Annotated in this window: 86 protein-coding genes, 2 pseudogenes and 4 CRISPR repeat arrays (1 of these 92 running past the window's edge); of the genes and pseudogenes, 52 read left to right on the forward strand and 36 right to left on the reverse strand. The window is 72.4% G+C overall.

The annotated features are described in order from the left end of the window. Together ACIQGZ_RS10520 and panB are read right to left on the reverse strand one after the other, a co-directional pair. A partial coding sequence (locus tag ACIQGZ_RS10520) for a glycoside hydrolase family 6 protein (protein ID WP_402600763.1) occupies positions 1 to 1,487 on the reverse strand: 1,487 nt, incomplete at its 3' end. Positions 1,488 to 2,153: 666 nt separating this feature from the next. Beyond that, positions 2,154 to 3,152 carry a 3-methyl-2-oxobutanoate hydroxymethyltransferase gene (gene panB / locus ACIQGZ_RS10525; protein ID WP_402600764.1) on the reverse strand — a complete coding sequence of 333 codons (999 nt, stop codon included), beginning with the start codon at positions 3,150 to 3,152 and terminating at the stop codon, positions 2,154 to 2,156. Positions 3,153 to 3,393: 241 nt separating this feature from the next. Between panB and ACIQGZ_RS10530 the strand changes: the two genes are divergently transcribed. The 4 genes from ACIQGZ_RS10530 to ACIQGZ_RS10545 all read left to right on the forward strand — a co-directional run bounded on the left by ACIQGZ_RS10530 (position 3,394) and on the right by ACIQGZ_RS10545 (position 8,606). Further along, positions 3,394 to 5,013, forward strand: coding sequence for an MFS transporter (locus tag ACIQGZ_RS10530; protein WP_402600766.1), 1,620 nt, complete (start codon positions 3,394 to 3,396; stop codon positions 5,011 to 5,013). Positions 5,014 to 5,036: 23 nt separating this feature from the next. Continuing rightward, positions 5,037 to 5,687: a TetR/AcrR family transcriptional regulator gene (locus tag ACIQGZ_RS10535; RefSeq protein WP_402600767.1), complete on the forward strand. Its 651-nt coding sequence runs from the start codon at positions 5,037 to 5,039 to the stop codon at positions 5,685 to 5,687. A gap of 119 nt (positions 5,688 to 5,806) precedes the next feature. Further along, positions 5,807 to 6,844 carry an endonuclease/exonuclease/phosphatase family protein gene (locus ACIQGZ_RS10540; protein ID WP_402600768.1) on the forward strand — a complete coding sequence of 346 codons (1,038 nt, stop codon included), beginning with the start codon at positions 5,807 to 5,809 and terminating at the stop codon, positions 6,842 to 6,844. 547 nt (positions 6,845 to 7,391) lie between these two features. After that, a complete protein-coding gene (locus ACIQGZ_RS10545) occupies positions 7,392 to 8,606 on the forward strand; it encodes a helix-turn-helix domain-containing protein (RefSeq protein ID WP_402600769.1) in 1,215 nt (404 codons plus the stop codon). 662 nt (positions 8,607 to 9,268) lie between these two features. Here ACIQGZ_RS10545 and ACIQGZ_RS10550 read toward each other — a convergent pair. The 12 genes from ACIQGZ_RS10550 to ACIQGZ_RS10605 form a co-directional block, all read right to left on the reverse strand. Next, entirely contained in the window at positions 9,269 to 10,129 is an 861-nt protein-coding gene (locus ACIQGZ_RS10550) for an EamA family transporter (RefSeq protein WP_402600770.1), read from the reverse strand. Further along, positions 10,126 to 11,160 carry a FomB family phosphonate monophosphate kinase gene (locus ACIQGZ_RS10555; RefSeq protein WP_402600771.1) on the reverse strand — a complete coding sequence of 345 codons (1,035 nt, stop codon included), beginning with the start codon at positions 11,158 to 11,160 and terminating at the stop codon, positions 10,126 to 10,128. The genes ACIQGZ_RS10550 and ACIQGZ_RS10555 overlap by 4 nt, the downstream gene beginning before the upstream one ends. A gap of 27 nt (positions 11,161 to 11,187) precedes the next feature. Further along, positions 11,188 to 11,445: a phosphopantetheine-binding protein gene (locus tag ACIQGZ_RS10560; protein WP_402600772.1), complete on the reverse strand. Its 258-nt coding sequence runs from the start codon at positions 11,443 to 11,445 to the stop codon at positions 11,188 to 11,190. Positions 11,446 to 11,477: 32 nt separating this feature from the next. Next, entirely contained in the window at positions 11,478 to 12,026 is a 549-nt protein-coding gene (locus ACIQGZ_RS10565; protein ID WP_402600774.1) for a thiamine pyrophosphate-dependent enzyme, read from the reverse strand. Positions 12,027 to 12,028: 2 nt separating this feature from the next. Beyond that, positions 12,029 to 12,604 carry a thiamine pyrophosphate-binding protein gene (locus ACIQGZ_RS10570; protein ID WP_402600776.1) on the reverse strand — a complete coding sequence of 192 codons (576 nt, stop codon included), beginning with the start codon at positions 12,602 to 12,604 and terminating at the stop codon, positions 12,029 to 12,031. A 37-nt stretch (positions 12,605 to 12,641) separates the two neighbouring features. Next, complete coding sequence (locus ACIQGZ_RS10575; RefSeq protein WP_402600778.1) at positions 12,642 to 13,361, reverse strand: maleylpyruvate isomerase family mycothiol-dependent enzyme; 720 nt, start codon at positions 13,359 to 13,361, stop codon at positions 12,642 to 12,644. Beyond that, entirely contained in the window at positions 13,354 to 15,600 is a 2,247-nt protein-coding gene (locus ACIQGZ_RS10580) for an FAD/NAD(P)-binding protein (protein ID WP_402600779.1), read from the reverse strand. Before ACIQGZ_RS10580 ends, ACIQGZ_RS10575 begins: the two co-directional genes overlap by 8 nt. A 7-nt stretch (positions 15,601 to 15,607) precedes the next feature. Next, positions 15,608 to 16,750 (reverse strand): pyridoxal-phosphate-dependent aminotransferase family protein, encoded by a 1,143-nt coding sequence (locus tag ACIQGZ_RS10585; protein ID WP_402600781.1) that lies wholly within the window; start codon positions 16,748 to 16,750, stop codon positions 15,608 to 15,610. Beyond that, positions 16,747 to 17,619, reverse strand: a complete 873-nt coding sequence (locus ACIQGZ_RS10590) for a hypothetical protein (protein ID WP_402600783.1) — start codon at positions 17,617 to 17,619, stop codon at positions 16,747 to 16,749. The genes ACIQGZ_RS10585 and ACIQGZ_RS10590 overlap by 4 nt, the downstream gene beginning before the upstream one ends. Further along, positions 17,616 to 20,549 carry an amino acid adenylation domain-containing protein gene (locus ACIQGZ_RS10595; RefSeq protein ID WP_402600785.1) on the reverse strand — a complete coding sequence of 978 codons (2,934 nt, stop codon included), beginning with the start codon at positions 20,547 to 20,549 and terminating at the stop codon, positions 17,616 to 17,618. Before ACIQGZ_RS10595 ends, ACIQGZ_RS10590 begins: the two co-directional genes overlap by 4 nt. Before the next feature lie 102 nt (positions 20,550 to 20,651). Further along, positions 20,652 to 21,626: a 2,3-diaminopropionate biosynthesis protein SbnA gene (gene sbnA / locus ACIQGZ_RS10600; RefSeq protein WP_402600786.1), complete on the reverse strand. Its 975-nt coding sequence runs from the start codon at positions 21,624 to 21,626 to the stop codon at positions 20,652 to 20,654. Positions 21,627 to 21,673: 47 nt separating this feature from the next. Beyond that, positions 21,674 to 22,534: an isocitrate lyase/phosphoenolpyruvate mutase family protein gene (locus ACIQGZ_RS10605; protein WP_402600788.1), complete on the reverse strand. Its 861-nt coding sequence runs from the start codon at positions 22,532 to 22,534 to the stop codon at positions 21,674 to 21,676. 188 nt (positions 22,535 to 22,722) lie between these two features. Here ACIQGZ_RS10605 and ACIQGZ_RS10610 point away from each other — a divergent pair, with 188 nt between their 5' ends. From ACIQGZ_RS10610 to ACIQGZ_RS10655, 10 genes are all read left to right on the forward strand, one after another. Then, entirely contained in the window at positions 22,723 to 23,709 is a 987-nt protein-coding gene (locus tag ACIQGZ_RS10610) for a TauD/TfdA family dioxygenase (RefSeq protein WP_402600790.1), read from the forward strand. Positions 23,710 to 23,798: 89 nt separating this feature from the next. Further along, on the forward strand, positions 23,799 to 24,467 hold the full coding sequence (locus ACIQGZ_RS10615; protein ID WP_402600791.1) for an MSMEG_1061 family FMN-dependent PPOX-type flavoprotein: 669 nt from the start codon (positions 23,799 to 23,801) through the stop codon (positions 24,465 to 24,467). 79 nt (positions 24,468 to 24,546) lie between these two features. Further along, positions 24,547 to 25,497 (forward strand): ABC transporter ATP-binding protein, encoded by a 951-nt coding sequence (locus ACIQGZ_RS10620; RefSeq protein ID WP_402600792.1) that lies wholly within the window; start codon positions 24,547 to 24,549, stop codon positions 25,495 to 25,497. A gap of 36 nt (positions 25,498 to 25,533) precedes the next feature. Then, positions 25,534 to 26,313, forward strand: coding sequence for an ABC transporter permease (locus ACIQGZ_RS10625; RefSeq protein WP_402600794.1), 780 nt, complete (start codon positions 25,534 to 25,536; stop codon positions 26,311 to 26,313). Between the two features lie 57 nt (positions 26,314 to 26,370). Then, complete coding sequence (locus ACIQGZ_RS10630; RefSeq protein WP_402600796.1) at positions 26,371 to 27,189, forward strand: ABC transporter permease; 819 nt, start codon at positions 26,371 to 26,373, stop codon at positions 27,187 to 27,189. Positions 27,190 to 27,248: 59 nt separating this feature from the next. Further along, the gene (locus ACIQGZ_RS10635) at positions 27,249 to 28,643 is read left to right on the forward strand and encodes a condensation domain-containing protein (protein WP_402600797.1); all 1,395 of its coding nucleotides are present in this window, start codon (positions 27,249 to 27,251) and stop codon (positions 28,641 to 28,643) included. A gap of 403 nt (positions 28,644 to 29,046) precedes the next feature. Further along, positions 29,047 to 29,511: a hypothetical protein gene (locus ACIQGZ_RS10640; protein ID WP_402600798.1), complete on the forward strand. Its 465-nt coding sequence runs from the start codon at positions 29,047 to 29,049 to the stop codon at positions 29,509 to 29,511. A gap of 703 nt (positions 29,512 to 30,214) precedes the next feature. Continuing rightward, positions 30,215 to 31,339 (forward strand): methyltransferase domain-containing protein, encoded by a 1,125-nt coding sequence (locus tag ACIQGZ_RS10645; RefSeq protein ID WP_402600800.1) that lies wholly within the window; start codon positions 30,215 to 30,217, stop codon positions 31,337 to 31,339. An 803-nt stretch (positions 31,340 to 32,142) separates the two neighbouring features. Continuing rightward, a CRISPR array of direct repeats spans positions 32,143 to 32,899; the repeat unit is 29 nt; unit sequence ATGCTCCCCGCGCCTGCGGGGATGGCCCC. Positions 32,900 to 33,101: 202 nt separating this feature from the next. Then, the gene (locus tag ACIQGZ_RS10650; RefSeq protein ID WP_402600801.1) at positions 33,102 to 33,641 is read left to right on the forward strand and encodes an AAA family ATPase; all 540 of its coding nucleotides are present in this window, start codon (positions 33,102 to 33,104) and stop codon (positions 33,639 to 33,641) included. Positions 33,642 to 33,801: 160 nt separating this feature from the next. Further along, positions 33,802 to 34,260, forward strand: a complete 459-nt coding sequence (locus tag ACIQGZ_RS10655) for an NUDIX domain-containing protein (protein ID WP_402600803.1) — start codon at positions 33,802 to 33,804, stop codon at positions 34,258 to 34,260. Positions 34,261 to 34,733: 473 nt separating this feature from the next. Here ACIQGZ_RS10655 and ACIQGZ_RS10660 read toward each other — a convergent pair whose 3' ends face one another. Next, a complete protein-coding gene (locus ACIQGZ_RS10660; protein ID WP_402601430.1) occupies positions 34,734 to 35,204 on the reverse strand; it encodes an NUDIX domain-containing protein in 471 nt (156 codons plus the stop codon). A gap of 1,425 nt (positions 35,205 to 36,629) precedes the next feature. Here ACIQGZ_RS10660 and ACIQGZ_RS10665 point away from each other — a divergent pair. Continuing rightward, positions 36,630 to 37,073 (forward strand): hypothetical protein, encoded by a 444-nt coding sequence (locus ACIQGZ_RS10665; protein WP_402600804.1) that lies wholly within the window; start codon positions 36,630 to 36,632, stop codon positions 37,071 to 37,073. A 61-nt stretch (positions 37,074 to 37,134) separates the two neighbouring features. Here the strand turns inward: ACIQGZ_RS10665 and hisS are convergent, their stop codons facing one another. From hisS to ACIQGZ_RS10690, 5 genes are all read right to left on the reverse strand, one after another. Next, entirely contained in the window at positions 37,135 to 38,442 is a 1,308-nt protein-coding gene (gene hisS, locus ACIQGZ_RS10670; protein WP_402600806.1) for a histidine--tRNA ligase, read from the reverse strand. Positions 38,443 to 39,093: 651 nt separating this feature from the next. Further along, positions 39,094 to 40,720: direct repeats of the CRISPR family, unit length 28 nt; unit sequence GTGCTCCCCGCGCCTCCGGGGATGGTCC. A gap of 64 nt (positions 40,721 to 40,784) precedes the next feature. Next, on the reverse strand, positions 40,785 to 40,994 hold the full coding sequence (locus ACIQGZ_RS10675) for a DUF397 domain-containing protein (protein ID WP_402600808.1): 210 nt from the start codon (positions 40,992 to 40,994) through the stop codon (positions 40,785 to 40,787). Between the two features lie 475 nt (positions 40,995 to 41,469). Further along, positions 41,470 to 42,290: a CRISPR direct-repeat array (repeat unit 28 nt; unit sequence GTGCTCCCCGCGCACGCGGGGATGGTCC). 10 nt (positions 42,291 to 42,300) lie between these two features. Further along, positions 42,301 to 42,510, reverse strand: a complete 210-nt coding sequence (locus tag ACIQGZ_RS10680; protein ID WP_402600810.1) for a DUF397 domain-containing protein — start codon at positions 42,508 to 42,510, stop codon at positions 42,301 to 42,303. A 473-nt stretch (positions 42,511 to 42,983) separates the two neighbouring features. Further along, positions 42,984 to 44,842: direct repeats of the CRISPR family, unit length 29 nt; unit sequence GTGCTCCCCGCGCCTGCGGGGATGGTCCC. A 3-nt stretch (positions 44,843 to 44,845) separates the two neighbouring features. Then, on the reverse strand, positions 44,846 to 45,055 hold the full coding sequence (locus tag ACIQGZ_RS10685) for a DUF397 domain-containing protein (RefSeq protein ID WP_402600811.1): 210 nt from the start codon (positions 45,053 to 45,055) through the stop codon (positions 44,846 to 44,848). Further along, the gene (locus tag ACIQGZ_RS10690) at positions 45,052 to 45,882 is read right to left on the reverse strand and encodes a helix-turn-helix domain-containing protein (RefSeq protein WP_402600812.1); all 831 of its coding nucleotides are present in this window, start codon (positions 45,880 to 45,882) and stop codon (positions 45,052 to 45,054) included. The genes ACIQGZ_RS10685 and ACIQGZ_RS10690 overlap by 4 nt, the downstream gene beginning before the upstream one ends. A 105-nt stretch (positions 45,883 to 45,987) precedes the next feature. On the opposite strand from ACIQGZ_RS10690, the gene ACIQGZ_RS10695 reads away from it, so the two are divergent. From ACIQGZ_RS10695 to ACIQGZ_RS10705, 3 genes are all read left to right on the forward strand, one after another. After that, complete coding sequence (locus ACIQGZ_RS10695; protein WP_402600813.1) at positions 45,988 to 46,308, forward strand: hypothetical protein; 321 nt, start codon at positions 45,988 to 45,990, stop codon at positions 46,306 to 46,308. A 286-nt stretch (positions 46,309 to 46,594) separates the two neighbouring features. Continuing rightward, positions 46,595 to 46,906 carry a hypothetical protein gene (locus ACIQGZ_RS10700; RefSeq protein ID WP_402600814.1) on the forward strand — a complete coding sequence of 104 codons (312 nt, stop codon included), beginning with the start codon at positions 46,595 to 46,597 and terminating at the stop codon, positions 46,904 to 46,906. Then, on the forward strand, positions 46,903 to 47,511 hold the full coding sequence (locus tag ACIQGZ_RS10705; protein ID WP_402600815.1) for a hypothetical protein: 609 nt from the start codon (positions 46,903 to 46,905) through the stop codon (positions 47,509 to 47,511). The genes ACIQGZ_RS10700 and ACIQGZ_RS10705 overlap by 4 nt, the downstream gene beginning before the upstream one ends. Before the next feature lie 44 nt (positions 47,512 to 47,555). Here the strand turns inward: ACIQGZ_RS10705 and ACIQGZ_RS10710 are convergent, their stop codons facing one another. Next, positions 47,556 to 49,313, reverse strand: a complete 1,758-nt coding sequence (locus ACIQGZ_RS10710; protein ID WP_402600817.1) for an NAD+ synthase — start codon at positions 49,311 to 49,313, stop codon at positions 47,556 to 47,558. A 203-nt stretch (positions 49,314 to 49,516) separates the two neighbouring features. On the opposite strand from ACIQGZ_RS10710, the gene ACIQGZ_RS10715 reads away from it, so the two are divergent. The 6 genes from ACIQGZ_RS10715 to ACIQGZ_RS10740 all read left to right on the forward strand — a co-directional run bounded on the left by ACIQGZ_RS10715 (position 49,517) and on the right by ACIQGZ_RS10740 (position 58,381). Continuing rightward, positions 49,517 to 50,878: a glutamine synthetase family protein gene (locus tag ACIQGZ_RS10715; RefSeq protein WP_402600818.1), complete on the forward strand. Its 1,362-nt coding sequence runs from the start codon at positions 49,517 to 49,519 to the stop codon at positions 50,876 to 50,878. A gap of 159 nt (positions 50,879 to 51,037) precedes the next feature. Next, positions 51,038 to 53,176, forward strand: coding sequence for an MFS transporter (locus ACIQGZ_RS10720; protein WP_402600819.1), 2,139 nt, complete (start codon positions 51,038 to 51,040; stop codon positions 53,174 to 53,176). Beyond that, entirely contained in the window at positions 53,173 to 53,661 is a 489-nt protein-coding gene (locus ACIQGZ_RS10725) for a MarR family winged helix-turn-helix transcriptional regulator (protein WP_402600821.1), read from the forward strand. The genes ACIQGZ_RS10720 and ACIQGZ_RS10725 overlap by 4 nt, the downstream gene beginning before the upstream one ends. Positions 53,662 to 54,000: 339 nt before the next feature. Continuing rightward, positions 54,001 to 54,189, forward strand: coding sequence for a hypothetical protein (locus ACIQGZ_RS10730; RefSeq protein WP_402600822.1), 189 nt, complete (start codon positions 54,001 to 54,003; stop codon positions 54,187 to 54,189). A gap of 136 nt (positions 54,190 to 54,325) precedes the next feature. Continuing rightward, positions 54,326 to 55,144 carry a beta-glucanase gene (locus tag ACIQGZ_RS10735; RefSeq protein WP_402600823.1) on the forward strand — a complete coding sequence of 273 codons (819 nt, stop codon included), beginning with the start codon at positions 54,326 to 54,328 and terminating at the stop codon, positions 55,142 to 55,144. Between the two features lie 216 nt (positions 55,145 to 55,360). Further along, positions 55,361 to 58,381 carry a bifunctional [glutamine synthetase] adenylyltransferase/[glutamine synthetase]-adenylyl-L-tyrosine phosphorylase gene (locus tag ACIQGZ_RS10740; RefSeq protein ID WP_402600824.1) on the forward strand — a complete coding sequence of 1,007 codons (3,021 nt, stop codon included), beginning with the start codon at positions 55,361 to 55,363 and terminating at the stop codon, positions 58,379 to 58,381. Positions 58,382 to 58,412: 31 nt separating this feature from the next. On the opposite strand, the gene ACIQGZ_RS10745 is transcribed toward ACIQGZ_RS10740, so the two are convergent. Further along, positions 58,413 to 59,399 carry a phosphatase PAP2 family protein gene (locus ACIQGZ_RS10745; RefSeq protein WP_402600826.1) on the reverse strand — a complete coding sequence of 329 codons (987 nt, stop codon included), beginning with the start codon at positions 59,397 to 59,399 and terminating at the stop codon, positions 58,413 to 58,415. Between the two features lie 452 nt (positions 59,400 to 59,851). Here ACIQGZ_RS10745 and pulA point away from each other — a divergent pair, with 452 nt between their 5' ends. The 5 genes from pulA to ACIQGZ_RS10770 all read left to right on the forward strand — a co-directional run bounded on the left by pulA (position 59,852) and on the right by ACIQGZ_RS10770 (position 70,812). Next, on the forward strand, positions 59,852 to 65,293 hold the full coding sequence (gene pulA / locus ACIQGZ_RS10750) for a pullulanase-type alpha-1,6-glucosidase (protein ID WP_402601432.1): 5,442 nt from the start codon (positions 59,852 to 59,854) through the stop codon (positions 65,291 to 65,293). A gap of 428 nt (positions 65,294 to 65,721) precedes the next feature. Next, complete coding sequence (locus tag ACIQGZ_RS10755) at positions 65,722 to 67,524, forward strand: carbohydrate-binding module family 20 domain-containing protein (RefSeq protein ID WP_402600828.1); 1,803 nt, start codon at positions 65,722 to 65,724, stop codon at positions 67,522 to 67,524. A 152-nt stretch (positions 67,525 to 67,676) separates the two neighbouring features. Then, positions 67,677 to 68,879, forward strand: coding sequence for an enolase C-terminal domain-like protein (locus ACIQGZ_RS10760; protein ID WP_402600829.1), 1,203 nt, complete (start codon positions 67,677 to 67,679; stop codon positions 68,877 to 68,879). 185 nt (positions 68,880 to 69,064) lie between these two features. Then, positions 69,065 to 69,820, forward strand: a complete 756-nt coding sequence (locus ACIQGZ_RS10765; RefSeq protein ID WP_402600830.1) for an isocitrate lyase/phosphoenolpyruvate mutase family protein — start codon at positions 69,065 to 69,067, stop codon at positions 69,818 to 69,820. Between the two features lie 245 nt (positions 69,821 to 70,065). After that, positions 70,066 to 70,812: a hemerythrin domain-containing protein gene (locus ACIQGZ_RS10770; protein ID WP_402600831.1), complete on the forward strand. Its 747-nt coding sequence runs from the start codon at positions 70,066 to 70,068 to the stop codon at positions 70,810 to 70,812. A 7-nt stretch (positions 70,813 to 70,819) separates the two neighbouring features. Here ACIQGZ_RS10770 and ACIQGZ_RS10775 read toward each other — a convergent pair whose 3' ends face one another. Beyond that, positions 70,820 to 73,225: a SpoIIE family protein phosphatase gene (locus ACIQGZ_RS10775; RefSeq protein ID WP_402600832.1), complete on the reverse strand. Its 2,406-nt coding sequence runs from the start codon at positions 73,223 to 73,225 to the stop codon at positions 70,820 to 70,822. A gap of 221 nt (positions 73,226 to 73,446) precedes the next feature. On the opposite strand from ACIQGZ_RS10775, the gene ACIQGZ_RS10780 reads away from it, so the two are divergent. From ACIQGZ_RS10780 to ACIQGZ_RS10810, 7 genes are all read left to right on the forward strand, one after another. Beyond that, entirely contained in the window at positions 73,447 to 74,337 is an 891-nt protein-coding gene (locus tag ACIQGZ_RS10780) for a Gfo/Idh/MocA family protein (protein ID WP_402600833.1), read from the forward strand. 285 nt (positions 74,338 to 74,622) lie between these two features. Next, complete coding sequence (locus tag ACIQGZ_RS10785; RefSeq protein WP_402600835.1) at positions 74,623 to 75,873, forward strand: substrate-binding domain-containing protein; 1,251 nt, start codon at positions 74,623 to 74,625, stop codon at positions 75,871 to 75,873. An 84-nt stretch (positions 75,874 to 75,957) separates the two neighbouring features. Continuing rightward, positions 75,958 to 76,683, forward strand: coding sequence for an ABC transporter ATP-binding protein (locus tag ACIQGZ_RS10790; protein WP_402601434.1), 726 nt, complete (start codon positions 75,958 to 75,960; stop codon positions 76,681 to 76,683). Further along, complete coding sequence (locus ACIQGZ_RS10795; RefSeq protein WP_402600836.1) at positions 76,680 to 77,438, forward strand: ABC transporter ATP-binding protein; 759 nt, start codon at positions 76,680 to 76,682, stop codon at positions 77,436 to 77,438. Before ACIQGZ_RS10790 ends, ACIQGZ_RS10795 begins: the two co-directional genes overlap by 4 nt. Then, positions 77,438 to 78,325 carry a branched-chain amino acid ABC transporter permease gene (locus ACIQGZ_RS10800; protein WP_402600837.1) on the forward strand — a complete coding sequence of 296 codons (888 nt, stop codon included), beginning with the start codon at positions 77,438 to 77,440 and terminating at the stop codon, positions 78,323 to 78,325. The genes ACIQGZ_RS10795 and ACIQGZ_RS10800 overlap by 1 nt, the downstream gene beginning before the upstream one ends. Further along, positions 78,322 to 79,473, forward strand: coding sequence for a branched-chain amino acid ABC transporter permease (locus tag ACIQGZ_RS10805; RefSeq protein WP_402600839.1), 1,152 nt, complete (start codon positions 78,322 to 78,324; stop codon positions 79,471 to 79,473). Before ACIQGZ_RS10800 ends, ACIQGZ_RS10805 begins: the two co-directional genes overlap by 4 nt. Beyond that, positions 79,470 to 80,390 carry an alpha/beta hydrolase gene (locus tag ACIQGZ_RS10810; protein WP_402600840.1) on the forward strand — a complete coding sequence of 307 codons (921 nt, stop codon included), beginning with the start codon at positions 79,470 to 79,472 and terminating at the stop codon, positions 80,388 to 80,390. The genes ACIQGZ_RS10805 and ACIQGZ_RS10810 overlap by 4 nt, the downstream gene beginning before the upstream one ends. Here the strand turns inward: ACIQGZ_RS10810 and ACIQGZ_RS10815 are convergent. Beyond that, positions 80,348 to 82,327, reverse strand: coding sequence for a helix-turn-helix domain-containing protein (locus tag ACIQGZ_RS10815; protein WP_402600842.1), 1,980 nt, complete (start codon positions 82,325 to 82,327; stop codon positions 80,348 to 80,350). The two genes, ACIQGZ_RS10810 and ACIQGZ_RS10815, sit on opposite strands and share 43 nt — an antisense overlap. 232 nt (positions 82,328 to 82,559) lie before the next feature. Continuing rightward, positions 82,560 to 83,378 carry a 3-hydroxybutyrate dehydrogenase gene (locus ACIQGZ_RS10820; protein WP_402600844.1) on the reverse strand — a complete coding sequence of 273 codons (819 nt, stop codon included), beginning with the start codon at positions 83,376 to 83,378 and terminating at the stop codon, positions 82,560 to 82,562. 343 nt (positions 83,379 to 83,721) lie between these two features. Here ACIQGZ_RS10820 and ACIQGZ_RS10825 point away from each other — a divergent pair, with 343 nt between their 5' ends. From ACIQGZ_RS10825 to ACIQGZ_RS10875, 11 genes and pseudogenes are all read left to right on the forward strand, one after another. Further along, the gene (locus ACIQGZ_RS10825; protein ID WP_402600845.1) at positions 83,722 to 85,461 is read left to right on the forward strand and encodes a PHB depolymerase family esterase; all 1,740 of its coding nucleotides are present in this window, start codon (positions 83,722 to 83,724) and stop codon (positions 85,459 to 85,461) included. Positions 85,462 to 85,735: 274 nt separating this feature from the next. Then, positions 85,736 to 86,509: a CoA transferase subunit A gene (locus tag ACIQGZ_RS10830; protein WP_402601435.1), complete on the forward strand. Its 774-nt coding sequence runs from the start codon at positions 85,736 to 85,738 to the stop codon at positions 86,507 to 86,509. A 1-nt stretch (position 86,510) separates the two neighbouring features. Beyond that, the gene (locus ACIQGZ_RS10835; protein ID WP_402600846.1) at positions 86,511 to 87,161 is read left to right on the forward strand and encodes a CoA transferase subunit B; all 651 of its coding nucleotides are present in this window, start codon (positions 86,511 to 86,513) and stop codon (positions 87,159 to 87,161) included. Positions 87,162 to 87,427: 266 nt separating this feature from the next. Further along, positions 87,428 to 89,125 carry a hypothetical protein gene (locus ACIQGZ_RS10840; RefSeq protein ID WP_402600847.1) on the forward strand — a complete coding sequence of 566 codons (1,698 nt, stop codon included), beginning with the start codon at positions 87,428 to 87,430 and terminating at the stop codon, positions 89,123 to 89,125. After that, complete coding sequence (locus ACIQGZ_RS10845) at positions 89,122 to 89,682, forward strand: hypothetical protein (RefSeq protein WP_402600848.1); 561 nt, start codon at positions 89,122 to 89,124, stop codon at positions 89,680 to 89,682. Before ACIQGZ_RS10840 ends, ACIQGZ_RS10845 begins: the two co-directional genes overlap by 4 nt. A gap of 93 nt (positions 89,683 to 89,775) precedes the next feature. After that, positions 89,776 to 92,325 carry a hypothetical protein gene (locus ACIQGZ_RS10850; RefSeq protein ID WP_402600849.1) on the forward strand — a complete coding sequence of 850 codons (2,550 nt, stop codon included), beginning with the start codon at positions 89,776 to 89,778 and terminating at the stop codon, positions 92,323 to 92,325. Further along, on the forward strand, positions 92,325 to 95,930 hold the full coding sequence (locus ACIQGZ_RS10855) for a hypothetical protein (RefSeq protein WP_402600850.1): 3,606 nt from the start codon (positions 92,325 to 92,327) through the stop codon (positions 95,928 to 95,930). The genes ACIQGZ_RS10850 and ACIQGZ_RS10855 overlap by 1 nt, the downstream gene beginning before the upstream one ends. Next, positions 95,917 to 97,239 (forward strand): hypothetical protein, encoded by a 1,323-nt coding sequence (locus tag ACIQGZ_RS10860; RefSeq protein ID WP_402600851.1) that lies wholly within the window; start codon positions 95,917 to 95,919, stop codon positions 97,237 to 97,239. Before ACIQGZ_RS10855 ends, ACIQGZ_RS10860 begins: the two co-directional genes overlap by 14 nt. 1 nt (position 97,240) lies before the next feature. Continuing rightward, positions 97,241 to 98,176, forward strand: a complete 936-nt coding sequence (locus ACIQGZ_RS10865; RefSeq protein ID WP_402600853.1) for a hypothetical protein — start codon at positions 97,241 to 97,243, stop codon at positions 98,174 to 98,176. A gap of 407 nt (positions 98,177 to 98,583) precedes the next feature. Continuing rightward, positions 98,584 to 99,486, forward strand: coding sequence for a hypothetical protein (locus tag ACIQGZ_RS10870; protein WP_402600854.1), 903 nt, complete (start codon positions 98,584 to 98,586; stop codon positions 99,484 to 99,486). A 450-nt stretch (positions 99,487 to 99,936) separates the two neighbouring features. Beyond that, positions 99,937 to 100,953, forward strand: a pseudogene (locus ACIQGZ_RS10875) (IS256 family transposase). Between the two features lie 139 nt (positions 100,954 to 101,092). Here ACIQGZ_RS10875 and ACIQGZ_RS10880 read toward each other — a convergent pair. Beyond that, positions 101,093 to 102,025 carry an FkbM family methyltransferase gene (locus ACIQGZ_RS10880; RefSeq protein WP_402600855.1) on the reverse strand — a complete coding sequence of 311 codons (933 nt, stop codon included), beginning with the start codon at positions 102,023 to 102,025 and terminating at the stop codon, positions 101,093 to 101,095. Between the two features lie 118 nt (positions 102,026 to 102,143). Here ACIQGZ_RS10880 and ACIQGZ_RS10885 point away from each other — a divergent pair, with 118 nt between their 5' ends. Further along, complete coding sequence (locus ACIQGZ_RS10885; RefSeq protein WP_402600856.1) at positions 102,144 to 102,626, forward strand: AAA family ATPase; 483 nt, start codon at positions 102,144 to 102,146, stop codon at positions 102,624 to 102,626. Here ACIQGZ_RS10885 and ACIQGZ_RS10890 read toward each other — a convergent pair. From ACIQGZ_RS10890 to ACIQGZ_RS10905, 4 genes are read right to left on the reverse strand one after another with little or no spacing between them, the layout of a single operon-like run. Then, a complete protein-coding gene (locus tag ACIQGZ_RS10890) occupies positions 102,584 to 103,474 on the reverse strand; it encodes a hypothetical protein (protein ID WP_402600857.1) in 891 nt (296 codons plus the stop codon). The genes ACIQGZ_RS10885 and ACIQGZ_RS10890 overlap by 43 nt on opposite strands. Next, positions 103,471 to 104,688 (reverse strand): hypothetical protein, encoded by a 1,218-nt coding sequence (locus ACIQGZ_RS10895; RefSeq protein ID WP_402600858.1) that lies wholly within the window; start codon positions 104,686 to 104,688, stop codon positions 103,471 to 103,473. Before ACIQGZ_RS10895 ends, ACIQGZ_RS10890 begins: the two co-directional genes overlap by 4 nt. Further along, entirely contained in the window at positions 104,685 to 105,389 is a 705-nt protein-coding gene (locus ACIQGZ_RS10900; RefSeq protein ID WP_402600860.1) for a hypothetical protein, read from the reverse strand. Before ACIQGZ_RS10900 ends, ACIQGZ_RS10895 begins: the two co-directional genes overlap by 4 nt. Continuing rightward, positions 105,386 to 106,555 carry a glycosyltransferase family 1 protein gene (locus ACIQGZ_RS10905; protein ID WP_402600861.1) on the reverse strand — a complete coding sequence of 390 codons (1,170 nt, stop codon included), beginning with the start codon at positions 106,553 to 106,555 and terminating at the stop codon, positions 105,386 to 105,388. Before ACIQGZ_RS10905 ends, ACIQGZ_RS10900 begins: the two co-directional genes overlap by 4 nt. A gap of 152 nt (positions 106,556 to 106,707) precedes the next feature. Here ACIQGZ_RS10905 and ACIQGZ_RS10910 point away from each other — a divergent pair, with 152 nt between their 5' ends. Beyond that, a complete protein-coding gene (locus ACIQGZ_RS10910; protein WP_402600863.1) occupies positions 106,708 to 107,691 on the forward strand; it encodes a helix-turn-helix domain-containing protein in 984 nt (327 codons plus the stop codon). Then, positions 107,688 to 108,257 carry a peptide deformylase gene (locus tag ACIQGZ_RS10915; RefSeq protein WP_402600865.1) on the forward strand — a complete coding sequence of 190 codons (570 nt, stop codon included), beginning with the start codon at positions 107,688 to 107,690 and terminating at the stop codon, positions 108,255 to 108,257. Before ACIQGZ_RS10910 ends, ACIQGZ_RS10915 begins: the two co-directional genes overlap by 4 nt. An 84-nt stretch (positions 108,258 to 108,341) precedes the next feature. Here the strand turns inward: ACIQGZ_RS10915 and ACIQGZ_RS10920 are convergent. Both ACIQGZ_RS10920 and glnA read right to left on the reverse strand, forming a co-directional pair. Beyond that, a pseudogene (locus ACIQGZ_RS10920) lies at positions 108,342 to 108,431 on the reverse strand (RNA-binding protein); the annotation flags it as partial. 280 nt (positions 108,432 to 108,711) lie between these two features. Next, positions 108,712 to 110,121, reverse strand: coding sequence for a type I glutamate--ammonia ligase (glnA, locus tag ACIQGZ_RS10925; protein ID WP_402600866.1), 1,410 nt, complete (start codon positions 110,119 to 110,121; stop codon positions 108,712 to 108,714). Between the two features lie 284 nt (positions 110,122 to 110,405). On the opposite strand from glnA, the gene ACIQGZ_RS10930 reads away from it, so the two are divergent. Beyond that, positions 110,406 to 110,873 (forward strand): RDD family protein, encoded by a 468-nt coding sequence (locus ACIQGZ_RS10930; RefSeq protein ID WP_402600867.1) that lies wholly within the window; start codon positions 110,406 to 110,408, stop codon positions 110,871 to 110,873. A 108-nt stretch (positions 110,874 to 110,981) separates the two neighbouring features. Here the strand turns inward: ACIQGZ_RS10930 and ACIQGZ_RS10935 are convergent, their stop codons facing one another. The 4 genes from ACIQGZ_RS10935 to lipB form a co-directional block, all read right to left on the reverse strand. Beyond that, on the reverse strand, positions 110,982 to 111,680 hold the full coding sequence (locus ACIQGZ_RS10935; RefSeq protein WP_402600868.1) for a DUF4191 domain-containing protein: 699 nt from the start codon (positions 111,678 to 111,680) through the stop codon (positions 110,982 to 110,984). A 167-nt stretch (positions 111,681 to 111,847) separates the two neighbouring features. Continuing rightward, positions 111,848 to 112,105 carry a hypothetical protein gene (locus ACIQGZ_RS10940; protein WP_402600870.1) on the reverse strand — a complete coding sequence of 86 codons (258 nt, stop codon included), beginning with the start codon at positions 112,103 to 112,105 and terminating at the stop codon, positions 111,848 to 111,850. A 212-nt stretch (positions 112,106 to 112,317) separates the two neighbouring features. Beyond that, complete coding sequence (gene lipA / locus ACIQGZ_RS10945; RefSeq protein ID WP_402600872.1) at positions 112,318 to 113,277, reverse strand: lipoyl synthase; 960 nt, start codon at positions 113,275 to 113,277, stop codon at positions 112,318 to 112,320. A gap of 159 nt (positions 113,278 to 113,436) precedes the next feature. Then, the gene (gene lipB, locus ACIQGZ_RS10950; RefSeq protein ID WP_402600874.1) at positions 113,437 to 114,234 is read right to left on the reverse strand and encodes a lipoyl(octanoyl) transferase LipB; all 798 of its coding nucleotides are present in this window, start codon (positions 114,232 to 114,234) and stop codon (positions 113,437 to 113,439) included. 457 nt (positions 114,235 to 114,691) lie between these two features. Here lipB and ACIQGZ_RS10955 point away from each other — a divergent pair, with 457 nt between their 5' ends. Next, positions 114,692 to 115,343: the start of a regulator gene (locus tag ACIQGZ_RS10955; RefSeq protein WP_402600875.1), read on the forward strand. 998 nt of this gene lie beyond the right edge of the window; 652 of the gene's 1,650 nt are visible here — the first part of the coding sequence; it begins with the start codon at positions 114,692 to 114,694; its stop codon lies off the right edge, out of view.

Consider the following 115,343-nt stretch of genomic DNA (forward strand, 5'->3'; position numbering starts at 1 on the left):
ACGTTGTCGGTGGAGGCGGTCCAGGACAGCGAAACGCTGTTCGCGGTCTTGGACGGCGACGTCACATTGGTCGGAGCGGTCGGAGCGGTGGTGTCCGTGGTGCCGCCGCCGCCGCCACCGGAGACCGGCGGGTAGGCGTTGGCCAGCAGCTGCTTGAACTGCGCGGAGAACCAGTGGCCGGCGACAGGAGCGTTTGCCAGCGCGCCGGACATGCTGTTGCCGTTGCGGCCGTTGCCCGTGTAGGTCGGGTCACACATCCGGTCGAAGCCCTTGCCCTCGTCGTTCGAGATGGCAGAGCTGGAACCGTCGGACTCGCCCGGGGGCTTCGCCCACACGTAGGCGTCGATACCGGTCGCGGGAGAAGCGGTCGGCCGCTCACCCAGACCCGCACCGCTCTGGTTGCACCAGTTGCCGGCGTGGATACGCCGGTCGACGCGGCCACCGTCGATGTAGGCGTCGACCGAAGTGGTCGGGCCAGGGCCGGCCGGACGGGACGGGCCGCCCCAGCCGTTGCGCGAGGTGTCGATCAGCATGCCGATGTCGGACTTGAAGCCCGCCGAGACCAGCTGGGTGCGCAGGGCCTGGGCGAACGACAGCTCGTCGACGTAGTTGTTCCAGTCGACCCACTTGGACTGGCGCACGCTGGTGCCGTTGACGTTGTCCGTGACCTTGAAGTTGGGCTCGGTCAGGGCGCTGTAGTTGGCCGTGTTGGTGATGAAGCCGACCACGTCGTTGACGGTGGCACCGCTGCTGGTCGCGGCCTTGTAGAACTCCTGGGCGGACGGGGCCATGTTGGTGTCCCAGCCCAGCCAGCCGTGGTGCGCGGCGTCGATGTAGTTGTAGACGTTGGAGAGCGCGCCCAGCTTGTGCAGCGCGTACCCGACGCCCTTCTCGTAGTTGCCGTTCGACTTCATCGTGGCGCAGGCGTCCGTCGAACCATCGGTGCCACCAGCGTTGGTGACGATGTTCGGCAGCGAGTCGGGCTCGATGAGGTTGACGATCCGCAGGTTGGCGTAGGCCGGGTCGGCCATGATCGCCGCGATCGGGTCGATGTAGTCCGTCTCGTACTTGGCGAGGTCGTTCGGGCCGAGCTCACCGTTGGAGGCGAGCGCGGCGCAGTCACGGCCGGGCAGGTCGTAGATGACGATCTGGACCAGGGTCGCGCCCTGGGCCACAGCGGTGTCCAGGTGGGCCTTGAGGCCGCGGGCCGCAGAGGAGCCCTGGATCGCGGCGATCCGGTCCATCCAGACGAAGGTGGGCTGGTTGGAGATGGCGCTGCCGCCGTCGGCAGCGGCCAGCGCGGACCAGTCCGGGTTCACATAGACCTTGGCGCCAGCGTACGGGTTGTCCACCCGCGCGGCGGCGGCCTGAGCCTGAGTGCCGCCTGCGGCCACGGTGAGACCCGTGGCGAGCGCCAGCGCGCCCAGCGCGGCGAGACTGCGGCGAAGGCGCGAACTGTGCGCCCTGCGCGGTGGGGAGGTTGTCACATCGGCTCCTTGGGAGAGGGATGACGAGAGTCGCTGCACCGACCCGGCGGTCTGTCCCGGCGTGGCGCGCCGGGACACCGGCTGCGGGGGTGGTCGGCAGCCGGCCGGGAAGGGGTGGGGATGCCATCGGCAGATGCCGCCGGGTTGGCAGTACCGTGAGACCACTGTGGGAGCGCTTCCACGGAAGCGCCCGCCTCAGACACGGCCATACGGTGTCGAGGGTGCAAGCACCACGATGCGTGGTGGGCTGTGGAATCCACGCCGGCACATCGTGCAGTGCGGGAGTCGACGCAGCGACAGATGACATGAAGCCATCCAGCTAGGAGCATGTCAATGGTCCGCGCGACTTCACTTGTCGAACGCACTCCGGAGCTGACGGGGGCTCAGCACCCTTCGGAGGGGGACCACTGTGTGAAGTCTTGACAGGGCATGTTGTGGAGATTGACCATTGAAGCGGTTGGGAGCGCTCCCACAATCATCCCTTCAACAGAACGGGAATCCGCCACCGATGCCCGCCGTCGACCCCACCCGTGCCCGCCGGGCCCGGGACATGCGCCGGGGGCCGGCGGAGCACCGCCGGCCCCCGGGGGACCTGCTGTCAAACCCTCAGCGGAACGAACCGGACGCCTGGGGGGACGAACCGGTCTCCGAGAACGAGCCGACCCTTCAGTGGAACGAGTGCTCCGCCGCCGGGAAGGCGCCCGAGGCGACCTCCGCGCCGAAGGCGCGGGCGGCGCTGCCGAGCACCTCGCGCAGGTCGGCGTACTGCTTGACGAACTTCGGCACCCGCCCGGCGGTCATCCCCGCCATGTCCGTCCACACCAGCACCTGGGCGTCGCAGCCCGCGCCCGCGCCGATGCCCACCGTCGGGATCGCCAGCGCGGCCGTCAGCTGAGCGGCGAGTTCGGCCGGAGCGGCCTCCACCACCACCGCGAACGCCCCGGCCGCCTGCACCGCCTTGGCGTCGCGCAGCATCCGGTCGGCGGCCTCCTCGCCCCGGCCCTGCACCGGGTAGCCGCCCAGCGCCAGCACCGACTGCGGGGTCAGGCCGATGTGCGCCACCACCGGGATGCCGGCCTGCACCAGCAGCTCGATGGCCGGTGCGCTGCGCTCGCCGCCCTCCAGCTTCACCGCCCCGACCCCGGCCTCCTTGAGCAGCCGGACGGCGTTGTGCAGCGCCTGTGCGGGTGACTCCTGGAAGGCGCCGAACGGCAGATCAGCGACGATCATGGCGTGCTGGGTGCCGCGCACCACGGCGGCGGCCATCATGACCATCTGGTCCATGGTGACCGGCACGGTGGAGTCGTAGCCGAGGTGGCAGTTGCCGGACGAGTCCCCGACCAGCAGGACGGGGATGCCGGCCTCGTCGAACACGCCGGCGGTGAGGGCGTCGTACGCGGTGAGCATCGGCCACCGCTCGCCGCGCTGCTTGGCGGCGGCGATGTCCCGGACCGTCACCCGGCGGCTGCGGGTGCCCCCGTAGAGGGTGGCGGCCGGCCGCTCGGTGGCGGGGGTCTGCCCCGGTGCCGTGCCGCCGGAGGCCGTCCGGCCGTCAGGGGGCGTCTGGCCGTCAGGGGGCGTCTGGCCGTCGGACGGCGTCTGCCCGGCGGGGGGCGTCTGGCCCTCGGACGGCGTCTGGGCAGGCTGAAGCGGAGAAGCGTTCATCGAACAGGCTCCTATGAAATGGAAGTCTCGTGGCGCCCCTGAGGGCGTCCCCGGATCTGCTCCCATGCTCGCACGGCGCCCGCGACGCGCAAAGGGGCGGGTGTGCGACGGGCCGCTGCGATACCGGTCACACCGATTTTTGCCAGGCCGTTACAATACGAGACTGTTCCGTATCGAAAGTCGGCTACCGTGGTGAGTCGAACGGGTCCGGTGCGGACCCATGACAATCGACGGGATCACCATGTCCACCACAGCCTCAACCGGGCCCGCCGCCGCGCCGCGCCGGGTGCCCGAGACGGTCCACCGCCGCCGCTGGGCGATCCTCGGGGTGCTGCTCTTCGCCCTGCTGGTCGTCGTCCTCGACAACTCGATCCTCAACGTGGCGATGAAGACCATTGCCAGCCCGGCCCCGGTCGGCCTCGGCGCCGGTCAGAGCGACCTGGAATGGGCGATCAACTCCTACACCCTGGTCTTCGCCGGACTGCTGTTCACCGCCGGGCTCCTCGGTGACCGGCTCGGCCGCAAGAAGACCCTGCTGGCCGGCATGGCGGTCTTCGGCACCGGCTCGCTGCTCTCCGCGCTGGCCGGCTCGCCCGGCCAGCTGATCGCCTTCCGCGCGGTGATGGGCCTCGGCGGCGCCTTTGTGATGCCCGCCACCCTGGCGATCATCATGAACGTCTTCGAACGCCGGGAGCAGCCCAAGGCGATAGGGATCTGGGCCGGCGCCGTCGGCCTCGGCATCGCCATCGGCCCGATCACCGGCGGCCTGCTGCTCCAGCACTTCTGGTGGGGCTCGGTCTTCCTGGTCAACCTGCCCATCGTGGTGGTCGCCCTGATCGGCATGGTGTGGCTGGTGCCGGACTCCCGCGACCCCAACCCCGGCAAGCTGGACCCGGTGGGCGTGCTGCTCTCCGTCATCGGCCTGGTGCTGCTGATCTACGGCATCATCAAGGGCGGCCAGCTCGCGGACTTCACCGATCCCGCCGCCTGGGGCCCGGTCGCGGGCGGCCTGGCGGTCCTGGCCGGCTTCGTGGCGTACGAGCGGCGTACCGCGCACCCGGCACTCGACGTCACCTGGTTCCGCAACCCGCGCTTCTCCGCCTCGGTGATCGTCATCGGGCTGGTCTTCTTCGCCCTGATGGGCGTCACCTTCTTCTCCGCCTTCTACCTGCAGAGCGTGCGCGGCTACAGCGCGCTCCAGGCGGGCGCCCTGCTGCTGCCGCTGGCCGTCGCGCAGATGGCCTTCGCACCGCGCGCCCGGCTGGTGGTGGACCGGTTCGGCGTCCGCGCCACCTGCACCGGCGGCATGGCCCTGGTGGGGCTGGCGTTCCTCGGCTACCTGCTGCTGGGCGTCGACACCCCGATCTGGGTGATGGAGGTGGTCGGGCTGGCGATGGGCACCGGACTGGCCCATGTGATGCCGCCGGTCACCGTCACCATCATGTCGGCGCTGCCGCGTGAGAAGGCCGGGTCCGGCTCCGCGCTCAACAACACCTTCCGCCAGGTGGGCGGCTCGCTCGGGGTGGCGATCCTCGGCGCGCTGCTGTCCGCCGTCTACCGCAACGGCGTCTCGGACAAGCTGGCGACGCTGCCCCCCGCCCTGCGTACCACCGCCGGGGAGTCCATCGAGGCCACGCTCGGCGTCGCCCAGCGGCTCGGGCCGCGCGGCGCCGGCCTGGTCGACCCGGCCAAGGTGTCCTTCGTCCACGCCATGCACATCGTCTCCGGCGTCTCCGCCGGGGTCACCCTGCTCGGCGCGCTGGTGGCCCTGCTCTTCCTGCCCGGCCGACTGCCCGCCCCGGGCACGGACGGACCCGCCGCCGCGCGGGAGCCCGCAGCGGCCCCGGCAGGGCGCCCCTGACCGAAGTCAGGGAGAATCCGGTCATGGACAGCAGTACGGCCCCGGCCCGGGACGGGCGGCCCGACGGCACCGAGTACGGCACTCCCCGGCGCGGCCGACCGCGCAGCGAGGCCGTCGACCAGGCGATCATGGACGCCGTCGAGCGCCTGATGGCGGGCGGCAGCAGCCTGGCGGAGCTCTCCATGGAGGGGGTCGCCCAGGCGGCCGGGGTCGGCAAGGCCACCGTCTACCGGCGGTGGCCCAACAAGGAGGCACTGCTGATCGACGTCGTACGCCGGCTGGAGGAGCCCGAGCCGGAGCTCGCGGGGGAGTCGGCCCGCGACGACCTGGTGGCGCTGCTGGACTTCCTGCGCCGCCGGGGGCTGGCCAAGCGCTCCCGCTGGATCCTCAAGGCGGCGCTGAGCCAGATGGGCTCGCTGCCCGCCCTCCAGTCGCTCTACCAGGAGCGGGTGGTGCGGCGCCGCCAGGAACTGGCCCGCGAGGTGGTGCGGCGCGGGGTGGCCAGCGGAGAGTTCCGCTCGGACGTCGACCTGGACCTGCTGGTCGAGATCCTGGTGGCGCCGATGCTGGTCCGCAGCGTGCTCTGGCAGGACGCGCCGCTGGACGACCCCCGGCTCAGCGAGCTGATGGTGGACACCGCGATGCAGGGGGTGGCGGCGCCCGCCGCAGGCTGAGGACGGGATTCCGGTACCGGTGCGCCGGAACCTCTGCCGCCGGCCACACGTCTGTCCCGGCATACGCTGACCCGGGAAGCGGCACGGGCACAGGCATCCAGCACGAGGGATCACGGCACATGGCACAGGCGGCGAGGGCGTGGGCACGGTCGGGCGGCGAACGGCCGGACGGCCCGCGCCCCCGGCCCCGACGGCTGCCCGGACTGCGCCGCTGGGGCCGGGACGACCGCGGCCGCTCCAGCTGGCGGCGCGGCTGGGTGCCGGCGGTGCTCGCCCTGCTGGTCGCGCTGCTGATGGCGCTGCACGCCGACGTACCCAACCGGATCGGCAACCTCGGCAGCCTGCTGGAGACCTTCCTGCCCTGGGTCGGCCTCGCCGTCCCCGTCCTGCTGGTCTGGGCCCTGCTGCGCCGCTCGGCCACCGCCCTGGCCGCCCTGCTGCTGCCGGTACTGCTCTGGGGGCACCTCTTCGGCGGCCTGCTGCTCGACCGCAGCACCGGCGGCGGCGACCTCACCGTCCTCAGCCACAACGTCAACGCCGAGAACACCGACCCGGTGGGCACCGCGCGGGCGCTGATCGCCTCCGGCGCGGACGTGGTGGCCCTGGAGGAGCTGACCTCCAGCGCGCTCCCGGTGTACGAGAAGGCACTGGCCGGCACCTACCCGTACCGCGCCGTCAAGGGCACCGTCGCCCTCTGGTCCCGCTACCCGGTCAAGGGCACCCGGGCCGTCGACATCAAGATCGGCTGGACCAGGGCGCTGCGCACCGAGGTGGACACCCCGCACGGGGAACTGGCCGTGTACGTGGCACACCTGCCATCCGTACGGGTGAAGTTCGACGCTGGCTTCACCGCGGACCAGCGGGACAAGAGCGCGCAGGCGCTGGGCGACGCGATCGCGGCGGAGCCGCTGCGGCGGGTGGTGCTGCTGGGCGACCTCAACGGGACCATGAACGACCGCAGCCTGGCCGACATCACCTCGCAGCTGCGCTCCGCCCAGGGCGCGGCGGGCGACGGCATCGGCTTCAGCTGGCCGGCGTCCTTCCCGATGGCCCGGATCGACCAGATCATGACCAAGGGCGTCACCCCCACCCGCTCCTGGGTCCTCCCCGCCACCGCCAGCGACCACCTCCCCGTCGCGGCCCGCATCCGACTCTGACCGCCCCGCCGCGCGCCTGCGGGGATGGTCCCCTTGTCATCTGTCAGGGCACGGGTGCTTCCCGCGTGTGGGGGCGGGGGCGATTCGGTGGCCGCTGTCCGGGCCCCGGGCGGTGGGCCGCGTTCCGGTGCTTAATTGGGGGCGCGGAAGGTGAGGGCGAAGTTCCGCATCCTCTCGCGGCGTGACCCGGCAATCACCCGCAGAGAGAATTCCGGGCCGGAGTCGGCAGGCCCGCCGCCGCCCGCCCGGGGCGGCCCCGCTCGCCGGTCGCTTGGCTTGCCTAGATCCAAGACAACATGCTTGACTGGATTGCCAACCTTATGCTGGATCGATTGAGCCCAGGGGCGATCCACTTGACAAAGGTAGTCGCCGGACTTTCCTTCGCCTCAGGACACCCTCCTGACCTGCCCGAACGGGTCTGCGGTGCTGGGCCGCAGGTCCCTTCGTGGGCAAGGGGCCCGGCTGTCGGCTGTCATGTCCGCTCGGCTTCCGGCGGGAAAAACCTCAGCTCCACCCTTAATTCACCCTGGCTTTGAAATCATTCGGGATGATTGCCATTCTTGACCAACCGCAGTTCGGCTGGCGGCTTCGCGCACTACGGCTGGGACGTGGTCTGTCGCAAGCGGACCTGTGCGGCCCGCAGATGTCCACGAGCTATCTGTCGCGCCTGGAGTCCGGGACGCGTCCCCCCACCGTGAAGGCCGTCGAGTACCTGGCCGAGAAATTGGATGTGACGGTCGCGGCCTTCCAGGAGCCCGCGCCGGGCTCCCTGGACGAGGCGCTGGCGCGGGCCGTCTCGGCCGAGGACCAGGCCGAGGCCGCCGGGCCGCTGGGCGCGGCGGGGACCGACGCGGCCTCGGGCAGTCCCCTGCTCCGCTGGTCGGCGCTCTGGACGCTGGCGCGTATCAGCCGCGAACTCGGACGGCGGGCGGAGGAGGCGGACGCGCTGGCCGGCTTGGCGAAGCTGAGCGCCGACATCGGCATCCCGGACCTTCGGGTCCGGACGCTCACGGCGCTGTCCCGATGTCAGCGCATGAGCGGCGAGGCCGCTTCCGCCCGGACGAACGCCAGCGAGGCGTTCGCCCTGGCCAGTGAGCACAAGGTCCCGCTCGGGGACCGGGTCCGCGCCCTGCTCGCGCTGGTCGCGGCCGAGACGGAGGTCGGCGTCCTCGCCGACGCCCGCACGCACTCGGACGAACTGGAGGTACTGGTCGAGGACATCCCCGGCAAGCTGCCCGTCCTGGCGCTGTGGACCGCGGCCACGGTACGGGTCCGGCAAGGGGACCATGTCGCCGCGCAGTCGTTGCTCGAACGGGCGCTCGACCGACTGGACAGCCAGCAGGACGTCGTCCTCTGGATGCGGCTGCGCCTCGCCGCGGCCTCGCTCTACCTCCAGATGGTGCCCCGCCGGGGCGAGAAGGCGGAGGGGTGCCTGGCCGAGGCCGAGCCCGCGCTCCGCCTGGTCGGGACCTCGCAGCAGCGGCAGGAGTTTCTGCTCCTCAAGGCCCAACTGGCCCTGCACCAGCGCGATCCGGCCGAGGCGCAGAGCCTCTACGAGCAGGTCGACGGCGCCCGGGACGAGCTGAACTTCCGCGACCTGGTCCGGCTGAAGGTGCTGGACTGCCAGCTGCGCATCCATGCCGGGCACCGGGACCCGGGAGTCCGCGACATGGAGGAACTCGCCAAGCAGGCGCAGGACAGCGGCAATGTCGACCTCGCGGCCGAGGTCTGGCGCTGTCTCGCCGAGGCGCTCGCCCGGTGAAGCCCCCGGGCCCGCCGCCGACGCGCCGCCGACCGCCGGACCGGGGGCTGTCACCGGACCGAGCGCCGCAGCGGTGGCGCGTCGGGCGTCGGCGGGGCGGTCAGGGCCAGTCGATCTCCCGCCTGTCGGCGGTGGCCCGGCCGGTCGGCTCGGGCCGACCGTGGGAGGCCGGTCCGAGCGGTATGAGGACGGCGATGCCGGTGAGCTTCGTCTTCATGGAGTGGATTGATTCCCCGTGTGTAGGCATGAGGGCCGCTGCGGCCGACCGGTAACCGCGTCCGGCCGCTGAGCCGGCCCTCCTGATGTGTCGCAGCGCCGTGGTCGCGGTATGACGCGGGCCGACCCGGCTCCGGAACGGGCACCGCTGCGGCCCGCGCGGCGCGCGGCCGCCCGATGGGGGTGGGGGAGGGGCCGGGGCCGGATCTGCGGGCGCGGGGTACGGCCCCCATCACGGCCTGCGGCGGGTCGGCCATACGGTCCCTCACAGCCCCTGGGCCTCCGGTGCGGTCGACGGCGACTACGGGGGAGGGTATCGCAGAAACCGAATGGAGCACAGGTTGTCTCTGACTGAAACAACACAAAAACTTGCGTAATGACGTGTGATTAGTCATCGATCATGGGATATCGATGACTTCCGGGTCGGGGCGGGGCAGCGCCCGGTCTCACCGCACCCCGAGCATCAGCATGATGCCGACCAGCATCAGACCGGCCGCGACCAGGCGCGGACCGCCGAAGGGCTCCTTGAAGAACACCTTTGCGATGATCGCGCCCACCAGGATGCTCGACTCGCGCAGCAGGGCCACCGGTGCGAGCTGCGCGCGGGTCTGGGACCACAGCACCAGGCCGTACGCGACGACGGACAGGCAGCCGCCGGCCCAGCCGCGAGCCAGGCTCGGCCTGATCCGGCCGACGAGCCCGCCGCGTCTCATGACCAGGGCCCAGCCGGGGATCGAAGCGCCGTCCAGCAGCATCAGCCAGCCCACGTACCCGAGGAATCCGTCCCCCGGCCCGCAGGCGCGCACGCCCACGCCGTCCACGACGGTGTAGGCCGCGATGGCGAGCCCGGTGGTGACGGCCGCGGCGACGGCCCACCCGTGGGGGCGGGCCGACTCCCCCCGGACGCCCCACAGCGCCAGCCCCACCAGGCCGGCGGCGGCCAGGGCGGCCCCGAGCGCGCTCCAGCCGTGCAGCCGCTCGTTCAGGAAGAGCATCGCGAAGACGGTGACGACGATGGGGCCGGTGCCGCGCGCGATCGGATACATCTTCCCGAAGTCACCGAGCCGGAAGGACCGGATCAGCACCAGCTGGTAGCCGATGTGCACCAGGACCGACGCGCCCAGATACGGCCAGGCACCCACCGGCGGCAGCGGGGCGAACAGGACCAGGACCAGCCCGCAGGCCGCCCGGCCGGTGCCGACCAGCGTCAGTGCCGCGAGCTCGTCCTTGATGCTGTGGGTGAGCGCGTTCCAGCTCGCGTGGGTGACGGCCGCGAGCAGCACCACCAGGGCGACGACCAGCGTCACCCGGTCGGCCCGAGGGCGTCCGCCCGCGCGTCCACGCCGAGCTCCGCCAGCACCGGCTCCCGTTCGGCCGGGTCGAGCATGTCGACGTTCGCCCGAAGGCACCGCGCGCCGGACACCAGGGCTGACAGCTGCTCCTTCATGGCCCGCAGCCCGCCGGTGAACTTCTCGACGTCACCTCCGACATGGGCCATCAGGTCGTCCTTCAGCCCGTAGGTGGTGACGGCGAAGGCGAACTGCTCCAGGAACAGCTCCGCCCGGTCCGCCGGTATCTCCTCGAACCCGTGCCGCCCGCCCGCCCGGTAGTCGGTGATGACGATGTTGCGTACCGGCCCGGAGTCGACCGGTGCACCGGGGAAGACCAGCTCGGGGCCGGCCAGGAAGTCCCCGCCCTCCAGATGCGCGACCAGGTGGTTGCGCTCGATCAGGCCGTCGAAGAGCGGGTCCCGCCGGACCCGTACGGCCGACGGGACCCCGTGCGCCACCCCGTCGCGCACCAGCAGGTGGGTGTTGCTGAGGAACCGGGCCCCGTGGGCGCACGCCTGGGTCAGGAAGACCGTCTTGCCGCCGCCGTTGGGGCCGACCAGCAGGGTGGCCGACCCGTCGGCGGAGGTGAAGCCGCCGGCCTTCAGATGCAGGTAGCCGCAGTCGACCGCGAAGTCGGTCAGGATGCGCTTGACGAAGTACGGCCAGACGGTGCGCTCCAGCCGGCGGCCGAAGACGTACGACCGGTTGCCCTCGGTGATGAGGTAGGCGGGGTCACCGAAGATGTGGTTCAGGTAGTAGCCGGACCTGAACCGCTTCGCCCGCAGCGTCCGGTCGGAGCGCTCCCGCAGCTCCGCCGTGTCGAAGCTGTCGCGGTCCAGGTCCACACAGTGGATCTCGTGGTCCACGGCCGCCCGGTCCGGGGCCTCCCGCGAGAAGTACGCGTAGGCGTCGAACTCCTCGCGGTTGCTGGTGATGAGGACCTTCACCAGGTTGAGGTCGACTGTCCTGGAGGAGCGCACGGGGAGGCTGCGCAGATCGAGCGGCATGGTCGAGTCCCTCGGCTGTGAGATCCGCTATCCGGTGATGGCGAGGACGGCCTCGGAGATGCTCCGCACCGTCGTGAAGGTGTCCCGGCGCAGCATCTCGTCGGGGAACTCGATGGCGAACTCGTCCTCCAGCCCGACCATCAGGGAGACGCCCCGCAGCGAGTCCAGTCCGGAGGCCCACAGATCCGTGTCGGGTCCGATGCCCGGGTCGCCCGGGGCGATTCCCAGGACCGGGAGCAGTACCCCCAGGACGCGTGACTCCACGGTCGGCGCGGTGTCGGCCATGTCGGATGCTCCTTTCGCTGCTGCCGAGCCGGTCATGCGGTCGCCGCCGCGCGGAACCGGGCCACCAGTTGCTGCGGGGTCGGCTCCACGCGCCTGCCCGCGCCCGCCCCCCGCCGGGCGCACCGCACATGCAGCAGCGTCGGCCCGTCCGGGGCGCACTCGGCCGCGCGCAGTTCCTCCAGCGTGGCGACGCAGTGGGCGGCGGCGTACCCGGCGGCGAGCGCCAGCCCCGCCGGGTCACCGATGTGCACCGGCCGCTGGCCCCCGGTGCTCTCGTGCGCACCGTTGTCCAGCACCACATGGACGAGCGCGGGGCGGTGCTCCGCGATCATCGGCAGCACGCTCAGGTTCATCGCGAACGACCCGTCGCCGTCCAGGACCACGACATACCGGTCCGGTCGCGCCAGGGCGACGCCGAGGCCGACCGGGGCGGCCATGCCCATGGAGCCGACCAGGTAGAAGTTCTCCGGGCGGTCCGCGGTGTTGTAGAGGTCGCGGGTGATGAAGCCGCAGGTCGACACGGTGAGCGAGTCCGGGAACCTCCGGACCGTCTCAGCGATGGCTTCCCTGATTCCGAGCACCGTCAGACTCCGTCCTTCACGATGAGCACCGAGGTGAAGCGGCCGCCCTCGGCGTCGGCCAGCACCTTCTCCACCGAGGCGCGGGGCTCGGCCGGGTCCAGGACGGTGTGGCGCAGGCCGAAGACGTCGAGGAGGTTGGTCAGCTCCCGTCCGATGACGTCGTGCTCGACCGCGTCGTTCCCGTCGTGGCCACGCCAGCTGACGACCAGGGGGACGTGGATGTCGTAGATCAGGTTGAGTGAGGTGATGACGTTCAGGCAGTACCCCAGGCCGGAGTTCTGCATCAGGACGACCGGCCTGGCCCCCGCTGCCGCGAGGCCGGCGGCCACTCCGACCGCGGAGTCCTCGCGGGGCGCGGGCAGATAGCCGAAGCTGCCGGCGAGCTCCGGCCCGGGGTCCTCCAGAATCCTGAAGACCCCCTTGAGCAGTGAGCAGGGCACTCCGGTGAAGTGCGTGTGCCCGAGGTCGACGAAGGCCCGGACGAGAAGCTGGGCCGTGGTGGGCCCGTGCTCCGCCGGCGCCGCGTCGGGCGGGCCGGAGACGGTCCGCCGGTCGGATGTGCTCTGCCCCGTTGTCATGGCCCGCTCTCTGCTCGAAGGGGTGTCAGGGACTGGCCTACGGCCAGGCGTTCAGCTCCGGAAGGTCGGCTCCGCCGTCGGCGCGCGGCGCGGCGGCGTACGGGCGCCCGCTGATCCAGGCGGCCAGCGAGCGCAGGTCGCCCCGGACGGTGACGGGCGCTCCGGTGCCGTGCTGCCACTGCTCGCCGGTGTCCTCGGCGATCAGGGTCACGGCGGTCTCCTCGGACAGGCGCGGCTGGAGGAAGGCCACCACATGGGAGGAGAGCGCGGGGCTCCACTCCTCGGACCGGTAGCCGACGGCGAGGTCGACCGAGTGCAGCGCCGACTCCCGCCACCACGCCAGCTGGGTGGCCTCCAACGTGGAGTTGCGGTAGGCGCAGGGGCGGTCCCAGTCCTGCGGCGACAGCGCCGACCAGGACTTGTCCAGCGCGGTGAGACCGGCTTCCAGCTGCGCCCGCAGCCAGTCGACCGGGCGGCCGTGATTGGCCTCGATCGACTTGTCCCGGGTGGGCCGACCGCCGTCGTAGACCTCGATGGTCCGCCCCTCCAGGGCGTAGCGCGCCTGCCGCGCGAACGCCTGGGAGAGGTCCGCGAGGTGGATCAGCACATGGCCCCGGGTCCACCCGGGCAGCTCGATCGGCTCACGCGCCTGCTGCTCGGTGATCTGCGCCACGGCCGTCCGGAGCCGCTGGTGGGCCGCGCCGATCTCCCGCAGCCGCGCCTGGATCTGCTGGGCGTCCGAGTCGCCGCTACTCATACGACATGCCTCCGCTGGTGGTGAATTGGGGGGACGGGGACGAGCCCCGAAGTATGAAATCATGTATCCAGCACAGGATGTCCCGGATCACGTGGTGGTCCTTGTTCGGCCGCAGCGCCCCGATCTGGTGGTACATCACACCTTCGCTGGGCGGGCCGAGGACGGTGATCCGGCGCTCGACGGCGCCGTCCGCGCGCACCGGGTGGAAGTCCCGGGTGAGGTCCAGACCCCCGGGGACGAAGTCCGGTTCGCCGAGGCCCGGGTTGGCCCACTTGCGTACCAGCCCGCGCCGCAGCAGGTTGGGGTAGACCGCCATCATGTCGCGCTCGGCGTCGAAGGAGTGGACCCGGGCGTCGACCAGCACGTCGACCAGCCGCTCGGTGCCGAGCGACCCGCTGATCCGGAACCGGCCGCGCTCCTCGTCGCCGTCCACCCGGGCGTCCGGCCCGACCGAGATGTCGACGATACCGGCCTTGATCAGCGCGGTGACCTTCTCCATCGCCTCGCGGGAGGCGCCCTGGCAGAGGCGGTTGTGGTGGGGGGTGTAGACCCCCAGGAACGTCCGGTGCGACCCGGCCCGCAGCCCGCCGAAGTCGACCGCCTCGATGACCACCCCGCGCAGGTCGCGCCAGGCGGCGTCGGCGGCGGCCTTGGCGGGGTTGCGCAGGTTCCCCTGGGCCGCCCAGCGGATGTCGACGTCGAGGAAGTCGAGGAACGCCTCCTGGTACTCGGCGGCGGTCCGGTACGCGCTGCGGGGCAGCGGATTGATCGTCCGCTCCCAGGAGAAGCGGTGCTCCGCCGCGCGGCGCGCATGGCGCCACGGCGAGGTGGCGGCCGCGACCGCCGCCGCGAACCGCGCCGGGTCGCCCGCCGTGGCGAGCAGCTCCCCGGCCCGGTCGGCGCCGTACACGACGGTGAGGAAGGAGCGGACCGCGGAGTCGACGGGCGGCTCCCCCGACCCGCCCGGCCCTTGGGCGCCCCCGCCCGCCAGGACCCGGTCCACCTCGGCGGCCACGCGCTGGGCCAGCCCCTCCACCGGGGCGGTCAGCAGGTCGCGGGCGCTCTGCCAGTCGGGGAAGGAGTCCGCGTCGGCGAGGAACTTCTCGTACGCCGGGCGCGCGCCACGGATCGCCAGCTCGCGGAAGTCGGCGCCGAACAGGGTGCTGTAGTAGATGAGCGACATCTCCAGCAGCACCAGCGGCAGCACATGCGCCTCGAAGTCGAGCTGGCGCTGCTCCACCCCGCTGATCAGGTTCGGCCGGCCGACCGTGCGGCGCAGCTCCCGCACCGCCTGGACGGTCAGGAACGGCCCCCGGTACTCCAGGGCGGCGATGTCCCGCTCCTTGTCGTTGTAGGGGCGGGCGAAGGTGAACAGGCCGGTCCGGCTGAAGGGCACGATCGCGTCCGGTTCGGCACCGCAGCGGCGGTAGGACATCCGCCCGTCGCCGTCCCGCTCGAAGACGCCGCCACGGCCCTCGGTCAGATAGAGGATGACGTCGATGCCGGTGAGGCCCATGCCCAGGCAGCCGACGGTGGTGCCGGGGCCGGTCTGCTCCGGCGGGAGCGACTTCTCCAGCGGGTAGGCGTTGGGGACCAGGCGGACCGGGTGCCGCTCGGTGAAGCGGGCCCAGGCGACCTGGTGGGGGTTGAGCTCCGGGCGGTTGGCGGAGTGGCCGGTGAGCATGAGCACGTAGTCGGCCTCGAAGGGCGCCGCGCCGTCGGCGGTGCGCACCGCGAGCCGGTCGCCCCGCTCCTCGATGTCCACCACCTCGGCCGTGCGCAGCGTCACGGTGACCTCGTCGATCCCGGCCAGGATGTCCCGGTAGCGGGCGAACTGGTCCTGGAGCGCCAGGCCGTGCACATAGCGCTTCGGCCAGTCCTCCGCGACGACGTCGAAGGTGCGGTCGCCGGTCGCCTCGTACCTGGCCCGGCACCATTCCAGCAGGGTCGGCCGCTCGTCGGCGGCGAGCAGCGGACCCGCGTCGACGACGCTCTCGTCCGCGGCGAAGGCGACCTGGCCGACGATGCGGTTCAGGTAGCTGGTCCTGGTCTGCCCCGGGCTGTGGACCTGGCCGGACCCGAACTCGCCCGACAGGTCGTAGACCACGATGTCCAGCGGGCTCTCGGTGCCCTGCTCGCGGACCAGCGCCGCCAGCCGTTCGAGGACGTAGGTGCAGGTCGGTCCGCCGCCGACGATCGCCAGGTGGATCGCGTGCGGCTGCTCGGAGTGCTCGGGCATCGTCGCCTCACCTCTGGGTGTCTGGTGCGCCGAGCCGCGGGGGGTTCCCGGCGGCGTGCTCCCGGACGACCTCGTCGAAGGCCGTGAACAGGCCGTCGATGTCGTGGGAGGTCAACTGGCCCATGTTGGCCAGTCGGAACACCCCGGCGGACTTCTCCTGGGTGGCGTAGATGACGTATCCCCGCTGCTTGAGGCCGTCGTGGAGCTGGTCGTAGGTCAGGCCGCCGCCGAGGTGGGCGTTGGTGATGGAGTTCGCCCGGTGCTCCGGGGGGAGCAGCAGGTCGATGCCGCGCTCCCGCAGACCGGCCCGGATCTGGGCCGCCCGCGCCGCGTAGCGCTCGCCACGGGCGGCGACGCCTTCGGCCAGGGTCAGGTCCAGGGCGGTGTCCAGGGCCCGCAGGATCTGTAGCGCGGGGGTGAACTGCGGGGTGTGGTGCCGGACCTGTGCGCGGTAGTGGGCGAGCAGGTCGAGGTAGAAGGTGCGGCTCCGCACGCCGTCCAGTGCCTCGAAGCGGTCGGCGGGCGCGCAGACGAAGCTGATGCCGGGCAGCCCTTCGAGGCACTTGTTGGCCGTGCCGACGCACCAGTCGACGTGGTCCGCGACCACGTCGAGCCGCTCGGAGCCGAGGCTGCTGATCGCGTCGACGATCAGCGACCTGCCGTGGTCCGCCACCAGCCGGCCGAGGTCCCCGACCGGGTTGAGCATGCCGGTGCTGGTCTCGTGGTGCACGACGCCCACGTGGGTGAGGCCGGGGTCGGCGGCGAGGGCGGCGGCCACGGCGTCGAGGTCCACCGGGTTGGCCCAGCCGAACTCCAGCCGCTCGGTGCCGATGCCGTGGACGCGGGCGATCCGCAGCAGGCGTTCGCCGTAGTGGCCGTTGTCCAGGACGAGCAGCCTGCCGTCGTCGGGGACCACGGAGCTGATCACCGCTTCGAGGGCGGCGGTGCCCGAACCGGTCAGCAGGACGGTCTCATGGGACGGTCCGCCGCCGCACACCAGCGCCGCCTTCCGGGCGACCGAGACGAGCAGTTCCATCGCCTCGGGTTCGCGGTGGCACTCGTCGGGTGAGCCGAGGGCCGCGCGTACCTGGTCGTGGACGTTGACCGGTCCGGGGTTCAACAGGACGGTGCGCTCTGTCGGTCGGGTCATGTCGGGTCCTCCGTGGGCACCGGTGGGGGCACCGGTGGGGCGGCCTGGCGGGCTATCAGCGTGTACGGGACGTCCTTGGGCCACCGGCTCAGCGGGGCGAGGAGATGGCGCAGGTCGGCCGCCTTGCGGTCGCCCCGCGTGATGACGCACTCCGCCCCGTGGCGGGCGTGCTCGGCCAGGGCCTCGACCTTGCCCGCCATCGCGCCGGTGGCGTCCCAGGCGTCCGTGGCCCAGAACAGCGGCCGGGCGGCGGCGAGGTCGTCCGGGTCCAGCCGGCGCAGTACGGGACCGGTGGGGTCCTCGCCGGTGAGGATGCCCGGCACGTCGGTCAGCGCGACGACGCGGACCGGCGCCGGGCCGGCCGCCAGCGCGATGGCGGGTGCCTCGTCGCTGCTGAGGATGCGCAGGGTCCCCGCCGGGGTCACCACGCAGTCGCTGGACAGGACCGGCACCGCGTGCGCCGCCAGCAGGCGGCGCACCACCTCGACCTGGGCGGCCGTGGTGCCGTCGGGACGCTCGCTGATCATGGCGGTGGCCTGGAGCGGCACCGCCCGGACGCCTCGGGCCCGCAGCCTGGCGGTCCACTCCCAGCGCATGGTGAACGCCGGCTCGGCCAGCGCCACCGCCGCGTAGGGGTCGTCCCGGTCGCGCTTGATCCGGAGCCCGACCGGGTGGCAGAGCGCGCCGCCGCCGGTGACCAGGACCAGCCGCCCGGGGAAGCGCCCGGCCAGGTCCGCCACCAGGTCGGCGAAGTCGTCGAAGGCGGCGAAGTCGGTCTCCCCGGTCACCTTCTTGTCGGAGAGCAGGCTGCCGCCGATCTTGAGCACCAGGAGCCGGGGCGCCGCAGCGGCGGTGGGGGCCGTGGTCACCGCAGCGGCACATTCGAGACCGTGCCCGCCCGATGGCGGCCGGAGTCGAACAGGCGCTGGAAGAAGCCCTCCTCCCAGCGGGCGGTCTGCCCGTCGAGGGTGCCGTACTCCTCCAGGTAGCCGGTGTCCGCCGGGCGGACCGCGTCGAGCACCCGGGCGGGCACCGACCGGGGGTAGAGCAGGGTGGTGAAGTGCAGCGCGTAGTAGACGATCGACTCGGCGCCGTACTCCCGCACGCGCCCCAGGAACCGCTCCCACTGGGCGTCGTCGAAGGCGGCGGCCACCAGGCTCAGGTCGAGGAACTTGCTGAGCTGGAGGTCCTGCTTGTCCTCCACGAAGTGCAGGCTGGTCGCCTCCTTGTGCAGGTGCGAGCAGAGGTCGAGCAGCCGGTCGTCCGGCGCCGGGACCCAGGCCCGGGTCCCGCAGAGCACGGTGGGGACCACGCGGTCCAGCAGTTCGGCGGCGTCGGCCGAGACCCCGGACTTCTTCTGGAAGATGTCATGGCAGATGTCGACGTTGAAGTCGGTCACGTCGGGGCGGCCGGCGGCCCTGCGGTACGGGAGCTGGTTGCTGAGGTTCATCCGCCAGAACAGCTGCGTCTCGCGGCTGTACGGCTCGATGCGCTCGCCGTCGTCGGCGAGGCTGCCCTGCACGTACCCCAGGCGGGTGAGCACCTCGTGCGCGGCGGGCGCGTCGGCGCGGGCGAGCAGCACATCCAGGTCGGCGATCCGGCGCAGCGCCGGGTCGTGGTACTCGCCCTCGCCCAGCGAGAAGCCCTTGCGCACGGCGAACCGCAGCCCGGCGGCGCGCAGTTCGTCGAAGACCCGGCCGAACTCGTCGGACAGGGCCTGGTTGCGTACCCGGTTGCCCAGGTACGCGCTGACGAACACCCAGGGGTAGGGGAAGCCGGCCGTGTCCCCCTGCTTGCGGTCCAGCCGGTAGCGGTCCACGTGCCTGCCGATCAGCGGCAGCACCTTGTGCCGGGCGGCGGCCTCCAGCAGGTCGCCCCAGGACAGGTCGGGCAGGCTCGCCAGCCGACGCACCTCCGCCGTCCGCCGGGCGGAGAGGCGGGGGCGGGCCAGTTCCAGCAGGAGGCGGAAGTGCGGGGGCAGGTCGTCGATGGCCGAGGTGTCGGCCGTGGTCTGTGAAGGCATAGTCGAACCCTTGCCGGGAGTGTCCGCTGTTGGGGTGGCGCGCCCGTCGCCGGGCCGGCTCTCACGCCCTGGGGGAGTGGTGTCCCGCAGGGCCCTGTGGTCGATCTTTCCGTTGCGGGTCAGCGGCATCGCGTCCAGTCGGACCAGCCGCTGCGGCACCATGGCCCGGGGCAGCGCATCGGCCAGGGCGGCCCGCAGCTCGTCGGTGTCGACCGGGCGGCGCAGCGTGACGTACGCGGCCAGCTCGGGGCGCCCGTCGACGTCGAGGACGGTGACGGCGCACTGGTCGACGGCGGGGTGGCGGCCGAGTACGACCTCGATCTCGTCCAGCTCCATCCGTGTCCCGGCGACCTTCACCTGGCGGTCGACCCGGCCCAGGTAGTGGACGCTGCCGCGCTCGAAGCGGGCGAGGTCGCCGGTGCGGTAGAGGCGGCCGGTCGGGGAGTCCGGGTCGAGCACGTCGGGGTGGAAGGCGGCGCGGCTGTTGTCCGGGTCGTTGACGTATCCGCGTCCCACGACCAGGCCGCCGACGAACAGCTCGCCGGCCTCGCCGGGCTCCGCGGCCCGCCACCGGGCGCCGTCCTCGGTGCGGACCAGCAGGTAGAGGGCGGCGTTGGCGATGGGGGCGCCGACGGGAAGCCGGCCGAGGCCGAGGTCGGCGCGGGTCACCTCGTGGTGGGTGACGTCGTCGGAGCACTCCGTCGGCCCGTAGGCGTTCAGCAGCCGGGCGTGCGGGGCGGCGTCCAGCATCCGGCCGGCGAGGTCCGGGTGCAGCTCCTCACCGGTGGAGATCAGCCAGCGCAGGCCGGGCAGGACCGGGGTGCTCCTGCGCTCGGCCTCGCCCGCGAACCAGCCGACGACGGTGGGGACGGCTTCGACGACGGTGACGGCCGACCGTTCGAGGAAGCGTACGAGCCGGCGCGGGAAGGACAGCTCGTCCTGCCGGACGACCACCACGGTGCCGCCGACCAGCAGCGGGGCCAGCATCTGCCAGATCGAGATGTCGAACACCAGGGGAGCGGTGAACGCCAGCCGGTCGGTGGCGGTGAGCGACAGGTCGCGGACCTTGGCCCAGAGGTGGTTCATCATTCCCCGGTGCTCGACGGCGGCGCCCTTGGGGCGGCCGGTCGTCCCGGAGGTGAAGATGCAGTACCGCGTCTCCAGCGACCGGTCCCGTTCGGCGGCGGTCGGCGGGGTGCCGTCCGGGGCGGCGGCCGGGTCGGCGGGCGGGTCGGCGGGCGGGGCGGTGAGGGTGGGGAGGCCGGCCTCCGTGGCCGCGCGGACCGGCTCCGAGCCGCGCGACCGGTCCGGCCCGTAGTGCAGGAGCCGTCCGGCGCCGCCCCGGCGCAGCACGTCCGCGACCCGCCCGGTGGGCCAGTCCGGGTCGACGGGCAGGTAGACGGCGCCCAGCCGCTCCAGCGCCAGGAACACGGCGACGCTGTCGGCGCAGCGGTCGCCCACCGCCGCGACCACCTCACCGCTGCGGCAGCCGGCGGCTTCGAGCGCTGCGGCGATCCGCACCACCCTGGCCAGCAGGTCCCGGTAGGTCAGCGCCGTGTCGCCGTCCACGACGGCGGGCTGCTCCGGAGCGCGGGCCGCCGCCTGCTCGACCCGGGTCAGGACGCCGTGGCCGGTCTCCGTGCTCAGCCGGTGTCCGAGCGAGAGCGCCCGCGCGCGTTCGACCGCGCCCTCGGCCAGCGGCAGCGGCGACAGTTCGGTGCTGGGGTTCACGGTGCTGGGGTTCACGGTGCTGGGGTTCACGGTGCTGGGGTTCACGAGGCGGCCGCCCCCTGGTGGCGGTGCGGGTCGCGGAAGGACCCGGGTACGGGGACGGCGTCGCCCGGGACGGCGGAGAAGTCGGGGGGTCCGGCTGGTTGCTCACCCATGGTCGGTTCCGTGCTCCCTCTCGATGTCGCCGTAGTTGTCCAGCACCCACGCGTCGTCGTAGACCGTTTCGAGGTAGCGCTCTCCCAGGTCGGGGGCGATGGCGGCAGTGGTCAGGGACCGCTCCGGGTCGTGCCTGACGAGCCAGTCGGCCGCTCCGCTGACGACGGTTCCGGTGGAGCCGCCCAGCAGGAATCCGTGCCGCGCCAGCTTTCGGCACATGCGGACCGCGTCCCGCTCGTCCACCCGGACCACGCCGTCCACCAGGCCGGGGGCGATCAGCGGCATGGGCTCGCTCGCGCCCAGGCCGGGGATGTGGCGCGGTCCCGGCGGCATGTCGAAGTTGACCGATCCGACGCTGTCCACGGCGATGATCCGCACCCCGAGGTGGTTCTCGCGGAAGTACCGGGCGCAGCCGGAGAGCGTGCCGCCGGTGCCGGCCCCCACGAACAGCACGTCGAGTCCGGGGAACTGCTTGGCGATCAGCGGTGCGGTGGTCTCGTAGTGCGCCAGCCAGTTCGCCGGGTTCTCGTACTGGTTGAGCCAGACGTGGTCCGGGTTGCGGTCGCACAGCTCGGTGACCCGGGCCTTGCGGGCGGCGAGGTAGCTTCCGCTGGGGTCCGGCCGGTCCACCACGACCACGGTGGTGCCCAGCCGGCGCATCAGCCTGACCGTCGCGGGGTTGCACTTCGGGTCGGTCACGCAGACGAAGCGGAGCGATCTGGCGGCGGCGACCACGCTGAGGGCGACGCCGAGGTTGCCCGAGGAGGACTCCACGAGCGTGGAGTCGGCTCCGATGCGGCCCAGCCGTATCCCGGAGACCACCATGGACGTCGCCGCCCGCAGTTTCACCGAGCCCGCGAAGTTGAATCCCTCGCACTTGAGATGGAGGTTGACGCCGAGCGTCCGCCGGAGGTCGATGTAGACATCGCTGTCCAGAGCCTCGTCGGCCGCAGAGATGATTGCCACGTGTCCGTTCCGCTCCCGTCGGCCCGACGCCGGGACGCCGCCGCCCGTCAGACGTCGAGCTTCTGCCAGGTCTCCAGGCTCTGCAGGCGGAAGACGTCCTGGACGGACGCGATGGAGTCCTCGACCGCCATGGAGTCGCCGTTCTCGTAGACGGAGCGGTAGGTGTCGCGCAGCGCCCGCACGGTCGCCCGCAGGCCCTGGTTGGCGTAGATCACCACGGAGACGCCGGCCTGCTTGATCTCGTCGATGTGCCAGTCCGGGTAGGTGGTCGGCACGATGACCACCGGGACGCGGAAGTCCCAGCCCTGAAGGAAGGAAGCGATCTGTTCGCGGCTCTTGGCCTTGGAGTGGACGAGCACCGCGTCCGCGCCGGAGTCCGCGTAGATCCGGCAGCGCTCCAGGGCGACGTCGACGGTGAGGCCGCTGATCAGCGCCTCGGTACGGGCGATGACGTACATCTCCCCGGTGGACTGCGCCTGCTTGGCGACCGCGATCCGGGCGGCGAACTCCTGCTCGCCGAGCAGGGTCTGGGCGCCCGCGACGAAGCTGTTCATCTTGGGGAACAGCTTGTCCTCGACGCAGATCGCGGTGATGCCCGCCGCCTCGAACTCGTGGACCATGTGCGCGATGTTGAGCTTGCCGCCGTACCCGGTGTCGCAGTCGGCCACCACCGGGATGCGCAGCGCCTTCTGGATGTTGGCGGCGGCCTCCAGGTACTCGGTCATGCTCAGGATGCTGGCGTCCGGGAGGCCGCGTGACGCGGAGACCTCAAGGCTCGACGACCACACGGCCTGGAATCCGGCCTCCTCGGCCAGCAGCCCGCCGAGGGCGTGGTTGGCGCCCGCCACGCGGACGATCTCGTTCTCGGCCAGGACGGAGCGGAAAGACGGATAACTCAGTCGTTGCACGTCCAACTCCTCACATACGTCGCCCTGGGGTGATCGTTGTGCAGCCCCGGTCTCGGCGACCTGCGGCAAGAAGCTAGTAAGCGCCTGGCAAGTATGTCAAGTAGTCAGTCAATTCGTTGACAGAATCATGCAAGCATCGATACCGTCCAACGGTTCGACCAGCACTCAGGAGAGGAAATGACCAGAGAATGAGCATCGCTCCGGCACTCTCGCGCCCGCGTACTCTGCTGGCTCCTGACGAGGCGTTTCACACGTTCTCCAGCCAGGCGGGCGGCGAGGTGGCCGCCTATGTCAAGGAACTCGGCAATTCCTCGCCGGCCGCGCGGGTCGACAGTCTCGACGTCGACCTTTCCGGCTGCCCGACCTTCACGGCGGAGGTCGAAGCGAGCCGCGCCGTCATCGACTCGACGGCGCACTTCATCGTCTACGACCGGATCAGCGGTCTGGATTCCCTGCGCGACCAGGCCCTGTACGCCTGGCTGCTGGGCGCCGCGCTGGGTCGGCCGATGGTCCAGAACACCGACGGCTGGCGGCTGATCGAGGTGTACGACCGCGGCGACCACCGCACCATCGCTGAGGGCGCCCGGTACCACCAGACCAAGCAGGGCTCCTACATGCACAACGACGCGGTGAACGACGTCGACCCGATCGACTACCTGCTGCTCTCCTGCGGCCAGGCCGCCCACCTCGGCGGCGAGAGCATCCTGGTGGACATCAAGACGGTGCACGACGTCCTGACCGGCCACCCCGACGTCCTGGAGGTCCTCACCGGCGACTTCTGGTTCGAGAAACGGGGCATGTCGCGGTCGGCGGAGCCCGAGTTCTTCCGCTCGCCGGTCATCAGGTACTCGGCCGACGGGGAGCCGCTGGTCCGCTACTTCCGCACCTACATCGAGGTCGCGCACGAGAAGCTCGGGGAGCCGCTCACCGAGCGGCAGCGGCGGGCCCTGGACTTCTTCGACGCGGTCCACGACCAGTCCTCGGTGCAGTACCGGGTCCTGCTCGGGCAGGGACAGACCCTGGTCTCCGCCGACGACCGCTTTCTGCACACCAGGACCGCCTTCGTGGACCGCCACCAGCCGCGTGAGATCGACATCGCGGTGGACCGGCCCGAGGACGTCAACCGCTGCATGTACCGCATCTGGTCGAGCAAGCAGCCGGCCGCCGCCGGCTGAGCCGCACCCCGCCGCGCCCGGCACGCCCCGGCGCGGCCCCCACCATCGGACGACCGCCGCGAGCGGTCCGCAACGGAAGCCGGACAGGTATGCGGAGGGACGGCACGCACCCGGACTGGACCGAGGTGACGACCGCCGAGGAGCTGGAGCGGCTGGTCGGAGTGCCGAGCCGGATCGTGTTCGACAAGTCGGCCGCCACCTTCGGTGAGCTGCACCGCAGCTGGCTGCGGCACTCCCCCTTCTGCCTGATCGCGACCTCGGGAGCGGACGGCGGGTGCGACGTCACGCCCAGGGGCGACCCGCCCGGCTTCGCCCTCGTCCTGGACGACTCCACCCTCGCCATCCCGGACCGCCCCGGCAACCGCCGGGCCGACAGCTGGCGCAATGTGCTGGCCAACCCCCACGTCGGGATGCTGTTCGTGATCCCGGGCCGCGGCGACACCCTGCGGGTCAACGGATCGGCCCGGCTGGTCAGCGAGGCGCCCTTCTTCGACCGGATGGTGGTCCGAGGGCACCGCCCCGCGCTCGCGCTCGTCGTGGAGGCCGAGGAGATCTACTTCCACTGCTCCAAGTCCTTCCTGCGCGCCCACTTCTGGCAGCCCGACAGCTGGCGGCCGGACGCCGTGCCCTCCCGGGCGCGGATCGCGCAGGCCACCGAGTGGACCCAGGCGTCACTCGACGAACTGGAACGCCGCTACGGCCCGGAGTACGACAACCTGCTGTACGGCTCCTCCCGGCAGCCCCGACCACCGCGGTGAGCGGTGCACCCCCCGGCACTCCCTTGTGCTCCCACCGCCACCGTCCACGAGCCGGTGCACGAATCGAGAGGCAGACGGTATGACAGTCGACGGCACCGAGGTGCTCATCGAGGCCAGGGGGCTGCGGAAGGTCTACGGCAAGTCCGGCAGCGGCTTCACCGCAGTGGACGGGATCGACTTCGACGTACGCCGCGGTGAGTCCTTCGGTCTGCTCGGCGCGAACGGCGCGGGCAAGTCGTCGACGATGCGGATGATCGCCTGCGTCTCCCCGTCCAGCGGGGGAAGCCTGCGGATTCTCGGGCGCGACGCCGGGAGCGACGGCTCACGGATACGTGCCCGCCTGGGCGTCGTCCCGCAGGACGACACCGTCGACACCGAGCTGACGGTGCGGGAGAACCTGCTCATCTACGGCCGCTACTTCGGGCTGCCGCGCGCGGAGATCCGCGAACGCAGCGACCGGCTGCTGGAGTTCGCCCGGCTCACCGAGAAGGCGGACGAGTCGGTCGGCGCGCTCTCCGGCGGGATGCGCCGCCGCCTGACCATCGCCCGGTCGCTGATCAACGAGCCCGAGATCGTACTGCTGGACGAGCCCACCACCGGGCTGGACCCCCAGGCGCGCCACCTGCTGTGGGAACGCCTCTTCCAGCTGAAGCGGGACGGGGTGACGCTGCTGCTGACGACCCACTACATGGACGAGGCGGAGCAGCTCTGCGACCGGCTGGTGGTGATGGACGCCGGGCGGATCGTCGCGGAGGGCACCCCGGCCGGGCTGATCCGGCACTACGTCACCCGCGAGGTGCTGGAGCTGCGCTTCGACCCCGCCGAGCGGCAGACCCTGACCGAGAAGGCCCGCGGCCTGGTCGACCGGGTCGAGGAACTCGCCGACCGGCTGCTGCTCTACACCGACGACGGCGAGGAGACCCTGGCCGCCGTGCACGGACGCGGGATCAGGCCGCTGACCGCCCTGGTGCGCCGGTCCAGCCTGGAGGACGTCTTCCTCACCCTCACCGGTCGCTCGCTGATCGACTGACGCCCGCCACGGACCCCCGACGAAGGACTCCGCCTGATGTCCACACCGGCCCCCGCGCTCCGCGAGCTCGGCTACTGGCTCCACCGCTACCGCCGCACCTGGCGCGGCACCGTCGTCCTCAGCATCGCCAACCCGCTGCTCTTCCTGACCGCCATCGGCGCGGGCCTCGGCCGGCTGGTCGACCAGAACAGCAGCGCCTACCTCAGCGGCCGGCCCTACCTGGACTTCATCATGCCCGGACTGCTCGCCGCCGCCGCGATGCAGACCGGCTACACCGAGGCGGCCGGGCCGGTGCTCCAGTCCACCCGCACCCGGGGCAACTACCGGGCCGCAGCGGCGACCCCCCTGCGGCCCGTCGACATCCTGCACGGCCACCTGCTGTTCATCGTGGTGCGGCTCGCCCTCAACGCCGTGGCCTTCACCCTCATCGGCGCCCTGTTCGGCGCGGTGAGCCCGCTGCGGGCCCTGGCACTGGTCCCGGCCGCCGTGCTGGTCGGCTGCGCCTTCGCCGCCCCGGCCGCGGCCTGGGCGGTCACCGTGAGCCGCCCCGCCCACCTGAACGCGGTCTTCCGCTTCGTCGTCATGCCGCTGTACATGTTCTCCGGGACCTTCTTCCCGATCACCCAGCTCCCTGGGTGGTTGCAGTCGGTGGCCCGGTTCACCCCGCTGTGGCACGGCGTACAGCTCTGCCGCACGCTCGCGCTCGGCACCGCCGCACTGCCCGGCACGCTGGTCCACCTCGGCTACCTCGCGGCCATGGTGGCCGCCGGGCTGCTGCTGGGCCGCCGCAGCTACCGGCGGCAGCTCCACCCCTGAACCCGCAGCGCCGCACAGGGCAGCACCCCCGCACCCCCGGAAAGGCAGGACCCCCTCATGACGGCCGTATCCGGCCCGGACACCCTGGCGCCCGCCCACCGGCGGGACCGGGCCGGCGGGCGCGCCCGCACCATGGTCGAACGCAATGTGATGATCTACCGGCACACCTGGCTGCTGCTGCTCGCCGAGATCCTCGAACCCGTGCTCTACCTGCTCTCCTTCGGCGTCGGGATCGGCACCCTGGTCGGCCACGTCCCGGGGCTGGGCAGCGGATCGGTCCGGTACCCGGAGTTCGTCGCCCCCGCGCTGCTGGCGACCGCCGCGATGAACGGCTCGATGAACGAGACGACCTTCAACATGTTCGGCAAGTTGAAGACCGACCGCACTTACGAGTCGATCCTCACCACGCCGATGACCGTCCGCGACGTCGCCCTCGGCGAGGTCGCCTGGGCCCTGCTGCGCGGCACCCTGGTCACGGTCGGATTCCTGGTCGTGGTCACCCTGTTCGGTATGGTGCACACGCCGTGGGCGCTGCTGGTGCTGCCCGGCGCCCTGCTCATCGGGTTCGCCTTCGCCTCGGCCGGCCTGCTGGTCGTCACCTGGCTGCGCAGTTGGCAGGACTTCCAGCTGATCCAGCTGGTGATGCTCCCGATGTTCCTCTTCGCGACCACGTTCTACCCGCTCGGCGTCTACCCGCGCCCGCTGCAACTCCTCGTCGAGTGCCTTCCGCTCTACCAGAGCATCGAACTGGTACGCCAACCCTTCCTGGGGACCGTGGGACCGCAACTGCTGGTCCCCGCCTGCTACCTGGCCGTTCTCGGCACCCTCGCCCTGACGGTCGCCGTCGGACGGCTGGACCGCACCCTGCGGACCTGAGACCGCGAGGCCGCCCCCGGCCGGGGCCCACCCGAAACCGCGAGAGGACTGAAGCCCGGATGAACCCCCGCCAAGACGTGCCGGTGCCGTTCCGGACCGGCCAGGAGAAGAACGGCCCGCTGACCTGGGGCCAGATCGCCATCTGGGACGTACTCCAGTGGCTCCCCGCCGACGACTCCTCACTCAACGCGCTGGGCAGCTGCCCGGTGCCGGCCGGCCGGACCGTCGACCAGGTCAGGGAGGCACTGCGCGTCCTGGTCGAACGGCACGACTCGCTGCGCACGCTCTACCGGGAGACCGACGGCCGCCCCGTCCAGCGGGTGCTGGCCTCGGGCGAGCTGGAGGTCGGCCTGTACGAGGCCGAGGACCGCGCCGCCCTGGACGTCCGGACGGCGGAGCTCGGCGAGGCCCTGCGCAGCAGGCCCTTCGACAGCGCGGTGGACCTGCCGCTGCGCGCCGCCGTCCTCAGCTGCGCCGGGCAGCCGGTCGCCGTGCTGCTCGCGGTCAGCCACATGGCACTCGACGGGTGGAGCTTCAGGATCGTCCGGGACGATCTGGAGGCCCTGCTCACGGCGGGCGCGGACACGGTCCTGCCACCGCCCGGCCAGCAGCCGCTGGAGCGCGCAGCGTACGAGGCCTCCGAGCGCGGCCGGAACCGCGAGGCCAAGGCCCTGGACTACTGGGCGCGCGGCGTACGCGACATCCCCGCCTCCATGCTCGAAAGCGTGCGCGGGACGGACGCCCCCGACTTCACCTGGGCCCGCATCGAGTCCCCCGCCCTGGCGCTGGCGGTGCGGTCCCTCGCCGCCCGCAACGGCCTGGCCCCCGCCGTCGTGCTGCTCGCGGCGGCGGGGCTGCTGCTCTCGGCCTACAAGGACGAGGACGAGGCCGCCCTGCGCACCATCGTCTCGACCCGGTTCCGCCCCGAGAGCCGGACGCTGGTCGGCGCGTTCAACCAGAACGCCCTCTTCCGGGTCGACATCGCGGACGAGCCCTTCGGGCAGTTCCTCCGGCGGGCGGCGAACGCCGCGTTCCAGTCGTACTCGTACTGCGAGTACCACCCCAGGAAGCTGGAGTCGATGGTCGCGGAGATCGCCGAGCAGCGCGGCATCACCCCGGACGGGTACTGCTTCTTCAACGACGCCCGGTTCACCCTCGGCGAGCAGTCGGCCGCGCCCGACCCGGGCGCCGCCGTGGCGATGGCGGAGGGCATCGCGAAGGCACTGCCCGAGACCAGGCTCGGACCGCTGGAAGGGAACCAGACGCCGAAGGGCGCCAACTTCTTCCTCTTCCTGCACGACCTCACGGACCGGGCCGTCCTCACCCTCTGCGCCGACCGGCGCTTCCTGGCTCCGCGCGGCTCCGCCGACTTCCTGGGGGACCTGGAGCGGCTGACCACCCGGGCGGCCGTCGAGGAGGTGTCCGTACGCAAGCTCCGCACCGACTTCCGCTGACCACCCGAGCGGCCCCACCGGACCGGGCCTTCTGTGTGCCAGGGGCTCGGTGGCCGATGGCGTAGCCGTCCCGCCGGCCGCCCGCGAGCAGCCGATCCGTCCATCGGGGTCGGTTGGTTCCCGCCGTCTTGTGTTCTGCTGTGCCGTAGGTATCGTTATGACGCCTCGTCATATCGACTGTCCAACTGCCGGCACAACGACCCGTTCGACCGCGTGGCAGCCCGTGCAGGGTACGGAGGCCCGTCCCCGGACGGTTCCCGGCATACGGATGCACCCATCACAGCAACCTTCCAGCGCGCCGCGCCATCGGACGCGATGGGACCCGGCTGTGCACCGATGCGGGGACGGGCCGAACACGACGCGGCAGGCGGGAAGGCCACCCCACCACCGGAAGGCAATCCGCATGAAGCCCAGCACCCTGGGAACGGGTACGGCAGGCGCGGCGGCCCTCGCCGTGGGCGCGCTGCTCATAGCCCCGACCGCCTCGGCCGTCACCCCCACCACCGCCACTGTCCAGGCCAACTGCGGCGACTTCGGCTCCGGTGAAATCCGCCTCGAAGCCACGCAGAACGGCACGGCGGCGACCATCACCTTCTCCACATCCGTGGTGTGGTCGCCCCTCGCCATCCCGGCGAACTCGGTGACTACGTCCCTGACGCTGTCCAACGCGAACGGCGCGGACGTGACCTTCACCGGGAAGTCCAACCCGGCGCTGAAGCTCGGGGACGGCCTGAACTCCGGCCCGCTGGTCGGCACGGTCGCCCCAGGCGACGCCCTCAAGGCCAAGTCCGTCACGATCACCTATCTGCAGTTCAGGGCGGAATGCACGGCCACCTCGGCCCAGAACCCGGGCCCCTTCACCTTCTGACGGGCCAGGCGGTCCAGCCGCCCCTGCCCTTCCTCTGGCGCTGCTGAGTCCGTGTACCCGGGGGCGCACGGACCGGCGGTGCCCCGTCGCGCGCTCACGGCTGTGGAAGCGGCGGAACCCGCACAGTCGCTGACCGGCGGCGCGGCAGCAGCGGGCGCGCCGGCCGTGTACGAAAGAGATGTGCAGCGGACAGCCTTGCGCCGTCCCTACCCCGCCCCGGGCAGCACGCGCCACCGACTCGGCGCAAGTGACGAAAAAGACCTGCCGGCCCGAAGAAAGCCGCAGGCCAAGAAGCACCCTCCCCGCCCCTGCGGGGATGGCCGCCAACCAACGAATCCGCCAGGCCTGTTTGTTCGTCGGGTCGCTGCCCGGACGCGTCGCCGCGTACAAAGCTCACTGCTCTCGGATACCGCCTGTTCGCCGCTGAGATCCACGCCGGTTCGGACGCCTCCCGCATCGACTTCCGTACCGACTACGACAGCCTGACCTTCAGGACCTGCCCCGTCCCCGGCACCATCGCCGCCGGGGTCCGCAAACTCCTGGACGGCCTCGGTCTCCATTACGCCGCACTCGACTTCATCGTTGACCAGGAAGCGCGCTGGCACCTGCTCGATGTCAACCCGAACGGGCAGTGGGCATTCATCCCCGAACTGCGCGAACCCATCACCCAAGCCCTGGCCGACCTGCTGGAAGGGACCACCACGTGACCACGGAGACCGCATCCGCAGAGCGGTTGCGCCGCCGCCTGGCGAACCAACTCGCGGCCGAGGGGGCCCTCGGCCCCGCGTGGTACTCGGCGTTCGCCGCGGTGCCGCGTGAGATCTTCGTTCCCGAGTTCACGGTGCGCACCCCGGAGGGCAAGCAGAGCTACGGCCAGAGCGACCCCGCGTGGCTGGACGCCGTCTACACGGACACCTCGCTGCTCACGCAGTTCGACGCCACGGGCATCGCCACCAGCTCATCGACCGCGCCGTCCGTGATGGCCCGGATGCTCGAAGCCCTCAGCGTCCGCGACGGCAGCAGCATCCTTGAGGTGGGCACGGGCACGGGCTACAACGCGGCACTCCTCACCCACCGGCTCGGCGGCGATCACGTCGTCTCGATCGATGTCGATCCGGGCCTCGTCGGCGTGGCCGGCTCCCGGCTGCGGCAGGCCGGATACGCCCCGACCCTGGTCGTCGGTGACGGCATGCGGGGCTGCCCCCAGTACGGGCCGTACGACCGCCTCTTGGCCACTTGCGGCGTCGGACGCGTCCCCGGACCGTGGCGGTACCAGGTCCGCCCCGGCGGGGTCATCGTCGCCACGGTGGGATGCGGTGTCGCCCGCCTGGTCGTGGGGGACGACCGCAGTGCGTCGGGTGGGTTCCTCCCTCACCTTGCCTGGTTCATGACCTCCCGCCCGACCCCGGGGGCGCTGCGTACGCCCGCCGGGCAGTTCGCGGCCGCCCTCACCTCCGTTCCGGGCCGCACCCGCACCATCCGCCCGCCGGCGGGCCTCGCCGCCGACGGTCCCCTGTTCCTCGCCTGCCTCGCACAGCCCGATGTCGAGGAGGTCACACTCGCCGGTCCCCACGACCGGCCCGTCCGCTACCTCGTCCACCAGCCCACCGCGTCATGGGCGCGCTTCACCTCCCGCCCGGACGGAACCGTCCAACTGGACCACGAGGGACCGCGCGACCTGTGGGCCGAACGCGAACCCCTCCTCGCCGCCTGGGTCGAGTACGGCCGGCCCGGCCCCAGCCGCTTCGGCCTGAACATCGACCCGGACGGGGCACACACCCTGTGGCTCGATGCCCCCACGGGCCCCAAGTGGACCCTGACTGACTGAAGTTGGTGCGCGGGCCGCTGAGCGGCGCTGCCCTGCCGGCCAGCCGAAGGAAAGGCGGCCCATGCCCAAGTCCGAGCCCGTCGGGCGGCAGCGTTCCGCAGCGCTGGTGCGGGACTACCCGCCTACGAAGGGTCGCACTTCGATGCCGTGGCGGTGGGCTCATAAGCCGCGCGGCCCTCCCGAAGCCCTTGTGCGACCCGGCTCGGGTCTGCTGCAACCGCAGCAGACGTAGGACTGCCCGCCCCGTGGTCGTCGGCTACGTCGAGCGGGTGAGTGGCCCGCCGTACTCCCGCGTTGCTTGCCCCGACTGCGCGGTGCAGAACGGCCACGGTCCGACCGCCCACCCGCCGTACACCCCCACTGATCGGCCCGCAGACGAATACGCCTCGCTCGGCCAAGTGCCGGGCAGGGCCTGGTCTTTGACTCCTAAGTGGGCTGACCAGGGCAAACTCAGAACGGTAAGTAAAGGATCGTTCGCGCCTGCGGAGATGGTCCCGGCTGGCCTGGCAAGGCGACGTCAGACGCGTGTCTGCGGTCATGGGTTCGGGCGGGGCGGCTGTACGGGTCGGGGTTTGGGGTGGTGTCGGGTAGTGCTGAACTGGTTGGCCCCGATGGTTGCTGACGAACAGTGGCCAGCAGCGTGCGGGGCCGGTGCCAACTCCCGACTCCGGTACGGACGAGATACGAGGGCGATAGCCTGGCACCGTACCTGCTCAGACTCGGGTGATATACGTCGTATGTCCGACTCGGCGCAAGTGAAGAAAAAGGCATGCTGCCCCAGAGAAAGCCTTAGGTCAAGGAGCATGCTCCCCGCGCCTGCGGGGATGGCCCCGCGCTGGGGGCCGGGTACACCCAGGAGCAGATATGCTCCCCGCGCCTGCGGGGATGGCCCCGCGAGGAAGCCATGACCGCCGAGGCGCCAGCAATGCTCCCCGCGCCTGCGGGGATGGCCCCCCGGCCGTTCCCCTCGCGCTACCCGACGTAGATGCTCCCCGCGCCTGCGGGGATGGCCCCGTGTGCGTCGCGATACGGCGCTGGGCAGAGAAATGCTCCCCGCGCCTGCGGGGATGGCCCCCTGGCCAGTCGGTGCCACGTGCCGGCACTGCCATGCTCCCCGCGCCTGCGGGGATGGCCCCCACGCGGCGCGGCCCTCGGCGGTGCGGTCTCCATGCTCCCCGCGCCTGCGGGGATGGCCCCACCATCCTCGCCACCCACCGAATCGAGCCGCCATGCTCCCCGCGCCTGCGGGGATGGCCCCGCGGCTGTGTTTCATGGTGCCTCTCTCTGGGGATGCTCCCCGCACCTCCGGGGATGGCCCCGACTACCGGGGCCTCGTCCGTGAGGTGACGCTATGCTCCCCGCGCCTCCGGGGATGGCCCCCGCCCGTGCGGCCACCACCGAAGCGCGGGATGTTCCCCGCGCCTCCGGGGATGGCCCCAGGGCGGGGTTGCGCAGGACAGCGAGGGCGGGATGTTCCCCGCGCCTGCGGGGATGGCCCCCGTCTCCGCGACCTGCGGGCGGACGCGATTGAATGCTCCCCGCGCCTGCAGGGATGGGTTTCGGTGGGGTGGCTGTGTGTGGTGGCCGTACGGTTGTTGATCTCGTGGGTGTGGCGGGCTGCTTCAGGTAGCCGTTGACGGGTGGGGCGAGTAGGGCGAGGCTGCTGCGCGTCCGGCCGACGCGCTTGATACTCCGGCGGTAGATCGTGATCTCGCGTGAATATCGGTCGCCCGGGGCGGTTGCGAGCTGGCACGCTGCTTCTGTGGACCGTGCGGAGGTGTTGCTCATCGGGGGACGTTCCGGTGTCGGTAAGTCGACGGTGGCCTGGGAGGTTTCGGCGCGTCTGTGTGACACGGCGATCCCTCACGCGATCATCGAGGGCGACTTCATGGGACAGGTGCATCCGGCGCCGGAGGGGGACCCGGATCGCTCGCAGATCACCGAGCGCAACCTCGCGGCGGTGTGGGCGAACTACACCCGGCTCGGCTACCGGCGCCTTGTCTATACGAACACCGTGAGTGTGCTGCCCGAGGCGGCGGCCATGTTCGAGCGCGCCATGGGGGCGGACCTGCGGATCGTCCGGGTGCTGCTCACCGCCTCCGATGCCACCGCCAGAGAGCGTCTGGCGGGCCGTGAGCTCGGGTCGGGGTTGGAGCAGGAGGTGCGGAACAGCTTCCGCAAGGCCCGGCTGCTGCAGGAGCGGGCACCGGCGGACACCGTGCGCGTGGCCACCGACGGCAGAGCCGTCGTGGACATCGCCCGCGAGGTGGTCGCCGCCACGGGCTGGGTCCCCGGCGGGTGACCACGGCTCACGGGCAGGCCCACCGCGTCGCGGACGGGCTGGACCCCGCTCGATCGGACGCCGACCGAGCGAGATCGGTCGGTTTGAACCGTTGCTGACGATACGTCATCGTTGCGACTACGACACCGCGCGGTGTGGTTCGCTTCGAAAGAGAGACGTCGTGAACAAGCTGATCGCAAGGCTGTGGAAGGTCATTCGCGGCCCCATGCAGTGGCGAATCCTGTGGCTGGCCCACGCGAAATTCATGGTCGGCGTCACCGGAGTGGTACGCGATGATCAGGGGCGCGTACTGCTTCTGCGCCACCGCATGTGGCCCGAGGGGAAGCAATGGGGACTGCCCACCGGATACGCCATCAAGGGCGAGGACTTCGGCGCGACCGTGGTCCGGGAGGTGCGCGAGGAGACCGGGCTTGAAGTCAAGCCCGGTCTCCTCGTTCACCTCAAGAGTGGATACCGACTCCGCGTCGAGGTCGCCTACGAAGCCCTGCTGGTCGGCGGCACGATGAAAATCGACTCGTTCGAGATCCTGGAGGCGCAGTGGTTCTCGCTCGAAGATTTGCCCGACGGCATGCAGGAGTCGCACCGCCTGTTGGCCCTGGGCCACGACCCGAACGGCTGACCCGGCCCGTCGGTACACCCCGGCTATTTGACCCGAACGAGCAGGACCGGGGCTCCCCGCGCCTGCGGGGATGGTCCCCGGGCCGGCGGCCCGTTTCGGTGATGCGGGGGATGGTCCCCGGTAGTGGGAGGCGCCAGGCGGTTGGGCGTCCTTGCTCTACGCGTCTGGGGGATGGGGGACGGGGGTCTTACGCCAGCCGCTGCTCCGGCGGCGGCTGCGGGGGTGGTCCCGGCTGACCCGGTAAGGCGACGTGGGACGCGCTGTGTTCCCCACGAATGTGTGATGGGATTTGGTCGGGTGGCTGTGTGGTGGCCGTACGGTTGCTGATCTCGTAGGTGTGACGGGCCGCTTGGGTAGCCGTTGACGGTTGGGCGACCCCAGAACCCCGTACCTGTCACACCGTCAGAATGGGGCGGACGCGTTCCTCCTTGCATGGCAAGCGGGTTATCCGTAGCGCGCCGAGCGCTATTAACTCAGCAGAGGCGCGCTGCGGGGTCGGCTTTGAATCCGTGATCGAGTCGAAGTCGGGTTGTAGGGGATATTTTGAGGGAGCCTAGTTCGTCAGGTGAAATCCATCGAACCTCAAGGGACTCGGAGCTGGCGCGCAGCATCCCGCCGACAGGGTTGGCCCGGCAGCAAAGTGAAAACTCCTGGCGCACCTCTCCGTCTGAAAATTCTATAACGTGTGCAGGGTCACTGTAGACGCCGACAAGGCCCGTTACCTCGACCTCTATCCCAGTCTCTTCCAGTACCTCCCTGGTGACAGCGCCTGCGATATTCTCACCGATCTCCACGACCCCACCCGGCATTCCCCAAAGGCCATTGTCGGAGCGCCTTTCAAGTAGAAGGTCGCCATGGCTGCTGAGGATGAAGGCAGTCACTGCGGGAACGATCCGCTGTGCTGTGGGTGCGTCGGGGGCGTTGAAGTAGTCCTTACGGCTCATTCTGCTTCTCCTAGAGGGGCAGCGGTTGACCAAACCTTCTCGAAGCTGTTCTTCTTCGTGCCCCCTCCGGGCGACTTCCGGACTTTCCGGATCTCCCAATAGCATGCGGACTCGAACTCCGGATTTGGCCCGCTCGGTGAGGATTCGATGCCAGCGGGGATTCTCGGCCAGGTGAACTCCGGCATGTACGAGAACTCCGATCTCGTTGGTTGCCCTTTCTGCAAAGCTGAGCCACAGCTCGGGGGGAACCGAGGATCGATGTGGATAAACCTTGACGATCTCGGCCGCCGCCGCATCCGTGCGCTGGCCATCCGGTATCGCTTCCGGCCAGATGTAGTGCTCATCCAGGCGCAGTAAAGCTGCTGCGGCCTGGCGATAGCGGCGGTAGGGCAAGCGATCTTGTCCAATCCAGCGCTCCACCGTCTTGGGATCGACGCCGAGGTGACCGGCCAAGTCTCCCTCGGTCAATCCGTTGCTGACCAGTGCGGAACGCAAACGCTCGTTCGCCACGTCACTCCCGTGGGACGTCTTGGGACGGCTTTTGGATTTTTGATGCTAGTGGAGACGTCCCGAGACATCCAACACGAGCCTGGCCGTGTCCCTCGTATTTCCGACACCCTAATGACCTCCGGTACAGCGCGGAAAGGATAGCGATCATGAATTGCAGCGAAGCTGACGGGACCCTGCGTCGCATCCTGCCCCGTGTCGACCAGGCGCATGCTGCTGCCCCGGCCGACACCACAGCCCACCCGATCCCGGAGGTAGGCGCCCTGGTGCTGGACACCGGGGCTGACAAGGTAGGTGAGTACCGGAGTGCTGGTGCCCGTGGGTGGCTGCTGCGCCCGCCCGGCGGCGGTTCCTGGTGGTATGCGGACCCCGGTGATGTGCGGCCTGCCGGAGTGATGGAGCGGCTGCGGGCAGGCGCTGCCATGGCCAACGAGCGGAGCCGGCAAGACCGGGAGCGGTCGTGGTGACCCCGCGCCCGCTACCGGTTCGTGGACCAGGCCGTAACGCCCGAAACCACCCCGGACGCGCCGCCGACGTGGCACCGGTTCCGCTGCCTAGGCGAGGACGAAGCAGGGAGGAGCACCGCTACATGGCGTCTCCTGAACCGGGATCGAGCATTGGCTGACAGGCCGTCACCACAGACCCCCGCTCCGAGGTGATCGGGAACCGCCTCGGAGCGGGTCGCACCGCGCACAACCGGCTGGCGACCAGCGGCCGGAACAGTGACACCGAGAGCTGGAGGTACCCCTATGGGTCAGCAAGGCGACCGGATCTTCGCCGTCACGGCGGAGCGTGGGTTCCCGGGACCCGTGGCTGAGCTTCGGCGACAGCCTGTGCAACGAGTCGGCGTTGTCCACCGAACTCAAGCGCGCCATCGGGACCGCGCGTAAGGAGGACACGGAAGGCAACCTGTTCGCTGTGGACACGGCGTTCACCGCGAAGAAGGCGAACCTGAAGCACTCGGCGCGGCTGCTGTCGCAGGTCCTCACCGACTACGACGCGTCGGGCGAATGGGAGCGCCTGGACGAGAAGGCCGTACGGCTGGACATCGAGGACGTGGCGGAGAACTGGTCGCGGGTCGTGGCCCTCCACCCCTACCCCATCGTGGTCGAGTCGCTGAAGTTCAACTGGCGCTACATGAAGACGCACGGTGTGCGCGGCTTCTACGAGATGACGACGGGGTATGTCGCTGCTCTGATCGCCAACACCGGGCGCTGGGAGACCGCTTGGCACGGAGAGCGTGAGACCGGTGTCATCGACCGGTTGACCACGATCGAATGCGACCTGGCGTCGATCGAAGCGCCGATGCACTGCGACACCTGCAAGAAGACCATCACGGCTGTCCTGTACCTGGACGAGTAGGCGCCGTACGCGCGGTGCCCCCGTGCCCGGATCGTTCGGGGCGGGGCACCGTCGCATGTGCCTACTGGGCGAAGCGCTCGGCCACCCGGTCAACGGGGTGCGTCGTCTGCTCGCCCGACGCCATGTCCCGCACGATCACCTCTGCGGCTTCCCGTTCCCGCTCGCCGTAGATCAGGCAGAACCGAGCGCCCTGGTCTGCGGCCCACTTCATCTGTCGGGCCAGTTTCCCGCTCGACCCCAGGTAGACACCCGTGCGCTGTCCGGTACTGCGGATCGCGGCAGCCATGCGGAACGCGTCGTCGGCCAGGGCGTCACCGAGCACGGTCACGGCGATGTCCAGGGCGGGTGCCGGCTGCTGAGCGGCGGACGACAGCAGCGGCAGAATCCGTTCGATGCCCAGCGAGCCGCCGCAGGCGGGCGTGTCGCTGCCGGACATCCGCCCGATAAGACCGTCGTACCGGCCACCGGAGGCGATCGAGCCGGGCATGCCGGGAGCGGTCACCTCGTAGATGACACCCGTGTAGTAGTCCAGCCCACGCACCAGGTTGGGCGCGAACACGATGCGCTCGGGTGGGACGGTCCCGGAGAGCAGGGAGAGCAGCCGGTCCACCTCGGCCAGCCCTTCCTGGCCGGTCGCACTGCCCTTCAGCTCTTTTCGAATCCGGTCCGTGGCATCCGGGGCGGTGAGATCGTCCACAAGTCCGCGGGCGGTCGTGTCGGGCACCCCACGACTGGTCACGAGTTCCCGGACCACCTCGTCCGGCGAGAGCTTGTCGAGCTTGTCCAAGGTGATCAACACCCCGCTACCCTGGCCGGCCGGAACCCCGTACACCTCCAGCAGCCCGGCAAGCGCCTTTCGGCTGTTCACCAGGAACTGGAACTCCGGGACGCCGAGCCGTTCCAGTGCTTCGTGCAACGCAGAAACCACCTCGGCATCTGCGAGCGGGGACACTGTTCCCACCACGTCCAGGTCGCACTGGACGAACTCGCGGAACCGGCCCTTGCCCGGCCGGTCGGCCCGCCACACCGGCGCCAGTGCATACCGCTTGTACGGCACCGGCAGCTGGCTGCCGTAGGCCGCAACCACCCGGGCGAGAGGGACGGTGTGGTCGTACCGCAGTGCTAGATCCGCCTCCCCGCTGGCCTCGTGCTCCCCGCGTCGAAGAATCTTGAATACCAGCTTGTCGCCCTCGTCACCGTACTTGCCCGTCAGTACTTCCAACCGTTCGAAGGCGGGCGTTTGGAGAGGCTGGAATCCGTACCGGCCGAATACCTCGCGGACTGTGGCGAACGCCTGTTCGCGAGTGCCGGACTCCACGGCAAGAAAGTCACGGGTGCCGGAAGGGGGGAGAAAACTGTCAGTTGCCATGGCGTAGATGATTCCCCATCAGGCGCAGGCTTCGAGCGAGATCGGGCCGTACGGCGGGCGTGGTTCAGGTCGGCTTCTGCTCCGCTCCGCAACGGCTGCGCTGCCGGGAACGATGCCGACCGTGGACGACCTGTGCGGGCGCTGCGGCGCCGAGTGGCCGGGGCCCGGCAAACGCAGTCCGTCGCGCCCGACCGCGAGCCCCGGCCGCCACCTGGGCGGATTGCCCGCCAAGGTGCCTGGGGCTTCCGCGCGTCAGGGCGCCGGCTGCCCGCCGGACTGCTGCAAAGGCTCGCCGGCGGGCACACTTTGGAACTGCTTCACGAACGGGCCCCGCCCTCATTCGGTGGCGGCGGACCCGCCTTCCCGGAGTACCTGTACCCCTTGGTGGGCTGTCTTGCGCCACCTTGTGCCGCTCGTACAACTCCGCTCCGTAGGGAAGTTGGCGTTCCCGGCAGGTCGCAGTTGCTGACCAGCCGCGGGGCTTGGCCGCGTGGGGCTGGCGCCAACTCCCGATCCTGGTACGGAAGGGGTATGAGACGGGTAGCCTGGCGCCTTACTTGCCCCGCTCCAGGAGATATGCGTAATATGTCCGACTCGGTGCAAGTGAAGAAAAAGCTATGCCGACCCGGAGAAAGCCGCAGGTCAAGAAGTGTGCTCCCCGCGCCTCCGGGGATGGTCCCATGGAGGTCAGGAAGCCTCCGAGGACCAGGGCGTGCTCCCCGCGCCTCCGGGGATGGTCCCTACTTCGGTCAGGTGCGGCGAGCAGTCGTCGGGTGCTCCCCGCGCCTCCGGGGATGGTCCCACGATCTGGAGCCCGCCGCGTGTCGGGTGCGGGTGCTCCCCGCGCCTCCGGGGATGGTCCCGCCAAGGCGAGCCTGTCCGCCCTGGCTCTCAAGTGCTCCCCGCGCCTCCGGGGATGGTCCCCCGTCCTCACCCGATGGAGCACCCCCGCCCGAGTGCTCCCCGCGCCTCCGGGGATGGTCCCGGTGACGGCCCCTGCTACCGCTGAGGAACCCAGTGCTCCCCGCGCCTCCGGGGATGGTCCCGACCTTCTGCCAGCCAGGTCGGGTGTCGAGGGGTGCTCCCCGCGCCTCCGGGGATGGTCCCAGCGGCATCGGTGTACGTCCCGGCCGCCGCACGGTCGCCGTGGGTGCTCCCCGCGCCTCCGGGGATGGTCCCTACAACGGCCTCCTGGTCGTGAGCTCAGGCAGGTGCTCCCCGCGCCTCCGGGGATGGTCCTGCCACTTCAGTCCACTGCTTATGCACCGGCTGGTGCTCCCCGCGCCTCCGGGGATGGTCCCTGGACCTGGCGGGGGGTGGCCAGTTCGCCCTTGTGCTCCCCGCGCCTCCGGGGATGGTCCCACCCCGCCCATAAGGCGGGATAGCGGGGCAAGGTGCTCCCCGCGCCTCCGGGGATGGTCCCCAGTTCACGCCGTCCCGCTGCCGCAGGCGGCTGTGCTCCCCGCGCCTCCGGGGATGGTCCCTGGACCGGCTCCCATGCGCGGGCCGCCGCCGCGTGCTCCCCGCGCCTGCGGGGATGGCCCACGAGGGGGTGGCGGCGTGCGGGGTGCCGCGACTGTGCTCCCCGCGCCTGCGGGGATGGCCCGCCCGGCGCGTACGGCAGCCACGCGGCGCCGGTGTGCTCCCCGCGCCTGCGGGGATGGCCCACCTCAGGACGGCCGCGGCCATCGCGTCGGCGGGTGCTCCCCGCGCCTGCGGGGATGGCCCCGGCGGAAGCTTGCCCGGCTGACTCCGAGAATGGTGCTCCCCGCGCCTGCGGGGATGGCCCGCCGGTCATCGTGGTGCCCGGCCACATGCTCCAGTGCTCCCCGCGCCCGCGGGGATGGCCCCATCATCAATGCGATGCTGCTCCGATGCAACGAGTGCTCCCCGCGCCTGCAGGGATGGCCCCGCAACGAGATTCTGCGCTCACTGATCCGGCGGGTGCTCCCCGCGCCTGCGGGGATGGCCCCGCCTCCGCGATCTGCCCCAGTGCCGGGGTGAGGTGCTCCCCGCGCCTGCGGGGATGGCCCCCACCATCAGACCGGCTCCAGCGGCAACGCCCGGTGCTCCCCGAGCCTGCGGGGATGGCCCCGAGCAGGTTGTGCGGGTTCGTGTCCGTGTGCAGTGCTCCCCGCGCCTGCGGGGATGGCCCCCGGGGATCGGGGTCAGGGTGACGGTGCCGAGCGTGCTCCCCGCGCCTGCGGGGATGGCCCCCGCCTGTACGTGGCCCTGGACGCCGGCGAGCGGTGCTCCCCGCGCCTGCGGGGATGGTCCGGCGGCGGCGGAGTCGAAGCGCGGGGAACAGCCGTGTTCCCCGTGTCTGGGGGGTGGGGTGGGGTTTAGAGGGTGCCGAATTCGCCGGCCTTGATGCTGGTGATGAAGGAGGTGAACGAGTGGGTGGGGAAGTTCAGGGTTGGGCCGCTTGGGTCTTTGGAGTCGCGGAGGGAGACCAGGTCGTGCGTGGTGGTGAGGTTGGTGGCGACCTCGACACAGGCGCCGCCGTTGTCGCTGTAGGAGGACTTGAACCAGTGGGGGGAATCGGTCGTCATGGGGTGCCCTTTCGCGGTTGGCGGGTCGGGGTCATGGAAGCTGCCATGGAGGGTGCTTCGGTCTGTGGCTGATGGTAGGTCGTCAGTGTGGGCGGTGGGAGTGCGTTGTCTTGTTCTCGGTGGTCCTTGGGTTTGGGAATTGCAGTGGGTGACTACGGGTCGTTAGCGGCGTCGGCAAGTCGGGGTGGCGGGTCGAGCAGGTGGTGTTCGCCCTGGGGAGTGGCACCGGTTCGGCCAGGGTGAGGGGGTTGTTTGTAGGAGCACGTGGGGGAGTGCTCACCATCTGTGGTGGGTAGCGGTGGGGCTCGGCTGGGTGGGGTCGGCGCCGACTTTCGATCCGGGTACGGGAGGGAGGTGGGGCGGGTAGCCTGGCGGCGTACTTGCTTTGCCTTGGGTGGTATGTGTTGTATGTCCGACTCGGCGCAAGTGAAGGAAAGGGCATGTCGGCCCGGAGAAAGCCGCAGGTCGATGTCGAGTGCTCCCCGCGCACGCGGGGATGGTCCCAACATCGCGCTGCGCTCGTACGATGGGCAGCGGTGCTCCCCGCGCACGCGGGGATGGTCCCGTCGCGGCTCGCCGCACTGACCAGCAGCGACGGTGCTCCCCGCGCACGCGGGGATGGTCCCCTCGCGGCAGACACGCCCAGGCCAACTGACCGGTGCTCCCCGCGCACGCGGGGATGGTCCCTCGCGGTGGCACCCGGAGGTGTCCGACGCCCAGTGCTCCCCGCGCACGCGGGGATGGTCCTATCGGCGTGATAGGCCCGCTGGCCGGTGTGGTGTGCTCCCCGCGCACGCGGGGATGGTCCCTGGCCGCCGCTGGGGGCGGTCCGGCCCACCCCGTGCTCCCCGCGCACGCGGGGATGGTCCCGTCACCGCCATGCTGGAGCACCTGCTGGAGGAGTGCTCCCCGCGCACGCGGGGATGGTCCCGCGGCCGTCTACCTCGGGCCCACCCGAACCAGGTGCTCCCCGCGCACGCGGGGATGGTCCTCACGAAATTCGGCGGCCCGACTGGATGCATATGTGCTCCCCGCGCACGCGGGGATGGTCCCGTCATCGGAGGTCAGCGCGCCCTCGGCCAGCGGTGCTCCCCGCGCACGCGGGGATGGTCCCAAGAGCGTCTACCGGGCGGCTACCGGGATGTGGTGCTCCCCGCGCATGCGGGGATGGTCCCGAGCCGAGAGCCGTGATCATCAGCCCGGATCGGTGCTCCCCGCGCCTGCGGGGATGGTCCTGGGTGGCCCGGTAAGGCGACGTGGGACGCGCTGTGTTCCCCGCGATTGTGGGGATGGGTTGGGGTGGGGTTCAGGGGGTGCCGAGTTCGCCGGCTTTGATGCTCGCCACGAAGGAGGCGAACGAGTGGGTGGGGAAGTTCAGGGTCGGGCCGTTCGGGTCTTTGGAGTCGCGGATGGGGACCAGGTCGTGCGTGGTGGTGAGGTTGGTGGCGACCTGAATGCAGGCGCCGCCGTTGTTGCTGTAGGAGGACGTGAACCAGTGGGGGGATTCGGTCGTCATGGGGTGCCCTTTCGCAATTGGCGGGTCAGGGTCATGGGGGCTGCCCTGGAGAGCGTTTCGGTCTGTGGCTGATGGTAGGTCGTGAGTATGGGCGGTGGGAGTGCGTTGTCTTGTTCTCGGTGGCTCTTGGGTTTGGGAATCGCTGTGGGTGACTGCGGGTCGGTTAGGTGGTGTCGGTGAGTCGGGTGGCAGGTTGAGCGGGTGGTGTTCGCCCTGGGGGCGGCACTGGTTGGGTCAGGGTGAAGGGGGTGGTCTGTGGGGGGCGCGTGGGGGAGCGCTGGCATTTGTGGTGGGTAGCGGTGGGGGCTCGGCTGGGTGGGGTCGGTGTCAACTTTCGATCCGGGTACGGGGGAGGTGGGGCGGTAGCCTGGTGCCGTACTCGCTTGGCCCTGGGTGGTATGCGTTGTATGTCTGACTCAGCGCAAGTGAATGAATGGGCATGCCGGCCCGGAGAAAGCCGCAGGTCAAGAAGTGTGCTCCCCGCGCCTGCGGGGATGGTCCCACGAACGGCCGGCTGACAGATCGTCTCCGCAGGTGCTCCCCGCGCCTGCGGGGATGGTCCCCTCACTCCCCCGTCGAACGTCCATCCCAGTAGGTGCTCCCCGCGCCTGCGGGGATGGTCCCGAGGCCCAGACCATGGCGGAGAAGGCCGCGTTGTGCTCCCCGCGCCTGCGGGGATGGTCCCCCGGCCACGACCGTCTGGCGCCCCCCCAGATGTGCTCCCCGCGCCTGCGGGGATGGTCCCGGCCCGACTCGGTCGGTGCGGGCAGCGCTGGGGTGCTCCCCGCGCCTGCGGGGATGGTCCCCGCGCGCCCCGCTCGCTATGCGGGGCAACCAGGTGCTCCCCGCGCCTGCGGGGATGGTCCCGCCAACGACCGCCACCCCGCCCCGGTCCAGCACGTGCTCCCCGCGCCTGCGGGGATGGTCCCGACGTGCTCCGACCCGACGAGAAGACCAACGAGTGCTCCCCGCGCCTGCGGGGATGGTCCCGGTGGAGCGCGGTACCCACACCCCGTCATCCAGTGCTCCCCGCGCCTGCGGGGATGGTCCCAGCCCATGCGCCGCCGATCACACCCCACGGGCGTGCTCCCCGCGCCTGCGGGGATGGTCCCGCTTTCTCCGGCTCGCTCCGGGCGGCCATGGGGTGCTCCCCGCGCCTGCGGGGATGGTCCCGCGCCGGCCGTCTCGGTGGACCTGTCCGCGCTGTGCTCCCCGCGCCTGCGGGGATGGTCCCCGGGCCTCCGACCTGGACATGAAGCTGGAGTAGTGCTCCCCGCGCCTGCGGGGATGGTCCCTCGACCAGCTGAGCCAGCATGTGCAGCCGCTGCTGCTCCCCGCGCCTGCGGGGATGGTCCCAGCTCGTGAGCACCTACAGTGCAGGTCAGATTGTGCTCCCCGCGCCTGCGGGGATGGTCCCTTCCCGGCGGCGAGTTCCTGGGTGGACTTGATGTGCTCCCCGCGCCTGCGGGGATGGTCCCACGGTCACCCCCGTCCTGCTGGAGGACTCCTGGTGCTCCCCGCGCCTGCGGGGATGGTCCCCGCGCCCGGATGCCCTCACGCAGCACCCTGAAGTGCTCCCCGCGCCTGCGGGGATGGTCCCGCGCATACCGAAGACAAGGCGGCCGCGGCCGCGTGCTCCCCGCGCCTGCGGGGATGGTCCCGAATACACCCCCACGCTGCACCCCGACAGGTCGTGCTCCCCGCGCCTGCGGGGATGGTCCCACCGAGATCAGCGACGTGGGTTTCTGGGTGCTGTGCTCCCCGCGCATGCGGGGATGGTCCCTGCTCCAGCGGCAGGTCGTGGGCCGGGTAGTCGAGCTCCCCGCGCATACGGGGATGGTCCCGGGTCCGGCACCAAATCGTCGGCGTAGAAGCCGAGCTCCCCGCGCCTGCGGGGATGGTCCCGGCAGGGGTGAGGCGGTCATCTATACCGCTGAGTGCTCCCCGCGCCTGCGGGGATGGTCCCTGGGTGCAGCCGGTCGCCGACAGCCCCGTGGAGTGCTCCCCGCGCATGCGGGAATGGTCCCGCCCGCATGGCGTCCGGTAGATCGGTGGCGTAGTGCTCCCCGCGCCTGCGGGGGTGGTCTCCGCAGCTCGGCGGACGTGGTCGAGATGCCGGAGTGCTCCCCGCAGGCGCGGGGAGCACCGCCAGTGTCACCGGCGACTCCCTGGCCTCCAGGGATCATCCCCGCAGGCGCGGGGAGTGCCTTCGTGTCCGTCAGCGAGCACGCCGCGAGCAGGGACCATCCCCGCTTGCGCGGGGAGCACGGGTCACCCTCCGCAACACCCACCGCAGTGGGGGGACCATCCCCGCAGGCGCGGGGAGGTGGGGGGGTTAGAGGGGGTTGAATTCGCCGGCCTTGATGCTGGTGATGAAGGCGGCGAAGGAGGGGGTGGGGAAGTTCAGGACCGGGCCGTTCGGGTCCTTGGAGTCACGGATGGGGACCAGGCCGTGGGTGGTGGCGAGGTTGGCGGCGACCTGGATGCACTGGCCGCCGTTGTCGCTGTACGAGGACTTGAACCAGTGGGGGGATTCGGTCGTCACGGGGTGCCCTTTCGCAGCTGGTTGATCATGGCCACGGAAGCCGCCTGGGAGAGCGCTTCGGTCTGTAGCTGATGGTAGGCCGTCAGTATGGGCAGCACGAACGTGTTCTCCCGTTCGAGGTGCCCTCGTTGCGCGGACTCGGCGTAGGAGAGGAGGGAGCGGTTCTCCAGTGTCAGGATGGTGATGGGCAGGTTGAATGGGCGGCGCTCTCCCATGGCGAAGGGGGCGACCTGGAGCACGGTGTTCGGCAGCTCGGCGAACTCGGCCAAGCGCGCCAACTGGGTGTCCATGACGGCTGGTTCGCCCATGGGTCGGCGGATGCAGCCTTCGTCCAGCACCACGAACACCAGTGGCGGGGACGGCCGGAGGAGCGTGGCTTGCCGCTGCGCGACGAGCGTGATGCGTTCCTCTGCCTGTTCCTCCGTGATCGCTCCGCGCTTCACGGCGCTCTGCGCGAGCACCGTGGCGTACTCCGGCGTTTGTAGGAGACCGGGGATCACGCCGACCTCGTACAGCCGGATTTCCGCCGCCCGGCCCTCATGCTCGACGAGCTGCGGGAAACCTTCGAGCAGTGCCGTGTGCCGTACGGCCTGACTCTGGCGTTCGAGTCGATCCCCTGTTCTGAACACCTTGTCAGCACTGGCCGCGAACTGGCGAGTTGGCGGGCGACGACCAGTTTCCACGGCGGAAATGTGCGTCCCGGAGCAGCCGATGCGTTCGGCCAGTTCGTCCTGTGTCCAGCCCCGTTCGTCCCGCAACGTGCGCAGTCGCAGTCCGAACGCTGCGCTGGGCGACTTCTCGGGGTCGAGTTCCTTGCGGTGCACCATGGATTTGCCCCACCCTCCGCTCAGATCAAGCAAGTTGAAGACGGCTCAACTGTAGGCCACGCTGAACGCCAACGGTAGTGGAATCACTACAGAGAGGAGCGAACCGTGTCCCGGAAGCGCAGTACGCCCCAGTACGCGGCCCCCTTGTACGTCCCGCAGCCCGGCGAACTGGTCATGGACACCGCCCACCACGATGTGCGGGGTGTGTACATGGCCACGGAGGGCAGCACGGTCTTCTTGCGGCCCGAGGGCGGCGGCATCGAGTGGACGACCCGGTCGGCGGACATCAAGCCTGTGGACTGCCAGGCGGGTTCGGCCCGCAAGGCTGAGCAGCGGGTGTCCCGGGTGGGGGCGGAGAGGTTGAGTGAACGGCTGGCTCCCGAGGTGGCGCGGCTGAACGCCTGGAGCCGGGGTGCGGGCCGGTGAGGGGGTAGGGCGCTGGTGGAAGACGCCGATCCCTGGGTGTGGGGCCCCTGCTGGGGGTGGTGCGGGTCGCCGTGGGTCCGGGTGCTGTGGGTCGGTCCCGCGCAGACCGCCGGCCGCGTCACGGCGGACATGTACTGGTGCGGCCCCTGCATCAGCGTGCTGCACGACCGGATCGTGCACAACGCCCGGGGTACCCGCCCCGCCCCCGCACCGCAGCCCAAGGCCGCCGGTCCCCGGCACCGGCGCCCCCGCCGAGTACGCCGGTACGTGTAAGGAGACGCCGCCCGTGCAGCGTACGCGTGAGCAGCCCGTTCCCGGCCCGGCCGGGGCCCATGGCTTCGCCACTCCCAGGGAGGTTCCCACCGGGGCCGTGGTCTACGACCGGGAGTTCGACGGGCCCGGTGTCGTCCGGGCCGTCCACGGCGCCCACGTCGAACTCGGACGCCCCACCGGATACACCTGGTCCACCCACTACCGCAGGCTCCGCAAGGGCTCCGCCTGGGACAGGCAGCAGCTCAGAGCCCTCGCCCGACTCCACCGCCAACGCCAGGCCAGCCCGACCTGGACCCCGACCCCCAGCCCCGGGAAGACACCATGAAACCCCCCACCGTCCCCTACATCGCCGCCTGGCAGCACGAGAGGATCAGGCTCGCCAGCGCCCCCGTCATCTCCACCGGCACCGGCCTCATCTACTTCGACGGCGCACCCGAACGACCCCAGGACCGCGACGACCACGGCGTCCTGTGGGCCCGCCAGGACACCAGACCCGGCACCGGACACCCCCGCTTCGGCGCCATCCACACCCCCCGCCAACGCCACGCCCAGACCCACCTCCTCTGCCAGGTCTGCGCCGGCCCCCCCGACATCACCGAAGCGGGCGTGCTCTGGCTCCTCCCCGGCACCCCACCGAGCCAGTCCGGCGAAGAAGTCACCACCAACCCACCCATCTGCCGCCCCTGCGCCGACACCGCCGCCCACGCCTGCCCCCACCTGCGCACCAGCCACACCCTGATGCGCGTCAAACACTCAGCCGTGATCGGCGTCTTCGGCCAGCGCTACTTCCGCAGCCGGCCCGGCGTCGCCGTGCCCCAGCAGATGGACACCGTCCCCTACACCGACCGCAGCGCCCTCCCCTGGACCGTCGCCACCCAACTCGTCCGCGAACTCATCGGCTGCACGGTCGAGGCCATCCACTCGACGTGATCGCCCGGCGGCCCCCCGGCCGGGGGGGTGTGCGGGGGCGGGGGTCAGCCCTGGCGCCAGCGGTTGGTGATGGGGAGGCGGCGGTCGCGGCCGAACGCCTTGAGGGAGACCTTGGGGCCCGGCGGGTACTGGCGGCGCTTGTACTCGGCGGTGTCCACCAGCCGGACGACCCGGTCCACCAGGGCCGGGTCGAAGCCGGCGGCCACGATGGCGTCCCGGCCGTGGTCGTTCTCGACGTACGCCTCCAGGACCGCGTCCAGCAGGTCGTAGTCGGGCAGCGAGTCGGTGTCCACCTGGCCGGGGCGCAGCTCGGCGCTGGGCGGCTTGGCGATGGAGTTCTCCGGGATCGGCGGGGTCTGCCCGCGCTCCGCAGCGGCCTTGTTGCGCCACCGCGCCAGCCGGAAGATCCACGTCTTGTAGACGTCCTTGATCGGCCCATAGGCGCCGACCGAGTCGCCGTACAGGGTGGAGTAGCCGACCGCCAGCTCGCTCTTGTTGCCCGGGGCCAGCACGATGTGGCCCTCCTGGTTGGAGACGGCCATCAGCAGGGTGCCGCGCAGCCGTGACTGGAGGTTCTCCTCGGCCAGGCCGGTGAGGCCCAGCGAACCCAGGTACGCCTCGAACATCGGGGCGATGGAGATGGTGCGCAGGTTGAGCCCGGTGCGCTTGGCCAGCTCGGCGGCGTCGTCCCGGGAGTGCTGGGAGGAGTACGCGCTGGGCATCGAGACGCCGTACACGTTCTCCGCGCCGATCGCGTCCACCGCGATGGCGGCCACCAGTGCCGAGTCGATGCCGCCGGAGAGGCCGATCAGCACCGAGCGGAAGCCGTTCTTGCGGACGTAGGCGCGGGTGCCGGCGACCAGCGCGGTGTAGATCTCCTCCTCGTCGCCCAGCCGGGGGGCGATCCCGGCCGTCACCGGCTGCTCGGGGGCGGGCAGCGGCTCGGTACCGAGGACGGTGCGCTCCACCCGCAGCCCGTCGGCCAGCAGCTCGCCCGGCTCCCCGGCGTCGGCGTGGGCGGCGGGGAGCTCCAGGTCGACCAGGACGCAGCCCTCCTCGAACTGCGGGGCGCGGGCGAGCACCCGGCCGGCCGGGTCCACCACGATCGAGTCGCCGTCGAAGACCAGCTCGTCCTGGGCGCCGACCATGTTGACGTACGCCAGGGTGCAGCCCGCCTCGGCGGCGCGGCGGCGGACCAGCTCCAGTCGGGCGTCGTCCTTCTCCCGCTCGTACGGCGAGCCGTTGACCACCAGCAGCAGTCCGGCGCCGGCCTGCCGGGCGGCGGTGACCCGGCCGCCGTCCTGCCAGATGTCCTCGCAGATGGCGAGGGCGACGTCCACGCCGTGCAGCCGGACCACCGAGAGCTGGTCACCGGGGACGAAGTAGCGGTACTCGTCGAAGACGCCGTAGTTGGGCAGGTGGTGCTTGGCGAACCGGGTGGCGACCCGGCCGCCGTGCAGCACCGCCGCGCAGTTCTGCGGCGAGCCGGCCGGGCGGCCCAGCTGCGGCGCGTCGTGCTCGGAGCGGCCCAGGTAGCCGACGACGACCGGGACGTGGCCCAGCCCCTCGGCGGCCAGCCGCTCGGCCAGCCCGACCAGGGCGGCGCGGGAGCCCGCCACGAAGGACTGGCGCAGGGCGAGATCCTCCACCGGATACCCGGTCAGCGCCATCTCGGGGAAGGCCACCAGCTGGGCCCCCCGCTCGGCGGCGTGCCGGGTCCACCGCACGACCTCGTCGCTGTTGCGGGCGATGTCGCCGACATAGGGATCGATCTGGCTCAGGGCGAGACGTAGATGAGGCACCCCCCCAGCCTAATCGTCTCTTCGACGCTATGGGGGGTGGGGCCGGGCCGCCGGGCGGTCGCCCGAGCCGACTCCGCCGCGACGGGCCGAGTGTTCGGACAACGGGCCCGCATCCGCCATGATGGGAATGGAGCTTCCGGCCGATCACCCGGGGTCCTCCCTTGCGTGACGCGTACGTAATGAGCAGAGGTGAGACTGTCCTCATGGGTAAGCAGCAGGAGTTCGTGCTCCGGACGCTCGAAGAGCGTGACATCCGATTCGTCCGGCTGTGGTTCACCGATGTGCTCGGGTTCCTGAAGTCGGTGGCGGTGGCGCCCGCCGAGCTTGAGCAGGCCTTCGACGAGGGCATCGGGTTCGACGGCTCCGCGATCGAGGGCTTTGCCCGGGTCTACGAGTCCGACATGATCGCCAAGCCGGACCCGACGACGTTCCAGATACTGCCGTGGCGCTCCGAGTCGCCCGGCACCGCGCGGATGTTCTGCGACATCCTGATGCCGGACGGCTCGCCGTCCTACGCCGACCCGCGCTATGTGCTCAAGCGGACGCTGGAGAAGGCGTCCAATCTGGGCTTCACCTTCTACACCCACCCCGAGATCGAATTCTTCCTGCTGAAGAACCAGCCGAGCGACGGTACGGTGCCCATCCCGGCCGACCACTCCGGCTACTTCGACCACACCCCGCGCGGGGTGGGCCACGACTTCCGCCGGCAGGCGATCACCATGCTGGAGTCGATGGGCATCTCGGTGGAGTTCTCGCACCACGAGGGCGCGCCCGGCCAGCAGGAGATCGACCTGCGGTACGCGGACGCGCTCTCCACCGCCGACAACATCATGACCTTCCGGCTGGTGATGAAGGAGGTGGCGCTGGAGCAGGGCGTGCACGCGACCTTCATGCCCAAGCCGTTCTCCGGGTTCCCCGGCTCCGGGATGCACACCCATGTGTCGCTGTTCGAGGGGGACCGCAACGCCTTCCACGAGACCGGCGCGGAGTACCAGCTGTCCAAGGTCGGCCGGTCCTTCATCGCGGGTCTGCTGCGGCACGCCGCCGAGACGTCGGCGGTCACCAACCAGTGGGTCAACTCCTACAAGCGCATCTGGGGCGGCTCGCAGCGCACCGCGGGCGCGGGCGGCGAGGCGCCGTCGTACATCTGCTGGGGCCACAACAACCGCTCGGCGTTGATCCGGGTGCCGATGTACAAGCCCGGCAAGCAGGGCTCCACCCGGGTCGAGGTCCGCTCGCTGGACACCGGCTGCAACCCGTACCTGGCCTACGCGGTGATACTGGCCGCCGGGCTCAAGGGCATCCAGGAGGGGTACGAGCTGCCGCCCGGGGCCGACGACGACGTCTGGGCGCTCTCCGACGCCGAGCGCCGCGCGCTGGGGATCGAGCCGCTGCCGCAGAACCTGGGCGAGGCGATCGACCTGATGGAGCGCAGCGAGCTGGTCGCGGAGACGCTGGGTGAGCACGTCTTCGACTTCTTCCTGCGCAACAAGCGGCATGAGTGGGAGGAGTACCGCTCGGAGGTGACGCCGTACGAGCTGCGGAAGATCCTGCCGGTGCTGTAGTCGCAGGTCACGCCTGCTGCCCCCTTCGGCCGGACCGCTGCCCGGCCGGAGGGGGCAGCTGTGCGAGTGGGCGAAAGTGTGGACGATTTGCCCGGGTTGCGGTTAGTTTGGGACAAGTAACCAACCCACCCCTCGCCCGAGGAAGCGGAAGTGGTGCCCATGGCTGCGGCGCCTTCCCTGTCCCGCGCGGCGAAGCGGCAGGCCAGAGCCGCCGCCGACATCGCGAGGCCGCACTACAAGTGGATCGTGCTGTCCAACACCACGCTGGGCATGCTGATGGCCACGATCAACGGATCGATTCTGCTGATCGCGCTGCCGGACATCTTCCGGGGCCTGCGGATCAACCCGCTCCAGCCGGGCAACACCAGCCTGCTGCTCTGGCTGATCATGGGCTATCTGGTGGTCACGGCGGTGCTGGTGGTCAGCTTCGGCCGGCTGGGCGACATCTACGGCAGAGTCCGGATGTACAACGCGGGCTTCGCCGTCTTCACGGTCTTCTCGGTGCTGCTGTCGGTCACCTGGCAGCACGGTACGGCGGGGGCGCTCTGGCTGATCCTGATGCGGGTGGCCCAGGGCGTCGGCGGCGCGATGCTGATGGCCAACTCCAATGCGATCATCACCGACGCCTTCCCGGTGGACCAGCGCGGCCTGGCGCTCGGCCTCAACCAGGTCGCCGGGATCGCCGGCTCGTTCATCGGGCTGGTGCTCGGCGGGCTGCTGGCGCCGGTGGAGTGGCACCTGGTCTTCCTGGTGTCGGTGCCGTTCGGCGTGTTCGGCACCTTCTGGGCGTACTGGAAGCTGCATGACACCGGCATCCGGCGGCCCGCCCGGCTGGACTGGTGGGGCAATGTGACCTTCGCGGTGGGCCTGATCTCGGTGCTGGTCGGGATCACGTACGGCATCCAGCCGTACCACGGGCACACCATGGGCTGGACCAACCCGATGGTGCTGACCGCGCTGCTCGGCGGCGCGCTCACGCTGGTGGTGTTCGGCCTGGTGGAGAACCGGGTGGCCGAGCCGATGTTCCGGATGAGCCTGTTCCGCATCCGGGCGTTCACCGCCGGGAACATCGCCAGCCTGCTGTCCGGCATGGGGCGCGGCGGGCTGATGTTCATCCTGATCATCTGGTTGCAGGGCATCTGGCTGCCCCAGCACGGCTACAGCTTCGCCTCCACCCCGCTGTGGGCGGGCATCTACATGCTGCCGCTGACCGCCGGGTTCCTGATCGCCGGGCCGGTCTCCGGCTGGCTGTCCGACCGGTTCGGGGCGCGGCCGTTCGCCACCGGCGGCATGGTGGTGGCGGCGGCCAGCTTCGTCCTGCTGGCGCTGCTGCCGGTGAACTTCGGCTATCTGCTCTTCGCCGCGATCCTGCTGCTCAACGGGATCGGGATGGGCCTGTTCGCCTCCCCGAACCGGGCCGGGATCATGAACAGCCTGCCCGCCGACCAGCGCGGGGTCGGCGGCGGGATGAGCACCACCTTCCAGAACTCCGCCCTGGTGCTCTCGATCGGGGTGTTCTTCACCCTGATGATCCTCGGCCTGGCCGGTTCGCTGCCGCACGCGCTCTCCACCGGGCTGGCCGCCCAGGGCGTGCCGGCCGCCGACGCGGCCCGGCTGGCGAGCCTGCCGCCGGTGTCGGTGCTGTTCGCCTCGCTGCTGGGCTACAACCCGATCCGGTCGCTGCTGGGCCCGGCCGCGCTCGGCCAGCTGCCACCCGGGCACGCGGCCTATCTGACCGGCCGCAGCTTCTTCCCGTCGCTGATCTCGGGGCCGTTCGGCAGCGGCCTGGACACCGCGTTCGTCTTCGCCATCGCGGCCTGCCTGGTCGCCGCCGTCGCCTCCTGGCTGCGCGGCGGCAAGTACGTCCACATCGAGCAGGCCGCCGCCGAGCGCGCGTACACGGTGGTTGCCACCGCGCCCGGCTTCCGCCCGGCCACGCTCGGCGTCGTCATCAGCGGCGGACCCGACCCCGGCGGCGGACCCGACCCCGGCGGCGGACCCGACCCCGGCGGTGGTGCCGCCGTCCGGCGGGCGGCGGCCGACGGGCAGCTCGCCGGGACGGTCCGGGGGCCGGGCGACGGCGGCAGTCCGCTGCCCGGGGCCGAGGTGCTGGTCATCGGATCGGACGGCACCGTCGCCGCCCGCGCCGCGATCGGGCCCGACGGCAGCTTCCGGCTGCCGGGCCTGACCCACGGGGACCGCTGGACGACCACGCCGGGGCCCGCCTCCGACGGCCCCGCTGCCACCGCTGCGGCGGGTGCGCCGCTGCGGCTCACGCTGGAGCACGAAGCGCCATGAGCGGCCCCGGCGAGGCCGCCGAGCCGGCCGGGACGGCCGAGCCGGCCGTCCGGCTGCGGGCGTCGGCGCTGCGGCTGGCGTACGGGCTGCGCGCGCCCGCCGCTGAGCACGGGCTGACCCCCACCCGGCTGACGGCGCTGGTCGCGCTGGCCGCGCACGGTCCGCTGCGGGCCGGGGACCTGGGGCGGCGGCTGGGTACCAGCGCGCCCAGCGTCTCCCGGCTGCTGGACGTGCTGGCCGACGCGGGGTTCGTCACCCGCACCGCCGACCCGGCCGACCAGCGGGCCGCGCTGCTGGTGCTCAGCCCGGCCGGCCAGGCCGTGCTGGCCGCCGTCCGGCGGGAGAGCCTGGCCCGGCTCACCGACCGGGTCGACGCGCTGCCGGCCGCCGACCTGGAGCGGCTGGTCGCCGCGCTGCCGGTGCTGGAGGCGCTGGCGCACGGCCTGGCGCCGGGATCGCTGCCGGGGCAGGGGCTGCCGGGCTGACCGGTTGCCGGGCTGACGGGTTGCCGGGTTGCCGGGTTGACGGGTTGCCGGGTTGACGGGCCGGGGCGGCTCCCCGCTCGGTCGAGGGGGGCGGTGCCCGTCGTCGGAGTGGCCGGTTTCCGACTCGTACGGCTGGTACGGAGCCGACCGCTGATGACGGCGGCACCGAATGCCGATGGTAAGGAAGCGGACAGTGATACGCCGTCACTCTGAGTGATTGGCGGTCGAGGAAGGAGCAGCGCCCATGCGGAAACGCGAAGCTGGAACCGGCAGTCCTCCGGAAGCAACCGCCGCCGTGCGTGAGCCGGCCGCCCCGGGGCGGGTCCACTCGTGAGCGGCATGACGCTCGGCGTGTACCTGCGCACCGCCGACGGCCGGACCGTACGACTCCGCCCGACCGCCTCCGTCGAGCCGGTCGTCTGCCCGGACATCCACTCCGGGCTGCGCTACCCGCCCTGTCGCTGCCCCCGGCACGACGAGCGGGCCGCCGACGAGGAGCGGACCCCGCAGCCGCTGGGCGGCGGCTGACGCGGCGGCGCCGGACCCGGCCCGGCCGCCCCGACCCGCCACGGCGCCGGGCCGGGGCGGTGACTGACGCTGCCTCGGCTACGCCGGATGGCGCTGCGGAGATGCGCGGTGACGGTCCGTCGCCATGATGGTGCGTATGGGGAAGCGATACCGCCTGACACGGGCGACCGGACTGCTGCTCTGCCCGCTGCTGGCCCTCGCGGTCAGCACCGCCTGGTCCGCCGGCACCGCCACCGCCGCCCGGCGGGGCGCCGCGCTGCCGGTCAAGGGCAAGCAACAGGCCCTGCGGGACGAGTTCGAGCAACTGGACCTGGGCGACGACGGCACCTGGGGCTGGCAGAGCGGCGCGTACTCCGGCTGCGACACCAACCGGGGCAACCACAAGCTGGACCGGCTCACCCCAGACGCCCTCTCGGTCGACGACGGCGTACTGGACATCACCGCCCGCCGCGCCGCCGACGGCATGTGGGAGACCGGGCTGCTCACCACCGGCGACTCCTGCGGCAGCGGCGGCAACGGCTTCACCGAGCGCACCGGCGACGTGGTGGTGGCCCACGTCCAGTTGCCGGGGCCCGAGGGCGGCTGGCCCGGCATCTGGTCCTGGCGGGACGGCAAGAACGAACTCGACCTCTTCGAGTGGCACGCCGCGCACCCCCACCGGCTGGAGCTGGTCAACCATGTGGCCGACGCCGGCCACTACTGGACCTCCTCCCTGGTCCGGCCGCACGGCTGGCTGTGGATCGGGGTCCACCTCGGCGCAGGCAATGTCACCTGGTACGCCGGTGCCAGCCAGAAGGCGATGCGGGCCATCTGGTCGGACGGCAAGGGCGTCGGCGGCAAGTTCCGGGCCCACCCGGTGATCAACCTCTCGGTGGACGACGGCCGGTACCTGCCCAAGCCGCGGCGCGACGCGGTGCTGCACTTCCGGGTCGGCTCCTTCAGCGTCTACCGCTGACACCGTCCACCGCTGACAACCGTCTGCCGCTGAGCGAGCCGCCCCGAACCCGACGCGGCGCCTCCGCGCGCGGGGGCGCCGCTCAGCCCACCCGGGGAACCCGAAGCGCTTCCGGCGCCTCCGCAGCGCGGAGCCCGGCGGCTGGCTAGGCTCGGACCCGGTGCCCCGGCAGCCCGGTGACCGGGGGCGGTACGAAGAGGGGCCAGCGTCGTGGAGATGTCGGCAGCACGCCACGAGGGCCGGATCAGCAGGCCGGAGACCCGGCTCGCCCGCCGGGGGTTCACCGACCCGGTCACCGCGCTGCGGCTGCTCGGCGGCCCACCGCTGGCCGGGCTGGCCGCCGACTCGGTGCTGCTGGACGCGCTGGCCGCCACCGCCGACCCCGATCTGGCGCTGCTCGGCCTCTCCCGGCTCGCCGAAGCCCTCGGCCCCGAGGAGCGCCGCCGCCTGCTGGACACCCTCACCACCGCCAAGCCGCTGCGCGACCGGCTGCTCGGCGTCCTCGGCACCTCCGAGGCGCTCGGTGACCACCTCGCCCGCCACCCCGGCGAGTGGCACGCCCTGGTCACCTTCGAGGTCCGCGACATGCACCCCGGCCCGGAGGACTTCCTGCGCGCCCTGCGGGACGGCATCCGGGCCCGGGGCACCGCCGACCCGGCGGACGCGCTGCGGCTCGGCTACCGGCGCTGCCTGCTCGCCATCGCCGCCCGCGACGTCACCGGCAGCACCGACCTGCCGCAGACCGCCGCCGAACTGGCCGACCTGGCCGGCGCCACCCTGCGCGCCGCCCTGGAGATCGCCGCCGACGAGGACCCGGCCGCCGCCCGCGCCTGCCGACTCGCCGTGATCGGCATGGGCAAGTGCGGCGGCCGGGAGCTCAACTACGTCTCCGACGTGGACGTCATCTTCGTCGCGGAGCCGGCCGGCGAAGCCGAGGAGGGCGACGCGCTGAAGGCCGCCACCCGGCTGGCCTCCCGGATGATGCGGCTCTGCTCGGACACCACCCGCGAGGGCACCATCTGGCCGGTCGACGCCAATCTGCGCCCCGAGGGCCGCAACGGGCCGCTGGTCCGCACCCTGGCCAGCCACCTCGCGTACTACCAGCGGTGGGCCAAGACCTGGGAGTTCCAGGCGCTGCTCAAGGCCCGCCCGGTGGCCGGAGACGCCCAGCTCGGCCAGGACTACCTGGACGCCGTCACCCCGCTGGTCTGGAAGGCCGCCGAGCGGGAGAACTTCGTCGCGGACGTCCAGCAGATGCGCCGCCGGGTGATCGACGCCATCCCCAGCGGCGAGGTCGACCGCGAGCTCAAGCTCGGCCCCGGCGGCCTGCGGGACGTCGAGTTCTCCGTACAACTGCTGCAACTCGTACACGGCCGCACCGACGCCACCCTGCGCAGCGGCAACACCCTCCAGGCACTCGCGGACCTGTCGGCCGGCGGCTACGTCGGCCGCACCGACGCCGCCTCGCTGGACGACGCGTACCGCTTCCTGCGCACCCTGGAGCACCGCATCCAGCTGTACCGGCTGCGCCGCACCCATCTGCTGCCGCGCGACCACGCCGACCTGCGGCGGCTCGGCCGGTCGCTGGCCGAGCGGCACGGCTGGGACAGCAGGACCGACCCGGTGGCCGAGCTGGACCGGTCCTGGCGGCGGCACGCCATGGAGGTCCGCCGGCTGCACGAGAAGCTGTTCTACCGCCCGCTGCTGGACGCCGTCGCCCGGCTCGCCCCCGGCGAGGCCGGCCTCAGCCCGCAGGCGGCCCGCGCCCGGCTGGAGGCCCTCGGCTACGCCGACCCGGCCGCCGCGCTGCGCCACCTGACCGCGCTGGCCTCCGGAGTGAGCCGCAAGGCGGCGATCCAGCGCACCCTGCTGCCGGTGATGCTCGGCTGGTTCGCGGACTCCGCCGACCCCGACGCCGGGCTGCTCAACTTCCGCCGGGTCTCCGACGCGCTCGGCGCCACCCCCTGGTACCTGCGGCTGCTGCGCGACGAGGGCGCCACCGCCGAGCACCTGGCCCGGGTGCTCTCCGCCGGGCGGCTCGCCCCCGACCTGCTGCTGCGCGCACCCGAGGCGGTCGCCATGCTCGGTGACGCCGACGGCCTGCTGCCGCGCGGCCGCGCCGCCCTCCAGGCGGAGGTGCTGGCCGCCGCCGGCCGGGCCGGCAGTGTGACGGGCGGCGTCGCGGCGGCCCGCTCGGTGCGCCGCCGCGAGCTGTTCCGCACCGCCGCCGCCGATGTGCTCGGCCGGCTCGCGGACGACCCGGCGGCGGCGGTGGACGTCGCGGGCGAAGCCCTCACCGACCTCAACGCGGCCACCCTGGAAGGCGCGCTGCGGGCGGCCTGCGACGGGTTCCAGGCCCAGACCGGCGAGCCGCTGCCGACCAGGATCGCGGTGATCGCGATGGGCCGGTTCGGCGGCCATGAGCTGGGCTACGGCTCCGACGCCGACGTCCTCTTCGTCCATGAGCCGCTGGCGGGCGCCGACGAGGCCGCCGCCGCGCGGGCCGCCCGGACCGTCTGCAACGAGCTGCGCACCCAGCTGGCCGCCCCCTCCACCGAGCCGCCGCTGCTGGTCGACGCCGACCTGCGGCCGGAGGGGCGGCAGGGCCCGCTGGTACGGACCCTGGCGTCGTACGCCGCCTACTACCGGCGCTGGTCGCACCCCTGGGAGTTCCAGGCGCTGCTGCGCGCCGAGCCGATCGCCGGGGACGCCGAGCTGGGGGAGCGGTTCCGGGAGCTGATCGACCCGCTGCGCTACCCGGAGCTGGGCGTGGACGACACCGACCTGCGGGAGATCCGCCGGATCAAGGCCCGGGTCGAGGCCGAGCGGCTGCCGCGCGGCGCCGACCCCACCACCCACGCCAAGATCGGCCGGGGCGGGCTGGCCGACGTGGAGTGGACGGTGCAGCTGCTCCAGCTCCAGTACGGGCACCGGGTCGCGGACCTGCGCACCACCCGCACCCGGGCGGCGCTGGCGGTGGCCCGGGACACCGGGCTGATCGAGCCGGAGGACGCGGAGGTGCTGGACGCCGCCTGGGTGCTGGCCACCCGGGTGCGCAACGCGGTGATGCTGGTGCGCGGGCGGCCGGGGGACAGCTTCCCCGGGGATGTGCGGGAGCTGGGCGGGGTGGCCCGGTACCTGGGGTACGGCGACCGGCACGCCGGGGAGATGGTCGACGACTACCGGCGGACCACTCGGCGGGCCCGAGCGGTGGTGGAGCGGATCTTCTACGGCTGATGGCCAGCTGGCGGCGGTGGGTGCCGGGGGCTCAGCGGCTGGTCGCGGGGACCTTGGACTGGTCCGGGCCGGTCTGCCCGGTGGCCGGTCCGGCCTGCTCGGTGGCGGGCCGGGGCAGCGTCGCGGTGCCGGTGGCCGACCGCTGGTGCGGCAGCCGGGGCAGGCGGAACGCCCAGCGGTGGTACATCAGCCGGGAGGTCGAGAAGCCGACCGCCAGGCAGGCGATGCCGCCCAGCGCGTCCATCAGGAAGTGGTTGCCGGTGGCGACGATCACCGTCAGGGTGGCCAGCGGGTAGAGCAGCCCCAGCACCCGGACCCAGGACCGCCGGGCCAGGAAGGCGATGGTCAGCCCGCACCAGAGCGACCAGCCGATGTGCATCGACGGCATCGCCGCGTACTGGTTGGAGACGTGTGCCATGTCGCCGGAGGCCATCGAACCCCAGGTGTGGTGCACCGCGACGGTGTCCACGAAGCCGCCGCCGGTCATCAGCCTGGGCGGCGCCAGCGGATAGAAGTAGTAGCCGACCAGCGCGATGCCGGTGGTCACGAAGAGTGCGCTGCGGACGGCCGCGTACCGGCCGGGGTGGCGGCGGAAGACCCAGACCAGCACGCCGATGGTGATGATGAAGTGCAGGGTGGCGTAGTAGTAGTTCATGCCGGTGATCAGCCAGGTCACCGAGTTCACCGCGTGGTTGACGCTCCTCTCCACCGCGATGCCGAGGTGGTGCTCCGCGCTCCAGATCCAGCTGGCGTGCTGCTGCGCGGAGCGCTCCTGCTCGGGCACCGCGTTGCGGATCAGTGAGTACACCCAGTAGCTGACCGCGATCAGCAGCAGTTCGAACCAGATCCGGGGCCGACCGGGGAAGTGCCGCCGCTCGCTCAGCCAGGACCGGAGGGTGTGCGTCGTACCGGTGCGGCGGATTCCGTCACTGCCCTGCTGACCAGCGACGGAACCGGCGGGCCGCACCGCGTCGGCGCACTCGGCGTCGGCTGCGTTGTTCTCGGTCGGTTCCCCCATGGGGGAGTAGTCTGCCAGACCCTCTGCGGGCGGCCGATCATCCCGTGGTCGGGGATTGTTCGCCTCGCGTACCCCTCTGGGGGCGGGGAGGACCACTGCCTCAGGTAGGGGGTGGGGGTGCTCGGACATGCGCTCCATTCTGACCCCGGGGCCGCCGGCGCTCACCCCGACGTACGGGTCCGACACCGCCGATGTGACCTACGGCGCACCCCGTACCGGACGCTCCGGAGGCCGGTGGAGGCAGCGTCACGATTCCGCTTGCGTTGATTCCTGCATCTTGCTGAAACCATTTGCAAGCCGCTACCGTCCTCGCCACCTACCGCCGTCGAGGGAGTCCACCCGTGGCATCGCCCGTGTCGCCCAGAGCCACCGCAGCGAGCAGATCCACCGAAGTGAGCAGAGCCACCGCAGCGAGCAGATCCACCGCAGTGAGAAGGCCCGGCCGCGCGGCCATGCTGGTCGCGGCCTCGCTCATCGCCTCCACCCTGGGCTCGATACCGGTCGCCGCCGCGACCGCCGCCCGCCCGGCCGCCCCGCCGTCCGACGCCGCGCTGGCCGCCACCGCCGGGCGGCACGACCTCAGCCGGGAGCAGTTCTACTTCGTGCTGCCGGACCGCTTCGCCAACGGCAGCACCGCCAACGACAAGGGCGGCATCACCGGCGGCCGGCTGGACAACGGCTTCGACCCGTCCGACAAGGGCTTCTACCACGGTGGCGACCTCAAGGGCGTCCTCGACAGGCTCGACTACATCCAGGGGCTGGGCACCACCGCGATCTGGATGGCGCCGATCTTCAAGAACCGGCCGGTGCAGGGCACCGGCGCCGACGCCTCGGCCGGCTACCACGGCTACTGGATCACCGACTTCACCCAGGTCGACCCGCACTTCGGCACCAACGCGCAGCTGAAGGAGCTGATCCGCCAGGCGCACGCCCGGGGCCTCAAGGTCTTTTTCGATGTGATCACCAACCACACGGCCGATGTCATCGACTACGCGGAGAAGAGTTACGGCTACCGCTCCAGCGGCGCCTACCCCACGCTGGACACCGATGGCGCGCCGGTGCACGAGACCGAGCTCGCGGACGCCAACGCCGCACACGGCACCAGCACGTGGCCCAAGATCACCAAGGACTCCTTCGCGTACACCCCGGTGTACGGCTCGCCCGCCGACGCCAAGGCCAAGACGCCGTCCTGGCTGAACGACACCACGCTCTACCACAACCGGGGCGACTCCACCTTCGCCGGCGAGTCCGGCACCGAGGGCGACTTCTCCGGCCTGGACGACCTGGACACCCAGAACCCCCGGGTGGTCAAGGGCATGGAGGAGATCTACCAGTACTGGGTGAAGGAGGCCGGCGTCGACGGCTTCCGGATCGACACCGTCAAGAACGTCAACATGGCCTTCTGGACGCAGTGGGCGACCGCGCTCAAGCAGTACGCGGCCCGCCAGGGCAACCAGAAGTTCTTCATGTTCGGCGAGGTCTACGACTCCGACCCGGCCGTCACCGCCCCGTACGTCACCCAGGGCAAGCTCCAGGCCACCCTGGACTTCCCGTTCCAGAGCGCGGCCCGCAGCTATGTCTCACAGGGCGGCTCGGCGCAGGCGCTCTCCCGGCTGTACGCGCAGGACTACCGGTACACCACCGCCGCGACCGACGCCTATGAGCTGCCGACCTTCCTCGGCAACCACGACATGGGCCGCTTCGGCTCCTTCCTGGAGAGCGACAACAGCGGCGCCTCCGCCGCCGAGCTGCTGCGCAAGGACGAGCTGGCCAACGAGTTGCAGTTCCTCACCCGGGGCCAGCCGGTGGTCTACTACGGCGACGAGCAGGGCTTCACCGGCGCCGGCGGCGACAAGGACGCCCGCCAGGACATGTTCGCCTCCAAGGTCGACTCCTACAACAGCGACCCGGTGATCGGCGGCAGCAAGGGCGCCGGGAACCGCTACGGCACCGACGGCGAGCTGTACCGCACCGTCGCCCGGCTCTCCCAGCTGCGCAAGGCCAACCCCGCGCTGGCCGACGGCGCCCAGATCGAGCGCTACGCCGCCGACGGCAAGGGCGTCTACGCCTTCTCCCGGATCGACGCCAAGCAGCAGGTCGAGTACGTCGTCGCGGTGAACAACGCCGACACCGCGCAGACCGTCACCCTGGACACCTTCTCCGCCCGGATGCGCTTCGACCGTCGCTACCCGGCGACCGGCGCCGCCGTCACCACCGGCACCGACCGCAAGCTCACCGTCACCGTGCCGGCCGGCGCCGCCGTGGTCTACCAGGCGGCGGCCAAGGTCACCGCACCCGCCGCCGCCCCGCAGCTCACCCTCAAGACCCCCGCCGACGGCTCCACCGGCACCGTCACCATCGGCGCCGACGTCTCCGGCGGCGGCTTCGACCGGGTCACCTTCGCCGCCCAGGTCGGCAACGGCGGCTGGCAGACCCTCGGCACCGCCGACAACGGCGACTACCGGGTCACCCAGGACCTCGCCCCGGTCGCGCCCGGCACCACCGTCCGCTACAAGGCCGTCGTCCAGGACCCGGCCGGCCGGCTGCGCTCCGCCACCGGCAGCTTCACCACCGGCGCCCCGGCCGCCGAGCCCGGCAGCAGCGCCGCCGCCGGCTACACGTACGCGATCGTGCACTACAAGCGCGAGGACGGCGACTACGACGGCTGGAACCTCTACACCTGGGGCGACATCGCGGACGGCCAGGGCACCACCTGGCCCGACGGCCACCCCTTCGTCGGCCGCGACGCCTACGGCGCCTTCGCGTACGTCAAGCTGGCGCCCGGCGCCGCCACGGTGGGCTTCGTGGTGGAGAAGGACGGCACCAAGGACTACGACGGCGACCGCACCATCGACCTGGGCAAGGGCGCCGAGGTGTGGGTCGGCCAGGGCAGCGGCGATGTCGCCACCGCCGACCCGAGCCCCGCCGCGCCCGACCCGGCCAAGGCGGTCATCCACTACCACCGGGCCGACGGCGACTACGACGGCTGGGGTCTGCACGTGTGGACCGGCGCGGCCACCGGCACCGACTGGGGCAGCCCGCTGGAGCCGGTCCGCAAGGACGCCTTCGGCGAGGTCTTCGAGGTCCCGCTGGCGGACGGCGCCACCTCGCTCAGCTACATCGTCCACAAGGGCGACAGCAAGGACCTGCCCACCGACCAGTCGCTGGACCTGGCGGGCGTCGGCCACGAGGTGTGGATCAACGGCGGCGAGGAGGGCTACCTGCTGCCGCAGGTCGGCGGCCGGAGCGCCGACCTGGACCTCACCGCGGCCAAGGCGCAGTGGATCGACGCCTCGACCGTCGCCTGGAAGTCCGACCTCCCGGCGGGCGCCAGCGCCGAGCTGGTGTACGACCCGGCCGGCGGCCTCACCGTCCAGGACGGCACGCTCAGCAAGGACGGCTACTGGATTCGGCTGCTGCCCAAGGCCGGCGGCCTCACCGCGGCCCAGCTCGCCAAGTACCCGCACCTGGCGGGCTACAGCGCCTTCACGGTCGACCCGCGCGACGCCGCCCGGGTAACCAAGGCGCTGCGCGGCCAGCTGATCGCCACCCAGCGCAACGCGGCCGGCGCCCTGGTCGCCGCCACCGGGGTGCAGATCGCGGGCGTGCTGGACGCCCGCTACCCCGGCGCCGCCAAGGCCCAGCTCGGCCCGGTGCCGGAGCACGGCAAGGTGAAGCTGTCGCTCTGGGCGCCCACCGCGCAGTCCGTCAGCGTCAAGCTGTACGACCGGGCCGCCGGCGGCACCGCGCGGACGGTCGCGCTGCGGCGGGACGACGCCACCGGCGTCTGGTCGGTGACCGGCCCCGCGTCCTGGAAGGGCCGGTACTACCTGTACCAGGTCAAGGTGTGGGCGCCCAGCGTCCAGCGGGTGGTCGACAACACGGTCACCGACCCGTACTCGGTGGCGCTGTCCACCGACTCGACCCGCAGCCTGATCGCGGACCTCTCCGACCGGGCCCTGAAGCCCGCCGGGTGGGACAGCAGCAAGGCCCCCAAGGCGGTCAAGCCCACCCAGCAGGAGATCCAGGAGCTGCACGTCCGGGACTTCTCGGTGGCCGACTCCACCGTGCCCGCCGCCGAGCGCGGCACCTACCTGGCGTTCACCCGCTCCCAGTCGGCGGGCATGCGGCACCTCAAGGCCCTCGCCAAGGCGGGCGTCACCACCGTGCACCTGCTGCCGACCTTCGACATCGCCACCATCGAGGAGAACCGCGCCAAGCAGAAGCTGCCCGCCTGCGACCTGAAGGCGCTCGCCGCCGACAGCGACCGGCAGCAGGAGTGCGTGGCCGCCGTGCGGGCCGACGACGCCTACAACTGGGGCTACGACCCGCTGCACTACACGGTGCCGGAGGGCTCGTACGCCACCGTCACCGACGGCACCGCCCGCACCGTGCAGTTCCGGCAGATGGTGCAGGCGCTGCACCTGGCCGGGCTGCGGGTCGTGCTGGACGTGGTCTACAACCACACCGCCGCCGCCGGGCAGTCGGCGCACTCGGTGCTCGACCAGGTCGTCCCCGGCTACTACCAGCGGCTCTCCGACAGCGGCGCGGTGACCGCCGACAGCTGCGGCGGCTGCGGCGACACCGCGCCCGAGCACACCATGATGAACAAGCTGGTGGTGGACTCGGTCGTCACCTGGGCCAAGCAGTACAAGATCGACGGCTTCCGCTTCGACCTGATGGGCCTGGACCCCAAGCAGACCATGCTGGACGTCAAGTCCGCGCTGGCCCGGCTGACTCCGGCCCGTGACGGGGTGGACGGCAAGCACGTCTTCCTCTACGGCGAGGGCTGGAACATGGGCGTGGTCGCCAATGACGCCCGGTTCGTCCAGGCCACCCAGGTCAACATGGCCGGCACCGGCATCGCCACCTTCAACGACCGCCTGCGCGACGCCGCGCGCGGCGGCAACTACGAGCTGTCCTCCGCCCAGCAGCAGGGCTTCGCCTCCGGCCTGTTCACCGACCCCAACGGCAGCACCACCAACGGCACCGCCGCCGAGCAGCGGGCCCGGCTGCTGCACCAGATGGACCAGGTGAAGGTCGGCCTGACCGGCAACCTGGCCGGCTACTCCTTCACCGACAGCTCCGGCGCCAGGACCACCGGTGCGGGCGTCGACTACAACGGCGCCCCGACCGGCTACGCCGCCGCCCCCGGTGAGGCGGTGGAGTACGTGGACGCCCACGACAACGCCGACCTCTTCGACGCGCTGGCCTTCAAGCTGCCGACCGGCACCTCGCAGGCCGACCGGGCCAGGATGCAGGCGCTGGCCCTGGCCACCACCGCGCTGGCGCAGGGCCCCGGCTTCGCCCAGGCGGGCAGCGACCTGATGCGCTCCAAGTCGCTGGACGTCAACTCCTATGACGCCGGTGACTGGTTCAACGGCATCGCCTGGGACTGCCGCGACGGCAACGGCTTCGGGCGCGGCCTGCCGATGGCCGCCGACAACCAGGCGATGTGGCCGGTAGCCAAGGCGCTGCTGGCCGATCCGGCGCTGCGGCCCGGCTGCGCGGCGATCGAGGGTGCGAGCAGCCAGTACCGGCAGTTCCTGGAGATCAAGCAGGGTTCGCCGCTGTTCTCGCTGGACACCGCCGCCCAGGTCCAGCAGCGGCTGTCCTTCCCGCTCTCCGGTACCGCCGGTGAGTTGCCGGGTGTGATCACGCTGCACCTGGACGGCACCGGGCTGCGCGGCGCCGAGAAGGGCATCACCGTGGTCTTCAACGCCACCCCGGACACCCGGCGGCAGACCGTCGCCGCGCTGAAGGGCACCCGGCAGGCGCTGCACCCGGTGCAGGCCGGCGGCAGCGATCCGGTGGTCAGGACGTCGACCTTCGACGCGGCCGGGGGCACCTTCACCGTGCCGGCCAGGACGGTCGCGGTCTTCGTCCAGCACTGATCGGGCACTGACCCGGCGTTGATCCGCTGTTCCGCTGTTCCGCTGATCCGGCGTCGACCCGAGCCCGCCGGCGCACCTCGCGCCGGCGGGCTCGGAGTGCTGTGTCGCCCGACCCGGCGTCAGGCGCGGGGCGGATGCGCGGGGTCCGTCCTTTTGCCGCCGCGCGATGTCTTGACGGTCCGGTACGGCGCCCCTAAGTTCTGCGAACAGAAAGTTTCCAGCAAGTTGCAGTCAGCTTGCGGAAAGCCGGTGAATCGCTTTGCGGTGGAGTGTCTCCGCCGCAGGCCCCGGACGGGTGCCCTCACCGCCCGTCCACCTTCCCACCCCGATCCGCGTACGCACCCCGTCCCGCACCGCCGGCTCCTCGCCGCTCCGGCGGGGGCGTGCGCGTCAACGGCTGCCCATGCCGCAGCCCTCCAGGAGACACCATGGTCGACAGAACCATCGTGCAACCCCCACGCGCCGGACGCCGCTCCCGCACCGGAGCCGCCCTGGCCGCAGCCGCCGTACTCAGCCTCTCCCTGGGCGCCGGCCTCACCCTCGCCCCCGCCGCCGGCGCCACGCCGCCCGGGAACAAGGACGTCACCGCGACGCTGTTCCAGTGGCAGTACGACTCGGTTGCCAGGGAGTGCACCAACACCCTCGGGCCCAAGGGCTACGGCTATGTCGAGGTCTCCCCGGCCACCGAGAACATCCAGGGCTCCCAGTGGTGGACGTCCTACCAGCCGGTCAGCTACAAGATCTCCAACCGGCTCGGTGACGCCACCTCCTTCCGCGCCATGGTGAACACCTGCCACGCCGCCGGGGTGAAGGTGGTCGCGGACGCGGTGATCAACCACATGTCGGCCGGCTCCGGCACCGGCACGGCCGGCACCCAGTACTCCAAGTACAACTACCCGGGCTACTACTCCGACCGGGACTTCCACACCTGCCGCCACGACATCGGCAGCAACTACGGCGACCGCAGCAATGTGCAGAACTGCGAGCTGGTCGGCCTGGCCGACCTGGACACCGGCAGCGACTACGTCCGCAGCACCATCGCCGCCTACCTCAACAACCTGCTCTCGATGGGCGTGGACGGCTTCCGGATCGACGCGGCCAAGCACATGGCCGAATCCGACCTGGCCGCCATCAAGGCCAAGTTGACCAACCCCGGCGCGTACTGGGCGCAGGAGGTCATCTACGGCGCGGGCGAGGCCGTCCAGCCCGGCGAGTACACCCCGACCGGCGACGTGGACGAGTTCCAGGGCGCCAATGACCTCAAGCGGATGTTCACCGGCGACCGGATCGCCAACCTGGGCAACTGGGGCGCCTCCTGGGGCGCCGGCTACCTGGCGAGCGACAAGGCCCGCACCTTCGTCGACAACTGGGACACCGAGCGCAACGGCTCCACGCTCACCTACAAGAACGGCAACACCTACACCCTGGCCAATGTCTACCTGCTGGCCTGGCCGTACGGCTCGCCCAACGTCTACTCCGGCTACGAGTTCTCCGACAACGACGCCGGGCCGCCGAACAACGGCCGGGTCAACTCCTGCTACAGCGACGGCTGGAAGTGCCAGCACGCCTGGCAGCCGATCGCCAACATGGTCGGCTTCCGCAACGCCGTCGCCGGGACCGCCGTGACCAACTGGTGGTCCAACGGCAGCAACGCCATCGCCTTCGGCCGTGGCGGCAAGGGCTATGTGGTGATCAACCACGAGGGCGGCCCGATCAGCCAGACCTTCCAGACCTCGCTGCCCGCCGGCACCTACTGCGACATCGAGCACGGCGACCCCACGGCGGGCGGCGGCTGCACCGGCCCCACGTACAGCGTCGGTTCGGACGGCCGGTTCACCGCCACCGTCGGCGGCGGCGACTCGCTCGCCCTGTACACCGGAGCCACCGGCACCACCACCACGCCCCCCACCGCCACCCCGCCGACCACGCCCAGCGCCGACACCGGAGCGTCCTTCGCGGTCAACGCCACCACGGTGTACGGCCAGAACATCTACGTGGTCGGCAACAACGCCACCCTCGGCAACTGGGACCCCAACCAGGCCCTGCTGCTCTCCTCCGCGAGCTACCCCGTCTGGAAGCTCGACGTGAAGATGGCCGCCGGGACCTCCTTCGAGTACAAGTACGTCCGCAAGGAGGCCAACGGCAGCGTCACCTGGGAGAGCGGCGGCAACCACAGCGCCACCGTCCCCGGCAGCGGCAAGGTGACGCTGAACGACACCTGGCGCAACTGACCCGATCGGCCGATGCCCGCCCCGCGTCCGCTCCCGGATGCGGGGCGGGTTTCAATCCGCTATCGATGGTGTAAGACGGTTCTTGAGACTGTCCAAGTTCGACTTATCGCCGGGGGTATCCGCCCGGCGCGGTCGGGTGGGAGGAGCCGGGCATGGACACCACAGGAGACACCGCCGGAGGGGCGCACTGCGCCACCTTGTTCCGCTGCGACGCGGGGGAGGGCCGCGAGTGGCTGCTGCTCCGGGTCACCGCCGCCGACGGCACCACCGGCTGGGGCGAATGCTCCGACGCCGGCCGCCCGGCCGATGTGCTGGGCGTCCTGGCGTCCTGGACGGCCGACCGGCCCACCGTGGCCGGCTTCACCGCCCGCACCGTACGCGGCGCGCTCGCCCAGGCCCTCGCCGACCAGGCCGCCCGCCGCGCCGGGATACCGCTCTGGCAGTGGTACGGCGCCACCACCCGCCCGGAACCGGTGGAACTCTTCGCCGACCTCGGCCGCACCCCCGGCGTCCGGCTGCCCGCCGACGCGGCCGCCGCCGCCACGGCCGCCGTCCGGGCCGGCTACCGCACGGTGGCGCTGGCCCCCTTCGAGCACCACGGCGGCCCGCTGGCCGAGATCGCCCTCAAGCGGGTCCGCGCGGTCCGCGAGGCCGTCGGGGACTCGGTACGCATCCTGGTCGACTGCGGCGAACGCCTGCCGCTGCGCGACCTCTCCCGGCTGCTCGACCCGCTCGCCGCCCTCGGCGTCGGCTGGCTCAAGGACGGCGTCGGCATCGGCCGCCCCGCCGACCTGGCCCGGCTGCGCACCCGTACCGACATCCCGCTGGCCGGCGGGCAGTACGGCTACGACCCGGCGCAGCTGTACGCCGTCGCCGGGCTGCTGGACGTCGTACTGCCCGACGTCCGCCACGCGGGCGGCCCGCACCCCGCGCTCGCGCTGGCCGCCGCCGCGAGCGGCGCCCGGGGCTCCTTCCACGCCCGGGGCTCCTTCCATGCCCGAGTCTCCTTCTACAATCCGGCCGGCCCGGTCGCCACCCTGCACAGCGCCCACCTCACCGCACTGCACGCCGACGCCGCCGCCGCCCTGGGCCATGCCTTCGGCGGTCCGGAGTGGCGCGCCGACCTGCTGCCCGGCGGCGAGCAGCTCGACGGCGGCCGCCTCACCCTGCCCGAGGGGCCCGGCCTGGGCTGCGAACCGGAACTGCGCCACCGGGCCGTCGAGGAGGTCTGGAACGGCGTGGTGCGGACCGGATGCGACTGTTGCGCCGGCGCCTGCCGCTCCACCTGCCGCTGTCGCTGCGCCGACCGGCCGCTCCCGGCGCCGTTCACCCCCTGCGAGGTCGCGGCGGTCTGAGCGCCGTCAGCAACCCGGTAGGGCGGGCGGGCAGTGGTGGACCCTGGCACCTCCGGCGCTGCGGTGGCAGCCCGCCGGTACGGAATTGGCCCACGCCACGCCCGACCCGGCGGCCCGTGACCGGGGGCGGTCCGCTCCCTAGGCTGGGCACCTCCCGCCCACCGCCTCCGGAAGGTGCCCCGACCATGGCCTCACCCGCCCAGACCCTGCGCGACCTGCACCACCGGCCCGGCCGCCCGCTGGTGCTGCCCAACGTCTGGGACGCGGTCAGCGCCCGCTCGTTCGAGGCCGCCGGCTTCCCGGCACTGGCCACCGCGTCCACCGCCGTCGCGGCCTGCCTCGGGTACGCCGACGGCGAGCGGACGCCGGTGGCGGTGATGCTGGACGCGGTCGGCCGGATCGCCCGGTCGGTCGTGGTGCCGGTCACCGCCGACATCGAGGCGGGGTACGGCCTGCCGGGCGCCGAGCTGGCCGAGCGGCTGCTCGCGGCCGGGGTGGCCGGCTGCAACCTGGAGGACTCCGACCCGCACAGCCGTGCCCTGGTCGACCCGGAGCGGCACGCCGCGCGACTGGCCGAGCTGCGGGCGGCGGCCGGGCCGGAGCTGGTGATCAACGCCCGGTTGGACGCCTTCCTGCCGGGCCGCTTCGCGGGCGGGGCGGAGGCGGCGGTGGACGACGCGGTGGACCGGGCCCAGCGGTATCTGGCGGCGGGCGCGGACTGCGTGTACCCGATCCTGGCTCCCGAGGCGGCGTTGGCGGCGCTGGTCGAGCGGGTCCCGGGGCCGGTCAACGCCCTGTGCACCGAGCCCACCCCGGCCGGCCTGGACCGGCTCACCGCCCTCGGCGTCGCCCGGATCACCTTCGGCGGCGGGCTGCTCGCCCGGCTCACGGCGCACTTGGATGCGCTGGCGGCGGATCTGGCTGCGGCGGAACGGGGGTAGCTGCTGCCGCTGGGGGTGGGGGGTGTTTGGGGTGGGGAGCGGTGTTGGGTGCCACCACTGGGGGTGGGGGGTGCTGTTGGGTGGGGTTGGTTGGGGTGGGGGGTGGTTGTTCGCGCCCCTGGGGGTGGGGGGTGCTCTCACATGGGCGTTGATCCGACGCACATCGGACGCTTATCCGCGCCCGGCAGCCTGGCCGTGGCCGCCGCAGCCGCCGCGACCCACCAGGCGATCCGGAAGAGAGCACCATGCCCGTCCCGTATGTCGTCGCCCCCGACGCCGCCACTCCGAAGCGACGCCCTGCCCAGCACGCCGAGACGGACCAGAACACCGACACGGCCGGGACCGTCCGGTTCGCGGGCCTGCTGCTGGTGCACACCGCCCTCCGCCGCGACCTGCTGCGCCTGCCCGCCGCCATCCGCGCCCTCGGCCCGCGCGACGACGCCAAGGCGGAGGCGGTGGCGCGTCACTGGCAGCTGCTGGTGGACCGGCTGGTCGACTACCACGAGTACCAGGACGCCAAGCTGTGGCCCGCGCTGCGCCGCCGCGCTCCGGAGCTGCGGCTGCTGGTCAACTGGCTGGAGGCGGACCACCACGACCTGGAGCAGTCCGCCGCCGCGACCACCACCGCCGTACTGGAGGTGACCGCCAGCCGGGTCGGCGCGTGGAGCGCCGCGCACGCCGTCGAGGGCTTCGCCATCCAGCTCCACGGCCATCTGCGGATCGAGGAGACCCAGGTGCTGCCGCTGCTGCGCGGGGCCCTCGCGGACACCGAGATCGGCAGCCTGCCGGACCTGCTGCGCGGCACCGGCCGCGCCCTGCCGCCGAGCACTCCCGACCTTTTGGCGTGGCTGCTGGACAGCGTCCCGCAGCCGCTCGCCGACGAGCTGCTCGACCAGTGCGACGACTCGGTCGTCCGCCACTGGCCGCACTGGCGGGACACCTACACCCGGATCAGCCGCGAGCTGTGGCAGGACCAGCCGCCCACCCGCTGACCCGGCGTCAGCCCGGCGGTTTGAGCAGCTGCTCCGTCCAGATGGTCTTCCCGAACCGGGTGTACCGGCTGCCCCAGCGGTGGGCGAGCTGCGCGATCAGGAACAGCCCGCGCCCGCCCTCGTCGGTCAGCCGGGCGCGCCGCAGCCGGGGCTGGGTCTGGCTCGGGTCGGACACCTCGCAGACCAGCACCTTGTCCCGGATCAGCCGCAGGCCGACCGGGGCACCGGCGTACCGGATGGCGTTGGTCACCAGCTCGCTGGCGATCAGCTCGGTGGTGAAGGCCAGCTCCTCCAGCCGCCAGCGGCCCAGCTGCTCGGTCACCAGGTCCCGGGCCCGTGCGACGGCCTCCGGGTCGGCCGGGAACTCCCAGGAGGCGATGGACCGCTCCGGCAGCGCGCGGACCCGGCTGACCAGCAGCGCCAGATCGTGAGCCGGCGGCTCGGGCAGCAGGTCGTCCAGTACGTCCCGCCCCACCTCGGCCGGGGACGCCTGCGGCAGGACGGCCGCCTCCACCTGCTCGCGGAGCCGGTCCAGCCGCTCCTGCGGGCTCTCCGCCGGGTCGGACAGCAGCTTGTCGGTGAAGAGCGCCAGTACGCTGCCCGGCGCCAGGTCCACCTCCAGCTGCTCGAACGGCTCCCCGCCCAGGCCGAGCGCCGGGCCGGGCTTGAGCCCCAGGACGGCGGCGGTGGTGCCGGGGGCGGCGATCACCGGCGGCGGATGGCCCGCGCTGGCCATCGAGCAGTGCCCGTTCACCGGGTCGTACACCGCGTACAGGCACGTCGAGCCGTACACCCCGTCGCCCCGGCCGCCGTCGCCCGCTGCGCCGCCGCCCCGGTTGCGGCCCAGCTCGTCCGCCGCGGCGAGCCGTGTCACCAGGTCGTCCAGGTGCGACAGCAGCTCCTCCGGGGTCATGTCCAGGTCGGACAGCGTCTGCACCGCCGTCCGCAGCCGCCCGGTGGCGGCCGTCGCCTCCAGCCCGTGCCCCACCACGTCGCCGACCACCAGCGCGACCCGGGCCGAGGAGAGCGGGATGACGTCGAACCAGCTGCCGCCGATGCCCGCCGTGGTCGCCGCCGGTACGTACAGCCCGACCGTCTCGGCCGCGCTGACCTCCACCACCGAGCGCGGCAGCAGGCTGCGCTGCAACGCCTCCGCCGTACGGTGCTCGCGGGTGTAGCGCCGCGCGTTGTCCACCGCGAGCGCGGCCCGGGAGCCGATCTCCTCGGCCAGCAGCGCGTCCTCCTGGTCGAAGGGCACCCTGTCCCCGGTACGCCACAGCGCCAGGCCGCCGAGCACCAGCCCCCGGGCGTTCAGCGGTATCACCAGCATCGAGGTGGCCTCCTCCGGCACGACCTGGCGGTAGAGGACCGGGTCGGTGCCCAGCGCCTCCCGTACCACCGCCATGTCGGTCACCAGCACCGCCGCGCCGCGCCGCATGTAGTGCGGCGCCACCCCGCCGGCCCGCAGCGAGGCGCCGGCGGTGTCCAGCTCGGGCGGCCAGGCGTCCCGCGAGGCCGCCGCCATCCGCCGCAGCGGCGCGCCGTTGGCGAAACGGCCCGGCTCCTCGCCCACCAGCACCGCCTCGGTGAGGTCCACCGCCGCCAGATCCGCGAAGTCCGGCACCAGGACGTCGGTCAGCGCCTGCGCGCAGTCCGCCACGTCGAGCAGGCCCTCCAGCCGCTTGGACGCCGCGCTCACCAGGGCGAGCCGCCGCCGGGCCTGCTGCTGCTCGGTGACATCGGTGAAGGTCGCCGCGACCCCGGTGAAGTGCCCGGCGGAGTCCTCCAGCCGGAGCGCGGACAGCGAGATGATCCGCTCCGCCTGGGGGGCGTCCAGCCGGCGGGCCGGGTGCACCCAGTCCACCACCGGCACGCCCGTCTCGGCCACCTTGCGCAACTGCGCTTCGACGGCCGCCGCGTCCTGCGGCAGCAGGGTTGCCGCCGCATCGGCGCCGAGCAGTGCCGGAGTGGCGTTGACCCGGATGACCCGCAGCTGCTCGTCGCTGATGGCCAGACCAATTCTGACCTGGGCGAACAGCGCCCTGACCAGCGCCTCGTCCTGCCGGCGCCGCGCGGCCACCGCCGCCGGCACGGCCAGCACCAGGTAGCGGGCGGCGCCGGCCTCGCGGAGCTCCACCACGTCGACGCGCACCTCGACCTCGCCGCCGTCGGCGTGGCGCAGCGCGGTGTCGGTGCCCGACGGCGGCAGCGGGCCGGGCCAGTCGCCGGGCCGGGCCAGCAGCTCGGCCACCGGGTGGCCGCGCAGTTCCCCGGCCGGGCGGCCGACCAGGGACTCCAGGGCGGCGTCGCAGGTGAGCACGGTCCCGTGGCGGTCGAGCACCAGCACCGCCGCGCAGCCGCCCGGCCCGGGGCCGTCGGTGTGGGGTTCGGAATGCGTGCTCGTCTGCCTCACCCCCGGTGGTCGGTGATGTGGTTCCCATTCAACCCGCCCCGGGGGCGGCCCGCGCGGCGGCCGGTCCCCGCCGACCGGGTGAGCCCGCCCGTGCCGGGCGCCCCGGGGCGCCCGCCGGGGGCGGCGGTGCCCATGGGATGGTTGGGGCCGCGCAAGGCAGGGGAAGACACGGTTGATCAGGCGCCTCACCAGGGCGCGGCAGTGGAGTTAAGGGGAAGTACGTGCGATTCGGACTGCTGGGGACGGGACCTTGGGCCACGGCGGTTCACGCTCCGGTGCTGCACGCCCACCCGGGTGTCGAGTTCGCCGGGGTGTGGGGGCGGCGTCCGGAGGCGGCGGCCGAGCTGGCCGGGCGGTTCGACGCCCGGCCGTACGAGGACCTGGACGCGCTGCTGGCCGAGGTGGACGCGGTGGCCGTGGCGCTGCCGCCCGCCGTGCAGTCCCGGCTCGCGGTGCGGGCGGCCGAGGCCGGCTGCCATCTGCTGCTGGACAAGCCGCTCGCCATCACCGTCCCCGACGCCCGCGCCGCCGTGGAGGCGGCCGAGGCGGCCCGGGTCGCCTCGGTGGTCTTCTTCACCACCCGCTTCGGCGTGGAGCAGAGCGCCTGGATCGACGAGCAGGCCGCCGTCGGGGGCTGGTTCACCGGCCGGGCCGACTGGCTGGGCGCGGTGTTCACCTCCGACAGCCCCTTCGCGACGCCCTGGCGGCGGGAGAAGGGCGCGCTGTGGGACGTCGGCCCGCACGCGCTGTCCGTGCTGCTGCCGGTGCTCGGTGAGATCGCCTCGGTGACCGCCGTACGCGGCCCCGGGGACACCGTGCACCTGGTCTGCGGCCACGCCTCGGGCGCCAGCAGCACGGCGACGCTCAGCCTCACCGCCCCGCCGGCGGCCAGCGGCTCCACGGCGGAGCTGCGCGGCGCGTCCGGCGTGACCGTACTGCCCGAGCGCAACGACGGCCCCGCCGCCGCCCTGCACCGCGCGGTGGACGCGCTCCAGCAGGCCGCCGCCACCGGCATCGCCCACCCGTGCGACGCGGCCTTCGGGCTGCGGGTGGTCGAGGTGCTGGCCGCCGCCGAGCAGTCGTTGGACAAGGGCGCGGCCGTACTGCTCTGACGGGTGCCGGGCCGACCGGTTCCTACCGATCGGGCTGGGTCGAGTGGGCTGCTCCGACCGGGTGATGCCCCGTCCGTACGCCGCCATGTGGGCCGGTCACATGGCGGCGCCGGAATCAGAGGGCTTCGATCACATGTCCGCTACCGTGCGGTCCTCCTATTGTTCGACCCACCACCCACCACGGTTCCGTCACCGTTGCGGAGCGCGGCCTGCGGGCCGCGTTCGCCAGGCCCTTCCTTGCGCCGGGCAGCGGCGGACGGCGACAGACCCTCAGGAGCCGGCACCATGCCTTCCACCACCACGGCCGCCACCCGAAGAAGAACCGCCCAGGCGGTCGCCCTGCTCACCGCAGGCGTCCTGCTGACCGGCTGCGCCGCCGCCGGCACCGCCGGCACCGCCACCGCCGACGCGGACAGCTCCACCGGCGCCGCCGACTCCGCCCCGGTCAAGGTGGGACTGGTCTACTCCCGCAGCGGCCCGCTCGCCGACTACGGCAAGCAGTACCGGGCGGGCTTCATGGCCGGCCTCGACTACGCCACCCACGGCACCGGCAAGGCCGGCGGCCACCCCGTCCAGCTCACCGAGCAGGACGACGCGGGCGACCCGGCCAAGGCCGTCTCCGAGGCCAAGGACCTGATCGGCAAGGGCGTCAAGATCATCGCCGGGACCACCGACTCCGGCGTGGCGCTCCAGCTGGCGCCGCTGGCCGAGCAGAACAAGGTGCTCTACGTCTCCGGCCCGGCCGCCACCGACGCGGTCACCGGCATCAACAAGTACACCTTCCGCTCCGGCCGGCAGACCTTCCAGGACATCCTCACCGCCGGCTCGCTGCTCGGTGACGCCAAGGGCAAGAAGGTCACCGTCCTCTCGCAGAACTCGGCCTTCGGCCAGGCCAACGTGGCCGCCGTCAAGGACGTGCTCGGCGCCCAGGGCGCCAAGGTCGGCTCGGTGCTCGCCCCGCCCAGCGCCACCGACCTCACCCCCTTCGCCCAGCAGGTCAAGGCCGGCAAGCCCGACCTGGTCTTCGTCGCCTGGGCCGGCGCCACCGCCCCCGCGCTGTGGACCGCGCTCAACCAGCAGGGCGTACTGGACGTGGGCAAGGTGGTCACCGGCCTGGCCGGCACCGCCTCGTACCCGATCTTCGGCGCGGCCGGCTCCAAGGTGTCCTTCCTGGCCCACTACTTCCCCGAGGCCGGCGGCCGCAACGCGGTGGAGACCGCGATGCTCGACGGCATCAAGAAGGCCGGCGGCACCCCCGACCTGTTCAGCCCGGACGGCTTCACCGCCGCCCAGCTGATCGTGCACGCCATCGAGGCGGGCTCCGCCACCGACGCCACCCTGATGGCCAAGTCGCTGGAGGGCTGGTACTTCGACGGCGTCAAGGGCCGCGAGGAGATCCGCGCCGAGGACCACGCGCTGCTCCAGCCGATGTTCACCGCCAAGCTGACCGGCACCGGTGCGGACATCGCGCCCGAGCTGCTCACCACCGTCCCCAAGGACAAGGTCGCCCCGCCCACGAAGACGATTGCGGGCTGACCTGTGACCTCCCCGAGCACAGCACCACGTGCCGGGGGCGCGGAGACCGCGGCGGCGGCGGCCGCCGCGGTCCCCGTACTCCGGCTGCGCGACCTGGGCTGGACCGTCGGCGGCGCCACCATCGTGGAGGACGTCTCGCTGGACGTCCGCGAGGGCGAGTTCCTCGCCTTCATCGGCCCCAACGGCGCCGGCAAGACCTCCCTGTTCAACCTGATCAGCGGACTCAACCCCGCCTCCCGGGGCGCCATCGAACTCGACGGCGCCGACATCACCGCCCAGCCCGCCCACGCCCGCGCCCGGCGCGGCCTGGGCCGCACCTTCCAGACCTCCAGCCTCTGGCCCGCGATGACCGTCGCGGACCACGTACGGCTGGCGGCCCAGGCCGCCACCGGCGGCTCGTACCGCATCTGGCGGCGCGCCGCCGCCTACCGCAGCCAGGTCGCCGAGGTGCTGGAGCGCACCGGCCTCGGCCACCGCGCCGACGCCCCGGCCGGCGACCTGTCGCACGGCGAGAAGCGCAAGCTGGAGCTGGCCGTGCTGCTGGTCGGGGAGCCCCGGCTGATGCTGCTGGACGAGCCGATGGCCGGGGTGAGCGCCGAGGAGGTGCCCGCGCTGACCGACCTGATCCGCTCCCTGCACCGCGACGAGGGCCGCACCGTCCTCATGGTCGAACACCACATGGACGTCCTGCTGGGCCTGGCCGACCGGCTCGCCGTGATGCACCACGGCACGCTGCTGGCGCTGGGCACCCCGCAGGACGTGATGGCCGACGCCACCGTGCAGCAGGCCTACCTCGGGGAGGACCTGTGACCACACCGGACGCCCCCCTGCTGGCCGTCCGCGACCTGCGGGTCGTCATCGGCGGCAGGCACATCCTGCACGGCGTCGACCTCGCGGTCGCCCCGGCCGGCGTCACCGCCCTGCTGGGCCGCAACGGCGCGGGCAAGACCACCACCGTACGGGCCGTCCTCGGCCTGGTCCCGCGCACCGGCAGCGTACTGCTGGACGGCGAGGAGACCGTCAGGCTGGCCACCCACACCCTGGTCCGGCGCGGCATCGGCTACGCCCCCGAGGACCGGGGCGTCTTCGCCGGGCTCACCGTCGCGGAGAACCTGCGGCTGGCCGAGCGCCCCGGCGGCGGCGAACCCGCCTACGCGCTGGTGTACGAGCTGTTCCCCGAGCTCAGGGAGCGCGCCCGGCAGGCCGCCGGCACCCTCTCCGGCGGACAGCAGCAGATGGTCGCCATCGCCCGCACCCTGCTCAACGGCAACCGCCTGATCATCGCGGACGAGCCCACCAAGGGCCTCGCCCCCCGGGTCGTCACCGAGGTCGCCCAGGTGCTGGAGCGGGTCGCGGAAGCGGTCCCCGTGCTGCTGGTCGAACAGAACCTCGCCGTGGTCCGCCGCCTCGCCCGGCACTGCGCCGTCCTCGCCGACGGCCGCACCGCCCACCAGGGGCCCGCCGCCGACCTGCTGGCGGACCCCCAGGCCACCCACGCCCTGCTGGGCGTCGGCCGCCGCGAGGCCGCCGCCGCCCAGAGCCCCACCGGAAGGGCGGGTCACTGATGTCCACCTTCGTGCTGCTCGCCCTCACCGGACTCGGCCTGGGCGCCCTGTACTTCCTGGTTGCCTCCGGCCTCTCGCTGATCTTCGGCCTGATGGACGTGCTCAACTTCGCGCACGGCGCGCTGCTCTCCATCGGCGCGTACGGCACCTGGTGGGCCGCCTCCGGCCACCTGCCCGGCGCCGGCCCCGGCGGCCTCGGCTTCGTGCTCGCCGTCGCCTTCGGCACCGCCGTGGGCACCCTGGCCGCCGTACTGCTGGAGTACGCCGTCGTCCGGCCGCTCTACACCCGCCCCCGGGAGCAGATCCTCGCCACCGTCGGCGTGGGGCTCGCCATCCCCGCGCTGCTCTCCGCCATCTGGGGCGCCGACGCCCGGCCGTTCCCCGGGCCGGCCGCGCTCTCCGGCACCTTCGGGCTGCTGGGCGCCCAGATCCCGGTCAACCGGCTGGTGCTGATCGGCGCCGCCGCCGTGGTGCTCGTCGTCCTCAAACTCTTCCTCGGCCGCACCAGGCACGGCCTGGTGGTCCGGGCCGGGGTGGAGGACCGGGCCATGGTCACCGCGCTGGGCATCGACGTCCGCAAGGCGTTCACCCTGGTCTTCGCGATCGGCGGTGCGGCAGCCGCCCTCGGCGGCGCCCTGGGCGGCCTCTACTTCGGCTCGGTCGACCCCCGGCAGGGCACCTCGCTGCTGATCTTCGCCTTCGTGGTCGTCGTGATGGGCGGCATGGGCTCGGTCAGCGGAGCCGCGCTGGCCTCGGTCGGCGTCGGTCTCGTCCAGCAGTTCGCCAACTACTACACCACCGCCGGGCTGGGCGACCTCTCGGTCGTCGTACTGCTCGCCGCGCTGCTGCTGCTGCGCCCGCGCGGACTGACCGGGAGGCTCGCGTGACCACCGCCACCCCGACGCGTGACGAGACCCGCGCGACCACCCCCGCCGCCCCCGGCGGCGCCGGACCGCTGCGGCGGGCCGCCCGTTGGTGGCCCGCCGCCGTGCTGCTGGTGCTGGTGGTGGCGCCGTACAGCACCCTGCCGCTGCCCGGCCTGCTGGACGGGCCGCTCGGCAGCCCCGGCAGCCTGCAACTGCTGGCGCTCTGCCTGCTGTTCGGCGCGCTGGCCACCGGCTACGACCTGCTGCTCGGCCGCACCGGGCTGCTCTCCTTCGGCCATGCGCTGTACTTCGCGGCCGGCACCTACGCCACCAACACGATCATGCTGGAGGCGGGCCTGCCGTTCGGCGTCTCGGCGCTGCTCGGACTGCTGTTCGGGGTGGCGCTGGCCGCCCTGCTGGGCTCGGTCAGCCTGCGGGTCAGCGGCATCGGGTTCTCCATGGTGACGCTGGCCTTCGCCCAGGCGGGGTCGATCCTGGTCTCGCGGGACCCGGGCGGCATCACCGGCGGCGAGGAGGGCCGGGCGGTACCGGCGGACCGGCTGCCCGCCGCGTTCGTCGGCATCGAGAACACCGTCAACCTGTACTGGATCGCGCTGGCGTACCTGGTCCTCACCCTGGCCGCCGTGCACTGGGCGGTCCGCTCGCCCACCGGCCGGGTCTGGGAGGGCATCAAGGAGAACGAGCGCCGGGTCGAGGTGCTGGGCCTGCGGCCGTACGGCTTCAAGCTGGTCGCCTTCGTGCTGGCCGGGACGCTGGCCGCGCTCGGCGGTATCGTCTACCTGCTGCTGACCGGCGGTGCCACCCCGCAGGCGACCACCTCGGACTTCACGCTCTCGCTGCTGGTGATGGTGGTGCTGGGCGGCTCCGGGACCCGCTGGGGGCCGATGGTCGGCGGCATCCTCTACACCTGGGCCGACCACCGGCTCGGGGACCTGGCGGGGTCCGACACGATCGCCGGGCTGCCCGCCGTGCTGCGGGTGCCGCTGTCCGAGCCGCTCTTCCTGCTGGGCACGCTGTTCGTCGCGGTGGTCTACCTGCTGCCCGGCGGCGTCATGCGGCTCCCGGCGCGGGTCCGGGCCGCCCGGCGCGGCGCCGCCGACCGGCAGGCCGACGACTCCCGCGACGACTCCCAGGAGGTCACCCCGTGAGCCCCAACCCACCCGCGTCCGCCCCTTACGAGGAGTCCACGGTCCCCGTGGCCGGCGGCGAGCTGGCCGTACTGCGCTGGCCCGCGACCGAGCCCGGTGCCCCGGTGGTGCTGGCCCTGCACGGCATCACCGCCAACGCCCTGTCCTGGGCCCGGGTCGCGGACCACCTCCGCGGCCGGGTCACCCTGGTGGCGCCCGACCTGCGCGGCCGGGCGGGCAGCAGCGCGCTGCCCGGCCCGTACGGCATCGACGCGCACGCGGCGGACGTCGCCGCGCTGGCCGAAGCGCTCGGCCTGCGCGACGCCGTGCTCACCGGGCACTCGATGGGCGCCTTCGTGGCGGCGCTGACCGCCGTCCGGCACCCCGAGCGGTTCGGGTCGCTGCTGCTGGTGGACGGCGCGGTGGGCTTCCCCGCGCCGACCGACCTGACGCCCGACGAGCTGATCACCGCCGTGATCGGCCCGGCGATGCGGCGGCTGACGATGACCTTCGCCGACCGTGACGCCTACCGCTCCTTCTGGCAAGCGCACCCCGCCTTCGGCGCCGCCTGGGCGCCCTGGGTGGACGCCTACATCCAGCGCGACCTGGTGGGGGAGGAGCCGGAACTGCACTCCTCCTGCCGGATCGAGGCGGTCCGGGCCGACGGCGTGGGGCTGTTCGGCCCCGAGGTGCTGGCCGCCGTGCACCAACTGCCCTGGCCGACCACCCTGCTGTGGGCCGAGCGCGGGCTGCTGGACGAGGCGCAGGGCCTCTACGACGAGGGCCGGTTGGACGCCGCCGGGCTGGACCGGACCCGGGTCCGCCCGGAGCTGGTCGCGGACACCAACCACTACACCCTGCTGGTCGGGGAGGACGGCGCCGAGGTGACGGCCCGTCACCTCCTGGCGGCGGCCGGGCTGCCGGAGGTCGACGGGTAGCCCTTGGCCAGCAGCACCAGCCGCAGCGCGAGTTGCAGTTCCAACGCGCGCTCGGGGGTGTTCCAGTCGGGGCCGAGCAGCGCCTGGATGCGATCCAGGCGCTGCACGACCGTGTTGACGTGGATGTGCAGCTCGTCCTTGGCCCGGGTCAGGCTGCCGCCGCACCCGAAGTACGCGCCCAGGGTGCGCACCAGCTCCGTACCGCGCCGGGCGTCGTAGTCCAGCAGCGGGCCCAGGGTCGCGGCCACGAACCCCTCCACGTCATGGCCGTCGCCCAGCACCACGCCCAGGAAGCCCAGGTCGGCCGCGCAGGCGCCATCGCCGGTACGGCCCAGCACATGCAGCGCCCGCAGACAGCGCACCGCCTCGGCGTACGCGGTGGCCAGCTCCCCGGGCCCGGTGGCGGGACCGGCGGCGGCGACCGTCACCGGCGCGCCGGTCAGATGGGTCAGCTGGGCGGCCGCCGCGCCGCCCGCCTCGCCGGGCGCGCCGCCCTCGTACGGGAGCAGCAGCACCACCGCCCCGGCGTGCTCGGCGCTGATGCCGCCGGTGCCGAAGAGGTACTGCACGGCGGCGCCGGTCAGCCGCTCCCGCGACTCGGCGGCGGTCTCCGCGAGCAGCAGCAGCTGCGGCCGCTCCAGGTCGATGCCGAGCCGGCGGCCGCGCTCGGCCAGCCCCGCCGGGTCGCGGTCGGGCGCGCTGAGCAGGTCCGCGATCAGCTCGCCCCGGATGCGGTTCTCGGTCTCGGCCACCGACCGGCGCAGCAGCAGGAGCAGCGCGGTGACCACCCCGGCCCGCTCGAACAGCCGCCGGTCGGGGTCGTCCAGCTGCGTACGGCCGTGCAGCGCGAGGCTGCCCAGCAGGCCCTTCCCGGCCAGTACGGCGCAGACCCAGCGGTCGTCGCGGAAGACGGCGCGGGCCGTCGCCCGGGAGTCGTCCACCGCCGCCGCCAGCCGGGCGGTGTCGCCGCCGTCCGCCGCGAAGGCGCTGCCGTCGGGCCCGACCGACGCCAGCACCCTGCCGTCCGGGCCGTGCACCGCGATGCCGCCGCCGAGCAGCCGGGCCACAGCGACCGCCACATCGGCCACGTCGCCGCCGCGCAGCACCAGATCGGTGAGCCGGTCGTGGGCCTCGGCGGCCCGCTGCATGGCGGTCGAGTGCTCCTTGATCATCGCGTTGGCCTCGGCCAGGTCCGCCAGCGCGGCCCGGGTGTCGGCCAGCGACTTGGCGGTGTCGATGGCGATGGCGGCGTGCGCGGCCAGCGAGCAGAGCAGGGCGACCTCGTCCGGGGAGAAGGAGCGCGGCCGGCGGTCGGCGGCGAACAGCACCCCGATGACCTTGCCGCCCGAACCCCGGCTCGACCCCAGCAGCAGCGGCACCCCGAGGATGGCGACCAGGCCCTCGTCCAGCACGCCGGCGTTGATGCTGCCGGTGTGCCGGAACCGCTCGTCGGTGCGGTAGTCGGGGGTGGCGTACGGCCGGGCGGTCTGGGCGACCAGGCCGCCGAGCCCCTCACCGAGTTGCAGCCGCAGCGTCTGGAAGATGGACGACACCGAACCGTCGGTGACCCGCATGTAGGTGTCCCCGGCCTCCTCGTCGGGGAGCGTCAGATACGCGGTGTCGGTGCCGAGCAGCATCCTGGCCCGGCGGACGATCGACTGGAGCACCGCGTCCAGGTCGCGCAGCGCGGCCAGGTCGCCCGCCGTGTCGAAGAGGGCGGTCAGCTCCATCTCCCGGCGCCGGTGCCGCACCAGGTTGCGGTGGACGCGCAGTGCCGCCCCGGTGGCCCGCTCGATCTCCGCGAGCTCGGGCGGGGCGGCACCGGCCGCGCGGGCCTCGGCGGCCAGCGCGCCGAAGTCCTCGACCGGGGCGTCCTGGGCGAGGAGCTCCAGCAGTCGGCGCAGGTAGGGGGCGGCGGAGGGGAGCTGTGGGGGCATGGCGAGCCATCGTGCCAGAGAGCACCGACCGGGTCGTCAGCCGGGTGCCCAGGGGCGCGGGGAACTGCGCGAACGACTGCTCCCGGGGCGTGCGCAACCGTCCGTCGCCTGCCAGGCACCGCCTCGGGGGCGCGGGGAACTGCGCGAACAACCCCCGCCTACGTAGGGCAGCCCCTCCCCGAAAAGCCCCCCGAAGCCGCGCGCAGCGCCCCGCAGCGCCCCGCAGCGCCCCTCAGCGAGCCGTCCAGCCGCCGTCCAGCGGCAGCGACGCACCGGTCACCGACCGCGACTGCTCAGCGCAGAGCCACAGCATCGCCTCCGCCACCTCCGACGGCTCGACCAGCCGCTTGATCGCGGTCCGCTCCAGCATCACCGTCTCCACCACATCCGCCGCCGGAATGCCGTGCGCCAGCGCCTGGGCGGCGATCTGGTCCTCGACCAGCGGCGTGCGGACGTACCCGGGGCAGATGCAGTTGCTGGTCACGCCGTACGGCGCCCCCTCCAGCGCCACCACCTTGCTCAGCCCCTCCAGGCCGTGCTTGGCGGCGACGTACGCGGCCTTGAACGGGCTGGCCCGCAGCCCGTGCACCGAGGAGATGTTGACGATCCGGCCCCACTCGTTGCCGTACATGTGCGGCAGGGTGCGGCGCAGGATGCGGAACGGCGCCTCCAGCATCACCCGCTGGATCAGCGCGAAGCGCTCGGTCGGGAACTCGTGCACCGGGGCCACGTGCTGGAGCCCGGCGTTGTTGACCACGATGTCGGCGTCGTCCGGCAGGGTGTCCACCGCGTCGGGGTCGGAGAGGTCCACCACGTACGCGGTGCCGCCGATCGCCCGTGCCACCTCCCGGGCCGCCTCGGCGGCGCGGTCGACCACGTACACCCGCGCCCCGGCTGCGGCCAGGGCCTCCGCGCAGGCCCGCCCGATCCCGCTGGCGGCGCCGGTGACCAGCGCCGTCCGCCCGTGCAGGAAGCCGGGGCCGGCCGGCTGCTCCGGGGTGGTGCCGCTGCCGGTCTCGCTCGCCCCGGCGGTGTTCTGGGTGCTCTCCATGGTGGCCACGCTAGGAACGATGCCGGGGGCGGCACACATGGTGAGCGGCCATAATCACCGGCCCGATGGTGGTGTGCACCGCCATGCCCGGGTGGGGCCGAGGCCGGTGCCGTACCGGGTCCGCCGCCGGGTACCGATCGACCGCGTCCGATTGCCACAGCCGCCGCGCCGTCGCCACGGGCCGCGCCACCACTCCCGCCGCCGAGGTCGTATCGGTCCGGCACGTGTCCGGCGTCACCCGCCGGTCGTAGCGTCCAGCGCCAACAGCCGACCGATCGTTCCGGCGCCGCCCGCCGGGCCGGTCGGTGCGCCCCCACCTCCCCACCCCACCCAGGAGTCACCCATGCGTCCGTGGACCAGGCGAAGTCTCTTCCGACGTGTCACCATGTCCGCCGTGCTCGGCGTGCTGGCCGCCTCCCTCGGCGTCGCCGCCGGCACGCCCGCCGCCGCGGCGGGCGGCCTCCAGCAGGTCTCCGGCTTCGGCTCGAACCCGGGCAACCTCGCCATGTACGAGTACACCCCGGCCAACCTCCCGCAGGGCGCGCCGATCGTGGTGGCCATGCACGGCTGCACCCAGACGGCGAGCGACTACCACAACAACTCGGGCTGGCAGAAGTACGCCGACCTGTGGGGCTTCGACGTCATCTATCCGCAGACCAGCTCGGCCAACAACGCGCTGTCCTGCTTCGCCTGGTTCGACCCCAGCAAGGACGCCCGGGGCAAGGGCGAGGCCGCCTCGGTCGTCTCGATGGTGAACAAGGCCGTCGCGGCGCACGGCTCCGACCCCAGCCGGGTCTATGTCACCGGCCTGTCGGCGGGCGGCGGCATGGCCGCCGACCTGCTGGCCGCCTACCCCGACGTGTTCGCCGGCGGCTCCATCGACTCCGGGCTGCCCGCCCAGTGCGCCACCAGCCAGACGGCCGCCTCCAGCTGCCAGTACGGCAGCATGAACCTGACCCCCGCCCAGTGGGGCGACAAGGTCCGCAACGCCTACCCCGGCTACACCGGCCCCTGGCCCCGGGTCGCGATCTGGCAGGGCAGCTCCGACTACACCGTCCAGCCGGTCAACTCCACCGAGCTGCGCGACCAGTGGACCAACGTCTGGGGCATCAGCCAGACCGCGTCCAGCACGGTCAGCCTGCCCGGCAACACCACCCAGAGCATCTACAACGACGCGTCGGGCAGGCCCGCCGTCGAGCTGTTCACGATCTCCGGCATGGGCCACGGCCTGGCCGTCAGCCCCGGCTCCGGCGCCGACCAGTGCGGCTCCACCGGCGCGTACTTCCTGAACTCCATCTGCTCCAGCTACCACACCGCGAAGTTCTGGGGCCTGGACGGCACCGGCAACGGCGGCGGTAGCACGGCGCTGCCGGCTCCGGCGGGGCTGAAGGTGACCGGGGTGACGGCGTCGTCGGTGTCGCTGTCGTGGTCGGCGGTGAGTGGTGCGGCGTCGTACAACGTGTACCGGGATGGCGCCAAGGTGGGTTCGGTGGCGTCGGGTTCGTTCACGGATTCGGGGCTGTCGGCGGGGGTGTCGTACGGCTACACGGTGGCTGCGGTGGACTCCTCGGGCACGGTCGGCACCGCGTCCTCGGCGGTCACCGGCACCACCACCAGCGGTGGGGGTAGCACGGCGCTGCCGGCTCCGGCGGGGCTGAAGGTGACCGGGGTGACGGCGTCGTCGGTGTCGCTGTCGTGGTCGGCGGTGAGTGGTGCGGCGTCGTACAACGTGTACCGGGGCGGCGCCAAGGTGGGTTCGGTGGCGTCGGGTTCGTTCACGGATTCGGGGCTGTCGGCGGGGGTGTCGTACGGCTACACGGTGGCTGCGGTGGACTCCTCGGGCACGGTCGGCACCATGTCCTCGGCGGTCACCGGCACCACCACCGCCACCGCGCCGACGCAGTGCTTCAACGCGACCAACTACGCCCATGTGGCGGCCGGTCGCGCCTACCAGAGCGGCGGCTACACCTACGCCAACGGCTCCAACCAGAACATGGGCCTGTACAACGTCTTCTACAGCCACATCCTGGCGGAGACCTCGCCCGGCTACTTCGTGATCGCCGACTCGGGCTGCCCGTCCTGACCGTTCCGTCCTCGCACACCCCGCACCCCGCCCCGGCTCCGGCCGCAGGCGGGGTGCGGGCTTGCCCGGGTCGGTGGGTGTCGGGTCGGTGGGTGTCGGGCCGGTGGGTGCCGGGCCGGTGGGTGCCCGACCAGTGTGTGGCAGGCAACCGCCCGGCGCCCACCCCCCATGTGCCCGGCCGACATGGTCACGGCCGGGCGATGCCGGGAAGGTGGGCATGCCCGGACGCCAGGCAGCGGCGACGGCTCAGCGAACCCACGTGGAAGGCAACGCAATGGACAAGGTGGTGGACTCGGCCGCACACGCCGTCGAGGACATTCCGGACGGTGCGACCCTCGCCGTCGGCGGCTTCGGCCTCTGCGGCATCCCGTCCACGCTGATCGGCGCCCTGGTGGAGTCCGGCGCGTCCGGCCTGCGGGTGGTGTCCAACAACTGCGGCGTGGACGACTGGGGGCTCGGCCTGCTGCTGCGGGCCGGCCGGATCGCCCGGATGACGTCCTCGTACGTCGGGGAGAACAAGGAGTTCGCCCGGCAGTACCTCTCCGGTGAGCTGGAGGTCGAGCTGACCCCGCAGGGCACCCTGGCCGAGCGGCTGCGCGCGGGCGGCTCCGGGATACCGGCGTTCTTCACCCCGGCGGGGGTCGGCACCCAGATCGAGGAGGGCGGCCTGCCCTGGCGGTACGCGCCCGGCGGCGGCAGTGTCACGGTGGCCTCGCCGCCCAAGGAGGTCCGGGAGTTCGGCGGCCGGCGCTACCTGCTGGAGGAGGCCATCACCGCCGACTTCGCCCTGGTCCGCGCCGAGGTGGCCGACCGCCACGGCAACCTGGTCTTCCACTCCGCCGCCCGCAACTTCAACCCGCTGTGCGCCATGGCGGGCCGGATCACCCTGGTCGAGGCCGAGCGGATCGTGGAGCCCGGCGAGATCCCGCCGGACGCGGTGCACCTGCCCGGCGTCTATGTGGACCGGGTGATCGCCGCCGACCCGGCCGACAAGCGCATCGAGCGCCGTACCGTCCGCCCCGCCGCCCTTTCCGCCCCGGAGAACTGACATGGCCCTCACCCGCGACCAGCTCGCCGCCCGCGCCGCCCTGGAACTCCGCGACGGCCAGTACGTCAACCTGGGCATCGGCCTGCCCACCCTGATCCCCAACCACCTGCCGGACGGCGTCGAGGTGGTGCTGCACTCGGAGAACGGCATCCTGGGCGTCGGCCCCTACCCGTACGACGGCGAGGAGCACCCCGACCTGATCAACGCGGGCAAGGAGACCGTCACCGTGCAGCCCGGTGCCGCCTACTTCGACTCGGCGTTCTCCTTCGGCATGATCCGCTCCGGCCGGATCGACGTCTCGGTGCTGGGCGCCATGCAGGTCTCGGTCGGCGGCGACCTGGCCAACTGGATGATCCCCGGCAAGATGGTCAAGGGCATGGGCGGCGCGATGGACCTGGTGCACGGCGCCCGCCGGGTGATCGTGCTGATGGAGCACACCGCCAAGGACGGCAGCCCCAAGATCCTGCGGGAGTGCACACTGCCCGCCACCGGCCGCGCGGTGGTCGACCGGATCATCACCGACCTCGGCGTCATCGACGTCACCCCGCAGGGCCTGCGCCTGGTCGAGACCGCCCCGGGCGTCACCGTGGAGCAGATCCGCGCCGCCACCGACGCCGACCTGCTCGACCCCGAACCGGCCCTCGCCCACTGATCCCACCCCTCGCGGGCCGGGTCGTCCACCTCGGACGGCCCGGCCCGCGAGCCGTTCCGTGCCCTGCGGAGCGGCCCCCGGAACCGGCGGCCCGTCAATTTCCGTAAATCCCTGGATCGATCCGTAGGCCGGGTTCACAATGATCGCACCAAAGCCACTGTGGAGCGGTCGGCAGCGGTCGGCCGGCGCCTGCGCCGTGGCCGGTTCGGTGGGGGTGACACGTCCTGGCCGGTGGGATGGCGAGGGCGCCGAATCGGGGGGACGCCATGCCATCGCGAGGAATTCCGGACCGGCCCGAAGGCTCCTCCGAGACGTTACAGCTTCGCCGGGAGCCCCCGCAGCAGCACCGGGCGGCCACCCTCGGCGGGCGGCTGCGCGCCGCCGCCAAGCTGCCGGTGCTGGCCCCGCACCGGCCGGCGCTGCTGGGCCTGGCCCTGGTGCTGGACGAGCAGGAGGGCCTGGACGAGCAGGACGGCCCGGACGAGCGGGACGGCCCGGACGAGCAGGACAGCCCGGACGAGCGGGACGGCCCGGAGCGCCAGGACGCGCTGCGGGCACCTGCGGAGTCCTGGGCGCAGCTGGACCTGCTCCGGGCGCACGGCCGCCCCGAGACCTTCGCCCGGCTGCCGGAGCCCAGATGGGCCCGGGGGGTGCGCTGGGCGGAGCTGGCGCCGCCGGTGCTGGTGTTCGTACCGCTGGGGATCACCTGGCTGGGCCTGTCCCGGGCCACCGGGGCGTACCAGCAGTTGCGGTCCACCCCGGAGGGCCGGAAGCTGGCCGACCGGCAGTCCTTCCTGGAGCTGTGGCAGGACGGCTTCCAGGGGCGGCTGCACTGGCTGGCGTTCGGCTCGATGGCCTGGTGGACGCTCAGCATGCTGATCGTGATCGCCCTGCTGGTGCTGGCCACGGGCTGGGTCCGCCGGCACACCGAACAGCGCAACGAGCTGGCGGTCCGCCACGCCGCCGCCCTGCTGACCCCGCTGCTCACCGAGGCCCAGTTACGGATCAACACCCTGCGCTGGGAGAGCCCGGCCCGGCTGGCCGGGGAGCTGGGCCGGGGCGCCGCCACCCTGGGTGACCTGCTCCGCTCCACCCGCAGCAGCCAGGAGGCGGCCGACACCGCGCTCGCCGGCACCGCCGCCACCCTGCGGAGCGTCCAGGAGCTGGTCACCCGGGTCGGCCGGGCCACTCCGGCGCTGGCCGACAGCGCGGCGGACGTACGGAAGGCCATCGACGCGCTGCGGACGGCGCAGCGGGAGGGTGTGGCGGCCACGGCGGCGGCCGGGGAGCAGCAGCGCGCCGCACTGGAGAAGCTGGTCTCTGCGGCCCAGAGCTCGCTGGAGCGCGCCGAGCGGCAGAACGCGCAGGTCGCGGCGGTGGCCGCCCGGCGGCTGGAGCAGGCGGGGGACGCGGTCGCGGCGCTGGTGCGGTCCGCCGGCGCGGCCAATGAGGCGGCCCTGTCCGAGGTGGGGAGCCGCTCGGCGGCCACGCTGGAGGGGGTGCAGGCCGGGCTGCACTCGGCCGTCAGCGCCCTGCACAGCTCCGGCCGGGACCTGGGCGCGGCCGGGGAGAGCCTGGGCGGGTGGGTACGGGAGACCACCGACCAGGGGGTGGCGCGGATGGCTCGGGCGTTCCAGCTGGCGATCAGCGCGGCGGCCGTGGACCTCGCGGTGGCGGTCGAGGAGACCGGCCGGGCCCAGTCGGAGCGCATCGAGCGGATCAGCCAGGTGGTGGACCGGTTCGACGCGCTGCTGCTGGCCGAGGCCGACCGCCGGTCGGCCGCGCTGGACGGGCTGGCCGCCGGGGCCGCGGAGCTGCGGGCGGCCGCCGCCGCGCTGGAGCGGTCGGCGGCGGGCCCGGCCGAGGCCGGTGACCCCGGCCAGGAGGCGGGGTGGACGCCGGTGGACGCGCCCCACGACCGGAGCGCGGCCGACGGGGCGGAGCCGGCCGGGGAGCAGCTGTGAAGGGCCCGCAGGCGACCCAACTGGCGGGCTGGCTCTTCGCGGATCTGCTGCTGGTGATGGTGCTGGTGGTGCTCGGCGGCCAGCTGACCGCCCCCGCCGACACCCCGGCCGCCGCCCCGGTGCCGAGCCCGACCGCCTCCGCCGCACCGAGCCGCAGCGCACCGCCCGGAGCGGTGAGCCGGCACACCGGGATGAAGCCGAAGAGCGTCGAGCTGACGGGACTGGGGGATGTGCGGGCCGCCGCCGCGCTGACCGGCGGCGGCGGGGACGCGGCCGCAGCCCGCAGCCGGGTGCTGGCCCGGGTGCGGGCCGGGCTGCGGGACGACATCTCCGACCGGGTGGCCATGGTCTTCGTCTGGGGCAGCTACGGCGGCTGCGCGACCTGCACCCCGCGGGACGCCGAGTCCACCGCGTACGCCACGGTGGTCGAGAGCTTCCTCCGGGAGGCCCGGCTGCCCGGGATGCCGACCTCGAAGACCTTCTACCGCGCCTATCACGACCTCGGCGGGCACCCGGGCGATCTGCGGCTGGAGCTCTTTGTGTACTACTCCGACTGAACAACCGCAGCCCGACTGACTCCAGCACCCCGACCGGCTCGCCACGTCCCGGCCGGGGCCCGCATGACCGATCCCCGCACTGGGAGGCGTCCGATGGCCATTGATCCGCTGCTCGCCCTGCGGTTCGAAGAAGAGTTCCGGCAGGCGCTGAAGGCGGCGCCGCCCTTTCCGGCCGCAGCCGCCAAGGCGTACCGCGACAGCCGCCGGGAGCTGGTCGAGCTGCGCCGGGTGGCCGGCACCCCGGTGACCTTCGGGGTGGTCGGTGAGTTCAACGCCGGGAAGACCTCGGTGATCGGTGCGCTGCTCGGTGACCCGGAGCTGCTGCCGGTCCACAACCGCCCGGCCACCGCGCAGGTCAGCGCACTGTCGCTGAGCGTCGGCGAGCCGGGGCAGCCGACCCGGCTCGGTGACCGGGCGGTGGTGGAGTTCTTCGACCACCAGGAGGTGGCCGACTGCCTGGACTACCTGATCCGCCGACTGGCCGAGGAGATCGCCCACGCCGAACCGGGCCGCGACCTGGCCCGGCTGGAGGCGATCCGGACCACGCTGACCGGCGGCGCGGCGGACAGCGGTCCGGCCTGGCTGGACCCGGCGGTCTGGCAGGACTACGACGACTGGGCCCGGAGCACGCTGTGGACGGCCGAGAACCGGCTGCTGCGCCTGCTGGCGATGGAGATCCGCGAGTTCAGCGACGCCCTGTTCCAGCTGGCCCCGGCGCTGTTCGGTGACACCGCCGCGCTGAGCACCGACGACGCGCTGGACGTCACCTGCCACGGTCGCGCCACGCTGCCCGGCGAGCGCTACCCGGTCCACCGGTCCTACGACGAGCCGTTCTCCCGGCACGATCTGGAGGCGCACGTCCGGCCGGACGGGATGGCGGCGGTCGCCCCGCTGATCCGCCGGGTGGACTACGCCGTCACGGTGCCGCCCGGCATCTGGGGACCGGCCGACGCGGGAGTGCTGCTGCTGGACTTCCCCGGCCTCGGCGCGGAGCGGAGCCGTGACGCCTTCCTCTGCGGCTCCCAGCTGCGGAACGTGGAGACCATCCTGGTCGTCGGCCGGGGGGACCAGCTGGGCTCCCAGGAGATGAGCCGCTTCTACGGGCTGATGCGGGCGCAGAACCACAGCGAGGAGAAGCTGGCCAACGCGATCCTGGTCGCCATCAACAAGTGGGACACGGTGCCCGTACCGGACCTTCCGGCCGACCAGGCCGCCCACGGCGCCGCCGTACAGGACCTCTCCGACAGCCTGTCAGCCGCCGCGACCGCCGCCGGGATGCTGCTGGGCGAGCAGCTGAACGGGCTTCAGCTGCTGTCGGTCCGCACGGCCGCCGCCGTACCGGAGCCGGAGCAGCACACCGGGGCCGACGCCGAGCTGATCCGCAAGCGCCGGCGCTGGGCCGCGCTCGCCGCCCGGATCAAGGCGACCGACCCCGAGCACCACTGGGCGCGGGACCTCACCGGATACGGCGTGGACGGCGGGCTGGCCCAGCTGCGCCGGCTGCTCGCGGAGCACATCGACACCCACGGCGCCCGGCAGAAGCGGGACACCGTCGCGGCCCAGTCGGAGCGTGCCCGGCACGCCGGAGACCTGCTGCTGGCCCTGGCCATGACGCATGCCATCGGTGAGCACAGCGAGGAGGCCAGGCAGCTCGCCCAGCGCTTCGAGGCGCTGCGCGGCGCGATCGACCGGTTGCAGGCCGACCTGCACCGCCGGCAGAACCCGGTCCGCGTCCGCGACGGCGAGGGCGGGGCCGTCCTGGAGCGCCTGGCGTCCGAGGCGACCGAACAGGTGTACCGCTGGCCGGAGTGGAGCACGCTGCTGAACTCGGTCGAGAACGGGCAGATCGCCAAGCGGACCCCGATCAGCGCCGAGGAACTGGAGATCCTCAAGATCCTCTCCCCGGAGGAGCAGCGGGACTACCTCGCCGCCCTCCGCGGCCGACAAGGCGGTGCCGACACCACGGCGGACTTCTACACCCAGTACACCAAGACGTACGAGACCCTGCGGACCAGGGCCGCCGACGAACTCACCACCTGGTGGACGAAGTGGGCAGGCGGCTACGAGGACCTCTTCACCGAACTGCACGACTGGCTGCACGACCCGGGTACCAAGGCCCGGCTGACCGGCCTGTTCGGGTATATCGAGGGAACGCCCCCGGCCGCCCGGCTGATCCACGTCCAGATCCCCACCAGGCGCGACAAGTTGCTCGAAGCCGCCGTCGGCAAGGCCAGGCGGAAGGCGGGCGCCGGCCCGAGCGCTGAGAAGGCCGCGGACGCGCCCGGCTTCCCCCGCCGCACCGGCCAGGCGCTCCCGTGGCACAGCGACTATCCGGACGACGCCTCCGGCGCGGTGCGCGCCATGGAGAACAGCCAGTACACGCTGGCCCGCCTGCGGTACGACATCGTGGACGCGCTCCGCGACGAGGTCGAGGCGCTGTTCACCCGGATGCTGACCGGAGCCGCGACCGAACTGGCCCGGACGGTGGAGCAGTCCGCACCGCTCGTCCCGGACAGCATCCAGATCTCCACCATGATCGCCCAGGCCGCCCGCGCGGCCGGCGACCAGGCGGCGGCCGACGCCGCCGAGGACGGACTCGCGACCCTGCGCGGTGTGCTGCGCCGCTGGAAGGAGGCATCCTGATGGACCATCTCGACCTGCGGATCGGCTTCGAGCCCGGCCTGCCCGGACTGAACGGCGGGCACCAGACCTTCGGCTGCGTGGCGCAGGACGGCGCGTACCCGCTGCCCACCGTGGTGCTGCTCACCAGGGAGGGGCAGCCCAGGGCCTTCCCCAAGACACTGGCCGTGACCGGCACCACCGACGGGCCGCCGGCCCTGCGGGAGTGGCTCCAGACCTCATGGGCGCCGCCCGGCCCGTTCCCGCCGGGACAGCCGGTGCACGGCCGGACGACCGCCGTGCCCGAGCAGTGGATACCCGCCGATGTGGTGCACGGGTCCGGGCAGCTGACTCCGGTACAGGTCAGGGTGCACTGGCTGCTCGAATTCACCGACGAGTACGGCCACACCGCACAGGACTACACGACCGTCACCCTGACGTTCGGCTCCACGGAGCCGGAGCACTCCAAGCCCGCGCTGAAGGGCCTGCCCCGGCACATCGGCGACGACCTGATCTTCCGCGACTTCGCCGCCGTGGACTTCGGCAGCACCAGCACCACCGTCACCCTCTTCAACGCCGACGAGGTGAAGGTGCTGCCGATCGACCCGGAGCAGGAGGGGGAACTCGCGAGGGCCCTGGCCGACATCCTGGACGCCGCCGCTCCGGGCCCGTCCGGGGCGGGCGGCACCCAGGCCGGCCGGCCCGCCGAGGCGGCCCGGATCGCCACCGCCGTGCTCGCCGCCGAGAGCGCCAAGGCCGCCGACGGTGCCCCTTCCGGGCTGCCCGCCCCCTCCGGCCCCTCCGCCCCCTCCGGCCAGGAGGCCGTCAGTCGGCTGTGCGCGCTGCTGCGCAGGCAGAACCCGGACTCCGGGCTGGTCGCGGCCACCGCCGAGGAGTTGGAGCGGTCCGCCCGGGACAAGGGGCGCCCCTGGGCGGTGCACGGGCTGGAGGCCGCCTACCGGCGGGCGTTCCGGGTCCCGCCGCTCACCCGGCTCGGCCTGAGCCAGATCCTGTTCCCGGGCGTGGCGAACAGCAACGAGGTCAGCAGCGCCCTGACGGTGCGTGACGGCGCGCTCTACCCGGCCGAGCGGCCGGAGGGCGCGATACGCAACCTGAAGCGGATGCTGCGCAACCCCCGGGTGGTCCCGGTGCCGCACCTGGGCGAGGGCGTGGCGTACCCCTCGGACGACCTGATCGCGCTGGCCTTCGTCCGCTACCTGGAGGCGGTCGAGCCGAAGATCCTCGACCCGCAGACCGACGAGCCGCGCCGACTGGCGCAGCTCGTCGTCACCTCACCGACGACCACCCCGCCGGACGCCCGTGCCCGGCTGACCCGGCTGCTGGTCGAGCAGGTCGATCTGCGGCAGGTGGTGACCACGTACGACGAGGGCGTGGCCGCCGGGCTCTTCCACCTGATGCGGGACTTCTCCGGGGACGTCGGCGCCGGGGTGGAGACGCTGCGGGCCCGCGCGCACCCGGTGAAGGACGCACCCCGGCCGACCTGGACGTATACCCTGCTGATCATCGACGTGGGCGGCGGCACCACCGACATCGCCCTGATCGGACTCACCCTCACCGACCTCACCGACCTCACCGACGAACCCCCCGCCGAGCAGCAAGGCGAGCAGCCGCAGCCGGGCGCCCCCGGCCCGACCGCCGCACCCCCCGCCCAACAGCACGCCGAGCCGCCGCAGCCGGGCGCCCCCGGCGCCCCCGGCCCGACCGACGAGCCCCCCGCCGAGCAGTTCAGCGTCGACGGCCGCACCTATGAGCTGCGGCCCGAGGTGCTGGGCTCCACCGGCCACCCCGACCTGGGCGGCGACTACCTCACCCTGCGCGTCTACTACCTGCTGAAGGCCACCCTGGCGGACGCGCTGCTGCGCCTCGCGCACGCCCGGCGGCAGTCCGGGCAGCCGGCCACCGAGGACCCGGAGGCGGGCAACGACCCGGGCGACGTGCTGCTCGGCATACTCCCCGACGAGTTCGCCACGGCGGACGGCCCCGGCAGCCTGGCCGCCGAAGTGCTGGACCGGCTGGCGGCCCGCGACCTGCCCCGGCAGGTGGTCGACCCGCAGATCCGGGAAGTCCTCTCCACCGTGCTCCCCACCAGCTGGGACAAGGACGCCTCCCGGAGCGGCCTCTTCTACGAGCTGTGGGCCCAGGCGGAGGAGGCCAAGTTCCAACTCGGCGTCGAGGGCGCCAAGCCCTGGACGGCCTCCGCCGCCACGGTCAGGTCCTGGCTCGGCAAGCTGCCGGTGGACACCACGGACGTCAAGGGGCTCCAGAAGTACCTGACGGGGCTCGTCCCCGCCGACACCTCGGGTGACTTCCTGCGGCTGAGCCCGGCGGACTTCCGCCGGATCGCGGAGCCGGTCTTCAAGGAGGCCGCAGCCGTGGCGCTGGACATCGTGCAGAGCCGGGTCCACCGCGACCGGCAGGACGGGCGGGAGTTCGTCCTGGACCGGGTGCTGCTCTCCGGCCGAAGCACGATGATGCCGGTCGCGGAGGAGGCGGTGACGCAGGAACTGGCCGCCGAGCGCCTGCCGGACGGCAGCCCGCTCTTCGCCAACGTCCGCTCGGTCAAGGCCGAGCAGGTCTACGCCAAACGGGCCACCTCGCTCGGCGCCGCCTGGGCGCTGTCGCACAGCCGGACGGTACTGCGGCAGGGCGGGGCGGACGACATCGGCGGCTCCAGCGCCACCACCCGGGTGGACATCCACACCGACGACATCTCGCCCACCCTGCCCTGCGACTTCGAGGTGCTGGGGCCGGGCAACCGGCCGGCCAAGGTGCTGGGCGTCGGTGAACCGTACGCGTCGCTCCAGGACGGCGTGATGGTGGTACGCACCGGCTGGGGGCCGCCGGACCGGATGCTCAGCCTGCTGCGCCCGCTCAACAAGCAGGTCCGGGTCAACTGGGGGCACTACGGCGTGGAGCTGGCGGCCCAGGCGCAGGGCGTGCAGCTCAACCCGGAGCTGTGGTGGGGGCGGCTCGCCGACGGTGTGCGCCCACGGGTGCGGATGCAGATCGAGGTGGACCAGCAGCTCGCCCCGCGCGTCCACTACCGGCTGGGCGACCGCGCGCACCGGGTGGTGACCGGCCCGTCGCTCGACCTGGTGGACGCGGGCCTCGCCGAGCCGGGCGCCGACGGCCTGCTCGTCGACCCGGAGCTGGGCCTCTCCGTCCGGGGCGTCACCAGGCAGGGCAGGGAGACCGCCCCGGTCACCGTGCTGGACGCCGCGACCTGGCGGACCGGCGAGCGGTTCCCGGAGTTCTTCCGCGAGACCCAGGACCTGGACGCGCCGGACGCCCCGCTGCCCGGAATCATCCTGCCGTTCACCCCGCCCCGCCCCGCCGACGAGTACATCGTCGACGTGACCCGCCCCGACGGCTCCGTGGTGGAGCTGGGCAGGCTGGCCGTGCCCTCGCACCCCCGGAGGGGGGATCAGCACGTGCTGACCCTGGACGCGCACGGGCGGATCAGGGTGCACCGGGCCCTGCTGCCGTACCTCCAGGCGCGGGACCTCGCGACCGTCCAGGAGCAGCCGGGCACGGTGTACTCCGCCCCACTGGAACCGGGCCTCGAAAGCCCCTTCGCGGATTGGAACCCCTTCCATGGCCGGCACTGAGCCCACCGGGCAGGGACCGGAGCAGCGGGTCGCGGCGGCGGGCGGGCGGTTCGCCCAGGCCCTGGCCGCGCTGCTGGCCGCCGAGGCCCCGGACACCCGGCGGCGGATCGAGGACTGGCTGAGCGACCTGGTCAACTCGGCCCAGTCCACCAGCGTCGCGGGCGGCCGGAGCGGCGACGAGGCCGGCTGGCGGGTGATGCTCCAGGAGACGCAGTCGCTGTACTGGGCGGCCACCGACGCTGCCGTACGGGACCGGGAGACCCGTGGCCGGACGGCAGCCGCCGCCCAGGCACGGCGGGCCGCCGAGGAAAAGAAACAGCAGGCGGCCGAAGCGGCCGAGGCAGCGGCCAGGGCCGGGGAGGCGGCCGAGGCGAAGGCCAGCGCACACGAGGCCGCCGAGGCCGACCGGGTGGCCCGGGAGGCGGAGCGGCGCCGGGCGCTGGCGGAGCAGCAGCGGCGGGCCGACCTGGCCAAGTGGACCGAGAGGCAGTGGAACGGCTCGGGGGCCTGGGCCGAGCAGCGGGAGCTGCCCCTGCACAGCCCCCTGGCGGTGGATGTCCTCGCCGCCAGGCGGAGCAGCGACGACCTGCTGCTCCGGGGGCTGCGGGTGGACGCGCTCCGGCTGGTCCCCGTCGAGCGGAAGCAGCTGCTGAGCGGGTTGGGCGGCCCGGAGGCCACCGCACCGGGCGACGGGGGCGGCGAGCCCGCACTGCCCGCGCTCGGCGGGCTGCCCGCGCTGGGCGCCCCGGCGCCGGTCCCGGCGGCGGGGATGTCGGCCGTGGAACTGCTGGATGTGCTCCGCCAGCAGGCGGCGGCGCTGGTGGAGGTGGTCACGGAGGCGGCCGAGGTGGAGGCGGGGCTGCGCTGGCTGAGCCACCTCCCCACGGAGTCCGGCCGCGCGGTGGACCGGGAGGCCGTCGGCAGGTGGCGCAGCGAGGCCGAGCAGGCGCTCGGCGAGGCCGAACGAGCCCTTGGAACCGACGAGTTCGTACCACTGGTGATCAAGGCGGACGGGTTGCTGGCCGAGATGGTCCCCGACCCGGTCCCGGACGGCGGCAGCTGGTGGCGGACCCACCGCGACCAGCGGAAGCGGACGGTGGTCGACCTGCTGGCCGGGCAACAGTGCGAGGTGGTCGCCAAGTCCGCGGTGAACCACACCGACCGGATCGCGCTGCGCAAGCAGGGGTCCATCGCCAGTGAGCGGCGCAGCGGCCCCCTGGTGCTCTGGTGGATCAGGCTGGGCTGGCAGGACGGCGCGCGGAACTTCCCGGGCCGCTGCGTCCTGTGCCGGACCGAGGACGGCAGCTGACATGGGCGGTGCACCGGCCGCCGCCGAGCCGGGGGAGAGCGCGGCCGTCGCCGCCCTGCTGCACCGTACGGAGGTGGGGGCGCGGTCCGGATTCCGGCCCGCGCTCGCCGCCGACCTGCGGGTCCTGGCCGCAGGCGGCCCGGTCACGCACCGGATCGTGCTTCCGCACCACCCGGCCGTCCCGGTGCTGCCGGCCATGCTCACCGGTCTCTTCGCGGGCGGTGGCGAAGCGGTCCGGCACGTACTGCTGGCGGAGGCGCCGGAGCAGCCGAGCGCGCTGCCGGACGCCCATGCGGTGATCGTCACCGTCGGCTACGGGCCGCTGTTCGAGGCATGGCTGAAGCCCGGCCCGCCGCCCGCCGGGCTGGTCCGGCCGGGCCGGGCGCTGGCGCTGGCCGCCTCGCTGCTGCCGCCGGAGCGGATCGCGGTGCTCGTCGCCGGGGCGGACCGGCGCGGGTTCGCGGGCCGCCGCAACCTGGACCGCTGGGCCGCCGTCGCGGTCCGCCGGGTCTTCGGGCCGTTCCCCGGCGGGGAGCCGCTGGTGGTGGCGGTGCAGCCGGAGGCGGCGGCGCGGGCCTGGCGGGAGGCGGGCGAAGCCCCCGGCGACGGGCCGCTGTGGCGGTCCTCCGGCGCGGCCGACCTCGCGGAACGCCTGGTCGGCCCGTGGACGGCGAGCGCCCCGGCCGACGTGGCCCGGATCTCGGCCCAGCGCTACACGGCGGCGGTGCGGTCCGCCCGGCAGGCCGTCGCCGACCTGCGCCCGCGCTACGGCTGGCCGGACGACGCGGAGGAGCGGGCGGCGCCCCGCACCGGCGGGCCGCACAGCCGCGGGTACGCCAAGGAACTGCGGGACCTGCTGATCTCGGCCACCTGCGGGCCGCTGCTCGACCTGGTCGACACCCCATCCGACAGCCACCACAAGCGGGAGACTCTGTGAACGAGACGCTGGCCGCGCTGCTCGGGGTCTCCTGCCTCGGCAATGCGGCCCTCGGCTACCTGCTGTACCGGTCCGACCGCGCCATCGCCGCACTGCGCGGGCAGCTGCGGGAGGCACGGCCACGCCCGGCGGTGACCGGCGGGCCGGCGCCGACGGCGGTCCCGCTCTCGGCCGCTGCGGAGCCGGAGGCCGTACGGGAGCCGGAGCGGACGCCTGCGGCGGGGCCCGTACTCGTACCGGAGCCGGAGCCCGTACCTGAGCCCGAGCCCGTGCCCGAACCCGTACCTGAGCCCGCGCCCGTACCTGAGCCCGTGCCCGTACCTGAGCCCGTACTCGTACCTGAGCCCGCGCCTGTCCCTGAGCCCGCGCCTGTCCCTGAGCCTGAGCCCATCCCCGAGCCCGAGCCTGTGGTCGTACCCCAGCCCGTCCCCGCGCCCGCCCCCGTGCGCCCGCCCGCCGCCGAGGCGGTCGCGCTCGGGCTGCCGGTGGACCGGGACACCGCCGCCGACACCGTGCTCGACGGCGCCGACCTCGGGTCGCTGTGCGTCCGTGCCGTCTCCCAGCGCGGCCCCCGCAACCGGGCGGACCACCGGCACCGCCGGGACGCCTACCTGCTGCACACCTTCAAGGAGTTCCCCCAGCCGGTACTGCTCTCGGCGGTCGCGGCCGGGAACCCGGTGGGCTCCCGCTCCCAGGAGGGCGCCCTGCTGGCCTGCCGTTCACTGGCCACCCACCTGGGCGCACTGGCCGCCCCGCTGGCGGCGGCCGTCGGCGACGGCTCGGCCGCCGCCCCGGACCCCGAGCTGACCGGCAGCCTGGTCCGCACCGCCCTGCGCGGCGCCGCCGGGAACCTGGACCGGCTGGCCACCCGCTACCAGGTCGGGTCAGGGGACGTCGCGGTACAGCTCACCGCGCTGCTCTCCCCGCTCGGTGACCTCCGGCACCGCCGCCACCTGCTGATCTCGGTCGGCTCCGGCGGGCTGCGCATCCGGCGGGACGGAGCCGGCGGGGCCTGGGAGGACGACGGCGGCCCCACCGCCCCCGCCTGGTCCGCCGCCACCGCCCTGCCCGGCGCACTGACCGGGGACGCGCCCGCAGTGCGCTGGCGCATCCTGGAGACCGGCCCCCGCGACGTCCTCGCCCTCGGCACCGGCGCCACGCTGCGCCTCTTCACCGGCTCCGGAAGCGCCCTGGCCACGGCCTGGCACCCCGAAGTCCCCGGCCTGCACCGCTATCTGCACGACATCGCCGCCGCCCCCGGCGCCGCCGACCGCACCCTGGTCACCCTCTGGGACACGACACCAGGCTGACACACCCGGCCCACTGGCTAACCCAGGTCGTCCGGAAGCCCTGGAGCGCTCTGCCTGTCGGGCTCCGGCGCACTACCCGGGGTCCGGGAGTCCGAGCAGGCCAACACGTTCGCGAGAGAGCGAGCCCCCATGACCATGACGTCAACCAGCTGAGCCCCCGGCCGGCGATCCACTGCCCCCCGTCGCACGGCCGGCGCACTTGCACGGCCCGACGGTGCCGTTCGTCACGCGGTGGAGCGGGAGGGTGATCGGGTACCCGGACGAGCGCTCGTACGACCGGGACAACCCGTCGCATCCTGTGGTCGCGGCCCAACGGGACTGTAAAGCTAATGGCGGATCTGCTGATCAAGGGAGAGATGTCACGTGACCGCGCAGAGTGTGGAGTTGGAGACGTACGAGTGCGGTAAGCGAGCGGAGACGCCAGCGATCGCCGACGATCAGCTCATAGCGATGCTGGTGGACCGTGCCCGCAGCGGGGGACTCCAGCTGCCCGGTGAGGGCGGGCTGCTCCAGCGGCTGACCGAACGGGTTCTCGAGTCCGCCCTCGAAGGCGAGATCACCGATCACCTCGCCTGCGGGAAGCACGACACGGCGGGCAAGGACAGTGGCAGCAGCCGCGACGGGACGCGGGCAAGACCGTGGTGGCCGACGTCGGACCGGTCGAGGTCGACGTTCCCCGCGATACGGCTGGCACCTTCGAGCCGCGGATCGTGAAGAGGCGGCAGCGGCGCCTGACCGGCGTCGACGAGATGGTCCTGCCGCTGTCGGCGGAGGGCCTCACCCACGGCGTGATCGTCGCCCGCCTGGCCGAGGTCTACGGCGCCGGGGTCTCCGAGCAGACGATCTCCGCCATCACGGACAAGGTCATGGACGGGATGGCCGAGTGACAGAGCCGTCCCCTGGGCCGTGTCCACCCGGTCCTGTTCGTTGACGCCATCAACGTCGAGATCAGGGATGACCGGGCTGCGGACCGGCCGGTCCGCGTCGTGATGGCCGTGACCGTGGAGGGCCACCGCCACATCCTCGGGATCTGGGCGGGCGAGGGCGGGGAGAGCGCCAAGTACTGGCTGCACGTGTTCGCCGAGCTGAAGAACCGCGGCCTGGACGATGTGGTGATGCCGGTCTACGACGGGCTCAAGGGGCTGCCCGGGGCAGTGGAGACGGTCTGGCCTCGAACAATCGTTCAGACCTGTGTGGTTCACCTGCTGCGGAACGGCTTCCGGTACGCGGCCCGCCAGGACTGGGACAAGACCGCGAAGGTGCTCGAGCCCGTCTGCACCGCTCCGACCGAAGGCGCCGCCGCGGAGCGGTTCCTGGAGTTCCCGCCCCCTGAAGTGCATGTGCATGGCGCTCATGAGCCTGGACCCCACCGGCAAGGGCCGCAAGCGCCGGACCATGCGCTGGAAGGCGCCCCTGAACGCCTTGCAGATCGCCTTCGACGGCCGGCTCACCCCTGCCACCCACTGAAAACCACAACAACCAGGATCAGCCGTTAGTTGACACTCCCGAGCAGCGAGTAGGCGAGTGGCCCGGCCGTATTGAGGCCGGGAATCCGGAGGGGCGACGGCATGACTATCGGCCCTTCCGCTCGTTTCGTTCTCGGGCCCTACGAGAAGGTGAGGCCTATCGCCGGGTCTAGTCGCTCGGTGTCCCGTCGTGAGAAGACCAGGTCGCTCATCTCGTTCGGCACCTCCGTACAGCGGAGGGGTGGCTGGGGCCGACGCATGGCTTGAGGGTAGGTGGCGGGGTCGTAGTCGTTGGTGAGCCGGTAGGCGTGGAAGCCCTGCTCGCGAAGTGCCTCCAGCAGGGTCTCGGCGGTCTCGCCCTGCTTGGCCATGAGGCGAGGTGTCACCTCGATGACCAGCTCAGCGTCCGCTCGCAGCTTCGACAGCGCGGGCAGCAGGCCGCGTACGGCGGCGGCTTCGGCTCCTTCGACGTCGATCTTGATCACGCGGGCGGAGGCGAGTTCGACGCCGCTGACGAGTTCCGCGAGCGGCGCCATGGGCACCCGGAACGACGAGTGCGCATGCCGGGGGCGGACGCTGGTGGTGTGCCCGAGGTTGGCCGGGTCTTCGAGGTAGAGGGTGAGTTCGCCGGTCGCGTCGGAGACAGCCGACTGGACCACCCGCACGTTCGTCCTGCGGTTGGCGTGCAGGGCGGCGAGGAGGTCTCGGTGGTAGTCCGGGGCAGGCTCGACGGCGACCACGCGCCCGTGGGGTCCGACGACGTGGGAGGCGAGCAGGGTGAGGGCTCCCCGGTGGGCTCCGACGTCGACGAAGGTGTCGCCGGGGCGGAGCCGGTCCCTGAGGAACGCGCTGAGGTGGGGTTCCCACTCGCCGAAGAGGTACTGGTACCGCTGGATGACGTCGCCGGTCGACACCGCGACTCGGTCGCCGGTGCGCAGGCGTACGACGGCGCTGACCGGATGGGTGTGCAGCCGGTGGTCGAGAAGGCGGCCGACCAGGAACGCCTTGCCCACGGTGCCGGGGGCGTAGCGGACGTAGGCGCGCATAGCGCGGGCGAGGGCTTCGGCAGGCAAGGGGCGAGCTCCTTCGAGGTCGTGACGGCCGAAATGGCGGTTCTCCGGGCCGTCGGATGGCAGGCTTGTCGGTGGACTGGGAGCGGAGGGCAGCGAGTTGACGGTGACGGCTGGTCCGGTGGTGTACCTGCTGGTGGGGCTGACCGGTTCGGGGAAGACCACGTACGCGCAACGGCGTCTGGTCCCGGACGGGGCCGTCAGGCTGTCGGTGGACGAGGTCGTGCACGAGCGGCATGGCCGGTACGGCGTGGACTACCCGGAGAACACGTACTTCGAGAAGGAAGCCCCTGTCGTCGCCGAGCTACACGAGCGGCTGGCTGAGCTGGTCCAGGCAGGCCGGGACGTCGTCTGGGATCACGGACTGTGGCCACGCAAGGATCGCGACGCGATGAAGGAGCTGGTCAAGTCGGCCGGCGGCCGGTGGCGGCTGCTTTACTTCCCGGTCGGACGCGACGAGTTGCTGCGCAGGCTGGACGAGCGCAGCCGGCGCGAGGACGCGAACGCGCTGATCGTGACGCCGGAGGCACTGGACGACTTCTTCGCCCGGTTCGAGGTCCCTCACGGTGAGGGCGAGGAGATCATCGAGCCGGGCTCGTTCTGACGCCTCGGCGGACGCCAGGTCGCCACGATGCGCGTGGCCTCCGCCGCCCACCAGGACGGCACCGCGTCCCGGGTGACCGGCCGGAACGGCACGGTGGCCAGCTGGGTGGAGATCCTGCCGTCATGGCGGTCGAGGTGGTTCAGCAGACGGCTGGCCTCAGCGGCGACAGCCGGACCCCGAGCCTGCCAGCTTCCGTCGGTGAAGTTGCGCACGCGCCGCTCCAGGTCGTCGCTGACCCCGGCCCGCCACTTGAAGTGGTGGACGACCACGGGCGGCCGGTTCGTGGGGCGGTGGCCTTCGGCGCGATGGTTGCCGGAGTCGACGGTCACGCTGGAGTGGGCCAGGACGATCTTGCGGGGGTCGCCGCGCAGGAGGCGGTGGGTCAAGAAGCCGCCCAGTGGGTAGCTCGCGTCCAGGCCGCGACTCCAGTCGCAGGCGGTGAGCGAGCCGTCGGCGCTGATGCGGTCGAGCATCAGCCCGCCGATCGTTCCGGTGCCGGCGCTTTCCGCGGAAGCGAGGAGCTCGGGCAGCGGAGCCGGGTAGGCATGGAATTCGTCCGAGTCAGCGATCAGATGCCAGCCGGGGCCCGCAATGTCGCGCTGGGCGTCCCGCAGGGCGGTGTTGGTGTCCTCGTGCCAGGGGCCGACGCTGATCTCGCCGGGCACGATCCCGTGGCGACGGCAGACGCCGAGCACCCGTTCGCGGGCGATGACCCCGGCGTGGTCGGGGAAGTGGAACGCCAGGTGGAAGCGGGTGACGCCGAGGCCCTGGTAGTGGCTGATCCAGGCGTCGAGGAGTTCGGGTTCGACGGGGCCGATCACGGCGACCATGGGCGGGGAGGACGTCATCGCGGTTCTCCGGGGCGGCGGTTGGTGAGGAAGGCGACCTGGTCGGCGGCGGTGGGGATGCCGAGGAGCGCGGCGGCGTCCCCGCCGGGGCGTGGGAGCGGCTGGTCGGCGAGGGCGTCCAACGCCTCAGCAAGTCGGACCGAGTCACCGGTGGGATAGAGCCGGACCCAGGGTTTGCCGCGCAGTGCGCGGCTCAGCTCGGGCTGATGGTCGGAGCAGAGCAGCGGCAGAGCGAAGCGGACCGCGTCAACGACGAGTCCGGACTCCTTCCCGACTCCGCGGCGGCGGGAGACCAAGACGGCGTCGGCCGCCGCATACAGTTCCCGCACGGCCGTGTCGCTGGCTGGGCTGGGCTCCAGGACGACGCGGACGTTCGGGAGCTTCGCCCAGCCGTCGAGCCGCTGGTGGTCGAGCGGATAGCCGGTGACGAGAAGCGTGATCGGACAGGCGAGTTGAGCGAGCGCCCGGTGGACGGTGAGCAGGTCCTTCTCCGGCCACCAGCCGCCGACCAAGGCGATGGCGGTGTCGCGCTCGGACAGGCCACGGGCAGCACGGGCCTTGGCTCGTTCCTCCTCGCCGATGCGGTCCTCTGGGTCCGCGAGCCCGTACGGGCGCACTTGCACGGCCAGGCGGGGAAAGCGCGTGACGAACCGGTCGCGGGTGGCCTGGGTGGGCGCCAGGACCAGGACCTTGCGGCGGCCACGGCCGGCCAGGCGGCCCAGGAGGCGCAACGACGGGTCCTCAGTGGTGGTGATCTCGTGGACGAACCGCAGGTGCGGGCCGCCAAGCAGGCCCACCAGGGCGTGGAGACCCGGAGCCGCAGTCAGCACGACCACGGCCGTTCCCGGCCGCAGCCGCCGGGCCGTGCGAACGTCGGCGGCCTCGCCCAGGGCGGAGGCCAGGAGCCTGAGCTGGTACGGGATGCGCCGGACGCGGGCAGGTCGGCGCTTGGGAGAGCACACCGTGCCGAGCGCCGACGCGCAGAAGGCGGTCCAGTGCGCAGCGGTGGTGAGCAGCGCTGCCCGAGCGCCGCGCGGGCGGGTGGCGACGGTTGCCCCTGCGGTACCCAGCTCCGCCGCGAGCGCGAGCGGGGTGAGCTGCGGGACGACGACCAACGCGTCGCCGTGTGCTCGGGCGAGCGCCAGCAGGGTGCGGCTGTAGTGCCCGTCGGTGCGGCCGGCGCGGGGCTCGACGAGCGCCAGGGGGCGGTTCACCCGACCACCGCCTGCTCGCCGTGGACGGCGGTGAAGCGGGCGAGGAGCCAGTCGGGGTCGTTGAGGCGGTCGAACTCGCGCGGCCGGCGGGCGAAGTCGGCCGCGAACGCGACGCCCTCGTGCGCGCCGGAGACCGCGTACTGGGCGAACTCGCCCTGACCGCAGTGCTGCCAGGCGGCGATGCGGTCGGCGGAGCCCTGGTCACTCATGCCGTACTCGCTGCCGCGCGAGAGCATCGCGCACTCGCGGAAGCCCGCCTTCCAGGCGTGGAACGGGCTCTGGTTGCAGCGGGTGGTGCCGGCCACCTCCGCAGTGAACTCGACCCGGCCGGGCAGTGCGGCCAGGACGTCGACGGCGTGGCCGAGGTCGCGCAGGGCGGAGCGACGGATCAGCTTGAGGCCGCCGTAACCGTAGATGAGGCCGTTGAGCGGGTTGATCGCCCGCCAGACCCGCATGGAGACGTCGTCGGCCAATGGCTCGACAGTGGTGATGTCGAACTCTGTGGCGATGACGAAATCACCGTCGGCGAGGAAGAACAGCTCGCAGTCGACCAGTTCCGCCGCGAGCCGGTAGGCGCGCCGCATGCCGCGCACCCCATGGAGGCGCTTGGCGCGGATGCCCAGGACGCGCTGTAGGCGGGCGTGGAGCTTGTCTGCGAGGGGCTCGTCGTAGGAGAGCATCACTGCGTCGGGGGTGATCACGAGACGGCCTCCAGGTAGCGGGCGGCGACCAGGGCGGGGTGGAAGTCGGCGGTGGAGGCGAGCGCCCGCTTGGCGTGTTCGAGGTAGAAGTCCGGGTCGGTGGCCAGCCGCTCCACCAGGGTCAACGCCTGGCCGGTGGTGGAGAACAGCAGCTCGTCGTCGATGTGCTCAGCGAACCAGCCCGCACGCGGGGCGATCACCGGCAGGCCCATGCCCTGGCAGTCGATCACCGACATCGCCCAGGGGCAGCCGGGCCGGAACGGCGCCAGCCCGAAGTTCGCACCAGCCAGCAGGCGCCGGTAGACGGTCCGGTCGCCGCCGTCGGTCAGGACGTCGACGCCAGGCATCGCGGCGAGCTGGGCGCGGAGGCGTTCGGGGCTGTCGTCGAGTGCGATGCGCTCGGGGCTACGGGCCCCGAACAAGTCCATCACCCGGAGGCGGACCTGCACTTCGGCCTCGTGGGTGAGGCGGTCGGCGAGGCGGACGAATCGGGGTGTGCCGTAGTGGGCGTACAGGCGGTGGTTGTAGATGCCGGTGATCGGCTCGCCGGGCTTCGGCGCCGTCAGCTCGTCCGTGTCACGGACCAGGCGCTCGTCCCTGGGAGCAGGCACGACCCGCAGCCGTTCGCTGAGATCCAGCCCGGCCCGGGTCGCGGCGGTGCTGACCCAGGAGGCGGCGGTGCCCGAGTGCACGAGCACCCGGTCGCACGCGGCCAGCCCGGCGGCGAAGGCCAGCCACACCGGCAGCCCGAGCCCGAGGTCGTCCATGGACGGGTCGACCTTCAGCACGCCCCGGTCCGTGAACGAGAAGGGCAGGTAGTGGCAGTAGCCGGCCAGCAGTGCGGGCGAGCGGGCCTCCAGGAGCGCGGCCCGGATCGCGGGAGCCGCCTCGACCTGGTTCGCCACCACGACGTCCGGCTGCGTCCGGCGGATCAGCCCGGCGAGCTGGTCCACGCCGGGATCGAACCGGGCACGGTACTTCGTGGCGGGGACTGGCATGCGCTGGAAGTGGGCACGCTCGTCGGTGACCCTGGCCGGCGCGGCGACGATCAGGTCGGCGCCCTGGTCGATCAGCGCCGGGGCCAGCAGGTCCGCGAAGATCCAACCGGAGTCCGAGGAGAGCTTGTCCGGGTTGGAGATGTTCAGCAGGTACAGGATGCGGGGCACGGTGGTCTCCCTCGTGTCGGCGGCCCGACAAGTCCGGGGGTGGAACGGGGCCGCTGAGGGAAGGAAAGCCGGGGCAGGGGTCGTGACGGAGTGATGAACTGGACTCACTCACGGTTCATTCATCGTCATCGCGGGCGCACGGGGGCAGGCAGGTGGACCAGCAACAGCCGGAGACGGGTGAGATCACCGTCGAGCAGGCGATCGAGGAGTTCGCGGCCGAAGTCGCCTACTGGCGTGAGGTGCGGGGCCACTCCAAGCGGCGGCTGGCCCAGAAGATGGGCTTCGACCCCTCGTACGTCAGCCACATCGAGTCCGGCCGGCACAAGCCCACCGAGGAGTTCGCTCGCCTCGCTGACGAGCACCTACAGGCGGGCAAGGCCATCTGGCAGCGGTTCCTCACGTACGAGTCCGCCCGCCGCGTCAGCGGCAGCGGCGGGCAGCAGGCGGTACCGCCGCAGCGGCATGAGATGCCGTACGCGACCGGGGCCGCGCTGGTCGTCGAGCACGACCAGGCCCGCCTCGACTACGACGGGGCCAACTACCGGGCCACCATGCGCCGCCGCCTGCGCAACACCGGCAGCGAGCCGATCACCCGCTACCTGATCCGCATCAGCGTCGACCGCTACCCCGGCGACCCGGAACGCTCCAACGCCCACTACCGGGCCAACCCGCTGACCTGGGATGAACTGGCGCTCACGGCCACCTGCCGGGGCGAGGAAATGGTCTGGAGCGCGAAGCACGACCGCGATGCCTTCAAGGAGGTGTGGCTCCTGTTCGAGAACCCGCGCGGACGCTTCCCGCTCTACCCCGGTGAGAGCGTTTGGATCGAGTACGCCTACACCGTTGCCGACACCAAGTGGGGTCACTGGTTCCAGCGCGCGGTCCGGCTGCCGACCGAGCACCTCCAGGTCCAGCTCGCCTTCCCCGTCGCGCTGGACCCCGTGGTGTGGGGCACCGAGACGTCGATGACGGCGGAGGCATCGCCGCTGCGGACCCCGCCGGTGCGATCGGAGGAGTACGGGGTGCGGCTGTTCACGTGGTCCACGGCCGGCCCGGCACCGCACGCCCGCTACCGTCTGGAGTGGAGGTTCCGGGCCAGGCCCGAACCGCAGGAACAGCAAAGGGAGTTCGGGTGATCCAGGTGCAGCCCAGTCAGCAGATGCGCGACCTCGGCGTGGTTCAGCAAGGCGACGAGATCCTCACTCGGCCAGCCCGCCCCTTCCACCTGCCGGCCGAGCGTGCCGAGGCCGAGGCGGTGGTCGACCGGCTCCTCGCCTCCATGGACCCCATCGGCCGCGTCCACTCCTTCGCGAAGGGCATGGGCATCGCGGCTCCCCAGCTCGGCATCGACCGCGCCGCCGCCGTCGTTCAGCCCGCCGAGCCCGGCTCCCCGGCGATCGTGCTCCTGAATCCCCGCATCACCGAGCACGCCGCCGAGACCGACGAGCAGTACGAGGGCTGCCTCAGCTTCTTCGACGTCCGCGGCCTCGTCCCCCGCCCCCTGGCCATCACCGTCGAGACCACCACCCTGGACGGGAACACCGTGAGCACCGTCTACGAACGCGGCCTCGCCCGCCTGATCCATCACGAGATCGACCACCTCGACGGGCTGCTCTACCTCTCCCGCATGCGCGCCGGCGTCGCCCCGCTGCCCGTCGAGAAGTACCGCCAGACCGGACAAGCGTGGGCTTACGAAGCTTGAGACCGGGCGCGTCGGTGGCTGGCCGACCGCGGCGGACGAGAAGATCCTGAGAGAACTGCGCCGAGCCGACGCGTCCCGAGGTAGGCCGACGCCGGGAAACATCGGGTGGTCAGGGCCGGAGTCCAGCGCCACGAACATGCCGAACCGCTCGATCGCGGTGACCAAGCCGGAGACTCAATGCACGACGCCTCAACAAGCGAGCTCGTCAGTCCCGAGGCCAGGTTGCCGACTGGTCCTGGACGTGACTGAGCCCCCGTCGCTCTCAGTGACGGTGAGCGACGAGGGCTAATATCTGATTACCCATCAGCCTTGCAAGGTCATCTTGCACTTGCATTGCGCAAGAGAGTGAAAGCCAGTGACCAAGTGCGAAGATCCTCGAAAGGATGTTTCGACAGGTCAAACGGCCTTTAGTGTCTCCGGCCCCCTGTTGCCAAGGGACCGGAGAGCCTGCCGATCAGAGGTCGAAGTAGAGCTCGAACTCGTGGGGGTGGGGGCGCTGCTGGATGGGGGCGACTTCCTGGGTGCGCTTGAAGTCGATCCAGGTCTCGATCAGGTCCGGGGTGAAGACGCCGCCGGCGAGCAGGTACTCGTGGTCGGCCTCCAGGGCCTCCAGGACGGCCGGGAGGGTGGCGGGGACCTGGGGGACGGAGGCGTGCTCGTCGGGGGCGAGCTCGTAGAGGTCCTTGTCGACCGGCTCCAGCGGCTCGATCTTGTTCTTGATGCCGTCCAGGCCGGCCAGCAGCATGGCCGAGAAGGCCAGGTACGGGTTGGAGGACGGGTCCGGGGCGCGGAACTCGATCCGCTTGGCCTTGGCGTTCGACCCGGTGATCGGGATGCGGATCGCGGCGGAGCGGTTGCGCTGCGAGTACACCAGGTTGACCGGCGCCTCGAAGCCCGGCACCAGGCGGTGGTAGGAGTTCACCGTCGGGTTGGTGAAGGCCAGCAGCGACGGGGCGTGCTTGAGCAGGCCGCCGATGTAGTAGCGGGCGGTGTCGGAGAGGCCGGCGTAGCCCTGCTCGTCGTAGAAGAGCGGGCTGCCCTCGGACCACAGCGACTGGTGGACGTGCATGCCCGAGCCGTTGTCGCCGAAGATCGGCTTCGGCATGAAGGTCGCGGTCTTGCCGTTCCGCCAGGCGACGTTCTTGATGATGTACTTGAACAGCATCAGGTCGTCGGCGGAGGCCAGCAGGCTGTTGAACCGGTAGTTGATCTCGGCCTGGCCGGCGGTGCCCACCTCGTGGTGCTGGCGCTCGACCTGGAGGCCGGCGGCGGCCATCTCCAGCGACATCTCGGCCCGCAGGTCCGCGAAGTGGTCGACCGGCGGGGCGGGGAAGTAGCCGCCCTTGTAGCGGACCTTGTAGCCCCGGTTGTTCTCCACCGCACCGGTGTTCCAGGCGCCCGCCTCGGAGTCGATGTAGTAGAAGGACTGGTTGGCGCTGGTCTCGAAGCGCACGCTGTCGAAGACGTAGAACTCGGCCTCGGCACCGAAGTACGCGGTGTCCGCGATGCCGGAGGAGGCGAGGTACGCCTCGGCCTTCTTGGCGACGTTGCGCGGGTCGCGGCTGTACGCCTCGCCGGTGATCGGGTCCTGGATGAAGAAGTTGATGTTGAGCGTGGCGTCCTTGCGGAACGGGTCGAGCCTGGCGGTGCCCAGGTCCGGGACCAGCGCCATGTCGGACTCGTGGATGGCCTGGAAGCCACGGATCGACGAGCCGTCGAACATCTGCTGCTCGGAGGGGTCGAACGCCGCCGCGGGCAGGGTGAAGTGCTGCATGACGCCCGGCAGGTCGCAGAACCTGACATCGACGAACTTCACGTCGTTGTCCGAGATGTAGCGGGACACCTCGTCGGCGTTGTTGAACATCCATCCTCCTCGGCCCGGCGGGAACGCCAGGAGTTTCGCCTGAACGGACCGTTCGTCCCGTCGGCCACGTTGTGTCAACCATAGGAAGAGGCCGTTTCTCGGGCATGACCCGTCTGTTTCGCGGATGTTAACCGGCGCTGCGGCGCTGCGGACGGACCCGGCGGCCCCGGCCTCCCGGGTGTCGGCAGCCCGGGGTGTGCGGCCGGAGCCGCTTATCGTCCGACGTCCATGGCTGTCAAGGACCCGGCGGTATGCACCACCCGCCGCCCGGCTACTGTGGCTCTGTGGACAACAGAGATGCGTTGGGTTCGTGGATCGACGGCCCCAGGGCCGCCGCCGAGAAGATGGGCGCGGACTTCGGCTACCGGGGCGAGCGCCTCGGCCTGCCCGAGCACGGTCCGGGGTCGATCGCGCCGCTGGGCCGCCGGATCGGCGCGCTGTTCGTCGACGGCTGGATCTGCGCCCTGATCTCGTACGGGCTGCTGGCGCGCGGCGAGGCGGGGCATGCCAACCTCTGGACCACGCCGCTGTTCTTCCTGATGAGCGTGCTGCTGATCGGCACGGTGGGCAGCACCTTCGGCAAGCGGCTCTTCGGGCTGCGGGTCGTCCGGCTGGACGGCGGCCGGGCCACCCTGGTCCAGGTCCTCGGGCGCAGTCTGCTGCTGGTCCTGGTGGTCCCGGCGCTGGTCTGGGACCGCGACTCCCGGGGGCTGCACGACAAGGCGCTGGGCACGGTCGAGGTACGCATCTGAGGCAGGCCGCAGCCGTACCGCAGACCGCAGCCGCGCATGGGACGGCCCCGGCGGGCTCCTCCTGAGGGGGGAGCGCGACGGGGCCGTCTGGTCGATGAGGGGGGCGGCTCAGCGCATCCGGCCGCCCTTGGGCATCCGGGCGTTCTTCGGCATCGGGCCCTTGGGGATCGGTGCCTTGGAGAGCAGGTCGCCCAGCGCGCGCAGCCGGTCGTTGATCTCGGTGACCTGCGCCGGGGTGATCGCGCGGGGCAGCCGCATCAGGTGCATCTGGAGCTTCTTCAGCGACACCTCGCCCTCGCCGTCACCGACGATGATGTCGTGCACCGGGACGTCGCCGACCACCCGCGCCATCTTCTTCTTCTCGGCGGCCAGCAGCGGGCGGACCCGGTTGACGTTGCCCTCGCCGATCAGTGCGATGCCCGGTCGGCCCACCGCGCGGTACACCGCGTCCTGGTTGCGGGTGACGGCCACCGGCGTCGCGCTGGTGCTCCAGCCGCGCTTGATGTTGTTCAGCACCGCGGCGGCGGCTCCCGGCTGCCCCTCCATCTGCCCGAAGGCCGCCTTCTCCGCACGTCGGCCGAAGACGATCGCCATCGCCAGGAAGGCCAGCACGAAGCCAAGGATGCCCAGGTAGACCGGGTGGTCGATCAGCAGCCCGATGGCGAGGAGCACGCCGAAGGTGATGATGCCGACACCGGCGATGATCAGACCGATTCGGGTGTCGACCCGCTTGGTCATCTGGTAAGCCTGACGGATCTGCTTGAGCCGTCCGGGGTTCTCGGATGTTTCCCTCGCCATGAGGGTCATGGTACGGGGAGGGGGCGGGAGATGCCCAAGCCCGGTCCCCTCCGGGCCCGAATCCGCACCGAACCGATCCGATCCGGTCCGGTCCGATCCGGTACGGGCCCGACCGGCCGCCGTTCCGATCCGGTACGGCGGCGACCCCAGGCCGCAGTCTTTCGGCGTCCAGTCCGTCAGTGTCCGCCGGTGGTGCCCCGTGCCGCGTCCGTACGGGTCTCCAGCGCCCCCAGCAGGGTCGCGGTCTCCGCCCGGTCCGCCGCGTGGCGGCGGTTCTCGCAGACGGCGTCCCAGGCGTTCTGCAGGGCCACCTGCCGACCGCCGGCCAGCAGCATCGACTCCGCGATACGGATCGCGCCGCCGACCGACCGCAGGCCGCCGTTGACCAAGCCGTTGATTCCGACCGCTCCAGGTACGACGGTGCCGACCTGCATGGTGAGCAACTCCCCTCGTCAGTGCCGAGCCTTCGCCGCTGTCCGGCTGCCGCGCCCGCGCATCGCGAGCGCCTCAGCGCCGCGGCCACCCGTCCAGGGTCACCACCTCGTGTTACCAGCCGGTGACCGGAGCGTCAAACCGCGATGAATGTCGCGGATGCCCGGCTCGCGCCCCCTGCCGGGCCCCGCCCGCCGCCGCCCGAGGCGGCGGCTCAGCCCGCTGCGGTGACCCGCGCCCGGTGGTCGAGCGCCTGCCGGTAGAGCCGGCCGGCCCGGTACGACGAACGGACCAGCGGACCGGACATGACCCCGGCGTAGCCGATCTCCTCCGCCTCCTGCTGCAGCTCGACGAACTCGTGCGGCTTCACCCAGCGCTCGACCGGGTGGTGCCGCACCGAAGGACGCAGGTACTGGGTGATGGTGATCAGCTCGCAGCCCGCGTCATGCAGGTCGCGCAGCGCCTGGCTGACCTCCTCGCGGGTCTCGCCCATGCCCAGGATCAGGTTGGACTTGGTCACCAGACCGGCCTCGCGGGCACTGGTGATCACCCCGAGGGAGCGCTCGTAGCGGAAGCCGGGGCGAATCCGCTTGAAGATCCGCGGCACCGTCTCCACGTTGTGCGCCAGCACCTCCGGCCGGGAGGAGAAGACCTCGGCCAGCTGCTCGGGCACCGCGTTGAAGTCCGGGATCAGCAGCTCGACACCGGTACGGCCGCTCTGCCGCTCCGCCGTCAGCGCGTGCACCTGCCGCACCGTCTCGGCGTACAGCCAGGAGCCGCCGTCCGGCAGGTCGTCGCGGGCGACACCGGTGATGGTGGCGTAGTTGAGGTCCATCGTCACGATGGACTCGGCCACCCGGCGCGGCTCGTCGCGGTCGAACTCGGCGGGCTTGCCGGTGTCGATCTGGCAGAAGTCGCAGCGGCGGGTGCACTGGTCACCGCCGATGAGGAAGGTCGCCTCGCGGTCCTCCCAGCACTCGAAGATGTTGGGACAGCCGGCCTCCTGGCAGACCGTGTGCAGGCCCTCACGCTTCACCAGCGCTTGCAATCCGGTGTACTCGGGACCCATCTTCGCCCGGGTCTTGATCCACTCGGGCTTGCGCTCGATGGGGGTCTCGCTGTTGCGGACCTCCAGGCGAAGCAGCTTCCGGCCGTCGGGTGCGACAGCGGACACGTGCGGCTCCCTATCTCGTCTTCTGTGCGACACCCTCAGGGTACGCCTGTGGTTGTGCGGCTCCCACCGCCCGGGTGGCCCGCAATCGCAGGCGGCGACCGGCCGCCCGTACCGGGCAACAGCGGCCCGCGACCGCCGATTCCCGCCCGTCCCCGCCGGTCAGCCGACCGGCGCGACCGCCGGCAGCTCCGCCAGCACCGCGGCCAGGTGCCGCTCCACCACCGGCAGCGCCCGAGCCACCGGCAGCGACCGCCCCAGCTCGCCGGTGAGCGACGCCACACCGGCGTCCCGGATGCCGCAGGGGACGATCCGGTCGAACCACGTCATGTCGGGCTCGCAGTTGAGCGCGAAGCCGTGCATCGTCACCCCGCGCGCCACCCGCACCCCGATCGCCGCCAGCTTGCGGTCGTCACCGCGCTGCCCGGCGTTGGACGGCGCGTACTCCGGGCCGGCCAGCCGGGGGTCGATGCCCATCCGCAGCCCCATCCGCAGGGTCAGCCCGCCGATGTCCACCTGCTGCGCCGGGTCGGCCACCGCGCCCGGGATCTCCTCGCCCAGCACCCACACCCCGCTGCGGCCCTCGATCCGGGTGGTCGCCACGCCGAACTCGGTGCAGGTGCGGATCAGCGCCTCCTCCAGCCGGCGCACATAGGCGACCACGTCCATCGGCTCCGGCAGCTTGATGATCGGGTAGCCGATCAGCTGGCCGGGGCCGTGCCAGGTGATCTCGCCGCCCCGGTCCACGTCGATCACCGGAGTGCCGTCCAGCGGGCGGTCGGCCGGGTCGGTGCGGCGGCCCGCCGTGTAGACCGGCGGGTGCTCCAGCAGCAGCACGGTGTCCGGGATCTCGCCCGCCACCCGGAGCGCGTGCAGCCTGCGCTGCTCGTCCCACGCCTCCTGGTACGGCACCGAGCCCTCGCCGATGCCCAAGTGCACGAACCGGACGTCCTCGCTCACCGCTGCCGCTCCTCACCCGGGGTGCCACGCCCCGCGTGCACCCGCTCCGCTGCTCCGCCGGACCGCCGGGCGGCCGGTTCTGTCACTGTACGCCCGGCCTCGAACAGCTCTGCGCGGACCCGAACGGCATCCGAACAGCCAGCGGCGGGTCCGAACGGGCCCCCACCGGCCCTGAGCAGTCACGAGCAGTCAGGAGCCGCCTGGCCGACCATCCGGACCCGGCCCGCCGCCGAGCGGCGGACCCCGCCCCGAAGGCGTACCAGCGGCAAACCCCGGCGGGCCGTCCTTCCTCAGAACGTGTCCTTCCCTGTCACCCGTTCGGAGGATTGCTCGGCCGAGAGCAGCCGCAGCTTCCGAATGCTCGCTACATTCGCGCCGTTTCCCGACAGGGGGCGCCGCACGTAGCACTGGGGGACGATCGCGTGCCGTTGCAGCGCTCGGAAGGTGTTGACGCAACATGCCCCAACGGCCCGCAACCGACCGTCCGGCCCTCGCGCCGGGAGCCGATCGGCCGCCGGCAGCCGAACAGCGGCCCGGTACCACCGGCCCGCCGCGCTCGGCCGACCGCTCCCACAACCAGCGCCTGGCGGCGCTCATCGAGGAGGCCGGGTTCTCGCACGCCGGGCTGGCCCGCAGAGTGGACCAGCTCGGCCTGGAGCACGGCCTGGACCTGCGCTACGACAAGACCTCGGTGACCCGCTGGCTGCGCGGCCAGCAGCCGCGCGGGGCCACCCCGGCGCTGATCGCCGAGGTCTTCACCCGACGACTGGGCCGCCGACTGGGCGCCCAGGACCTCGGGCTGGACGCCTGCGCGCCGGTCTACGCCGGTCTGGAGTTCGCCGAGACGCCCGCCGAAGCGGTGGACATCGTCAGCAGCATGTGGCGCAAGGACACCGGCCCGCACTCCGAGCTGCGCCGGATCGCCTTCACCCCGGCCGGCCTGGTGGTGCCCAGCCGGGACTGGCTGATCGGCCGCACCGACGACCGGGTCGCCAGCGAGGAGCCGCCCGGCCCGGCCGACCAGCGGCTCCGCCCGCCCGCCCCCGGCCTGCGCGCCCCCGCCCGGCCGCTGGGCCCCGGCGGCCGGGTGCCGCTCCAGGGCCGCCGCC

Source organism: Streptomyces sp. NPDC092296 (assembly GCF_044755465.1).
Taxonomy (GTDB): Bacteria; Actinomycetota; Actinomycetes; order Streptomycetales; family Streptomycetaceae; genus Peterkaempfera.

Bases quoted from the DNA above. Each gene is read 5' to 3' on its own strand.
- panB (WP_402600764.1), bottom strand. From the start codon at position 3,152: ATGAACGCTTCTCCGCTTCAGCCTGCCCAGACGCCGTCCGAGGGCCAG.
- ACIQGZ_RS10530 (WP_402600766.1), top strand. From the start codon at position 3,394: ATGTCCACCACAGCCTCAACCGGGCCCGCCGCCGCGCCGCGCCGGGTG.
- ACIQGZ_RS10535 (WP_402600767.1), top strand. From the start codon at position 5,037: ATGGACAGCAGTACGGCCCCGGCCCGGGACGGGCGGCCCGACGGCACC.
- ACIQGZ_RS10540 (WP_402600768.1), top strand. From the start codon at position 5,807: ATGGCACAGGCGGCGAGGGCGTGGGCACGGTCGGGCGGCGAACGGCCG.
- ACIQGZ_RS10545 (WP_402600769.1), top strand. From the start codon at position 7,392: ATGATTGCCATTCTTGACCAACCGCAGTTCGGCTGGCGGCTTCGCGCA.
- ACIQGZ_RS10555 (WP_402600771.1), bottom strand. From the start codon at position 11,160: ATGCCGCTCGATCTGCGCAGCCTCCCCGTGCGCTCCTCCAGGACAGTC.
- ACIQGZ_RS10560 (WP_402600772.1), bottom strand. From the start codon at position 11,445: ATGGCCGACACCGCGCCGACCGTGGAGTCACGCGTCCTGGGGGTACTG.
- ACIQGZ_RS10570 (WP_402600776.1), bottom strand. From the start codon at position 12,604: ATGACAACGGGGCAGAGCACATCCGACCGGCGGACCGTCTCCGGCCCG.
- ACIQGZ_RS10575 (WP_402600778.1), bottom strand. From the start codon at position 13,361: ATGAGTAGCGGCGACTCGGACGCCCAGCAGATCCAGGCGCGGCTGCGG.
- ACIQGZ_RS10580 (WP_402600779.1), bottom strand. From the start codon at position 15,600: ATGCCCGAGCACTCCGAGCAGCCGCACGCGATCCACCTGGCGATCGTC.
- ACIQGZ_RS10585 (WP_402600781.1), bottom strand. From the start codon at position 16,750: ATGACCCGACCGACAGAGCGCACCGTCCTGTTGAACCCCGGACCGGTC.
- ACIQGZ_RS10610 (WP_402600790.1), top strand. From the start codon at position 22,723: ATGAGCATCGCTCCGGCACTCTCGCGCCCGCGTACTCTGCTGGCTCCT.
- ACIQGZ_RS10615 (WP_402600791.1), top strand. From the start codon at position 23,799: ATGCGGAGGGACGGCACGCACCCGGACTGGACCGAGGTGACGACCGCC.
- ACIQGZ_RS10620 (WP_402600792.1), top strand. From the start codon at position 24,547: ATGACAGTCGACGGCACCGAGGTGCTCATCGAGGCCAGGGGGCTGCGG.
- ACIQGZ_RS10625 (WP_402600794.1), top strand. From the start codon at position 25,534: ATGTCCACACCGGCCCCCGCGCTCCGCGAGCTCGGCTACTGGCTCCAC.
- ACIQGZ_RS10630 (WP_402600796.1), top strand. From the start codon at position 26,371: ATGACGGCCGTATCCGGCCCGGACACCCTGGCGCCCGCCCACCGGCGG.
- ACIQGZ_RS10635 (WP_402600797.1), top strand. From the start codon at position 27,249: ATGAACCCCCGCCAAGACGTGCCGGTGCCGTTCCGGACCGGCCAGGAG.
- ACIQGZ_RS10640 (WP_402600798.1), top strand. From the start codon at position 29,047: ATGAAGCCCAGCACCCTGGGAACGGGTACGGCAGGCGCGGCGGCCCTC.
- ACIQGZ_RS10660 (WP_402601430.1), bottom strand. From the start codon at position 35,204: ATGAGCCGTAAGGACTACTTCAACGCCCCCGACGCACCCACAGCACAG.
- hisS (WP_402600806.1), bottom strand. From the start codon at position 38,442: ATGGCAACTGACAGTTTTCTCCCCCCTTCCGGCACCCGTGACTTTCTT.
- ACIQGZ_RS10675 (WP_402600808.1), bottom strand. From the start codon at position 40,994: ATGACGACCGATTCCCCCCACTGGTTCAAGTCCTCCTACAGCGACAAC.
- ACIQGZ_RS10680 (WP_402600810.1), bottom strand. From the start codon at position 42,510: ATGACGACCGAATCCCCCCACTGGTTCACGTCCTCCTACAGCAACAAC.
- ACIQGZ_RS10690 (WP_402600812.1), bottom strand. From the start codon at position 45,882: ATGGTGCACCGCAAGGAACTCGACCCCGAGAAGTCGCCCAGCGCAGCG.
- ACIQGZ_RS10705 (WP_402600815.1), top strand. From the start codon at position 46,903: ATGAAACCCCCCACCGTCCCCTACATCGCCGCCTGGCAGCACGAGAGG.
- ACIQGZ_RS10715 (WP_402600818.1), top strand. From the start codon at position 49,517: ATGGGTAAGCAGCAGGAGTTCGTGCTCCGGACGCTCGAAGAGCGTGAC.
- ACIQGZ_RS10720 (WP_402600819.1), top strand. From the start codon at position 51,038: ATGGCTGCGGCGCCTTCCCTGTCCCGCGCGGCGAAGCGGCAGGCCAGA.
- ACIQGZ_RS10725 (WP_402600821.1), top strand. From the start codon at position 53,173: ATGAGCGGCCCCGGCGAGGCCGCCGAGCCGGCCGGGACGGCCGAGCCG.
- ACIQGZ_RS10730 (WP_402600822.1), top strand. From the start codon at position 54,001: ATGACGCTCGGCGTGTACCTGCGCACCGCCGACGGCCGGACCGTACGA.
- ACIQGZ_RS10735 (WP_402600823.1), top strand. From the start codon at position 54,326: ATGGGGAAGCGATACCGCCTGACACGGGCGACCGGACTGCTGCTCTGC.
- ACIQGZ_RS10740 (WP_402600824.1), top strand. From the start codon at position 55,361: ATGTCGGCAGCACGCCACGAGGGCCGGATCAGCAGGCCGGAGACCCGG.
- ACIQGZ_RS10745 (WP_402600826.1), bottom strand. From the start codon at position 59,399: ATGGGGGAACCGACCGAGAACAACGCAGCCGACGCCGAGTGCGCCGAC.
- pulA (WP_402601432.1), top strand. From the start codon at position 59,852: ATGCTGGTCGCGGCCTCGCTCATCGCCTCCACCCTGGGCTCGATACCG.
- ACIQGZ_RS10755 (WP_402600828.1), top strand. From the start codon at position 65,722: ATGGTCGACAGAACCATCGTGCAACCCCCACGCGCCGGACGCCGCTCC.
- ACIQGZ_RS10760 (WP_402600829.1), top strand. From the start codon at position 67,677: ATGGACACCACAGGAGACACCGCCGGAGGGGCGCACTGCGCCACCTTG.
- ACIQGZ_RS10765 (WP_402600830.1), top strand. From the start codon at position 69,065: ATGGCCTCACCCGCCCAGACCCTGCGCGACCTGCACCACCGGCCCGGC.
- ACIQGZ_RS10770 (WP_402600831.1), top strand. From the start codon at position 70,066: ATGCCCGTCCCGTATGTCGTCGCCCCCGACGCCGCCACTCCGAAGCGA.
- ACIQGZ_RS10785 (WP_402600835.1), top strand. From the start codon at position 74,623: ATGCCTTCCACCACCACGGCCGCCACCCGAAGAAGAACCGCCCAGGCG.
- ACIQGZ_RS10800 (WP_402600837.1), top strand. From the start codon at position 77,438: ATGTCCACCTTCGTGCTGCTCGCCCTCACCGGACTCGGCCTGGGCGCC.
- ACIQGZ_RS10815 (WP_402600842.1), bottom strand. From the start codon at position 82,327: ATGCCCCCACAGCTCCCCTCCGCCGCCCCCTACCTGCGCCGACTGCTG.
- ACIQGZ_RS10820 (WP_402600844.1), bottom strand. From the start codon at position 83,378: ATGGAGAGCACCCAGAACACCGCCGGGGCGAGCGAGACCGGCAGCGGC.
- ACIQGZ_RS10825 (WP_402600845.1), top strand. From the start codon at position 83,722: ATGCGTCCGTGGACCAGGCGAAGTCTCTTCCGACGTGTCACCATGTCC.
- ACIQGZ_RS10830 (WP_402601435.1), top strand. From the start codon at position 85,736: ATGGACAAGGTGGTGGACTCGGCCGCACACGCCGTCGAGGACATTCCG.
- ACIQGZ_RS10835 (WP_402600846.1), top strand. From the start codon at position 86,511: ATGGCCCTCACCCGCGACCAGCTCGCCGCCCGCGCCGCCCTGGAACTC.
- ACIQGZ_RS10840 (WP_402600847.1), top strand. From the start codon at position 87,428: ATGCCATCGCGAGGAATTCCGGACCGGCCCGAAGGCTCCTCCGAGACG.
- ACIQGZ_RS10850 (WP_402600849.1), top strand. From the start codon at position 89,776: ATGGCCATTGATCCGCTGCTCGCCCTGCGGTTCGAAGAAGAGTTCCGG.
- ACIQGZ_RS10855 (WP_402600850.1), top strand. From the start codon at position 92,325: ATGGACCATCTCGACCTGCGGATCGGCTTCGAGCCCGGCCTGCCCGGA.
- ACIQGZ_RS10860 (WP_402600851.1), top strand. From the start codon at position 95,917: ATGGCCGGCACTGAGCCCACCGGGCAGGGACCGGAGCAGCGGGTCGCG.
- ACIQGZ_RS10865 (WP_402600853.1), top strand. From the start codon at position 97,241: ATGGGCGGTGCACCGGCCGCCGCCGAGCCGGGGGAGAGCGCGGCCGTC.
- ACIQGZ_RS10890 (WP_402600857.1), bottom strand. From the start codon at position 103,474: ATGACGTCCTCCCCGCCCATGGTCGCCGTGATCGGCCCCGTCGAACCC.
- glnA (WP_402600866.1), bottom strand. From the start codon at position 110,121: ATGTTCAACAACGCCGACGAGGTGTCCCGCTACATCTCGGACAACGAC.
- ACIQGZ_RS10935 (WP_402600868.1), bottom strand. From the start codon at position 111,680: ATGACCCTCATGGCGAGGGAAACATCCGAGAACCCCGGACGGCTCAAG.
- ACIQGZ_RS10940 (WP_402600870.1), bottom strand. From the start codon at position 112,105: ATGCAGGTCGGCACCGTCGTACCTGGAGCGGTCGGAATCAACGGCTTG.